This window comes from Agrobacterium sp. O3.4, from assembly GCF_041414895.1.
GTDB classification, from domain to species: domain Bacteria; phylum Pseudomonadota; class Alphaproteobacteria; order Rhizobiales; family Rhizobiaceae; genus Agrobacterium; species Agrobacterium cucumeris.
Genome location: NZ_JALPZP010000001.1, coordinates 734,995 through 847,883 on the forward strand (window position 1 = coordinate 734,995; position 112,889 = coordinate 847,883).

At 57.6% G+C, this 112,889-nt stretch carries 110 protein-coding genes, 3 tRNA genes and 2 pseudogenes (2 of these 115 only partly in view); 52 read left to right on the forward strand and 63 right to left on the reverse strand.

What is annotated here, in order from left to right:
• The 11 genes and pseudogenes from purC to M0412_RS03610 all read right to left on the reverse strand — a co-directional run.
• Positions 1-50 carry the start of a phosphoribosylaminoimidazolesuccinocarboxamide synthase gene (purC, locus tag M0412_RS03560; protein ID WP_003516002.1) on the reverse strand. The gene continues 715 nt to the left of window position 1, outside the view, so only the first 50 of its 765 coding nucleotides appear in the window; the start codon lies at positions 48-50; its stop codon lies off the left edge, out of view.
• Positions 51-253: 203 nt separating this feature from the next.
• Entirely contained in the window at positions 254-817 is a 564-nt protein-coding gene (locus tag M0412_RS03565; RefSeq protein ID WP_142840116.1) for an alpha/beta hydrolase, read from the reverse strand.
• 69 nt (positions 818-886) lie between these two features.
• A complete protein-coding gene (gene purB / locus M0412_RS03570) occupies positions 887-2,194 on the reverse strand; it encodes an adenylosuccinate lyase (RefSeq protein WP_269699803.1) in 1,308 nt (435 codons plus the stop codon).
• Positions 2,195-2,307: 113 nt separating this feature from the next.
• Entirely contained in the window at positions 2,308-2,814 is a 507-nt protein-coding gene (locus M0412_RS03575; protein ID WP_269699802.1) for a hypothetical protein, read from the reverse strand.
• A 55-nt stretch (positions 2,815-2,869) separates the two neighbouring features.
• A complete protein-coding gene (gene rpe, locus M0412_RS03580) occupies positions 2,870-3,547 on the reverse strand; it encodes a ribulose-phosphate 3-epimerase (protein ID WP_142840113.1) in 678 nt (225 codons plus the stop codon).
• Positions 3,548-3,679: 132 nt separating this feature from the next.
• Positions 3,680-4,806, reverse strand: a pseudogene (locus tag M0412_RS03585) (ABC transporter substrate-binding protein).
• A gap of 838 nt (positions 4,807-5,644) precedes the next feature.
• Entirely contained in the window at positions 5,645-6,061 is a 417-nt protein-coding gene (locus tag M0412_RS03590; protein ID WP_269699800.1) for an NUDIX domain-containing protein, read from the reverse strand.
• A 13-nt stretch (positions 6,062-6,074) separates the two neighbouring features.
• Positions 6,075-7,574, reverse strand: a complete 1,500-nt coding sequence (locus M0412_RS03595; RefSeq protein WP_269699799.1) for a DEAD/DEAH box helicase — start codon at positions 7,572-7,574, stop codon at positions 6,075-6,077.
• A 219-nt stretch (positions 7,575-7,793) separates the two neighbouring features.
• Positions 7,794-9,092 carry a M23 family metallopeptidase gene (locus M0412_RS03600; RefSeq protein WP_269699798.1) on the reverse strand — a complete coding sequence of 433 codons (1,299 nt, stop codon included), beginning with the start codon at positions 9,090-9,092 and terminating at the stop codon, positions 7,794-7,796.
• A gap of 111 nt (positions 9,093-9,203) precedes the next feature.
• Positions 9,204-10,031: a ferritin-like domain-containing protein gene (locus M0412_RS03605; RefSeq protein ID WP_269699797.1), complete on the reverse strand. Its 828-nt coding sequence runs from the start codon at positions 10,029-10,031 to the stop codon at positions 9,204-9,206.
• Between the two features lie 19 nt (positions 10,032-10,050).
• Positions 10,051-10,515, reverse strand: a pseudogene (locus tag M0412_RS03610) (peroxiredoxin); the annotation flags it as partial.
• Between the two features lie 235 nt (positions 10,516-10,750).
• On the opposite strand from M0412_RS03610, the gene M0412_RS03615 reads away from it, so the two are divergent.
• On the forward strand, positions 10,751-14,134 hold the full coding sequence (locus M0412_RS03615) for a DUF3971 domain-containing protein (protein WP_269699796.1): 3,384 nt from the start codon (positions 10,751-10,753) through the stop codon (positions 14,132-14,134).
• A gap of 174 nt (positions 14,135-14,308) precedes the next feature.
• On the opposite strand, the gene tyrS is transcribed toward M0412_RS03615, so the two are convergent.
• A complete protein-coding gene (gene tyrS / locus M0412_RS03620) occupies positions 14,309-15,562 on the reverse strand; it encodes a tyrosine--tRNA ligase (protein ID WP_269699795.1) in 1,254 nt (417 codons plus the stop codon).
• Positions 15,563-15,709: 147 nt separating this feature from the next.
• Here tyrS and M0412_RS03625 point away from each other — a divergent pair, with 147 nt between their 5' ends.
• Positions 15,710-16,834: an anhydro-N-acetylmuramic acid kinase gene (locus M0412_RS03625; RefSeq protein WP_269699794.1), complete on the forward strand. Its 1,125-nt coding sequence runs from the start codon at positions 15,710-15,712 to the stop codon at positions 16,832-16,834.
• Positions 16,835-17,083: 249 nt separating this feature from the next.
• Here the strand turns inward: M0412_RS03625 and M0412_RS03630 are convergent, their stop codons facing one another.
• Entirely contained in the window at positions 17,084-17,761 is a 678-nt protein-coding gene (locus M0412_RS03630; protein ID WP_020012833.1) for an alpha/beta hydrolase, read from the reverse strand.
• A gap of 212 nt (positions 17,762-17,973) precedes the next feature.
• Between M0412_RS03630 and M0412_RS03635 the strand changes: the two genes are divergently transcribed.
• From M0412_RS03635 to sufA, 7 genes are all read left to right on the forward strand, one after another.
• Positions 17,974-19,143: a cysteine desulfurase family protein gene (locus tag M0412_RS03635; protein ID WP_269699793.1), complete on the forward strand. Its 1,170-nt coding sequence runs from the start codon at positions 17,974-17,976 to the stop codon at positions 19,141-19,143.
• A gap of 198 nt (positions 19,144-19,341) precedes the next feature.
• The gene (gene sufB, locus M0412_RS03640) at positions 19,342-20,811 is read left to right on the forward strand and encodes a Fe-S cluster assembly protein SufB (protein ID WP_006698793.1); all 1,470 of its coding nucleotides are present in this window, start codon (positions 19,342-19,344) and stop codon (positions 20,809-20,811) included.
• A 182-nt stretch (positions 20,812-20,993) separates the two neighbouring features.
• Positions 20,994-21,749 carry a Fe-S cluster assembly ATPase SufC gene (sufC, locus tag M0412_RS03645; protein ID WP_003522658.1) on the forward strand — a complete coding sequence of 252 codons (756 nt, stop codon included), beginning with the start codon at positions 20,994-20,996 and terminating at the stop codon, positions 21,747-21,749.
• 24 nt (positions 21,750-21,773) lie between these two features.
• The gene (sufD, locus tag M0412_RS03650; protein ID WP_269699792.1) at positions 21,774-23,045 is read left to right on the forward strand and encodes a Fe-S cluster assembly protein SufD; all 1,272 of its coding nucleotides are present in this window, start codon (positions 21,774-21,776) and stop codon (positions 23,043-23,045) included.
• Complete coding sequence (locus M0412_RS03655) at positions 23,038-24,288, forward strand: cysteine desulfurase (protein WP_269699791.1); 1,251 nt, start codon at positions 23,038-23,040, stop codon at positions 24,286-24,288. Before sufD ends, M0412_RS03655 begins: the two co-directional genes overlap by 8 nt.
• Before the next feature lie 36 nt (positions 24,289-24,324).
• Positions 24,325-24,708 carry an SUF system Fe-S cluster assembly protein gene (locus tag M0412_RS03660; protein ID WP_065115927.1) on the forward strand — a complete coding sequence of 128 codons (384 nt, stop codon included), beginning with the start codon at positions 24,325-24,327 and terminating at the stop codon, positions 24,706-24,708.
• 111 nt (positions 24,709-24,819) lie between these two features.
• Complete coding sequence (sufA, locus tag M0412_RS03665; protein WP_137084618.1) at positions 24,820-25,209, forward strand: Fe-S cluster assembly scaffold SufA; 390 nt, start codon at positions 24,820-24,822, stop codon at positions 25,207-25,209.
• A 141-nt stretch (positions 25,210-25,350) separates the two neighbouring features.
• Here sufA and M0412_RS03670 read toward each other — a convergent pair whose 3' ends face one another.
• Positions 25,351-25,644, reverse strand: coding sequence for a hypothetical protein (locus M0412_RS03670; RefSeq protein ID WP_269699790.1), 294 nt, complete (start codon positions 25,642-25,644; stop codon positions 25,351-25,353).
• Between the two features lie 177 nt (positions 25,645-25,821).
• On the opposite strand from M0412_RS03670, the gene M0412_RS03675 reads away from it, so the two are divergent.
• Entirely contained in the window at positions 25,822-26,055 is a 234-nt protein-coding gene (locus M0412_RS03675; protein WP_269699789.1) for a hypothetical protein, read from the forward strand.
• Positions 26,036-26,551, forward strand: a complete 516-nt coding sequence (locus M0412_RS03680) for a DUF6714 family protein (RefSeq protein WP_237681372.1) — start codon at positions 26,036-26,038, stop codon at positions 26,549-26,551. The genes M0412_RS03675 and M0412_RS03680 overlap by 20 nt, the downstream gene beginning before the upstream one ends.
• Before the next feature lie 84 nt (positions 26,552-26,635).
• Here M0412_RS03680 and M0412_RS03685 read toward each other — a convergent pair whose 3' ends face one another.
• From M0412_RS03685 to M0412_RS03695, 3 genes are read right to left on the reverse strand one after another with little or no spacing between them, the layout of a single operon-like run.
• Complete coding sequence (locus tag M0412_RS03685) at positions 26,636-27,844, reverse strand: ABC transporter permease (protein WP_142840097.1); 1,209 nt, start codon at positions 27,842-27,844, stop codon at positions 26,636-26,638.
• Positions 27,834-28,553 carry an ABC transporter ATP-binding protein gene (locus M0412_RS03690; protein ID WP_142840096.1) on the reverse strand — a complete coding sequence of 240 codons (720 nt, stop codon included), beginning with the start codon at positions 28,551-28,553 and terminating at the stop codon, positions 27,834-27,836. Before M0412_RS03690 ends, M0412_RS03685 begins: the two co-directional genes overlap by 11 nt.
• A 14-nt stretch (positions 28,554-28,567) precedes the next feature.
• On the reverse strand, positions 28,568-29,866 hold the full coding sequence (locus tag M0412_RS03695; protein WP_142840095.1) for an efflux RND transporter periplasmic adaptor subunit: 1,299 nt from the start codon (positions 29,864-29,866) through the stop codon (positions 28,568-28,570).
• Between the two features lie 237 nt (positions 29,867-30,103).
• Between M0412_RS03695 and M0412_RS03700 the strand changes: the two genes are divergently transcribed.
• Complete coding sequence (locus M0412_RS03700) at positions 30,104-30,259, forward strand: hypothetical protein (protein WP_142840094.1); 156 nt, start codon at positions 30,104-30,106, stop codon at positions 30,257-30,259.
• Positions 30,260-30,639: 380 nt separating this feature from the next.
• Here the strand turns inward: M0412_RS03700 and M0412_RS03705 are convergent, their stop codons facing one another.
• A complete protein-coding gene (locus M0412_RS03705) occupies positions 30,640-31,302 on the reverse strand; it encodes a class I SAM-dependent methyltransferase (RefSeq protein ID WP_309546931.1) in 663 nt (220 codons plus the stop codon).
• A 145-nt stretch (positions 31,303-31,447) separates the two neighbouring features.
• On the opposite strand from M0412_RS03705, the gene M0412_RS03710 reads away from it, so the two are divergent.
• Both M0412_RS03710 and M0412_RS03715 read left to right on the forward strand, forming a co-directional pair.
• The gene (locus M0412_RS03710) at positions 31,448-31,666 is read left to right on the forward strand and encodes a hypothetical protein (RefSeq protein WP_142840093.1); all 219 of its coding nucleotides are present in this window, start codon (positions 31,448-31,450) and stop codon (positions 31,664-31,666) included.
• A 53-nt stretch (positions 31,667-31,719) separates the two neighbouring features.
• Positions 31,720-32,388 carry a deoxynucleotide monophosphate kinase gene (locus M0412_RS03715; protein ID WP_269699788.1) on the forward strand — a complete coding sequence of 223 codons (669 nt, stop codon included), beginning with the start codon at positions 31,720-31,722 and terminating at the stop codon, positions 32,386-32,388.
• Positions 32,389-32,447: 59 nt separating this feature from the next.
• Here M0412_RS03715 and M0412_RS03720 read toward each other — a convergent pair whose 3' ends face one another.
• The 3 genes from M0412_RS03720 to M0412_RS03730 form a co-directional block, all read right to left on the reverse strand.
• Positions 32,448-33,353 (reverse strand): hypothetical protein, encoded by a 906-nt coding sequence (locus tag M0412_RS03720; RefSeq protein ID WP_142840092.1) that lies wholly within the window; start codon positions 33,351-33,353, stop codon positions 32,448-32,450.
• Between the two features lie 227 nt (positions 33,354-33,580).
• Positions 33,581-33,657: transfer RNA gene (locus tag M0412_RS03725), tRNA-Arg, on the reverse strand.
• A 49-nt stretch (positions 33,658-33,706) separates the two neighbouring features.
• Positions 33,707-34,012: an ETC complex I subunit gene (locus tag M0412_RS03730; protein ID WP_010971882.1), complete on the reverse strand. Its 306-nt coding sequence runs from the start codon at positions 34,010-34,012 to the stop codon at positions 33,707-33,709.
• 267 nt (positions 34,013-34,279) lie between these two features.
• On the opposite strand from M0412_RS03730, the gene M0412_RS03735 reads away from it, so the two are divergent.
• Positions 34,280-34,356: transfer RNA gene (locus M0412_RS03735), tRNA-Pro, on the forward strand.
• Between the two features lie 53 nt (positions 34,357-34,409).
• On the opposite strand, the gene M0412_RS03740 is transcribed toward M0412_RS03735, so the two are convergent.
• Together M0412_RS03740 and M0412_RS03745 are read right to left on the reverse strand one after the other, a co-directional pair.
• Entirely contained in the window at positions 34,410-35,552 is a 1,143-nt protein-coding gene (locus M0412_RS03740; RefSeq protein WP_269699787.1) for a ceramide glucosyltransferase, read from the reverse strand.
• A 215-nt stretch (positions 35,553-35,767) separates the two neighbouring features.
• Positions 35,768-36,037: a DUF982 domain-containing protein gene (locus M0412_RS03745; RefSeq protein ID WP_035224285.1), complete on the reverse strand. Its 270-nt coding sequence runs from the start codon at positions 36,035-36,037 to the stop codon at positions 35,768-35,770.
• 211 nt (positions 36,038-36,248) lie between these two features.
• Between M0412_RS03745 and M0412_RS03750 the strand changes: the two genes are divergently transcribed.
• Entirely contained in the window at positions 36,249-36,497 is a 249-nt protein-coding gene (locus M0412_RS03750) for a BON domain-containing protein (RefSeq protein WP_003522642.1), read from the forward strand.
• Between the two features lie 61 nt (positions 36,498-36,558).
• On the opposite strand, the gene M0412_RS03755 is transcribed toward M0412_RS03750, so the two are convergent.
• Both M0412_RS03755 and M0412_RS03760 read right to left on the reverse strand, forming a co-directional pair.
• Positions 36,559-37,002, reverse strand: coding sequence for a DUF192 domain-containing protein (locus tag M0412_RS03755; RefSeq protein WP_371338065.1), 444 nt, complete (start codon positions 37,000-37,002; stop codon positions 36,559-36,561).
• Between the two features lie 38 nt (positions 37,003-37,040).
• A complete protein-coding gene (locus tag M0412_RS03760) occupies positions 37,041-37,619 on the reverse strand; it encodes a cold-shock protein (RefSeq protein WP_046798259.1) in 579 nt (192 codons plus the stop codon).
• Between the two features lie 192 nt (positions 37,620-37,811).
• On the opposite strand from M0412_RS03760, the gene M0412_RS03765 reads away from it, so the two are divergent.
• The 3 genes from M0412_RS03765 to M0412_RS03775 all read left to right on the forward strand — a co-directional run bounded on the left by M0412_RS03765 (position 37,812) and on the right by M0412_RS03775 (position 40,560).
• Positions 37,812-38,252 (forward strand): VOC family protein, encoded by a 441-nt coding sequence (locus M0412_RS03765; protein ID WP_142840089.1) that lies wholly within the window; start codon positions 37,812-37,814, stop codon positions 38,250-38,252.
• Positions 38,253-38,410: 158 nt separating this feature from the next.
• Positions 38,411-39,658 carry a YcbK family protein gene (locus M0412_RS03770; protein WP_269699785.1) on the forward strand — a complete coding sequence of 416 codons (1,248 nt, stop codon included), beginning with the start codon at positions 38,411-38,413 and terminating at the stop codon, positions 39,656-39,658.
• Positions 39,659-39,816: 158 nt separating this feature from the next.
• Positions 39,817-40,560, forward strand: coding sequence for a glycosyltransferase family 25 protein (locus M0412_RS03775; protein ID WP_269699784.1), 744 nt, complete (start codon positions 39,817-39,819; stop codon positions 40,558-40,560).
• Positions 40,561-40,933: 373 nt separating this feature from the next.
• Here M0412_RS03775 and M0412_RS03780 read toward each other — a convergent pair whose 3' ends face one another.
• From M0412_RS03780 to M0412_RS03790, 3 genes are all read right to left on the reverse strand, one after another.
• Positions 40,934-41,896, reverse strand: coding sequence for an XcyI family restriction endonuclease (locus M0412_RS03780; protein ID WP_269699783.1), 963 nt, complete (start codon positions 41,894-41,896; stop codon positions 40,934-40,936).
• Positions 41,893-42,753 (reverse strand): site-specific DNA-methyltransferase, encoded by an 861-nt coding sequence (locus tag M0412_RS03785; protein ID WP_269699782.1) that lies wholly within the window; start codon positions 42,751-42,753, stop codon positions 41,893-41,895. The genes M0412_RS03780 and M0412_RS03785 overlap by 4 nt, the downstream gene beginning before the upstream one ends.
• Positions 42,754-42,987: 234 nt before the next feature.
• Complete coding sequence (locus M0412_RS03790) at positions 42,988-43,257, reverse strand: type II toxin-antitoxin system ParD family antitoxin (protein ID WP_269699781.1); 270 nt, start codon at positions 43,255-43,257, stop codon at positions 42,988-42,990.
• A gap of 270 nt (positions 43,258-43,527) precedes the next feature.
• Between M0412_RS03790 and M0412_RS03795 the strand changes: the two genes are divergently transcribed.
• Positions 43,528-44,271 carry a hypothetical protein gene (locus M0412_RS03795; RefSeq protein WP_269699780.1) on the forward strand — a complete coding sequence of 248 codons (744 nt, stop codon included), beginning with the start codon at positions 43,528-43,530 and terminating at the stop codon, positions 44,269-44,271.
• Between the two features lie 51 nt (positions 44,272-44,322).
• On the opposite strand, the gene M0412_RS03800 is transcribed toward M0412_RS03795, so the two are convergent.
• Both M0412_RS03800 and M0412_RS03805 read right to left on the reverse strand, forming a co-directional pair.
• On the reverse strand, positions 44,323-44,655 hold the full coding sequence (locus M0412_RS03800; protein ID WP_269699779.1) for a DUF3768 domain-containing protein: 333 nt from the start codon (positions 44,653-44,655) through the stop codon (positions 44,323-44,325).
• A 277-nt stretch (positions 44,656-44,932) separates the two neighbouring features.
• Complete coding sequence (locus tag M0412_RS03805; RefSeq protein ID WP_223566983.1) at positions 44,933-45,565, reverse strand: phospholipase D-like domain-containing protein; 633 nt, start codon at positions 45,563-45,565, stop codon at positions 44,933-44,935.
• 399 nt (positions 45,566-45,964) lie between these two features.
• On the opposite strand from M0412_RS03805, the gene M0412_RS03810 reads away from it, so the two are divergent.
• Entirely contained in the window at positions 45,965-46,516 is a 552-nt protein-coding gene (locus tag M0412_RS03810) for a hypothetical protein (protein WP_269699778.1), read from the forward strand.
• 7 nt (positions 46,517-46,523) lie between these two features.
• Here M0412_RS03810 and M0412_RS03815 read toward each other — a convergent pair whose 3' ends face one another.
• Both M0412_RS03815 and M0412_RS03820 read right to left on the reverse strand, forming a co-directional pair.
• Positions 46,524-47,555 carry a hypothetical protein gene (locus tag M0412_RS03815; RefSeq protein ID WP_269699777.1) on the reverse strand — a complete coding sequence of 344 codons (1,032 nt, stop codon included), beginning with the start codon at positions 47,553-47,555 and terminating at the stop codon, positions 46,524-46,526.
• Between the two features lie 46 nt (positions 47,556-47,601).
• Entirely contained in the window at positions 47,602-51,873 is a 4,272-nt protein-coding gene (locus M0412_RS03820) for a hypothetical protein (protein WP_269699776.1), read from the reverse strand.
• Positions 51,874-52,368: 495 nt separating this feature from the next.
• Between M0412_RS03820 and M0412_RS03825 the strand changes: the two genes are divergently transcribed.
• Both M0412_RS03825 and M0412_RS03830 read left to right on the forward strand, forming a co-directional pair.
• On the forward strand, positions 52,369-53,673 hold the full coding sequence (locus tag M0412_RS03825; RefSeq protein WP_269699775.1) for an integrase family protein: 1,305 nt from the start codon (positions 52,369-52,371) through the stop codon (positions 53,671-53,673).
• Positions 53,674-54,353: 680 nt separating this feature from the next.
• Positions 54,354-54,605: a hypothetical protein gene (locus M0412_RS03830; RefSeq protein ID WP_269699774.1), complete on the forward strand. Its 252-nt coding sequence runs from the start codon at positions 54,354-54,356 to the stop codon at positions 54,603-54,605.
• Between the two features lie 19 nt (positions 54,606-54,624).
• Here M0412_RS03830 and M0412_RS03835 read toward each other — a convergent pair whose 3' ends face one another.
• The 3 genes from M0412_RS03835 to M0412_RS03845 are packed head-to-tail and all read right to left on the reverse strand — an operon-like array spanning position 54,625 to position 56,192.
• A complete protein-coding gene (locus tag M0412_RS03835) occupies positions 54,625-55,341 on the reverse strand; it encodes a hypothetical protein (protein WP_269699773.1) in 717 nt (238 codons plus the stop codon).
• Between the two features lie 33 nt (positions 55,342-55,374).
• Complete coding sequence (locus M0412_RS03840) at positions 55,375-55,794, reverse strand: hypothetical protein (RefSeq protein ID WP_269699772.1); 420 nt, start codon at positions 55,792-55,794, stop codon at positions 55,375-55,377.
• A gap of 53 nt (positions 55,795-55,847) precedes the next feature.
• Entirely contained in the window at positions 55,848-56,192 is a 345-nt protein-coding gene (locus M0412_RS03845; RefSeq protein WP_269699771.1) for a hypothetical protein, read from the reverse strand.
• A 279-nt stretch (positions 56,193-56,471) separates the two neighbouring features.
• On the opposite strand from M0412_RS03845, the gene M0412_RS03850 reads away from it, so the two are divergent.
• Positions 56,472-57,041 carry a recombinase family protein gene (locus tag M0412_RS03850; RefSeq protein ID WP_269699770.1) on the forward strand — a complete coding sequence of 190 codons (570 nt, stop codon included), beginning with the start codon at positions 56,472-56,474 and terminating at the stop codon, positions 57,039-57,041.
• A gap of 8 nt (positions 57,042-57,049) precedes the next feature.
• Here the strand turns inward: M0412_RS03850 and M0412_RS03855 are convergent, their stop codons facing one another.
• The 4 genes from M0412_RS03855 to M0412_RS03870 form a co-directional block, all read right to left on the reverse strand.
• Positions 57,050-57,469 carry a helix-turn-helix domain-containing protein gene (locus M0412_RS03855; RefSeq protein ID WP_269699769.1) on the reverse strand — a complete coding sequence of 140 codons (420 nt, stop codon included), beginning with the start codon at positions 57,467-57,469 and terminating at the stop codon, positions 57,050-57,052.
• A gap of 40 nt (positions 57,470-57,509) precedes the next feature.
• A complete protein-coding gene (locus tag M0412_RS03860) occupies positions 57,510-58,334 on the reverse strand; it encodes a hypothetical protein (protein ID WP_269699768.1) in 825 nt (274 codons plus the stop codon).
• A 207-nt stretch (positions 58,335-58,541) separates the two neighbouring features.
• Positions 58,542-59,228: a DNA methyltransferase gene (locus M0412_RS03865; RefSeq protein WP_269699767.1), complete on the reverse strand. Its 687-nt coding sequence runs from the start codon at positions 59,226-59,228 to the stop codon at positions 58,542-58,544.
• A complete protein-coding gene (locus M0412_RS03870; protein WP_269699766.1) occupies positions 59,228-59,437 on the reverse strand; it encodes a hypothetical protein in 210 nt (69 codons plus the stop codon). Before M0412_RS03870 ends, M0412_RS03865 begins: the two co-directional genes overlap by 1 nt.
• Positions 59,438-60,467: 1,030 nt before the next feature.
• Here M0412_RS03870 and M0412_RS03875 point away from each other — a divergent pair.
• Both M0412_RS03875 and M0412_RS03880 read left to right on the forward strand, forming a co-directional pair.
• A complete protein-coding gene (locus M0412_RS03875; protein ID WP_269699765.1) occupies positions 60,468-61,343 on the forward strand; it encodes a phage integrase N-terminal domain-containing protein in 876 nt (291 codons plus the stop codon).
• Positions 61,340-61,642: a hypothetical protein gene (locus M0412_RS03880; RefSeq protein ID WP_269699764.1), complete on the forward strand. Its 303-nt coding sequence runs from the start codon at positions 61,340-61,342 to the stop codon at positions 61,640-61,642. The genes M0412_RS03875 and M0412_RS03880 overlap by 4 nt, the downstream gene beginning before the upstream one ends.
• Before the next feature lies 1 nt (position 61,643).
• Here M0412_RS03880 and M0412_RS03885 read toward each other — a convergent pair whose 3' ends face one another.
• Entirely contained in the window at positions 61,644-62,666 is a 1,023-nt protein-coding gene (locus M0412_RS03885; RefSeq protein ID WP_269699763.1) for a hypothetical protein, read from the reverse strand.
• A 65-nt stretch (positions 62,667-62,731) separates the two neighbouring features.
• On the reverse strand, positions 62,732-63,145 hold the full coding sequence (locus M0412_RS03890) for a hypothetical protein (protein WP_269699762.1): 414 nt from the start codon (positions 63,143-63,145) through the stop codon (positions 62,732-62,734).
• 359 nt (positions 63,146-63,504) lie between these two features.
• Here M0412_RS03890 and M0412_RS03895 point away from each other — a divergent pair, with 359 nt between their 5' ends.
• From M0412_RS03895 to M0412_RS03905, 3 genes are read left to right on the forward strand one after another with little or no spacing between them, the layout of a single operon-like run.
• Entirely contained in the window at positions 63,505-65,220 is a 1,716-nt protein-coding gene (locus M0412_RS03895; RefSeq protein ID WP_269699761.1) for a type IV secretory system conjugative DNA transfer family protein, read from the forward strand.
• Complete coding sequence (locus tag M0412_RS03900; RefSeq protein WP_269699760.1) at positions 65,195-66,106, forward strand: M48 family metalloprotease; 912 nt, start codon at positions 65,195-65,197, stop codon at positions 66,104-66,106. The genes M0412_RS03895 and M0412_RS03900 overlap by 26 nt, the downstream gene beginning before the upstream one ends.
• A gap of 49 nt (positions 66,107-66,155) precedes the next feature.
• Positions 66,156-67,031 (forward strand): FRG domain-containing protein, encoded by an 876-nt coding sequence (locus M0412_RS03905; protein WP_269699759.1) that lies wholly within the window; start codon positions 66,156-66,158, stop codon positions 67,029-67,031.
• A gap of 52 nt (positions 67,032-67,083) precedes the next feature.
• Here M0412_RS03905 and M0412_RS03910 read toward each other — a convergent pair whose 3' ends face one another.
• From M0412_RS03910 to M0412_RS03930, 5 genes are all read right to left on the reverse strand, one after another.
• Positions 67,084-67,677: a hypothetical protein gene (locus M0412_RS03910; protein ID WP_269699758.1), complete on the reverse strand. Its 594-nt coding sequence runs from the start codon at positions 67,675-67,677 to the stop codon at positions 67,084-67,086.
• Positions 67,678-67,825: 148 nt separating this feature from the next.
• Positions 67,826-69,454: an RNA-directed DNA polymerase gene (locus M0412_RS03915; protein ID WP_269699757.1), complete on the reverse strand. Its 1,629-nt coding sequence runs from the start codon at positions 69,452-69,454 to the stop codon at positions 67,826-67,828.
• Between the two features lie 83 nt (positions 69,455-69,537).
• Positions 69,538-70,590, reverse strand: a complete 1,053-nt coding sequence (mobQ, locus tag M0412_RS03920) for a MobQ family relaxase (RefSeq protein ID WP_269699756.1) — start codon at positions 70,588-70,590, stop codon at positions 69,538-69,540.
• A 191-nt stretch (positions 70,591-70,781) separates the two neighbouring features.
• A complete protein-coding gene (locus M0412_RS03925) occupies positions 70,782-71,945 on the reverse strand; it encodes a site-specific integrase (RefSeq protein ID WP_269699755.1) in 1,164 nt (387 codons plus the stop codon).
• 86 nt (positions 71,946-72,031) lie between these two features.
• Positions 72,032-72,107 (reverse strand) — tRNA-Lys (locus M0412_RS03930).
• A gap of 281 nt (positions 72,108-72,388) precedes the next feature.
• On the opposite strand from M0412_RS03930, the gene M0412_RS03935 reads away from it, so the two are divergent.
• Positions 72,389-73,135: a cytochrome c biogenesis CcdA family protein gene (locus M0412_RS03935; RefSeq protein ID WP_269699754.1), complete on the forward strand. Its 747-nt coding sequence runs from the start codon at positions 72,389-72,391 to the stop codon at positions 73,133-73,135.
• A 129-nt stretch (positions 73,136-73,264) separates the two neighbouring features.
• A complete protein-coding gene (locus M0412_RS03940) occupies positions 73,265-74,203 on the forward strand; it encodes an AEC family transporter (RefSeq protein WP_269699753.1) in 939 nt (312 codons plus the stop codon).
• Here M0412_RS03940 and M0412_RS03945 read toward each other — a convergent pair.
• Positions 74,187-75,395 carry a UbiH/UbiF family hydroxylase gene (locus M0412_RS03945; RefSeq protein ID WP_269699752.1) on the reverse strand — a complete coding sequence of 403 codons (1,209 nt, stop codon included), beginning with the start codon at positions 75,393-75,395 and terminating at the stop codon, positions 74,187-74,189. The genes M0412_RS03940 and M0412_RS03945 overlap by 17 nt on opposite strands.
• A gap of 209 nt (positions 75,396-75,604) precedes the next feature.
• Between M0412_RS03945 and pcsA the strand changes: the two genes are divergently transcribed.
• The 12 genes from pcsA to M0412_RS04005 all read left to right on the forward strand — a co-directional run bounded on the left by pcsA (position 75,605) and on the right by M0412_RS04005 (position 87,497).
• Positions 75,605-76,330, forward strand: coding sequence for a phosphatidylcholine synthase (gene pcsA, locus M0412_RS03950; protein WP_142840079.1), 726 nt, complete (start codon positions 75,605-75,607; stop codon positions 76,328-76,330).
• A gap of 211 nt (positions 76,331-76,541) precedes the next feature.
• Positions 76,542-78,101 (forward strand): ABC transporter ATP-binding protein, encoded by a 1,560-nt coding sequence (locus M0412_RS03955; protein WP_142840660.1) that lies wholly within the window; start codon positions 76,542-76,544, stop codon positions 78,099-78,101.
• The gene (locus M0412_RS03960) at positions 78,091-79,182 is read left to right on the forward strand and encodes an ABC transporter permease (RefSeq protein ID WP_110756991.1); all 1,092 of its coding nucleotides are present in this window, start codon (positions 78,091-78,093) and stop codon (positions 79,180-79,182) included. The genes M0412_RS03955 and M0412_RS03960 overlap by 11 nt, the downstream gene beginning before the upstream one ends.
• A complete protein-coding gene (locus M0412_RS03965) occupies positions 79,182-80,102 on the forward strand; it encodes an ABC transporter permease (RefSeq protein WP_052819852.1) in 921 nt (306 codons plus the stop codon). The genes M0412_RS03960 and M0412_RS03965 overlap by 1 nt, the downstream gene beginning before the upstream one ends.
• A 38-nt stretch (positions 80,103-80,140) precedes the next feature.
• The gene (locus M0412_RS03970; protein WP_142840078.1) at positions 80,141-81,214 is read left to right on the forward strand and encodes a BMP family ABC transporter substrate-binding protein; all 1,074 of its coding nucleotides are present in this window, start codon (positions 80,141-80,143) and stop codon (positions 81,212-81,214) included.
• 212 nt (positions 81,215-81,426) lie between these two features.
• Positions 81,427-82,161 carry a FadR/GntR family transcriptional regulator gene (locus M0412_RS03975; protein ID WP_142840659.1) on the forward strand — a complete coding sequence of 245 codons (735 nt, stop codon included), beginning with the start codon at positions 81,427-81,429 and terminating at the stop codon, positions 82,159-82,161.
• 213 nt (positions 82,162-82,374) lie between these two features.
• Positions 82,375-83,736: a bifunctional UDP-N-acetylglucosamine diphosphorylase/glucosamine-1-phosphate N-acetyltransferase GlmU gene (glmU, locus tag M0412_RS03980; protein ID WP_269699751.1), complete on the forward strand. Its 1,362-nt coding sequence runs from the start codon at positions 82,375-82,377 to the stop codon at positions 83,734-83,736.
• Between the two features lie 102 nt (positions 83,737-83,838).
• Positions 83,839-85,665, forward strand: a complete 1,827-nt coding sequence (gene glmS / locus M0412_RS03985) for a glutamine--fructose-6-phosphate transaminase (isomerizing) (RefSeq protein WP_142840076.1) — start codon at positions 83,839-83,841, stop codon at positions 85,663-85,665.
• Positions 85,662-86,165, forward strand: a complete 504-nt coding sequence (locus M0412_RS03990) for a GNAT family N-acetyltransferase (protein WP_269699750.1) — start codon at positions 85,662-85,664, stop codon at positions 86,163-86,165. Before glmS ends, M0412_RS03990 begins: the two co-directional genes overlap by 4 nt.
• A gap of 13 nt (positions 86,166-86,178) precedes the next feature.
• The gene (locus M0412_RS03995) at positions 86,179-86,847 is read left to right on the forward strand and encodes a DUF502 domain-containing protein (protein WP_142840074.1); all 669 of its coding nucleotides are present in this window, start codon (positions 86,179-86,181) and stop codon (positions 86,845-86,847) included.
• Between the two features lie 117 nt (positions 86,848-86,964).
• Positions 86,965-87,210 (forward strand): CopG family ribbon-helix-helix protein, encoded by a 246-nt coding sequence (locus M0412_RS04000; RefSeq protein ID WP_269699749.1) that lies wholly within the window; start codon positions 86,965-86,967, stop codon positions 87,208-87,210.
• The gene (locus tag M0412_RS04005) at positions 87,207-87,497 is read left to right on the forward strand and encodes a type II toxin-antitoxin system RelE/ParE family toxin (RefSeq protein WP_269699748.1); all 291 of its coding nucleotides are present in this window, start codon (positions 87,207-87,209) and stop codon (positions 87,495-87,497) included. Before M0412_RS04000 ends, M0412_RS04005 begins: the two co-directional genes overlap by 4 nt.
• 25 nt (positions 87,498-87,522) lie before the next feature.
• On the opposite strand, the gene M0412_RS04010 is transcribed toward M0412_RS04005, so the two are convergent.
• Positions 87,523-87,795, reverse strand: a complete 273-nt coding sequence (locus M0412_RS04010; protein ID WP_269699747.1) for a hypothetical protein — start codon at positions 87,793-87,795, stop codon at positions 87,523-87,525.
• A gap of 14 nt (positions 87,796-87,809) precedes the next feature.
• The gene (gene recG, locus M0412_RS04015) at positions 87,810-89,915 is read right to left on the reverse strand and encodes an ATP-dependent DNA helicase RecG (RefSeq protein WP_269699746.1); all 2,106 of its coding nucleotides are present in this window, start codon (positions 89,913-89,915) and stop codon (positions 87,810-87,812) included.
• A 189-nt stretch (positions 89,916-90,104) separates the two neighbouring features.
• Here recG and M0412_RS04020 point away from each other — a divergent pair, with 189 nt between their 5' ends.
• The 3 genes from M0412_RS04020 to M0412_RS04030 all read left to right on the forward strand — a co-directional run bounded on the left by M0412_RS04020 (position 90,105) and on the right by M0412_RS04030 (position 94,716).
• Positions 90,105-90,416 (forward strand): succinate dehydrogenase assembly factor 2, encoded by a 312-nt coding sequence (locus M0412_RS04020; RefSeq protein ID WP_142840069.1) that lies wholly within the window; start codon positions 90,105-90,107, stop codon positions 90,414-90,416.
• A 3-nt stretch (positions 90,417-90,419) separates the two neighbouring features.
• A complete protein-coding gene (gene mfd / locus M0412_RS04025; protein WP_269699745.1) occupies positions 90,420-93,917 on the forward strand; it encodes a transcription-repair coupling factor in 3,498 nt (1,165 codons plus the stop codon).
• 463 nt (positions 93,918-94,380) lie between these two features.
• Complete coding sequence (locus M0412_RS04030; RefSeq protein WP_269699744.1) at positions 94,381-94,716, forward strand: hypothetical protein; 336 nt, start codon at positions 94,381-94,383, stop codon at positions 94,714-94,716.
• A gap of 96 nt (positions 94,717-94,812) precedes the next feature.
• On the opposite strand, the gene M0412_RS04035 is transcribed toward M0412_RS04030, so the two are convergent.
• The 5 genes from M0412_RS04035 to M0412_RS04055 form a co-directional block, all read right to left on the reverse strand.
• Positions 94,813-95,751: an AraC family transcriptional regulator gene (locus M0412_RS04035; RefSeq protein ID WP_269699837.1), complete on the reverse strand. Its 939-nt coding sequence runs from the start codon at positions 95,749-95,751 to the stop codon at positions 94,813-94,815.
• Between the two features lie 85 nt (positions 95,752-95,836).
• Entirely contained in the window at positions 95,837-96,664 is an 828-nt protein-coding gene (locus tag M0412_RS04040; RefSeq protein WP_269699743.1) for an oxidoreductase, read from the reverse strand.
• Between the two features lie 126 nt (positions 96,665-96,790).
• A complete protein-coding gene (locus M0412_RS04045) occupies positions 96,791-97,723 on the reverse strand; it encodes a DMT family transporter (protein WP_269699742.1) in 933 nt (310 codons plus the stop codon).
• Between the two features lie 52 nt (positions 97,724-97,775).
• Positions 97,776-98,444 carry a DsbA family oxidoreductase gene (locus M0412_RS04050; RefSeq protein WP_142840064.1) on the reverse strand — a complete coding sequence of 223 codons (669 nt, stop codon included), beginning with the start codon at positions 98,442-98,444 and terminating at the stop codon, positions 97,776-97,778.
• A 27-nt stretch (positions 98,445-98,471) separates the two neighbouring features.
• Positions 98,472-100,319, reverse strand: a complete 1,848-nt coding sequence (locus tag M0412_RS04055; RefSeq protein ID WP_269699741.1) for an extracellular solute-binding protein — start codon at positions 100,317-100,319, stop codon at positions 98,472-98,474.
• Positions 100,320-100,646: 327 nt separating this feature from the next.
• Between M0412_RS04055 and M0412_RS04060 the strand changes: the two genes are divergently transcribed.
• Positions 100,647-101,303 (forward strand): invasion associated locus B family protein, encoded by a 657-nt coding sequence (locus M0412_RS04060; RefSeq protein ID WP_142840062.1) that lies wholly within the window; start codon positions 100,647-100,649, stop codon positions 101,301-101,303.
• A 90-nt stretch (positions 101,304-101,393) separates the two neighbouring features.
• Here M0412_RS04060 and hspQ read toward each other — a convergent pair whose 3' ends face one another.
• The 4 genes from hspQ to M0412_RS04080 form a co-directional block, all read right to left on the reverse strand.
• Complete coding sequence (hspQ, locus tag M0412_RS04065; protein WP_046798283.1) at positions 101,394-101,723, reverse strand: heat shock protein HspQ; 330 nt, start codon at positions 101,721-101,723, stop codon at positions 101,394-101,396.
• A gap of 90 nt (positions 101,724-101,813) precedes the next feature.
• Positions 101,814-102,734 (reverse strand): DMT family transporter, encoded by a 921-nt coding sequence (locus M0412_RS04070; protein WP_269699740.1) that lies wholly within the window; start codon positions 102,732-102,734, stop codon positions 101,814-101,816.
• Positions 102,735-102,829: 95 nt separating this feature from the next.
• Positions 102,830-104,239 carry a type I glutamate--ammonia ligase gene (gene glnA, locus M0412_RS04075; protein WP_080816817.1) on the reverse strand — a complete coding sequence of 470 codons (1,410 nt, stop codon included), beginning with the start codon at positions 104,237-104,239 and terminating at the stop codon, positions 102,830-102,832.
• A 71-nt stretch (positions 104,240-104,310) separates the two neighbouring features.
• Entirely contained in the window at positions 104,311-104,649 is a 339-nt protein-coding gene (locus M0412_RS04080) for a P-II family nitrogen regulator (protein WP_003508042.1), read from the reverse strand.
• Positions 104,650-104,738: 89 nt separating this feature from the next.
• Here M0412_RS04080 and M0412_RS04085 point away from each other — a divergent pair, with 89 nt between their 5' ends.
• Together M0412_RS04085 and M0412_RS04090 are read left to right on the forward strand one after the other, a co-directional pair.
• Positions 104,739-105,011: a hypothetical protein gene (locus M0412_RS04085; RefSeq protein ID WP_269699739.1), complete on the forward strand. Its 273-nt coding sequence runs from the start codon at positions 104,739-104,741 to the stop codon at positions 105,009-105,011.
• Positions 105,008-106,483 (forward strand): NAD(P)H-hydrate dehydratase, encoded by a 1,476-nt coding sequence (locus M0412_RS04090; protein ID WP_269699738.1) that lies wholly within the window; start codon positions 105,008-105,010, stop codon positions 106,481-106,483. The genes M0412_RS04085 and M0412_RS04090 overlap by 4 nt, the downstream gene beginning before the upstream one ends.
• 241 nt (positions 106,484-106,724) lie before the next feature.
• On the opposite strand, the gene M0412_RS04095 is transcribed toward M0412_RS04090, so the two are convergent.
• On the reverse strand, positions 106,725-107,765 hold the full coding sequence (locus M0412_RS04095; protein WP_142840059.1) for a GlxA family transcriptional regulator: 1,041 nt from the start codon (positions 107,763-107,765) through the stop codon (positions 106,725-106,727).
• A 271-nt stretch (positions 107,766-108,036) separates the two neighbouring features.
• Complete coding sequence (locus M0412_RS04100) at positions 108,037-108,255, reverse strand: hypothetical protein (RefSeq protein WP_269699737.1); 219 nt, start codon at positions 108,253-108,255, stop codon at positions 108,037-108,039.
• 240 nt (positions 108,256-108,495) lie between these two features.
• Between M0412_RS04100 and M0412_RS04105 the strand changes: the two genes are divergently transcribed.
• Positions 108,496-109,434 (forward strand): LysR family transcriptional regulator, encoded by a 939-nt coding sequence (locus M0412_RS04105; protein WP_170979853.1) that lies wholly within the window; start codon positions 108,496-108,498, stop codon positions 109,432-109,434.
• 50 nt (positions 109,435-109,484) lie between these two features.
• On the opposite strand, the gene M0412_RS04110 is transcribed toward M0412_RS04105, so the two are convergent.
• Positions 109,485-110,405, reverse strand: a complete 921-nt coding sequence (locus M0412_RS04110; protein ID WP_269699736.1) for a methylenetetrahydrofolate reductase — start codon at positions 110,403-110,405, stop codon at positions 109,485-109,487.
• An 88-nt stretch (positions 110,406-110,493) separates the two neighbouring features.
• A complete protein-coding gene (locus M0412_RS04115; protein ID WP_269699836.1) occupies positions 110,494-111,270 on the reverse strand; it encodes a formyl transferase in 777 nt (258 codons plus the stop codon).
• A 190-nt stretch (positions 111,271-111,460) separates the two neighbouring features.
• Between M0412_RS04115 and M0412_RS04120 the strand changes: the two genes are divergently transcribed.
• Both M0412_RS04120 and M0412_RS04125 read left to right on the forward strand, forming a co-directional pair.
• The gene (locus tag M0412_RS04120) at positions 111,461-111,622 is read left to right on the forward strand and encodes an entericidin A/B family lipoprotein (RefSeq protein ID WP_003495552.1); all 162 of its coding nucleotides are present in this window, start codon (positions 111,461-111,463) and stop codon (positions 111,620-111,622) included.
• 107 nt (positions 111,623-111,729) lie between these two features.
• A complete protein-coding gene (locus M0412_RS04125; RefSeq protein ID WP_269699735.1) occupies positions 111,730-112,494 on the forward strand; it encodes a phosphodiester glycosidase family protein in 765 nt (254 codons plus the stop codon).
• 324 nt (positions 112,495-112,818) lie between these two features.
• On the opposite strand, the gene M0412_RS04130 is transcribed toward M0412_RS04125, so the two are convergent.
• On the reverse strand, positions 112,819-112,889 hold the end of the coding sequence (locus tag M0412_RS04130; protein WP_269699734.1) for a hypothetical protein. The gene runs 280 nt beyond the window's last position; the window shows 71 of its 351 coding nt (coding positions 281-351); its start codon lies beyond the right edge, outside the window; it ends in the stop codon at positions 112,819-112,821.

The window sequence follows — 112,889 nt, forward strand, 5'->3', positions numbered from 1 at the left end:
TCGTAGAGGATCTTGGCCTTGCCTTCGTAAATACGGCGGCGACGGTTCATAATGGCAGGTCTCTTGGTTGACGCCGATTCTGGTGGCGTTACGTTTCTGTCTTTGAGCGGTCCCATAAAGGAAAAGAGTGCATTCTACAATGCAGCTCGCATATCTTCCCTTCAATTCTTGTGTCGGGCCGGAAGGTTGCACCGGCCGGAAACCGGCCGGTGCAACTGGCAAGTGGCGGGACGGGTCTTGCCTCAGCCCCTCGTCAGGGTTCGTTCGCCTTCAGTCGGCTCAGGAACTGGGCGAAGACCATGCCGCCCTCCGGCCATGGGCCGTGGCCGGACTCAGCGTTGATATGGCCGGACATGCCGGCATCGATCAGCAGCGAACCCCAGGCGGCGGCAATGTCATCGGCATGTTCGTAAGTGCCGAAGGGATCATTGCGGCTGGCGATGGTGATCGTCGGAAATGGCAGCGGATCGCGCGGATAAGGGCCGAAGGTCATCAGATGTTTCGGGCGGATATCGGGATTGGCGACATCGGGCGGCGCGACGAAAAGCGCGCCCGAGACCTTCTTGCCGATTTCCGGCAACGCATGGATCACGGTCGGCACGCCGAGTGAATGGGCGACGAGGACTATGGGCTTGGTGGAGGCATTGACCTCTTCCACCAGCCGGGCGACCCAGTCTTCCTTCACGGGTTTTGTCCATTCCGCCTGCTCGACCCGGCGGGCGGTGGAAAGCTTGCGCTCCCAGCGGGTCTGCCAGTGGTCGGGGCCGGAATTGGTATAGCCCGGTACCATGAGGATATCTGCTTCTGAAACTTTCATGCGCCCATATCTGTGTTGTGATGCCGCCGCGATCAAGGCCGCGACGGCATTAACTTTGGAGACCCTGCCTTACGCCTTGCCGAAGACGCGCGCGAAGATCGTGTCGACATGCTTGGTGTGGTAACCAAGGTCGAATTTCTCGCGGATGGTCGCTTCGGGAAGGGCGGCGCGCACTTCCTCGTCACCCAGCAGTTCCTCAAGGAAATCTGCGCCCTGTTCCCAGACCTTCATGGCATTGCGCTGGACCAGACGGTAAGCGTCCTCGCGGGAAACGCCGGCCTGCGTCAGCGCCAAAAGAACGCGCTGCGAATGCACGAGGCCGCGGAACTTGTTCATGTTCTTCAACATGTTGTCCGGATAGATCACCAGCTTTTCGATGACGCCGGCAAGGCGGTTCAGCGCGAAATCCAGCGTGACGGTCGTGTCGGGACCGATGGCGCGCTCCACGGAGGAGTGGCTGATATCGCGCTCATGCCAGAGCGCCACGTTTTCCATGGCCGGCACGACCGACATGCGCACCAGACGGGCAAGGCCGGTCAGGTTTTCGGTCAGAACCGGGTTGCGCTTGTGCGGCATGGCGGAGGAACCCTTCTGCCCGGGAGAGAAGAACTCTTCGGCTTCCAGAACCTCGGTGCGCTGCATGTGGCGGATTTCGATGGCGACGTTTTCGATCGACGAGGCGATGACGCCGAGAACGGCAAAGAACATGGCGTGGCGGTCACGCGGGATGACCTGCGTGGAGACCGGCTCGGGGATGAGGCCGAGCTTTGCGCAGACATGCTCCTCAACGCGCGGGTCGATATTGGCGAAGGTGCCGACGGCGCCGGAGATCGCGCCGGTGGCGATTTCCGCGCGGGCATTAACGAGGCGCTCGCGGTTGCGGTGCATCTCGGCGTAAAAGCGGGCAAAGGTCAGGCCCATGGTGGTCGGCTCGGCATGGATGCCGTGGCTGCGGCCGATGCGCACCGTGTTCTTGTGCTCGAAGGCGCGGGTCTTCAGTGCTGCGAGTACACGGTCCATATCGGCAAGCAGCAGATCGGCGGCGCGCACGAGCTGGATGTTGAGCGTGGTGTCGAGCACGTCCGACGAGGTCATGCCCTGATGCACGAAACGGCTGTCGGGACCGACAAATTCGGCAAGGTGGGTCAGGAAGGCGATGACGTCATGCTTGGTGACGGCCTCGATCTCGTCGATGCGGGCGACGTCGAAGGTGGCGCTGCCGCCCTTTTCCCAGATCGTCTGGGTCGCCGATTTCGGAATGACGCCGAGCTCGGCCAGTGCGTCACAGGCATATGCCTCGATCTCGAACCAGATGCGGAACTTTGTTTCCGGCGACCAGATGGCGACCATTTCCGGCCGGGAGTAACGAGGGATCATGGCGATGGCTTTCTTCGTAGAGAGGCTAGGCTTGGTGGAGGAACTTGGCTTTGTGGGAGTTTTGCTGCCCGTTTAGCAAAGTGTTCCGGTAATCTCAATCTAAAGCTACATGGCTATGTAGCGCGATGGGCCCGCCGGCAAAGGATTGCGCCCGCCAGGGCCAGCGGAACGGCGGCATAGGGGAAATAAAGGCCGAGGCCGAGAATGCAGAACTGGTAGATTGCGCCGAGCGAGGTGAAGATCTGCTGGAAAAACCAGATGCGGGAAAACGCCGGCGCATGCCACTGCGCATAAAAGATGCGGTACTGAAAAGCGAAAAATATCGCCGCGACCGCCAAAGTGAAGAATGCGATGGCGAGACAGCTTGCCGCAAAGCGCAGCGTCAGGCTGGTAGAAGCGGGCAGGAAGCGCAGCGCCACCATGGCCAGCGGCCAGCCGAGAAGACCACCGCAGAAGAACAATATCCCGATATCAGCGGCATGGTCGGTTTCCAGCCGGTTTCGGAGATAGAGGCCGAGGGCGGCGGTGGCCGCCGAACAGACGGCCCAGACAAGCGGGGCAAGGAGAGGGAACAGCGATGCCGATACTGTGTTGCGGAAATCCTGCCTGTCGCTGTCCATCAAGCCCTCATCCAAACGCCCCGTAGTCCTGCTTCCGGCGTGTTTTCTCCGTGGGTCAGGACCTTCCGGCCTCCGCCGCCGTGCGCAACAATGACACCGTCTTGCGGTAGTCTTCGACACCATCGCCCTTGAAGACCGCCGAGCCGGCCACCAGTGCATTGGCCCCGGCAGCGATGATCGCGCCGGCTGTCTGCGCCGTTACGCCGCCATCCACTTCAAGCTCGATCGGCCGGTCGCCGATCATCGCCTTTGCCGCGCGGATCTTGTCGAGCATGGCGGGAATGAATTTCTGGCCGCCGAAACCGGGATTGACGCTCATGATCAGGATGAGATCAACATCATCAAGCACGTTTTCGATAACGGAAAGCGGCGTGGCGGGATTGAGGGTCACGCCGGTCTTCCGGCCGAGTGTGCGGATGGTCTGCAGCGAGCGGTGCAGATGCGGCCCGGCCTCCGCATGCACGGTGATGCTGTCGCAACCGGCCTTGGCGAAGGCTTCGAGATAGGGATCGACGGGGGCGATCATCAGATGGCAATCGAAAAAGGCGTTGCTGTGCGGGCGAAGTGCCTTGATGACGTCAGGCCCGAACGAGATGTTGGGCACGAAATGACCGTCCATGACATCGAGATGGATCCAGTCGGCACCTGCTTCCGTGACATCGGCGACCTCCTGTCCGAGCTTGGCGAAATTGGCAGCCAGGATCGACGGGGCTATCCGGATGGGCAGGGACATGGGGCAAACTCCTCTCGACGCGTTGCGTAAGCTGCCTTTAGCACCAAGTATCCGGGTTTGAAACGGCCTGCCGCGCGGTTGGCGGCGCTTTTCAGCCCGGCTTCCTCAAATTTCCCGCCGCACTGGCTTTACCTATTGTTTTTCGGCCTTGTCCGCCGGTTCGAAGCGCTGGCCGTTCCAGCGCTGCAGGCGGTAGGGATTGTCGGCAAGTTCGTGCGAGGGATTAAAGCTCAGGTCGCCAATCACGGTTTTGAAGACGGTGCCGGTCGTCAATATTTCCGGCGCGGGTTTCGACTGCGCCTGCGCTGCTTCCGAAAGCGCTGCCGTCAGTTCCGCGGCTGCATAGGCGGGCAGGACATAACCTTCCGGTTCAATGCCGGCGGCGCGCAATTCACCGGTGACGGCCTGGGCCGATGGCAATGTGTCATAGGCCGGGCGGGTGATGGCGAGTACATTTGCCGTAAGCGCTACCGGGGCGTTGGCCGCATTCATGGCATCGCCGCCCATGATGGTAAGGGGGGAACTTTCCGAGGCGGCGTCGCGGGCGACAATGGCGACGTCATTGCGTTCCGCGCCGATGAAGACATGGGTGATGCCGGTTCGCGCCAGCCGGCGCACCAGCGCCACCTGCTGTTCCTGGTTGGGGCGCATCGTGTCGGTGAAGGTGGGTTTCAGCCCGTTTTCCTCCAGCTTGGAGCGAATCCTGTCGACGAGGTCGCGGCTGTAGATCGTGCCGTCATCCACCAGTCCGATGGAGTGACCTTTCCAGTCGCGCAGGATGATTTCCGCTGCCCTTTCCGATTCGGCCCTGTCGGAAGGGGCGAGGCGGAAAAGCGGCCAGCCATATTTCAACGCATCTTCCATCAGGATAGGTGCGCGGCTGGAAAGCGTGATCGCCGGGATGGCGGCCGCCTTCAATGGCGGCAGAACATCCTGGAGCGTTTCAGTGCACAGGAAGCCGATCGCCGCGCTGACTTTGGCGGCCACAAGGCCATCGGCGATGGCGCCGCCGCTGCCATCCTCGCAGCTTTCGTGGATTTCGACGACATCAAGCCCGAGTTTGGCGGCAGCGGCCTTCGCGCCCTGCCGCACCTGCTGCCCCAGAAGCTCATATGGCCCGTTCTGCGGAGCAACAATGCCGATCGACGCCGCGCTTGCTGAGCCCGCAAAGGCAAAACCGGCGATGATCGTTAGCAGGCGAAGTGAAAGCATGACGTGAGCGAAATCCTGTTGTCCCGCTTGATGTTTATCGGCAACAAACGGTTTTCCAAAGGAAAAATCGCCGGAACCCCAGCATAATCGCATATCGCGGTGCACGAGGCGGCGGTTTTGATCGCCAGTTGTCCGATTCAAGCAAACGGGGTCTAAAGACACGTTGTAGTTGCTGCTATCCAATATGATTGTGCGCTACTGTCTTGATTGCGGATTCATTTTTGCTGATCGACAAGTCGCTCGTGAGACGCGTGACGGGAGAAGTATCTCCATTACTTGTTGAGAGGATTTTTACTTTATAAAACTGTAACACGCGATGCGTATAAGCACAGTTTAGCAATGGCTTGTGCGCTGTTTTGCCCTTTAAAGTGCAGCCGCGAAAAGTGCACATTTTATTTTCATATATTTAAATTATTGATATTAAAAGAAAAAAATTAGTTTTTTGGCTCTCCGTCAATTTTTCTTCGTGTCTTTTTTCGCATTTGCGAGAAGATTTGCTTGACGGAAAGTAAATGTTTAGCTTAGATATACGTGTTTCAGGGGACGACTGAAATTGGCTGTAACCAGCCTCGGAAAGTGTTCCGATTATAAGCACTGCCAGACTATATTACATTCTATATTCTATTATTTTCATTACGTATAAACCGCTTCGGGAAACTGGGGCGGTTTTTTACATAAAGCTAATTTAAGCAATTTAAAATTGAATCTGAAAAGCTTCACGCAAAGCTGTTCTCTTATTATTATATTTGCCGAAAAGAAATCGCTCTGCCGGCTTGCCTTCATTGCAGGCAGGCGAGGCTTCCGCCTTTTTCGACGCACCCGTTCCAGATTTTAAAGACGCCCGGCCTGCGGTAACCGTTGCACTTGCCGGTCCCTTATTCGGCGTCATTTCAGGGCGGCCAGCGCGTCCCTCGCGAAGGCGGAAATGGGTGCGGGAAGATTGTCGGGATAAAACCAGCCAATATCGGAAAGCTTGTCCGGTTCGGTCAGTGCCGGCTCGCCACGGGTATCGCGGGCGACGAAGATCAGCGACACCCAATGGTGCCGTTCTTCGGTATCGATATATTCGCTGTGACAGAGAAATTCGACCTTGCCGATGGTCAGCCCGGTCTCTTCTTCGGCCTCTCGCCGTGCTGCGGCGAGGGAGGATTCGAGGTGATCAACCTTGCCGCCCGGAATACTCCAGTATCCGGCTTCCGGTGCTTTCAAGCGCCGGCAGAGAAGCAACTGGCCATCGCGCAATATCGCAAGGCCTACGCCGACACCCGGAAAATCGAGCCCTGGTTTGATTGTCGGCGTCATATTGGTACTGGCCTCAGCCCTTGGCGTTGGCCACGATCAGCATGAAGGCGGGAATGTCGTCGCCGAAGCCGACCGGGGTCGGGCCGTCATCATGGTCGCGATAGTGGCGGCGGCGCTCGCGGTTGTCGTCATTGGCGTGCAGCGGATTACGGATGTTGCGGTCGGAATTGCGCGGGGTCTTTTCCGGTCTGCGTTCTGCTTTCACCTTGTCGTCTCCGTGAGCCACGATCTCGGTAACCGCAGCGGATTGTACATCCTGATTAATGTTTTCGACCGGAGCCGCATCGCGACGGTTCCTGTCGCGGCCCCTGCCACCCCGTTCCTTGTTGCCCCGGCGGCCGGAATTGCTTTCAAAGCTTTCCATGGGTGCGGGCAGCGAGGAGAGGTCGCCATTCAGCCACTCGATCTTTTCGCCGATCAGCTTTTCGATCGCGTCGAGATATTTAGCGTCATTTCTGGTGACGATGGTGAAGGCTTTGCCCGAACGGCCTGCACGGCCGGTGCGGCCAATGCGGTGGACATAGTCTTCGGCATGAATGGGAACGTCGAAGTTGAAGACGTGGCTGACATCGGGGATATCAAGTCCGCGCGCCGCAACGTCGGAGGCGACGAGCAGCGTCAGATTGCCATCCCTGAAGTTCTGCAGCATCGTGGTGCGCGAACGCTGGTCCATGTCGCCATGCAGCGCGCCGACGGAAAAACCGTGACGGTCGAGCGAACGGAACAGGTCGGCGACATCTTTCTTGCGATTGCAGAAAATGATCGCGTTCTTGAGTTCGGCCTCTTCGGCGCGGACGAGATCACGCAGGACAGCGCGCTTCTCATAGTCCTTGTTATGCGCAGCGACGATGTTCTGCGTAACCGTTTTCGCGGTGGAGGAGGGCTTGGCGACCTCGATGCGTTCCGGGTTCTGAAGGAAGCGGTCGGCCAGCTTCTGGATTTCCGGCGGCATGGTGGCCGAAAAGAACAGTGTTTGCCGGGTAAAGGGAATCATCTTCACGATACGTTCGATATCGGGAATGAAACCCATGTCCAGCATGCGGTCGGCTTCGTCGATGACGAGGATTTCAACGCCGGTCATCAACAGCTTGCCGCGCTCGCAATGGTCAAGAAGACGGCCGGGGGTGCAGATGAGAACATCGGCGCCACGCTCGAGCTTGCGATCCTGATCTTCGAACGACACGCCGCCGATAAGCAGGGCGACGTTCAGCTTGTGATTCTTGCCGTATTTCTCGAAATTCTCGGCCACCTGCGCCGCAAGCTCACGGGTGGGCTCAAGGATCAGCGTGCGCGGCATTCTGGCGCGTGCGCGACCCTTTTCGAGCAGGGTGAGCATCGGCAGCACAAAGGACGCGGTTTTGCCCGTGCCGGTCTGTGCGATACCGCAGATATCACGCTTTTCCAGTGCGGGCGGAATGGCGCCGGCCTGAATGGGTGTCGGCGTCGTGTAGCCGGCATCTGCAATAGCGGAAAGAACTTTTTGGCTCAGGCCAAGATCAGAGAATGTTGTCAAAGGAAGAACTTTTTCCGTTCTGGTTCGGTAAGAACACCTGCGTGCCGCTGCGACACTTGCAAAGACTTGGCGCGGGGATATGCCCAAATTGCCGGAAAGTCAAGGAAACAACGGGAAAAGCACGCGAAACGTCGCGGTTCTGACGAGGCTTTTCAGCCTGTGGCGCAGTTTCGTGCGATTTATCGTAAAAAGCGCAAAAAAAGCGTTAAATCTGGGGCGTCATTTTAAATAGGTTTTAAGCTCGGCACCGGCGATCAGGAACCGCATCGGATCGACCGGCGTATCGTTGCGGCGCACCTCGTAATGCACATGTGGACCGGTCGAACGGCCGGTGCTGCCGGCGCGGCCGATGATGTCGCCGGCCTCCACCTTGTCGCCGGCCCTGACGAGGATTGCGGAGAGATGGCCGAATCGCGTCGAGACGCCCTGACCGTGATCGATCTCGACCATATTGCCGTAACCGCCGGAATTTTCCGCCACGGTGACCTTGCCCGCCCCGGTGGCCTTGACGTCGGCGCCGGTTTCGGCACGAAAATCGATGCCTGTGTGCAGAGCCGGCCGCCCGAGAAACGGATCCATGCGATTGCCGAAGCGGCTGGTGATCGTTCTGCCGGGAGCAGGGTTGCCGAAGGGCAGGGCGGTTGCGGTTTCCTTGACGATGTCCAGCCGGTTCAGCGCATTGTCGAGATTGTTCAGCGACAGGTTGAACGGGTCAGTTTCGCTGCGTTCGGGCGCCGCATAGGGGCCGCCAATATCGTCCGTGCCGGTTTCGTCGATTTTCAATCCGGCCTGCCGGATGATGTCCTGCATCGCGCTTGCCTTGTCTTCGGCATCGTTCGTCAATCTGGCAATGCGCGATATCTGCTGGCGCTCGATATCCTTCAATGAAATGGTCACTTTGGAAAACACCCGATCGGCCCGGTCCGAGGGTGTTTCGCCGGATTGAGGCACGTAAGCGGCGCGTTTGTCGGTTGCGGCGGGGGGGGCCGGCTGCGGCTTGCGCGGCGCCATAAGCTTTTCGATTGCCGACAGGCCGCCCGTCAGATCGGCGCGTTTTTCCGGCACCATGGCGTTTGAAAGGGAAGAGGGCGTGGCGGGTGTGGCGGCGACGCCGGAATTTTCGGCGCGCTCCAGCAACTCGCTCATTCGCCCGTGCCTGGAGGTCAGCGCCGCCTGCTGTTCCAGCAGTTTTTCCACTTTCTTTTCAACGACCTGCTGGTCGAGCAATTGCCGGGAGGTGACCCGGTCCACCTGCGCCCTCAGCGCTGCGATACGGTCTTCATAGTCGTTCTGCATGCGGGTCTGGCGCGCCATGGTCGCACCGATCAGGTCGTCACGCAGGATAAGGTAGCCGGTAGCGCCGAGATAGCCGAGCGAAAACAGGCCGATGGTGCAGCCGGCAAGGGCCGCCATCCACGGACGAATGGTCATGTGCCGAACTTTTTCGCCGCTCGCCAGTATGAGGACGTGCTGCGGCCGCTTTTTGCCGAATACCCGGTTTTCCGCTGTATCAGTCAAAATCTCTCTCCGGACTGGCCGATTTCTCACAGGAAATCATAATTCGTTAAGGTTAACGAAGTTTTGCCGGAAGCATCTATCTGCGCTTGTGCCGTGTTGCCTGGCGCGGTTTTAGCTGTGGCTGACGGAGGTCAGCGAGCGATAAAAGGACGGTGTCAGGCCGGCCTCGGCGCGGGCGAGGTCGTTGAAGGGCGGTTTCAGGGGGCCGCGGAAATTGGCACGCACCAGTTGTCTGAAGGTTGCAGCCGGATCCTTCTTTTCACGGGCGCACAGGAACCGGAACCATTTGGCGCCGATGGCGACATGGCCCTTTTCGTCGTTATAGATGACATCGAGAACGGCAGCGCTTTCGAGATCGCCGGTTTCCCGCATCCTGGCCTGCAGGGAAGGCGTAACGTCCAGTCCGCGCGCCTCCAGAATGAGCGGCACGACGGCCAGCCGCGCGGTCAGGTTGTTGCGGGTGGAATGAGCCGCCTGCCACAGCCCGTCATGGGCGGGCAGATCGCCGTAATCCGCCCCGAGGCTTCTGAGCCGGTCGCGCACCAGCCGGAAATGTTTCGCCTCCTCGAAGGCAACCTGCATCCAGCCGTCGAAAAAAGAGTGCGGCACCGGTTCGCTCGCATAACGGGCGACGATGTCGAGCGCGAGATCGACGGCGTTGAGTTCAATATGGGCAATGGCATGCAGCAGGGCGATGCGGCCCTTTACGGTGTGAAGCGAGCGGCGCTCGACGGCGGTCGGCGGCACGAGCTCCGGCTTCTCCGGTCTGCCCGGACGTTCGGGCAAGGGTGGATCGAGCGGAGACCGCAACGACAGGCGACGCTCGAACCACCGCGTCGCCGTTTCCTGTGCCAGCGCGGTTTTACGGTCGAGATCGGCGCTCGCAATGGCGTCCGTCGCTCCGCCGCGCAGCGAGATGATTTTGAACGGGGGCGTCACATAAGATCCGTTTTTTTAAGAGCTTTTTTGCAGCCTCGAGAACGGCCTGCGCGTGGCCTGCAACCTTCACCTTGTTCCAGATTTCCGCGATTGTGCCGTCCGGTGCGACGAGGACGGTGGTGCGTTCCACACCCATGTATTTCTTGCCATACATGCTCTTTTCCTTCCAGACGCCATAGGCTTCGAGAGCCTTGCGGCCTTCGTCGGAGGCCAGCATGACGGAAAGCGCGTGTTTGGCGGCAAATTTGTCGTGGCTTTTGACACTGTCCGGCGAAATGCCGATGACGACGGCGTTGGCGGCTTCAAATTCGCCGCCCAGCGCGCTGAAGTCGATCGCTTCTGCGGTGCAACCCGAAGTATCGTCCTTCGGATAGAAATAGAGAATGACGGCCTTGCCTTGAAGTTTGGACAATGTCACCGTTCCTTCACCGTTACGGGGCAAAGTAAAATCCGGAGCCGGGCTGCCAATCGTCAAGTCTGTCATAATCTACCTTTCTTTCGCCGGGATGTTGAGTGAAAGTCGCCACATTCGATATATAGCGAAACCGCGCGTCGTCCAGATCACGATTGAGATTTCAGGTCTAATCGGTCCGAAATCTCAATCGTGATCTGGATTAAAGAATTAAAGCGGGATTCCAGACGAAAACCGCTTACACTTTTCGCCATCCCGCTCCGGTGTTGCGGCGAAACAAAAGCTATTCAGGGGCAAGCACGGGCGTATGGCTGAAGTCAGGGGTGAAAAGGTCAAGTTCGGCAGGCGCGATATCATTGCCCTGCACGATCTTCCTTCGGCACAGGCCGAAGATCCCATCATCGTGCATTGCCCGGCGCCGCGCTCCATGCTACGCGCCTTTATCAAGATTTTCGCGGCTCTTTTCGTGCTGGCCTTCCTGTCCATCGGCGGCATCATTCTTTCCGTCGAGACGGGATCGATCGACAAGACGCTCTCCAGCCAGGCGCAACAGGCGCTGGAGAGGGCGCTTGGACCGCATTACAGCGCCCGGATCGGCTCTTCGGCCATAAGGTTCTCCACCGGGCTGCGGTTGGCGCTGGTGGCCGAGGATGTGGATATCGTCGAGAAGGATTCCGGCCAGCATCTGAGCAGGGCCCGGGCGATCGGCATGGCGCTTGATCCGCTTGCGCTGCTGACCGGCCGCATCTCGGTACAGAGCCTCGAAGCCGATGGCATGGAGCTCGACACGGCACTTTTGCCCAAGGGTAACGGTTTTGATCTTTCCAGCATCAAGCTCGACGCCGTACCGCAGCAATTGCAGGCTGCCTTCGGACAACTCGACAAGCTTGCCCAGGCTTTCCTAAGCAGCGGGACCGAGGAAATCGATATTTCCAGCGTTTCGGTGCATCTGCCGCCCGGCGAGCTTGGAAAACCACGCACCATCGAGATACGCGAGCTGTCGCTCACACCCGACCAGCAGGGTGGATATTCGCTTGACGGGGAGACGCTGTTTAACGGCGAGATCGCCAGTCTCTCGCTGACGACATCTGGGTCCGGCGGCGTGATCGACGGTTTTCAGGCGCGGATCGACGGTTTCGATATCGGGCCGTTTCTGGAAAAATTCGATCCGCAGGGCAATCTGCATGAGGGGCTAAACGTCAAGACCGGTGTCAGCATCGTCGCCCGGCGCGCTGCGGAAGGGCATGAGCCGCAGCTGGAAGTTTCTGTCGGCATGGGCAACGGAACGCTTCTGATTGGTGGCGAAGCCCAGCCCTTCACGGCCGGCAGCGTCAATGCGCGCTATGATTTCGAAAAAAGTACCCTGGTAATCGCCAATTCGCGGCTGGAGCTGGGACGGACGATTATACCGGTTACCGGTGAAATCCGCGATACGGAGGAGGGTTTCGGCCTTTCACTCCGGGTCGACAACGGAATTGCTTCGGCCGAAGCCTCGGGCGAGGAGCCGGTTCCCTTCAGCCTGAAGGCGGATGGGCAATTTACGGCGGCGACAAAGCAGCTCGACGTTCCCGCGCTTTACGTTACCGGTCCGCTTGGAGACATGGCGGGATCGCTGAAAGTCCGCTTCGGTGAAGGCTCGCCGGAAATCAGCTTTGGCGGCCAGATTCCGAAGATGGAGGCCACGGCGGTCAAGCAGCTCTGGCCGTTCTGGATGGCGCACAAGCCGCGTGAGTGGGTGGTAACCAACCTTTATGGCGGCACGGTCACCAATGGCTCGATTGCGATCTTCATTCCGCAGGGGCGGATGTGCGGTCCCGGCTGCCCGCTGGTGCTCGGCGAGAGCGAAATGCAGATCCGCTTCGATATTGACGATACGCGGCTGAACACCACGGGCGATATTCCGCCGCTTCGGGATGTCGATGCACATTTCAATATGGTCGGCGGCGGCATGACCGTCGACATCGAGCGGGCGACATCCTATTTCCCGTCCAACCGGTCGCTTGCGCTGGAGAACAGCCGGTTCCTCATCTCCAATGTTTATGACAAGCCGCTGCTCGGAAATGTCGAGTTGAATGTTTCCGGCTCTGCCGACGCCGTTGCCGAGCTTGCGACGCTGAAGCCGATCAATGCGCTGAAGGATACGCAGTTCAAACCGGAAGATTTCACCGGTGACGTGAAGGCCAGTGCGAAGCTGACCGTTGGCCTGCTGTCCAGCCAGAACCCGCCTCCGCCGGTGTGGACGGCCGATCTCGATTTGAAGAACCTGGCGCTGACGAAGCCCTTTGCCGGTCACAAGGTGACGGCGCTGGACGGTTTCATGGCGTTGAACGACCGGCAGCTCAAGCTTCAGGGCAAGGGCCGTGTGGACGATGTGCCGATGGATATCGAGATGACGGAGCCGGTGCGCAAGAACGGCGATGTCCCCTCAACGCTGTCGCTGAAGGCGACCCTGAACGAAACGCAGGTCGCCAAGCTTGCGCCGGAACTGTCCTCGGTTCTTGGCGGCACGACGGTGCTGGAAGTTGATGGTGCGGATCCGAAACGGCAGGACATCAAGCTTGATCTGACCCGGGCGTCGATCATTCTGCCGGGGCTTGGCTGGAGCAAGGGTATCGGCATTCCGGCAAAAGCCGCTTTCACCACCGAGACAGTGGATGGCCGCACGACGATCAGTGATTTTTCCCTCGACGGGGACGGTTTCGGCGGCGCCGGCGATATCGCCTTCAGCAAGAACGGGCTGATTTCAGCCGATCTCAGCCGTGTGCAGCTGTCGCCCTCCGACAATTATGCCGTTTCCGTCGCGGCCTCCAAAAACGGCTATATCATCACCGCCTCGGGAAAATCCGCCGATGTCCGGCCGTTCCTTTCGAAACTGCGCAGTTCTTCCGGCGGCGGTGATGGCACGTCGCGCTCGCAGCCCTCGCTTGCCATCAAGACACAGTTCGACAAGGTCTATGGTTTCAACGACGAAATCCTCGCCAATGTCAGTTCCGATATCAGCGTGCGCGACGGCAAGGTGCGTTCGATCGATTTTCGCGGTGTCACCGGCAACGGCCAGGCGGTGGTGGCGCAGACCACCAATCGCGGCGCGACGGGAACCGTGACGCTGACCAGCAGTGATGCCGGTTCGCTTGCCCGTTTCGCCAATATCTACAGCCGCATCCGTGGCGGTCTTCTCAATCTGGCGCTGACGACCGCCAATGGCAGCGACTGGAGCGGTTCGCTCGACCTGCGCAATTTCGCCGTGGTCAACGAAGCGAAATTGCAGGATATCGTCGCCACCCCCGCCGGTGAAGATGGCAGAAGCCTCAACAATGCGGTTCGCCGCAACATCGATGTCAGCTCGGAGAAGTTCCAGCGCGGTTTTGCCCGCGTGGTTTACGTCAATGGTTCGGTTGCGGTGGAAAACGGCGTGGTGCGCGGTGAACAGATCGGCGCGACGTTCCAGGGGTTGCTCAAGGACCAGAGCGGCCGCATGGACATGACCGGTACCTTCATGCCCGCTTATGGCCTGAACCGGCTGTTTGGCGAGTTGCCCTTCATCGGCATCTTCCTCGGCAACGGCCGCGACCGGGGACTGCTCGGCATTACCTTCAAACTATCCGGCCAGACGGACCAGCCGAAGCTGACCATCAACCCGCTGTCGCTGATCGCGCCGGGTGTCTTCCGGCAGATTTTCGAATTTCAGTAACAGGGCCCACATCACAAGGCGGCCACACACTCGACGTCATCCTCGGGCTTGACCCGAGGATCCATCATTGCGCCGGGCTGTGGATCCTCGGGTCAAGCCCGAGGATGACGGGGAGGGGTGGAGTTGTCCCGGGAGATGCTTTCGTTCCCCCGGAAGAACATCTCTCCGTTGCCCTTACGCCGGGCGAACCAGAACGTGCTTCTTCTTGCCGACGGACAGCTTGATGACGCCGTCGCCGGTCACTTCACCGGTGCCGATCGTCTGGCGTTCGTCGGAAACACCCTGATCGTTGATCTTCACCGCGCCGCCCTGAACGTGGCGGCGGGCTTCGCCGTTCGAACCGGCAAGGCCGGCGCGGACGATGAGGGAGAGGACGCCGACGCCGGCTTCGAGTTCGGATGCCGGAACCTCGATGGAGGGCAGGTTTTCAGCCAGCACGCCTTCCTCGAAGGTCTTGCGCGCGGTTTCAGCCGCTTCTTCCGCTGCAGCGCGGCCATGCAGGATCGCCGTCACTTCGGTTGCGAGGATCTTCTTCGCTTCGTTGATCTCCGATCCGCCAAGCGCCGCAATGCGGGCGATTTCGTCCATCGGCAGGGTGGTGAAGAGCTTGGCGAAGCGCACGACATCCGCATCTTCGGTGTTGCGCCAGTATTGCCAGAAATCATAGACCGGCAGGAGGTCCTTGTTCAGCCACACGGCGCCCGATGCCGACTTGCCCATCTTCGCACCCGAAGAGGTGGTCAGAAGCGGTGAGGTCAGCGCGTAAAGCTGCGGTGTCCCCATGCGGTGACCGAGGTCGATGCCGTTGATGATGTTGCCCCACTGGTCCGAACCGCCCATCTGCAGCCGGCAACCGGTGCGCTGGTTCAGCTCCACGTAATCGTAGGCCTGCAGGATCATGTAGTTGAATTCGAGGAAGGACAGCGACTGCTCGCGGTCGAGGCGCGTCTTCACGCTGTCGAAGGACAGCATGCGGTTGACCGAGAAATGGCGGCCGACATCGCGCAGGAATTCGAGGTAGTTCAGGCCACGCAGCCAGTCGGCATTGTTGATCATCAGCGCCGGATTATTGGCGCGTTCATAATCGAGGTAGTTGGCGAAGACATGCTTGAGCGACGTGATGTTGTCCTCGATCATGTCGATCGTCATCAGCTTGCGGGCCTCTTCCTTGAAGGAGGGATCGCCCACCATGCCGGTGCCGCCGCCCATCAGCGAGATCGGCTGGTGGCCGGTCTTCTGCATCCAGTGCAGCATCATGATCTGGGTGAGGTGACCGACATGCAAACTCGAAGCCGTCGGGTCATAGCCGATATAGGCGGTCACGGTTTCCTTGGCGAACAGTTCGTCGAGACCTGCCTCATCGGAGATCTGGTGAATGAAGCCGCGCTCATCGAGCGTGCGGAGGAAATCGGACTTGAACCTGGACATAACCTTTTACTTTCTGGTTGGATATTTGCTTCATTGGAGCCAATGAACGCCGGGGCTTTATCACTGTTTTTTAAAAAGTGCACCCGTTTCGGCCATGAATAACCGCGATTCATGTCAGCATGATTCGATATTGCAAGGGAGCGGCGCGTGGGTGAGGTTAAAACGGCAATCGGGTTGATGAGCGGCACATCGATGGACGGTATCGATATAGCCCTGTTACGCACGGATGGCGAAAACGTGGTGCGACACGGGCCGAGCGGTTATTTCCCCTATGATCCCGGTCTGCGCGCCATCTGGCAGAAGGCGCTCACGACAGCCAAATCCATCCGCGAACGGCGTGAGCGTCCGGGTGATCTGGGCGAGGCCGAGCGCAAGTTGACGCTTGCCCATGCGGCGGCGGTGAAATCCTTTCTCCATCGTCACCGGCTTCTGCCCGGTGATATCGATGTCATCGGGTTTCATGGACAGACCGTGCTGCACCGGCCGGATGAGGCACTGACCGTACAGATCGGCGACGGCGCGCTGCTGGCCTCCGAAACCGGCATCGACGTGGTGTACGACATGCGGGCCAACGACATGGTGCATGGCGGGCAGGGCGCGCCGCTGATCCCCGCCTATCACATGGCGCTTTCCGCCAATCTGCCTGATGGGTTCGAAACGCCCGCCGTTTTCGTCAATATCGGCGGTATCTCCAATCTGACTTATATCGGTGAGGCGGGGCGGCTTGCCGCTTTCGATAGCGGCCCCGGCAACATGCTGATCGACCAGTGGATCGAGGCGCATACGGGTAAGGCCTTCGACAAGGGCGGCAAAACGGCGGCAGGCGGCAGCGTGGTTGCCTCGCTGGTGGCGCGTTATATGGAAAGCCCGTTCTTCTCGGCCAATATCCGCCGCTCGCTCGATCGCGGCGATTTCGCGCCGCCGAAAAAGGGTGAGGTCTCTCTGGCGGATGGGGCACGGACGCTGGCGCATCTGACGGGTGCTGCCATCCTCAAATCGGCGAGCTATTTGCCGGAAACGGCGAAGACCTATGTGGTTTGCGGTGGTGGGCGGCTCAATCCGGTGATCATGGGGGAATTTGCCGAGCTTGCAGCAAAGTCCGGTGCGCGGGTGATCGCGGCGGAAGAGGCGGGGTTTGATGGCGGTGCGATGGAAGCGGAGGCCTGGGCCTATCTGGCGGTGCGTTCGATGAGGGGGCTGCCGCTGACCTATCCGGGGACGACGGGGGTGAAGGAGCCTGTGACGGGTGGGGTTTTGGTGCGATCGGAATGACGATCATAGTATAGGACGCGGGCTTGGCTTACCCCCCTCTGCCCTGCCGGGCATCTCCCCCACAAGGAGGGAGATCGGCTAGACGCCTGCTCCCCGCTTGGGGCGCTAGGTCAGAGAGGGTCGGGAGATAACCACGATTCGATCTCCCCACCTGTGGGGGAGATGCCCGGCAGGGCAGAGGGGGGTGAACCACACCTGCCGGCGATCATTTTAGAAAAATCGAGCCGCCTGCCAACAGGGCGCGGCCAATCACCGAATACGCTTGGCCGCCGGTTCCGGCACAAGCTCACCGTTCAGGCGGCGGTCGAGGTAGTCCTCGCATTCGCCCATCAGCTCATCCACCTTGCCGTTGAAGAAGTGGTTGGCGCCGGGAAGGGTGCGGTGGGTGATGAGGATGCCCTTCTGGGTCTTCAGCTTTTCGACCAGACCGTTGACGTCCTTCTCAGGCGCGACCTTGTCGCTATCACCATTGATGATGAGGCCGGAGGACGGGCAGGGAGCGAGGAAGGAGAAGTCGTAGGTATTGGGCTGCGGCGCAATCGACATGAAGCCTTCGATTTCCGGACGGCGCATCAGGAGCTGCATGCCGATCCAGGCGCCGAAGGAATAACCGGCGACCCAGCAGCTTTTCGAATCGGGATGCAGGCTCTGCACCCAGTCGAGAGCGGAGGCGGCATCGGAAAGCTCGCCGGCGCCGTGGTCGAACTCACCCTGGCTGCGGCCGATGGAGCGGAAGTTGAACCGGAGCGTCGTGAAACCGCGCTTCTGGAAAAGATAGAACAGCTGATAGACGATCTGGTTGTTCATCGTGCCGCCAAACTGCGGATGCGGATGAAGGATGATCGCGATCGGCGCGCTCTTTTCCTTGGAGGGTTGATAACGGCCTTCGAGGCGACCCGCAGGGCCGTTAAAGATGACTTCGGGCATTGGTACTCCGGTCCGTGTTTTTTCGTTCCCGAACCGCATTCTGCCAATGAGAAGACTTGACGAACTGTGTCAGCTTTTCTAGAACGCAGTTTAGAACAATTCGAAACTTTGCGTGTGCTTAAGCACTCGGGTGGTGTCATAAGGCAAGCGCAACTGTAATTTCAAGAAAAATGCGTTTTTACGCATTGAAGATTGGATAAAGCTTCACCGCCATGACGGTTTTGACGCGCACATATATGGACTGGAACGCCACGGCGCCGCTTTTGCCCGCCGTGCGTGATGTTCTTGTGTCTGCGCTCGATCTTGCCGGCAACCCGTCTTCGGTTCACCGGGAAGGGCGTGCGGCCCGCGCCGCCATTGAGAACGCCCGCCGCGAGGTTGCAGCGCTTGCCGGTGCGCAGGCGGCCCATGTCACCTTCACCAGCGGGGCGACGGAAGCTGCCAATCTGGTGCTGACACCCGAATTCAAAATGGGGCGCAGCCCGGTGCGGGTCAGCCGCCTTTACGTTTCGGCCATCGAACATCCGGCTTTCCGCGAAGGCGGACGGTTCGGCAAGGATGACGTTGCGGAAGTTCCCGTAACGTCAGCGGGTGTCCTTGACCTTGCGGCGCTTGAGGTGCTGCTGGCGTCACACGATGCCGCTGCCGGCCTGCCGATGGTTGCCTGCATGCTGGTGAACAATGAGACCGGAATAGTTCAGCCGGTGGCGGAAGCGGCGCGGCTGGTGCATGCGGCTGGCGGATTGATGGTTGTCGACGCCGTGCAGGCGGCAGGCCGTATTCCGCTCGATATCAATGCGCTCGATGCCGATTTCCTCGTTATCTCGTCGCACAAGCTTGGTGGGCCCAAAGGTGTCGGCGCTCTCATCTCGCGCGGCGAGGTGATGATGCCGAAGCCGCTGATCCATGGCGGCGGGCAGGAAAAGGGACATCGCTCGGGTACGGAAAATACCCTGTCCGTCATCGGTTTCGGTGCTGCGGCGGCTGTTGCGACCCTGACTGTGGGCGTTGAAGCGGCGCGCCTTGCCGTTTTGCGGGCGCGACTGGAAGACGGCATGCGGGTGAGTGCGCCCGACGTGATCATTCACGGCGAGGATGTCGCCCGTGTCGGCAATACCACGTTTTTCACCCTGCCTGGCCTGAAGGCGGAAACGGGGCAGATCGCCTTCGATATAGAAGGTATTGCGCTGTCTGCCGGTTCGGCCTGCTCATCCGGCAAGGTGGGGGAAAGCCATGTGCTGAGCGCGATGGGGCGTGATCCGAAGCTCGGTGCGCTCAGGATCTCGCTTGGCCATGCGACTGACGAGGCGGACATAGACAGGACGCTTGCGGCGTTCACGAAAATTGCCGGGCGGCGCAAGCTTTCCGGTCAGGCCGCGTAAAATGCGGCAAAGAATTGCGGAATCGCAAATTTCCGCTTGCCGGGATGTGTGAAAAGCGCCATCCCGCACCTACATGGGTATAAGCTCCGCCCCGGCTGACGGCTCGGAACGATTTGCCCGAAGATGAATAAGGCGGCTTTCCGCCTTGATACGTTGACAAGCCACCGGACCTTGGCTCCGGCGAGATTGGAGAACGACATGGCAGCGGTTCAGGAAACGATCGATCAGGTACGCCAGATCGATGTGGACCAGTACAAATACGGCTTCGAAACCAATATCGAAGTCGACAAGGCCCCGAAGGGCCTTTCGGAAGAGGTGATCCGTTTCATCTCGGCCAAGAAGCAGGAGCCCGAATGGATGCTGGAATGGCGTCTTGAGGCTTACAAGCGCTGGCTGACGATGGAAGAGCCGACCTGGGCGCGCGTCAGCTATCCCAAGATCGACTTCAACGATCTCTATTATTACGCGGCGCCGAAAAGCACGCCCGGCCCGAAGTCGCTCGATGAAGTCGATCCCGAGCTTCTGAAGGTCTATGAAAAGCTCGGCATTCCGCTGAAGGAACAGGAAATCCTCGCCGGTGTTGAAAAGCGCCAGGTGGCGGTGGATGCCGTGTTCGACAGCGTCTCGGTCGTCACCACCTTCAAGGCGGAACTGGCCAAAGCCGGCGTCATCTTCATGTCGATTTCGGAAGCCGTGCGCGAGCATCCGGAGCTGGTGAAGAAATATCTCGGCTCGGTCGTTCCGACGACGGACAATTTCTACGCGACGCTGAACTCCGCTGTCTTTACCGACGGTTCCTTCGTGTTCGTGCCGAAGGGTGTTCGCTGCCCGATGGAGCTTTCCACCTATTTCCGCATCAACGAAAAGAACACCGGCCAGTTCGAGCGCACGCTGATCATCGCCGAAGAGGGTGCCTACGTCTCCTATCTGGAAGGCTGCACCGCACCGCAGCGCGACGAGAACCAGCTTCACGCCGCCGTGGTTGAACTCGTGGCGCTTGATGATGCCGAAATCAAATATTCCACCGTCCAGAACTGGTATCCGGGCGACAAGGAAGGCAAGGGCGGCATCTACAACTTCGTGACCAAGCGCGGCGATTGCCGTGGCAACCGTTCGAAGATTTCGTGGACGCAGGTGGAAACAGGCTCGGCGATTACCTGGAAATACCCGTCCTGCATTCTGCGCGGCGATGACAGCCGTGGCGAATTCTATTCGATCGCGGTCTCCAACGGCCACCAGCAGATCGATAGTGGCACCAAGATGATCCATCTCGGCAAGAACACGTCGAGCCGCATCATCGCCAAGGGCATTGCCGCCGGTTTTTCGGAAAACGTCTATCGCGGCCAGGTGTCTGCCCACCGCAAGGCAACCAACACCCGCAACTTCACGCAGTGCGACAGCTTGCTGATCGGCGACAAGTGCGGCGCGCATACCGTGCCCTATATCGAGGCGAAGAATTCCTCCGCTCATTTCGAGCATGAGGCGACGACGTCGAAGATTTCCGAAGACCAGCTGTTCTACTGCCTGCAGCGCGGCATCCCGGAAGAAGCGGCCATCGCGTTGATCGTCAACGGCTTCGTCAAGGAAGTCATTCAGGAACTGCCGATGGAATTTGCCGTGGAAGCGCAGAAGCTGATCGGCATTTCGCTGGAAGGTTCGGTCGGTTAACTCTTGCTCGACGTCATCCTCGGGCTTGACCCGAGGATCTACGGCCCTTGGCCTGAGCAGAGACAACCCACTTCCTGGATCCTCGGGTCAAGCCCGAGGATGACGGATGAGAGATTTGAGACAAGCCCTGACGGGGCGCACGAGGCGGTCCTTGAAACCGCACCATGAACAGGAACAAAACCATGCTTGAAATCATCGACCTGCACGCAAAGATCGCCGATACCGAAACCGAGATCATCAAGGGTCTCAACCTGAAGGTTGCTGCCGGTGAGGTTGCCGCCATCATGGGGCCGAACGGTTCCGGCAAGTCGACGCTGTCCTACATCCTGTCGGGCCGCGAAGATTATGAAGTCACCTCCGGTGACATTCTCTACAACGGCGAAAGCATTCTGGAACTGGATGCTGCCGAGCGTGCGGCCAAGGGCATCTTCCTTGCCTTCCAGTATCCGGTCGAAATTCCCGGTGTCGCCACCATGCAGTTCCTGAAGGTTGCTATGAACGAGCAGCGCAAGGCGCGCGGCGAGTCCGAGCTGACGACGCCGGACTTCATTCGCCGCGTCAAGGAAGCGGCCGGCGATCTGAAGATCGACATGGAGATGCTGAAGCGTCCGCTGAACGTCGGCTTCTCCGGCGGTGAGAAGAAGCGCGCTGAAATCCTGCAGATGGCGCTTCTGGAGCCGAAACTCTGCGTGCTCGACGAAACCGATAGCGGTCTCGACATCGACGCCCTGAAGATCGTGGCTGACGGTGTCAACGCGCTGAAGTCGCCGGATCGCGCCACTGTCGTCATCACCCACTATCAGCGCCTGCTTGATTACATCGTGCCTGACAGCGTTCACGTTCTCTACAAGGGCAAGATCATCCGCTCGGGTGACAAGGCGCTGGCGCTGGAACTGGAAAACAATGGTTACGCCGACATCATCGGTGAAGCGGCCTAAGCCAGAGGCCAGGAGGTGATGTCCATGAACATTCAAGCTACCAACCGGCTGACGCCAGCGGAAACCGCGCTGGTCGATGCCTATACCGCCAAGTTCAGCGAATTGCCCGGTGACGGTGCCGTTGTCGCTGCCCGCGACGTGCTGTTTGATGATCTGAAGACCGGTGGTCTTCCGACCCGCCGCATCGAGGCGTGGCACTATACCGATCTGAAGAGCCTGTTGCGTGCCGTTCCGGAAGACCGGCCCGCGCCTGTCATCGAGAAGCAGGCGCCGACGGTTGCCGGCTCTCTGGTTGCCTATATGCAGCACGGCACGGCCGATATCGGCAAGATCGAAGACATCCGCGTGTCGCGCTTTGCCGAAAGCCTGGCTGACGGTTCCGCGGCCGCAGGCCTTGCGGAAGCCAGCAAGGATGACGCGATCGGCCGCATCAACGGCAGCTTCGTGCGTGATGGTCTGGTGCTCGATATCCCTGCCGATGCCGATATCGAAAAGCCGATCGAATTGCAGGCGGTCCATGGCGCAGGCCAGGTTCACAGCCGCTTCCCGGTTCGTTTCGGCAAGGGTTCCAAGGCAACCGTCATCGAGCGTCACCTTTCGGTGACTTCGGATGCAGCCTTTGTTTCCTCCGTTACCGACATCGTCGTTGAAGACGGCGCGGAAGTGACCTGGATCATCCTGCAGCAACAGGGTGCCGCCGATATCCATCTTGCCCAGCTGCGCATGAAAATCGGCACGGATGCCAAGATCCGCCTGTTCATTGTCAATGCCGGCGGCAAGTTGGTGCGGCAGGAACTGCGCATCGACGTGGAAGGCGAGGGCACGGACCTCATCGTTCGCGGCGTCAACCTTTTGGGTGGCGAAACCCATACCGACGTGACGATGGTTCTCGGCCACAACGTGCCGAACACGACCTCGACGGAAGTGTTCCGCAACGTGGTGTTTGACCGTGCCAAGGGCATTTTCCAGGGCATGATCCGGGTGGCGCCCGATGCCCAGAAGACCGACGCGAAAATGGCCTGCAATACGCTGCTGATGTCCGACGATGGCGAGTTTTCGGCAAAGCCGGAACTGGAAATCTTCGCCGATGACGTTCAGTGCGGCCATGGTGCGACGGTTGCCGATATCAGCGACAACCATCTCTACTACCTGATGGCGCGCGGCGTACCGCGGGCAAAGGCGCGGGCGATGCTCGTCAACGCCTTCGTCGCCGAGATCGTCGAGGAACTGGAAGAAGAAAATCTGGTAGAGGCGCTGGAGACGATCATCTCCGGCTGGCTGGAACATCATGCCTGAGAGCGAACGCGCCGCAGTGGCGGCCCCTTATGACATCGAAGCCGTGCGCCGGGATTTCCCGATCCTGTCGCGCGAGGTCTATGGCAAGCCGCTGGTCTATCTCGACAACGGCGCGTCCGCTCAAAAACCGCAGGTGGTGATCGACGCCGTTTCGCATGCTTATTCCAACGAATATGCCAATGTGCATCGCGGCCTGCATTTCCTCTCCAATGCCGCAACCGACGCCTATGAGGCGGCGCGCGAAAAGGTGCGCCGGTTCCTGAACGCCGGTTCGGTGGACGAGATCGTCTTCACCAAATCCTCCACCGAGGCGATCAATACGGTTGCCTATGGTTACGGCATGCCCAAGATCGGTGAGGGCGACGAGATCGTCATCTCGATCATGGAGCATCATTCCAACATCGTGCCGTGGCATTTCATCCGCGAGCGGCAGGGCGCGAAGCTCGTCTGGGTGCCTGTTGATGATGACGGCGCGTTCCACATCGAGGCTTTCGAAAAGAGCCTGACGGAGCGCACCAAGCTCGTTGCCATCACCCATATGTCGAATGCGCTCGGCACCATCGTGCCGGTCAAGGAAATCTGCCGCATCGCCCATGAGCGCGGCATTCCGGTGCTGATCGATGGTTCGCAGGGCGCGGTTCACATGCCGGTCGATGTGCGCGATATCGATTGCGACTGGTATGTCATGACCGGCCACAAGCTTTACGGTCCCTCGGGCATCGGCGTGCTCTATGGCAAGGCCGATCGCCTGCGCGAGATGCGGCCGTTCCAGGGCGGCGGCGAGATGATCCTCGACGTTTCCGAAGACAATGTCACCTATAACGAGCCGCCGCACCGCTTCGAAGCTGGCACGCCACCCATCGTGCAGGCGATCGGCCTCGGTTACGCGCTTGATTACATGGACAATCTCGGCCGTGCCGCGATTGCTGCTCACGAGGCCGATCTTGCCGCTTATGCCGCGGAGCGCCTGCGCGAAATCAATTCGCTGCGCATCATCGGCAATGCGCCTGACAAAGGTGGCATCTTCTCCTTCGAGCTTGCCGGCATCCATGCCCATGATGTCTCGATGGTGATTGACCGGCGCGGTGTTGCCGTGCGGGCCGGCACCCATTGCGCCATGCCGCTCTTGAAACGGTTCGGCGTCACCTCCACATGCCGGGCATCGTTCGGCCTTTACAATACCCGCGCCGAAGTAGACTCTCTTGTCGAGGCGCTGGACTATGCGCGCAAATTTTTCGCCTGATATCGGCATAAAGAGATCAGGATTGAGGATCAGACCATGACTGCGGAAGCCACTGCAAAGACACCCGATGCGACCGAAGAAGCGGCAAAGCCGTCTTCCATTCCGCCTGACGAGCTGGCGCGTCTCAGCGACGACGTGATCTCGGCGTTGAAAACCGTCTATGACCCGGAAATTCCGGCCGATATTTTCGAACTTGGTCTGATCTACAAGATCGACATCGAAGACGACCGGATGGTCAAGATCGTCATGACGCTGACGGCACCCGGTTGCCCGGTGGCCGGTGAAATGCCGGGCTGGGTGGAAAACGCGGTTGGTGCTGTCGAGGGTGTTTCCGGCGTTACCGTCGAAATGACATTCGATCCGCCGTGGACACCGGACCGTATGTCGGAAGAAGCGCAGGTCGCCGTCGGCTGGTATTGAGTCTGACGCGATTTTGACAGGTGTCATCTCTTGATGACATTGTCGGGTGCACTTAAATTGAATTCCATAAGCATCGAGCCTTGAACTCGATTGTCGAAGGAGAATGGGCCCATGGGCTTTGCGATCATGACCATGACCGGGGCTGCTGCCTCGCGTGTTAAAGCAATCGTCGAAAGTTCCGGCCCGGACGCCAGGGGCGTGCGCGTCGGCATCAAGAAGGGCGGCTGCGCGGGCATGGAATATACCATCGACCTCGTGACCGAGCCGGATGCGAAAGACGATCTGGTCGAATTCGAAGGCGCCAGGGTCTGGGTTCAGCCTTCCGCCGTGCTTTATCTGCTCGGCACCCAGATGGATTTCGAAGTGACCAAGATGCGCTCTGGTTTCACCTTCAACAATCCGAACCAGACATCCGCCTGCGGATGCGGTGAATCGGTTGAGCTGAAGCCCGCCGATCTGGCGGCGCTGGCGAAACAGCGTGAGGCAGAGGCCAGCGTTTGATTGGTTACGCTATCTCTGCGATGGAGAGACAGACCATTCTTATGCACACAGCGTTCCCACAAACGCGACGTCATCCTCGTCAAATCGCTTGCGACGTTTGTAGATCCTCGGGTCAAGCCCGAGGATGACGGATGAGAGGGTTCAGATTGTTTTTCCGCAAACTGCGCCCCGCGACTGCTGTTTGAGAGCTTCGATAAAATCCGCCAGTGGATGAACCGATAGCGTCGTCATCAACAGCGGCTCGAGAGCCGCAGCGATCGTCCCGCAATCCTCCCCAGCAAGTGACCGAAGGCTTGAGCTGACTTTGTTATAGTCGGGTGACGCGAGGGAGCGATCGATCATAAACCGCTCCGTCTGTCCGTCAATCCGTTCGACGAAGAGGGCGAGCGAACCGCCGTCTGCGGCAGCGGCGCTGTCCGATACCGATTTGAACATCCAAACTCCATCCGGTAAACTTGAGGGCGAACGTATCCGATTAGCGCCCTGACGCACTATCAGCGAGCTTGTCGGATATTTTGCTAGGTTTGGCGGAGATGCGAAACCGCAAGCTTTCCATGCTGTTGGAAGGCGTTTCGGGCAGCCGGCAGGATTGATCGTGGGGAGTGGACCGGGATGGACATCAGCAGCGCCTCGATTGATATCTGGACGATAGGTGTGATCGTCGCCAGCGTCGTGGCTGGCCTGACGCTGATTGCCGGTATTGTTTGCCTTGCGTTTTACTGGGAGGAGACAAAGGGATCTGCGGCATCCAAGGGTGACGCGTTGAATAGCCCGCCACTCGAACGGACTGAGGGTGGAGACTGGCCGACAGCGCACGGCGACGGCAGTGGGGGAGCGCATCATTGAACAGGCAGACTACGTGATGAGGCCGGAACCCGATATGATTGCGAATGCAAAAGCCACGGTGCGAGCGGCATTTGCGGGTGTCACTTTGGGTGGCGGCGTCGGCCTCTCCGAGGCGCAGGCGCTTGACGAGTACGCGAGCAATGAGGTTCGCGGCGCATGTCGTGCTGGCGATGAGAAGAATGATTGGGCGGCGATCCCGCTGAAGGACCTCAACAGACATTCCGGCAGCCCCGCCTTCCTTGATGCTGAAGGGATGCGATTTCATCTGCCTGCCTATATGATCGCTGATCTTGATGGCGACTACAGGCATGAATTCGCACCCTATTTATGCGGATGCCAGGAGACGTTTTCCTTATTGACCCCTTTGCAGCGGAATGCCGTGGAAATGTATCTCCGCGTCATCAGTGAAAAGGAAAACCTGCCGTCCTATCAGGACGATGTGGAGCGCGCGCTCGAAGAATGGGCGGATAGTGCACATTCCCCGGCGAGCGATTAGAGCGGATCGGGTCAATCCACCAGGAAGACGTGGAGGTTGCGATTTCTTCTCACAAAAAGCCGGTTGCGGTTTGAACGCCGGCTTTCATTCATGTCGCAATGCTTCGATCGGACTTAAACTTGCCGCCCGCCGCGCCGGGAAATAGCCGAAAATCACGCCGATGGCCGCCGAAAAGGCAAAGGCAAGGAAGATGATTGACGGGCTGGTGACGAAGGGCACGTTGAGATAACCGACGACGGCATAAGCGAGGCCGAGGCCGGTCAATATGCCGACGAGGCCGCCGAAGGCCGACAGCATGACGGCTTCCACCAGAAACTGAGTCAGCACCTGTTTTTCGAGCGCGCCGATGGCGAGACGAATGCCGATCTCCCGGGTGCGTTCCGTCACCGAAACCAGCATGATGTTCATGATGCCGATGCCGCCGACCAGAAGGCTGACGGCGGCGACCGCGCCTAAGAGACCGGTCAGCAGCGTCGTCGTGCCGGTCATGGCCGAGGCGATCTGCGTCATGTCGTTGACGGTAAAATCATCCTCGCGGCCAATGTTGATGCGGCGGCGCTCGCGCAGCAGGTTCTGCAGGTCGCTCTGCACCTTGGCGGTGGAAACGCCGTCCTGCGCCGAGACCATGATCGAGGAGATGGTGGTGGTGCCGCCGATGCGCCGCTGATGAATTTTCAGCGGCATGATGATGGTGTCGTCCTGATCGTCACCGAGGCCGGACTGACCTTTTCTGGCGAGAACGCCAATGACGGGGCAGGAGATGTTGCTGACGCGGATCGTCTGTCCCACCGGGTTTTCCGCGCCGAACAGTTCCTGGCGCACCGTTTCGCCGATGATGCAGCCGATCTGGCCGCCGCGATCTTCGGCTGGCTGGAAGTCGCGGCCGAGCGCGATGGTCCAGTCCTGCGCGATCAGATAGTCGTTGGTGGTGCCGATGACGCTGGTCTGGTGGTTCTTGCCGCCGAAAATCACCGTCGCGGCTGAGCTGCGGTTTTGCGGTGCGACGGCGCGAATGCCTGATATCTGGTTGCGGATGGCCTCGACATCGCGGTCGTCGAAGCGCTTCGCCTCGGTGCTGGCACGGCCGGGGCCAAATTGGCCGGGGCGCACGAACAGCATGTTGGTGCCGAGCCGCGACAGTTCCGATTTCACCTGTTCCGTGGTGCCGTTGCCGATGGTGACCATGGCGATGACGGCGGCCACACCAATGACGACGCCGAGCACGGTGAGGAAGGAGCGCAGGAGGTTGCGGCTGATGGCGCGCAGCGCCAGACGCGACGTTTCAAAGAACATCGGAGCTCTCCTTTTTTTCCGCGGCACTGTCGGAGGCGAGATGTCCGTCAACAAAGCGCAGCAGGCGCCCCGCATGGGCGGCGATATCCTCTTCATGCGTGACCATGACGACCGTGATGCCCCGGTCGCGATTGAGCGCTGTGATGAGGTCCATGATCTCGTTGCTGGTCTTCGTGTCGAGGTTACCGGTCGGCTCGTCGGCCAGCAACAGGGCAGGGCGGGTGACGATGGCCCGTGCAATGGCCACACGCTGCTGCTGGCCGCCGGAAAGCTCCTGCGTGGTGTGATCCTCGCGGCCCTTCAAACCCACCTGTGCCAGTGCCTCCATGGCGCGGGCGCGCCGTTCAGACGCCTTCATGCCGCGATAGACCAACGGCAGCTCAACATTTTCCACCGCCGAGGTGCGTGACAGAAGGTTGAAGCCCTGAAACACGAAACCCAGCATGTGGCGGCGCAGCAGCGTCAGGTGCTCATTGTCGAAGCCGCTGGTCGGCACGCCCTGAAACAGATATTCGCCAGCCGTTGGCACATCCAGACAGCCGATGATGTTCATCGACGTGGATTTGCCCGAGCCGGATGGGCCCATGATGGCGACGAATTCCTTCTCGTGGATCGACAGGCTGACGCCGTCGAGCGCGCGAATGGTTGCTTCGCCGCGGCCATATTGCTTGACGACGTTACGGAATTCGATGAGCGGCGGCTTTTGCATCAGCTCTTCCTCCGTCAGCCGGCGTTGCGGGCCGTTGCGTCGGTAATCACCTGATCATCGGCTTTCAACTCGCCCGATTTGACCACGGTGTGCTGGCCGTCAGTGGAACCGGTTTCGATGGAGACGGAGACGGGATTGTTGTTGCGCAGCACCCACACCGTTCTTTTGCCCGTCGCGGCCTGACCCGCATCGCGGTTCTGCGACCGGCCCATGCGGGGCGGGCGGAACAGGCTCATCAACCCGCCACTACGCGAGGCGGATTCGCGCGGCGGCGTATAACGGAGCGCCGAATTCGGCACCAGCAGCGTGTCCTTGATTTCCTCGACAATGATATTGGCGGTCGCAGTCATGCCCGGGCGCAGCAGCAGTTCCTCATTATCGACGGTCAATATGCCCTTGTAGGTCACGACATTGGATACGGTTTCCGAGGCGAAACGCACGGTCTCAATTTCGGCCGGGAAACTGCGATCGGGATAGGCATCGACATTGAATGTCGCTTTCTGCCCGGTCTCGACCTTGCCGACATCGGCCTCATCGACCGAGACCTGCAGTTCCATGTGACGCAGATCGCCGGCGATGGTGAACAACACCGGGGCATTCAGCGAGGAGGCAACGGTGGCGCCGGGATCGACGCTGCGGGTGAGGATGACGCCATCGATGGGCGAAACGATCTTGGCCTTGCCGAGATTGACCTCGGCGAGCCTCAGATCCGCTTCCGCTGAAAGCACTGTCGCCTCGTTGACGTCAAGCGTGGCGGCGGCGGCATCGTGGCTGAACTGGGCCGCATCCAGATCCTGCTGGCTGGAGACCCGGTTCTGCACCAGCGATCTCAGCCGCTCCATGGAGGTTTTCGCCGAACCGAGATCGGCGCGCGCCTTCAGCACGCTGGCCTTGGCGGAGGCAAGCTTGGCGCGGGCGCTCTGCACGTCAGCTTCGAGCTTGTTGGTGTCGAGCTCGGCCAGAATATCGCCGGACTTTACCGGGGTATTGTATGTGACGTTGACCTTGCGGACCGTGCCGGACAATTCGCTCGATATATCGACCTGATCGGTTGGCTGGACCGAGCCGGTGGAGGTGACGATGACGGAAAGATCACCCTGTTTTGCCGGTTCCGTGACATAGTTGTAGGCGACGCCTGCGGCACGCGACTGGTAATAATAACCGAGACCGCCGCCGATCAGCACGATGGCAGCCACGGCATAAAGATACCGACGCGATTTCTTCTTCCTGCCGGATCTGTTCGTGCCCAGAATCTCCCGCAGATCGGGCTGGCTGTTTTCCGTGTCGCGGCCTTGGCTGTTGGCGTCATTCATTCTTGTCACCTGCAAAATTCAAAACACCACAGGGGATTGTCGCCACCCCGTGTTTTCCGCTCGGTCCATTGCTATTTGTATTCCTCTGATTGTGGGAAGTGACATAGCTTGCCCAAAGGGTGAAGTGAAAACTTGGTAATATTTATGATAGTTCTGGTCTGTTAGAGATAATTCCGGAAAGGCCGATGCCAGCGATACGGCTGAGGCTTCAGCAGCGACATTCAGGACGATGATAGAATGAACGACAATGTGGTGAAGTTCCGCAAACCGGTGCCGCCGAAAAAACCGCGCGAACCGCTGGGGCCGAAAGCGAAAACGACGCTGACGATTGTGGTTGTCATCGCGTTTTTTGTGGCGGCGTGGGGGTATTTCACGCTGATGGGGCAGGGGTAGGGCATAAGGCCGGCGTTGGCGCTCCTGCTTGGGGCGGAATGGACGGCGTAAGTATTCAAGACGGGCAAGACGGGTGTCTCTGGAGACGATTTGGACCTAGGGGTGGCGTCGCTGGTTCTGTTGCCGGCTATTGGCCCATAGCGGTCATAACCTTCATACACGAAGCGGCCATTGCAGAGGGTTTAGCTCATCTCAGGAGGGGTAGCCGGCTTCCTTTTGCATAACGATTAAGGCAGGCATCAATTACGCAGTACGGCGGTGTCCATACCAAAGCCTCCGCCACTTCTCCCACCGCGTCGCCTCCGCCAGGCAATCGGACCATAGCACGCTAGTCGCTGTGTGGCCCTGAACGGATATCATTTGCAAGAAATTATGTTCGCTCATGCGTAGGCTACCCAGCCGCGGAAACTGATTGCTTGATAAAATTGTGTGATGCTCGTGAAACCTGCTTCCTGCAGATATTCTCGCTCTTCTTCCGGTGACCTTATGAAGGCTTTTCTCATCCCTATCTTAGCTGCGTTATGTCTATCGGCGTCCATCTGTGAAGAAGCGCCAAATTTGACATGCCGTTCGATCCAGGTTGAGTAAGCTGGTTCACTCAATGGGAAACTGACGTGAGCTAGCACGAACGGCGAGCCCGGTCGTAGACGCTGGCGAATGCCATCAAGCGTGACCTTCCTATCCTCGGGCGAGATATGGTGGAATACGAGCAGACATACTGCACCATCGAAAGGCCCAGCGGGTGCAACAGAGATGTTGCCATTGTGAAGAGCTATGCGCTCACTAAGGTTTCCAATCGTTTTTTGTGCCAATGCAAGCATGTCCGATGACGGATCGACACCATCAAATTTCCAACCTGACTGCTGTTCAGACAGTGCTTTTAGCTCAAGGCCACCACCCGCACCGACCACGAGCACTCGCCCGTCCTGGGGCACCCGTTCGGCCAAAAGCAGTCCTGCCATGCGATGAAGTCCATCGAGCCCTGGAACGTTGCGTCTAGCTCCTTCGATATAATCAGCCTGCCTTCCATCAAATGTACCCACAGCGACAACTCCTTTTTTGCGTCTATCGTAACAACATAAGTTACGTAATACACCGGTGCAATACCTCATATCAGGACAGCGAGCACCGCGGCGACAGCTATGGTACAATACCGCCCAATCAACACGGCCAAGGGAGATGGAATGTATGAAAGGTTTTCGCGACAGTGTGCTTTTTCCGATCACCCTCCTGATCAGCGGCGTGGTCGTGTTTTTCCTCTTCCTCTATGTGACAGGCCACGACCCTGATGAGCGACCCTTGACGCTCGCCGAGTGGGTTATCGGCGGCATGCTGATCGGACCGGGTTTCGGTTATCTCGTGAAATGGAGAAACATGAAGAATAGCCGCGATACTAACGCAGACTGATCGCGCGCTGCGATCGGACCCAAACCAGTCATTCATGGATGATGTGAGAAGCGGTGGCGACCCCTGCAGGACTCGAACCTGCGACCTACTGCTTAGAAGCCGTACCGGCGAATGATAACGTTCCTGCCGAGCTGCGCGCACTCGGCGCGGCGATCGGGAAGGCCAGCACAGCCACCCTGCCACCCGTCATCGCTCTCACCGGTCTTGCTGGCGGCGGTAAGAGCACGGCCAGCAAGTACCTTGTCGAGAAGCATGGCTACCAGCTGGTAAAGTTCGCTGGGCCGTTGAAAGACATGCTGCGGGCGATTGGTCTGGGTGAGGGTCACATCGAGGGCGCGCACAAGGAGACCGAGCTTGCGATGTTGTCGGGGCACACGCCAAGGCATGCCATGCAAACGCTCGGCACAGAATGGGGCCGCAAGTGCATGGGTGAGGACTTCTGGACCAATCTCTGGCGCTCACGCGTAGACGGCGTGCTTGCTTTTGGCGGCCGCGTCGTTGTTGACGACTGCCGATTCCCCAATGAGGCCGACGAGGTGCGCAAGCTTGGCGGCGTTGTCTGGCGCCTAGTCGGCCGTGGCGGGATTGCCGGCAGCCATGAGAGCGAGGCTGGGTGTGGTGAGGTTGATCGGATTATCTTGAACAACGGATCGAGGGACGCTTTCAACGAGCGCCTGGAAAGTAATCTAGTCTCAGAAACAATATTTTCGCAAACGGCCTAAACAGCCTCCACTCGTTAGAATTTCCAGAGTTTGGCACCGAGAACTACGGCGAAACATTTTCACGGAAAACGCAGATAACGTGCTTGACCAGCGAGTGTACCAGTAGGCAGTTGCCATTCAGGCGAGATTGGGGTCCGTCTTGTCTCAATCAAGCGGGTGGGGATTTCGATGACACTCGTTTTGTCAGCGCTCATTAGAACGACCATTTGGTCATTTTGTATTAGCAGGAAACCACGCACAAGCGCGGGCGTAGTAGACTGTGTAAGTTGCACCTCATACTCAATGCCACCGCCGTATCGGATTACCCTTAGGAAGCTTCCATAGAGGCCAACGTTGAAGAGGCATACGATGGAAACAAGCAGGACTACCGCCGAAAGACCAACTTGGAACTGAAAAAAAGACGCCAAGTTAGCAAATACAGCGAGAGCTACTATCACGATTGAAGAGCAGATTAATATAAATGCTGCGGCAAGGATGTAGTTCGGATCGTCCGTTGTATAGGAATAAACGTAGACAAATAAAACGGTACAAACAATCGCAGACGTTATGAGAGCAAGCCAAGCTTCTCGAGCGCTCAAAATCTGCTCAATTGGTAGTGCTACTGATTCTGGTAGCCATGGTATTTTCTTTGTAAGGTAAGATGAAATCCGAATAACAAAGGCGGCTTGTCTTAGATTTACAACGAAGTACAACATGCATAGGCCGGTCGCGAGAAAACCTAGAAAAGTAAGAGTGGCCATGGCTGCTGAGACATACTGTACTCCCTCTATGGGGACGCGAAAGCCTAAGCTCATGGCATAATATGCTGTAGCTATGGGCGTCAGCTGGCCAAGAATAAAAGATGCGACAAGAGATTTTGAAATTAAGAGGATCAACGACCTAGAAAATAAAGACAGTTTATTCCATGTACGAATGACGCAACGCCTGATCCTCTTTATTGTGTAGGTGAAGTCTCTTAAATTCATATTTTGCCCCCAAAATGAACGAAGGGGTAATCACGCATGTTAGCGAAAAAATCAAGCGTCGAGCAACCTTAAGTTTAACAGCTGCTTCAAACGCCCTGTTTCAGGCTCCGTCAATCTGCCATCGCATAAGTTGCACCACGAGAACGCTCGCAGAACGAATTCTGCAAACTGCGCCAGAAAACTGCAAACTGGTGATTCAGGAAATGCCGCTAAGTGCTTGAAAAGATTGGCGACCCCTGCAGGACTCGAACCTGCGACCTACTGCTTAGAAGGCAGTTGCTCTATCCAGTTGAGCTAAGGGGCCGTCATGCCGGGCAAAGATGTTCCGGCAGAAATATCAAAATGATCGTGTTTCAGTGCGTCCAGGGCTGGGTGCGGTTGAAACGGAAATTGTCGGTGTAGGAAACCACCTTGCGGGTCGCTTCCTTCGGCAGGATGACGCGGTATTCGATGCCCTTGCGCTGCGCATAGGCTTCGGCCTGCTCCTGCGTCTCGAATGTCAGCTTGACCTGCTGCTTCATGTCGGAACTGGAAGTGTAGCCCATGATCGGGTCGATCTTGCGGGGAACTTCGGCGTCGAATTCCAGGACCCAGACATTGGTCTTCGCCGTGCCGGATTGCATGGCGGTTTTTGCAGGGCGGTAAATCTTCGCAGACATGTCGAAACTGCTCCGGTTGGGCGGTGGGGTGTGGCACCCCGGATTATTCTTCACGTACCTGAATAGAATAACCAAATCGTGTCAGGAACGCTGAATTTGGAATGGACTGACTTACCCTGAGAGTCAAGATGAATATCCCCTCGCTTTCCCGCGGTGATCATCTCGCATCAGCACCGTGCTCCGCCGATCAAGACAATGGCTGAACAAAGATGAATTTCCCTGTTGCGGACTTCAGGTGAACCGTGTATTCCCCAGCCATCGCCTCGGCGGAGTGTAGCGCAGTCTGGTAGCGCATCTGGTTTGGGACCAGAGGGTCGGGAGTTCGAATCTCTCCACTCCGACCATTTTAAAGCAGAACATCAGCTTTCCGGCGTAACCCCTTTAAACATGATTCTTTTCAGTCTGCGGATGGCCCGGCCAATGTGCTTTCTGCCGTGCCGATCGTCATGACATTGCCGCGCCAGGCAACCGCGCTGCCGATCCAGCTGCGGGTCCAGACGACGGGCATGATCATATCCCGGGCGATCATGGCAGGCAGCGTATAGAGGGATAGCGGCCAGCCATTGAGGGCTGCGAGCACCAGTTCCGGCACATACATGATGGCAGGCACGGCAAAAGCGGTGATGGCGAGGTTTATGTCCATCATCGCAGCGGCAGCGAGCGCAAGGAGGAGCGGGGGAAGGGCGCCGGTCAGAATTTCCGGGGCGAAATATTGCGGGAATGTCACGCGCCTCAGTCGCGCCCAGCGGGTCTGGCGCGACCAGATTTCACTGGGGTGGCGCTGGCCGAGCGGCTGCTCGAAAGGCGGTGAGACCAGATGCACGTTGCGGCCGGCGTTTCTGACCAGTTTGGTCGAGGCGGCGTCTTCGGCGATTTCGGCAGCGAGTGCGCGGATGCCGCCATGGTCTTCCAGGAATGGCTTGTTCCACAACATCGACTTGCCCTGTGCGAAACCGATGCCGATCGCTTCCGCCGCATATTGCCAGCGGCCCTGCGAGCCATTGAGGAAAGCGCATTCCACATGTGCCCAAAAGCCTGCCGGACGTGAGCCAAGCGGCGGCGAGCAGACCAGCCCGCTATCCGGCCGCCAGGCCGACATCATGGTCGCTATGTAGGATTTCGGCATCAGCACGTTCGAATCGGCAAGGATGACCCATTCATGCCGGGCGGCGCGCCAGCCCTTGACGCAATTGTTCAGCTTCGGATTGGCGCTGATACGGTCGTCGCCGAGCAGCACCTGCGCCGAGATCGCCGGGAAGGCGGCGCTCGTCCGGCGCACCTCCTCGATCACCGGATCGAATTCATCGGCGATGCAAAACAGCAATTCATAATCCGGCCAGTCGAGTTCAAACGCCCGCGACAGCGTCAGCGACGTGAAGTTTTCGACACCGCGCAGGGGCACCACGATCGAGACGGGTGGCTTTTGTCGCACAAGTGCGTTTTCCGTGTCGCGCCGCCTCAGGCGCCAGCCGGCCAGACCAATGCCGAGAAGATTGAAGGCAAGCAGCAGAATTGCGCAAAGAGCAAAGACAGTTTCCATGCTGGCCAGTTCCACTCCCTAGCTTCCGGCGGTTCACCCGCCAACCGATTCCATGGAATTCGTCTTTGCCGATTATAACGTTTAGGTGACAGTTACATGTCATCATCGGCGCGCGGGCAGGCTGCATGGCGTGGGGAAAGGCGCTTAAGCATCCGGCGCGCCGCAAAGAAAAGCCCTTCGTTGAGAAGGGCCCAATCGTCACCATGGCATGAACTTTAGTGGATGTTCAGAATATGTGCGTGACTGCTTGCGACGAGAAACGATTCCCGGGCTTTTTCGATGTCGCATCTGCCGGCGATCGCATCGAGACAGTTTCTGCGCGCTTCTTCATATTCCGGCCCATGTTCTTCCGGCCAGCGGTACATCAGCATGTCCAGCGCCACCAGCGGGCTGTAGATTTCCACGGCTACGCACAGCGGCAGATGAATGGCAACGGGCTTCATCCACGAGGCGTGGTGACACGGCTCCGTCCTGTTAATCAGCATGTCATTCCTCCCTGTTTTCAGCGCCTTCATGGCGGTTTTCACTCCCATGCGCGTAATGCCCGCCTCACGAAATGGTTCCCGATCACCTAAAATGTGATCGATTGGGGGGTTCCAATTTTGCAAGATGAATGGAAGATGAACGGAATGATGAACCGGAGATGAACAAAACCGCTACTGGCGCGTTGTAAAGTCCATAAGAAGGAGAACGCACATGTTCAATTTGTCAGGCATTCAGGAAAGCTTCTTCGGAGACCGCATGGCAGGCGTTTGCCAGGCGATCACCTCTGCTCTTGCCTTCGAATCAGGTCTCGAAAAGTCGCGTATTTCCGCAACCGTTGAAAACGATGTGATCTATCTGGAAGGCACGGCTGATTCGGTCGAGGCGATCGATATCGCCATCAATCTTGCTGCTTCCATCTCCAATTGCCGGATTCTGAGCCATATCGAGCCGGTTTACTGAACGTTGCACCAGCCGGGCGAAACATCGTCCGGCATCATTCAGATGCAATAACGCGGCAACGTTATTTCCGGTTGCCGATTTGTCCGCTGCGGACCATATCGCCCGGCTTGATGCCATAGCGCTTTGCGGTGCCGCCATTCAGTTCAAGCACAAATTTAACCGGACCACGGGAGCTGATGATTGCTTCCGAATGCGGAACTGCATTTTCGTGAATATGGGTGATACGCCCATCGCGGGCGATGAACAGCATGTCGAGCGGGATGAGCGTGTTGCGCATCCACATGGCCACGTCGCGTTCCTGGCCGAAATCGAACAGCATGCCGCTTTCAAGCGGCATGGCTTTGCGGAACATCAGTCCCTGTTCGCGCTGGGCATTGCTAAGTGCCAGCTCCGCCGTGAATTCGTGGGTTTTCCCTGACGTGGCTTCGATGGTCAGCGGCTCGGTTGTGAAAGTCTGTTGCTGGGCCTGAACGGCGCCTGCGAGCGAGAAAAAAAGAAGCGCCATGACGGCGCCCTTCATTATTTTAGGCACCAAGCCGGCCATCAGTGCGACATCCCGACTGAAACCGGATTGTCGGGGTGGATTTCCGCCGCCATCAAACCTTTGTCGCCATCGCCGAAACGCACCAGCACCACCTGGCCCGGGCGCAGTTCCGTCAGGCCGAAACGACGCAGCGTTTCCATATGCACAAAAATGTCTTCCGTTCCTTCGCCGCGCGTCAGGAAGCCGAAACCCTTGGTGCGGTTGAACCACTTGACGATGGCGCGCTCCAGCCCGCTTGAGGGTGTGACCTGCACATGGGTGCGCACCGGCGGCAGCTGCGAGGGGTGAACGGCGGTCGATTGATCCATCGACAGGATGCGGAAAGCCTGGAAGCCGCGGTCGCGCCGCTGGATGAGGGCGACGATGCGGGTGCCTTCGAGAATGGTCTGGTATCCGTCGCGGCGCAGGCAGGAGACGTGCAGCAGCACATCCTGCGTGCCGTTATCAGGCACGATGAAGCCGAAACCCTTGGCGACGTCGAACCATTTCACGACGCCGGTAATTTCGGTCAGGTCCACGGCATCGCCCGAAAGGTCCTCGACATCGACTATCGTCTTCGATGACATCCTATCAGCCATATCCTGCCAACCCCTCGATTACGCGCCATACACCGGTCAACTGATTCCTGTGTACCAGATTAACATCTTGGTAACGGTTCCACGCAAGCCCTAGTTTTTGATTTGCGCAGCTGCTTTTATGTCGCCGTCCTTGTCCGGGGCTTGCGATCATGCGTTTAACGGCTCCGGACCCGTGTATTGGAGAGGAAGAAAATGCGGTATCTGCACACAATGGTTCGTGTCAAAGACCTTGGCGAATCAATGAAATTCTATTGCGACCTCATGGGTCTCGAAGAAATACGCCGAATCGAAAACGAAAAAGGCCGATTCACTCTGGTTTTTCTTGCCGCGCGTGATGACATTGCTGTGGCCAAGGAAAAAAAGGCGCCGAGCCTCGAACTCACCTATAATTGGGATACCGAGGATTACACCGGCGGCCGCAATTTCGGCCATCTGGCTTACGAGGTCGACAATATCTACGACTTCTGCGCCAGGCTGCAGCAGAATGGCGTCGTGATCAACCGGCCGCCGCGTGATGGGCACATGGCCTTCGTTCGTTCGCCTGACGGTATTTCTTTCGAGATTCTGCAGAAGGGCGAAAGCCTCGCACCAGCCGAACCGTGGATATCTATGCAGAATACCGGTTCCTGGTAAGGGATTTTCCCGGCCAATAGCGGCGTTTTCGGGTGCTCTTGCCTTGTCCTGACGGGATGAGGCATAGTCCGCGAATCGAAACGGCCCGTCCCGTTTGGGGAAAGCACACGCGCCCGTTCCCGTGCTGCTGTTGGAAATGCAAGATACGGAGGCCATCCATGAAAACTGTCGAGGGCGCGAAAGGACGCGTTTCCTGTCAGCGTCTCGTTATTGCGGTTTCGCTGCTCGGGCTTTCCGGCTGCGTTTCGGCGGTGACGGATGATGAGATGGCCGCCAACACCAAGAAGCCGGAAATCGCCGGGCAACAGCGCACGCAGACGGCCGCAGCGGCCGTCGCGGCACCCGCGGCCGGTGCCCAGCCGGGGCATTATGTGGATCCCGCCGTTGCATCGGCATCCGGTGGCGCCGTGCCGGCCCAGCCGCAGACACCGGGTGGCCCGGCGCAGGTTTATGGTGCCGCCGCCGATATTGGCGGGCTGACGACGCAGCCAACGGCAATTTCCGCCGGCACATCCAGCATCTATTCCACCGCCCGCGCGGCAACCCCTTCCGTAGCGGCAGATGGTTCCGCTGCCGCTACCCCATCGCAGAAGATCATTCCCGCCGTCAGCAGCGTTTATTCAGCACCGGCGCAGCCGCAACTCCAGCCTCAGCCTGTCTCCGCGCCAGTTCCGGTGCCGGTGGCGGAACAGCACAGCGAAAACCGCGAGCCTGTTCCTACACCCCCGCCGCAGCAGCTTGCAGCCGCCGCCGCTGCGCAACCTGCGGCAAACGCTGTGCCCGCAGGCGAGAAACAGGAAAGCGAAGGCACGGGTGTAACGCTTGCGGCATTTTTCGCCGGCGCCGCCAAAAAACGGCTGCCGAAAATGATCGAGAGCGGCTCGGCCGCGACGACCGAGGTTGCGTCACTGCCCGGCGGGTCGGACCCGACAATGGGCATCGCGCTTTCCGGCCGTTCGATGATGTCGGAGGAATTCGACGATGCGCATCTCGAAGATGAGGATGACCAGCCGACCGGCCTCATGAAGCTGGCGTCGCTTTCCGGCCTGACCCGTGTTTCTCCGAATGGTCTTTTCCTGCAGACGGATCGCGTCGAAGTTGGCTGCTTCAAGCCGGAACTGGTCCGCATGATCAAGGATGTCGAGCGGCATTATAACAGCCCGGCGATCGTCACTTCGGGCTATCGTCCGCCAAAGGGCGTGAGGCAGGGTTCCAAGCATTATACTTGCGATGCCGCCGATATTCAGATCAAGGGCGTCTCCAAGTGGGAGCTTGCCACCTATCTGCGTTCCCTGCCTGAACGCGGTGGCGTCGGCACCTATTGCCACACCGAATCGGTTCATATGGACACGGGCGAGCCGAGAGACTGGAACTGGCGCTGCCGTCGCACCGCCGCGCGCAAGTAAAAACCAGCGACTGCCTGTGTTTCGGGTCTGAAACCTCCTGTCGCCGAAATCCCGGTATTCCGCCTGATGAGATCGCGCGTTTTGGTGTCCGAATGGACGCCGCACGCGCCTTGCTGTAGGAGACGGTCTCCCGTCTTCATGCGCATGGTGTGTTCTGAATGCTGCCGATTTCCACTTTCCCCATCTACATCATTTCCATTGCCCGGGCGCGGGCGCGGCTTGAGAAGATGCTGGAGGGCGCTGCCGGCCTTGAGCTGGATCTGCGCCCGGTGGAAGGTGTCGATGGCAAGACTGTTCCACCCGCCGAGTGGGCAGATTTCGACCGGAGCGGTTTCGAGCTGCGCAATGGCCGCCATGCGCTCGCCGGTGAATATGGCTGCTATGCCAGCCATATAAAGGCACTGGAGATATTCCTTGCCACCGATGCGCCGGTGGCTGTGATCGTCGAGGATGATGTTGCCTTCACGCCGGAGTTTTCCGAACGGGTCAAGGCAATGGTTGCGGTAATGCCGGAAAACGCCGTCGTCAAACTGACCAATCACCGCCGCAGCGGTTTCAAGGGCCGGAAAACCAGCGCGCTTGGCGATACGCTTGGCCGCTGCATCTACGGTCCGCAGGGATCATCCGCCTGCTACATCATCTCGCGGGGCGGGGCGGAGCAGTTTCTCAAAACGGCAAGGGTGATGACGCTGCCTTTCGACCGCGCCCTGGAATGCGGCTGGGGCTATGGCACGAAAGTCTATGTCACTGACAGGGACTTCCTGCCGTTCGGCGACCCGGACACGCTGGTCGGCACCCGGGCGGAATATCGCGGCAGCAAGTTCGCCCGTATTAAACGGATTCCGGCCTATCTCTCGAGCTTCTATGACAATATTGCGCGGTATGTGTATGCGTATCGGTAGCGCGGATGTCATGGCTGTCCGCGCGGGCTGGATGATCGGGTTTCGTCTTAGGGGCTGATATTGGAAACCAACTGTGGGGTAGGCGCGGTTATTTCTGCGCTGTGAAACTGCTGGCGGAGATTTTCAAGTCACGGCAGTGCTTGGCTATCGGTATTGGCAAGATTTTGTAAATTATTGGGAAAATGAATTTGAGGTGGTGAGAGCGCAGGGATTCGAACCCTGGACCTACTGATTAAAAGTCAGGTCGGTCTATTTGTAAGTAATTGTATTTAAATCATTATTTCGAATAAAATTTCGAGTGTGCGTAAAAATGTGCGTGCGAGTTTTTTTGTTTAGATAAAAATGGTTCTTTTCGTCACGGAAATGTGATTTTCTAAATGGCAGTAGGGATGCCGGTCATCGCTACCACTAAGTCACAGAACTCCTCATACTCTTCCCCTTCGGCCTGTGCCAGGCTGGAAATTCGGTAGAAGCGATTTGTCGATGGAGACTCTTGGGCTGCTATCTCCATGTCGACCCGATCCACGTTGACGACAGTCCAGCACTCTACATATTTATTCGCTTTTGCTTTTTGATGACTCTTCTCAGCTTCACCAATGCGATTGTGAATGTTGGAAAAATCTTCCCCACCTTTCACTTCGATCGCGACTATATTCCGGTAGCTGTCGGTCCGCATTTCTTCGCGGATGACAATGTCGGGGTCGGAAGCAAATTCAATGAGAACGGTTCGTCCGGCCGCGTTACGGACAGTCATACGGCGTGCATCGGCGGTTACCAAATGATTTTGAACAATATCGCGTATCGCATTGAAGACTTTAATAATGCCCGCTGTGCCCTTACGATTATTAGCTCCGCCACGCCACTGAGGGCCAAGTGTTAATATCGTCAGATCATTGAGAAGAGCAAGCGTGACAGGCTGCGCCAAAATGCCGGTTAGGAGTTGGGCACCTGCATCACACATCTCTTCACAGAAAGCCTCTAGTTCGCGATCGATCTCACCACGCAATGTTCCTCTGATTTCCATACTCGCAAACTTTCCCGCGATATCGGGAACATAGAAAGCTTTCTGGCTGTAGCCGTAAAGAAGACGATAGTAACCTAACAGACGTGGGTTAGCCCTAAGCACCAATGGGACGGGGAATATCAACTCGCCACGCAAGCTGAAGCCTGCCAACTGCTGTAAGCTGTGACTGGGTGTGTATTTAGCCAATTCTGCATCAAGGGCTCGAATATCCAGCGTTCTAACGGTCTCTTGCAGAGCCTCTTGGAGCATCAAGTGACGAACCTCTGCAAGGTTGGCCGCGAATTCAATTTGCAAATCTGGTGCAGGAATCATGCTGCCACCCGCACGACAGCTTCAGAGGAGGTTTCGAGTCTATTTGCAGCGATAGTAACGTAGTCTGGATTAAGCTCGATTCCGATGTAGTTTCGACCGAGTTGCTCCGCAGCTAGTCCGACCGTACCTGATCCAAAAAAGGGATCAAGGACGAAGTCATTTGTTCGCGTGGATGCCTTCAGGCAAGGCTCTATGAGTTTTTGTGGGAAAGTTGCGAAGTGTGCGCCGGGAAAAGGAGTCGTGTTAACGTTCCAGACAGATCTGATGTTACGGCCATTTAGCTCTTTCACCGCATCGCGGTCGTAAAAATATTGCTCCTGTTTGGAAAACATAAACAGATATTCATGTGCTCGGGTCGGCCGGTCTTTCACACTTTCCGGCATGGCATTCGGTTTGTTCCAGATAATGTCGGCTCGCAAATACCAGCCGTCGTCCTGCAACGCAAATGCAAGGCGCCACGGAATACCCATCAAGTCTTTCGGCTTCAGTCCATCGGGTGTATTTGGCCGTACCGACATAGCGCGTGCTGGATTTTTCTTGTCAGGAGCTCGCCAACCTCGGTTGCCGCTAGTGAAGCCGTCTCCAATATTAAGCCACAGTATACCATCATCACGTAATACTCGCCGGGCTTCGCGGAACACAGTGACCAAGCTATTTATGAATTGGGGGAGGGTAGGCTCTAACCCAATCTGGTCATCGATATTGTAATCTCTTAGGCCCCAGTATGGCGGAGAAGTTACAATGCACTGTGCATGTTGATCCGGTAGGCGTTGCAGAACGGTTAGGGCGTCACCCTCGAAAATCATGCTCTCGTTGATACAGAGCGGTGCCTGGCGGACTACCTTCGCAGTTTTCATGTGATTTCCAACAACGGGTTTCTGATTCTGATATGCGATTTTTATCGGTAAACTTGATACATCAGGCAAGACGCTACGGAAAGTTTTCGTGTTCGATCGTTTCATTCGCTGAAGATATCATGTCTGGAACAAAAATAGAACATTCTCAGCTGATATGTCGCCTCCAGATTGCTCTCCTCTCTTGTCTGGGTGATTCAACACGACTTGGGAAGCGTGTTGTGAGGCGCACTTCATTCAATCGCGGCCTTCACCCTTGGCGATGCGCGCACGTACATTGGCCATGCCTTCGTTGAGTGGGACGGCACGGGCAGGTTTCGCTTTGTGGGCGTCGTAAGCTGGAGCAACCTCATCTCGCAGCCAGCGCTCGACAGCGGCATCTCGTGCGGCCAGAGTACGGAGACCGTCGCGAATAACTTCGCTTTCGGTGGCGTACTCCCCGGACGCGACCTTTGCCTTGACCATTTCGATCGGCAGGGTAATGCTCAGAGATTGAGTGGTTCGCATGTTCGTCACTTTCGTTTCTACCCTCTTATACCACGCGACACGATTTAATCCTACACATTCCTGACGGCGCGGCGACGGGGTTTTGACCACCTATTGACTCAGATTTACCGCACGGGCAGGATGTACTTGGCCTGACGCACAGGCCGGTGTGCCCATCACGCGAAGCCTTGCAGTGCGTTTTATAGATCAAGACTGACACCGTTCCTTCGGACGGGTCCAGTCGGCAGTGGGCACCCGGTTGGATTCCGTTACAACAAGGAATGGATTATCATGGCCATCGACGCCCTCAATACGCTTAAAATTGCCGCCAAGAGGCTGGCACGGGAGCGTTCTATCAAACACATTAGTGCCTTAGAACTAGTAGCTGTCGCATTGGGGCAGCCTCATTGGCGCGGACTTGCCGAAGCCTATAAGCTGGGATGGCGGCCCACGCCCGCGCAAATGGATAATCTGCCGAATCTCCTTTCTGAAAACGCTGACCCAATCGACCTCAGCGTGTACGGTGACGCACTTATTTTTACCCGCTGGGTTCCTGAGGATACAAAACCTATGGAAGCCGATGAGCTTCACGGCGAACTCGACGGCCAGAAATTCTATCTAGCCGGTGACGAATTCGAGGTTGCTTTCGGCTCGCAAGGCTGGGAAATCAGCCTCGACCAGGCACCTTCAGCGAAACCGCAACTCAAACGGCTGGGCGGTAGGGTGAAAACCGTTGAGGCTCTCGATCCTGCTTTTATCGAGCGAGCCACCCGACTGCTGAAGATGCGTGCCAAGCGCATGTATGCGGCCGTCGCGGCAGATTGGCCTCGCCGCTCAACTATGCCTGATCGGGAGCGCCGGGCGGCCCATCCCCTCGGGCGTGGATTGTCGGCCGAGTGGCATTGCCTCCATTGTGACGGCGTGCACGATGGTCGCGCTATAGCTAAAAACCTGTGGCACTGCACGGATTGTGGGGCGACGCCTCTGGATATTTTCCCGACACCGTTCTGGAACGAAGCTGCGCGGTCTGCCTAACAGGCTGATGAGAGGAAGGCGCAGACATCTGCGCATTCCGTCCTTTTAGGTTTAATATTCCTCTGCCAGCATGATCGTAAGTACCCGCTTGGTGATGGCGGGATTAGCCGGGTCTTCTGAACCGTATTGCAGGGTCCGGTCGTAGTAGTCGATTTTCCAGAAGACCTTATACCCCTCGATGGTCACCGCGCCGAAGTCATGCTCGCCGTGGGGATCATTATCAGGTGTGAAGGCGTCAAATCTCTGCACGGACTCTGCGATGCGTGATTGGATCGCGTCAGGCAGGTTTTTGATACCCGAGGTCATCAGCACCGTACCCGTGAGCCAGGTTGAACGAAATATGTCATTCAGTTCTCGGATACGATCGGTCTGTGTGGTTGTCATTGTCTTGTCCCTTGTCTTGATTTCCTTAATGGGACAGGGAAACAGGCCCCGTCCTGCTTCCCGGGGCCGCGTGAGCGGTGGGGTTGGAAGGGGACAACAGGGATTCGCGGGGAACCGGCTGCACGCAATGCAGCGCAGCGGAAGAAAGGAAGCTGGGCGGAAGACCTGTTTGGGGGAGAGAAGGGGCGAAGCTACTCGGCTCCCAGAAAGGCTACGTTGTGCGCTAGAAGGAGAAACGGGACCCACTCAGAACACTCAATCAGCTTTGCTGTAAGATTTACGGATAAGGCACTGCCTTGCTGAATATCTCCTTTTCAAGGGTGAGCAGGCGGTCCTGTAGCGGGACACGATTTACCGGGTGCGTTTCATCATACTTTGTCACAACTACAGAGGGGAATTCATCGGGAGCCTCGCCGATGATGTTCTCGACCATTTGGTTTATGGCCGGGTCTTTTTCATCCCAGAAAATCACGTCACTTTCATAATTGAAATTTTTGAGGACATCGAACGCTCTCCTCGTGATGTTGCTGCTTCCGATTGCAGCAAACACCGGCTTTCCGGATTTTTTGGCAATACAGATTTTAGCGTGCCATTTATCTCCTGGAATTCGGAAAGAACTCACATTGATGCAGCGGGAACAATTGATCGCAGTGACATTTGCTATGAACTGAGAAAAAGCCGTGTGTTGGCGCCACCCATAATATCCGACAATTTTAAGATTCAATATATTAGTGCATTTGGGTCTTATATGAAATTTTGATTTCGATACGCTGTAGCTATCGTCTTCCTGAAAAAAGCCACTGCAAATCGTCACTTCATCAATATCCGGATTATTCAAAGCAGCTAGGACTGCATCGCTAAAGCGGTTTGTTTTGAGCTCTTTTCTCAAAAAAATTGCGACTCTTTTCATGGAGATCCTTATCTGCATTCGGGTATTGTCGCTAAACGATACGTTATCGCTTTCAGCGAACTCTGACACTACGGAAAGTAGACATGGTCGTCGCGGTTGTTTCTATGTCTACTTTAACGAGAAACGCAATTTATTCGTGCATTTTTAACGATGTCAATGGTGTATGGTTCGCCGTTCGCCGTTCGCCGTTCGCCGTTCGCCGCTGCTCTGACACTGCAAAGATCGAGTAAGGCCCGTGTAGCCACTCCGATTTTCCCACATCGTCAGAAGGTAGATGCACTCTGTTGTCAGCCGCCAAAACGGAGGCGAGAGCTTTCATCGTAAGCTTGTTAAAATATCTTGTTTCGCGTCTATGTTGAAACCAGCGAAAATGCTGAGAAGCAATTTATGGAGAGTTTGATGAAGTACGTTTTAGATACTAGCCTCAATGAGCGGGAAACGTACCTCTTGGGTTCGATCGTCTCGCAATGGGGATACCTTGAAGCAGATATTTTCGAACAGACTTTGCAAGCGTTAGCTGATGTCGAGCCTCTCCCCAAGGAAATGAATAACGCGAAATTTAGTCTGGTGCTCGATCTCTGGCTAAGAGAAGTCGCAGAAAAACAAGTAGGGGAAAGGAGAGCTGTATTGATCACTCAATACGAGCGAATCCGAGAGCTTTCTCAGTTCCGGCAAGCAGTTGTGCATTCACGGTGGGAATGGACTCCAGAAAAACCGGATGAAGTTGTCGCCGTGCGCGTGATAAAGAAAGAGATTATCCGAGCAAAATTCACAGTTCAGGATTTGGCAGATATGGCGGGAAGGGTAGGCGAAATCCGTTATTTGATTAGATATCCGGGTGGATTGGAGGATCGTGCGAAGGAGATGGCCGAAACTGGTTTTTTCGTTAGCCGCGGTGGATGGGAGCGCCTTTTTGGGGGGGCCGGGTCAGTCGAAGACGAAATGTCCTGAGTGTAAGCTAATTGAATTCACTTTCATCTGTGTCGTTGGGCATGTCGGCCCACCAGTGATCTGCAACATCTGATGCGCCAATAAGACGCAGGAGTGCAGGGGCTGCAGGATCACGAATGAAAACATGATGTCTCGGAGCTAAGGGGGGTGGAAAGCCAATCTGGTTATTTATCGACAACAGAATGTCGGAGCACGCTTCTAGGGTCTGACCGACCAGACGGGCAAGCCACGGCTTCAGTGTGACAATATTCTCATTGTAGTGATGTTCTTCCAGCCAAGGGAAATCTCGGAAATATGGTGCGTTCGGATTTACGCAAAATCCTCGCTCAGTTGCATAAACGGAATCCGTCGATTTACCGTAATGGACAACGTGATCGCGGGCAGTTCGAACGGACTGGAAAAAAGGCGCATGCTTGACGTACATTTCCGCCATAACAGCAGGAATGCTGTATTTTTCTTGTATCTCTGCGGCGGTTCGCAATTTTTGGCCGTCCAAGACTATTTTAGAGAATGTCGCTTGCATGGGGCGCTGCTTGCGACTTTTCTCGAGCGCTGGATCGTCAATCCGAACGTGCTCAATCCAAAGATGAGAAATCATGGCCTGCAGAAGATCAAACATTGATCGAGCAATTACCAGGAGATGCTCAACTTCGGAATTAACGAAAGTGGTGAGGAGGTCGTTGCCGATAGTTTCCTGCGCGGCGTGGTAGTGTTCCAGTTTCGCGGCGATTGTCGCCATGAGGTGAATGTCTGTAGCAAGGCCAGACATTTCTCTCATTATGTTCGGCCAGCTAAGATGTTGCCAAACCAATTCTATAAAAGGAATGTAGACATCGTCTTTGTGGGCAGCAGCTTCCGCGAGATAGTCTGACCTTAGCACGCCCACGAGCGACAATTCCAAGAGGTTGCCGTCTTCAATAGGTGTCCACGTCTTCCAGCTCACCTTATCCCATAAAGGTATCAAGTAGACCTTTCGTCCACATAAATTTGAGGTGTCGATATGTGGCAATTCGTTCAAAGTAGTAAAGGGTTTATCCATGGCAACATGTCATTCACTGTTATCTAGCGACGGTCTGCTTGGTCACTCACGTTGTGATATCTAGGCCAAACACCGATACATTTTCTCGGCCATCTACGTTGCTGAGACTGGTTGCTATCGTCTGTAATTCTTGCACCAATGCTGCAAACCCCAACCTCTTCGGATTGCTGGGTATTTGCCAGCTTTTCTTAGCTCCCGTATTTATCAGCAGAAGAATGCCGTTGCGGCGGCGTTGCGGATAGAGGTACTGCCCAACCAATTGAGTCTCAAGCGCCTGCACTAACTCGCGGCCTGACCAATAATCAGCCTGTTTCACTTCGACCGCAACCTGGAAAGGACATGTTGCACCTGCGATAAAAATGTCTGGGCGCTTTTCCTGTCCCACGTGGTTCTCCCGTGCGGTATGGAAAATCGTAGGGTTGCTATCGATAATCTTGCTCATGAACGCGTTCCGCAACGCGTTCTCATCGCGCACTTCCTTTTCCGCCACGATCTTGAGGATTTCGGCAATGGACGCATCGGCGTAGGTGAGATCATCCCGAACACGCTCCAACGCATTCGTAACCGCGGCGTGGAGTTGTTTGCCGTTCTTAATTGGTGCGAGGAAGCCCGTCTCGAAGGCCAACACTTCACTTACGTCCCATGCTTGCGGTTCGCTGTCGCGCTCTAGCATCGCTTTGGCTTTCTTCAGGTACCAGCCATCGCCGGGGTCGTCGGTCTTGGCCAAGTCATACATAGCCATGTAGGCATCAAGACCAAGTTTGCCCTCAAGGGCAGAGAGCACAGCTCCCAGCCCGTCTCGTGCATGATGCAATTCGGTAACTGATCCGCCTGAGTATTCAGGCTTTGGTAAAATACGATCGCCGATTTTGTAAAGGTCAGCGAGTTGTCGCACCTCCAGACGCGCGAGCACAGACACTGCGATCCCGCTGTGGTTGTTGTCGAACAGCGTGGAAAATATAGCAAGCAGCAAGCTAACGCTATGGGCGCCCTTGGCTTTAGAGATGCTGCTGAAAAGAGCTTCCACACCCTCTGGTAGGTCGAGCGCCAAAAGTCCACCGATACAATGTGCCTGCCTCGGAATGTCCTTGCACGTAATTGCCGTATCCAATGCGGTTCGAAATGCTTTGGCGGCAAGACCGGTATCATGGGAAGCCAGATTGGACTTAAGCAGAATAGTGATGACCTGTCCCAGATGAGCGAGATTGTCCAGGAGACCCGCTTCGAGAACCTTCAGCAGGCAAGCGATGACGGGGGCAGGAACATCGGTGGTCTGACGAGCGTAGTAGTAGAGGAAGCTGTTATGTCCGTCCTGCCTGCTCAAATCTTTGGCCAGTTTTGCGGTAACAAGCGGCAAACCGATCTCGGGCCTGCGGTCAATAAGTCTCTGAAGCCAATCGCGGTGATAATCCCAGACACCAAGCGCAATCGCTTTTCGGGCCATGTCTTCCGGCAAAGCATCGAAAGCCGGAAGATTCTCACGGAACTCTAGATAGACGCCTGCTCGACCATATATCTGGTTCCATGTGTTGACTTCGCTCTCTCTAACCTCAAGAGCACGCCAATGCTCACGCAGAATGTCTTCGTAAATTTTGCGAACCTCAGACGAGAAGAGTGAATCGACGAGAGCAATGTCATCAATAAAGCGTTCATCAGCATAGTGTGTTTTTCGTTTCACCAGTTCAGATACGTGGTGCATTTGGGTAAAACCCATTTTAGGGTCGCGTAAACGGGCTGGATCGGCCACGATGTCCCGTTGAAACTCAAGCCAGCTAGCGCGTGCTTTAAGTTTCTTTTTTTCTTCTTTCAGTTCCCAGTCGGCGTTTCTCCTCTCCAGTCGCTTGATGTCCGCGTCTTCTGGAGGAGGGGCCTGTAGTTCCGCCCAATACGCCTGCAATGCGCCGTCCGCTGAAATCGCATCTTCAATGCGCTCTGCATCTGGGAGTCGCCTCTGTTGCGCGAGTTTCCATAGGGCGCTCAAGGCGATCTTCCTGTCGTCTAGGTGGTTTGATTCATCCTTAAGGTCGGTGAAGAGCCACATTGCGTCGTTAGCGTCGAAATCCGCCAGCAAACGGAAAATCGAGTGTAACTGCCATACGGCCACGATATTGCGGTCGGTTTCAGCGTTAGCGCGGGCCTCATGTGCTTCCGCCCATAACAAGGCCCGTTTGGTGCGCGGCCTGTTGGCAACGATCTGGTGCAGAGGCTCTTCGTCCCGGTCGAAACTGTTACTTTGCCGGTCAGTGCGCTGATATACGATCAGACAGCGGATTAGCTCGTCGGTTGGGTTGTCAACCGGATCGCGCTGAAGAAGGCCACGACATACTGGTTCGATATGTCGAGCCAGAAAACGATACTGAGCGGAGATGCGATGGTAATCTGTCGCATACGGCGGTTTGAGTGCCAGCGTTGCTATTCGCAGTGCGAACTCCGGCTTGTCTTGCTCGGGACACTGCTTCCATAGATGCCGGATTTCGTACCCGAAGCCATCCACACGGCCTTTAGTTGGCGGTCGCGAATTTTCGATCACCTCAAAGAGCTGATCAAGAGTAAGGAAACGAGGATAGAGCAGCTTGGCGAACCAAGTCTGGTAAGAGGTCGTCATCTCCCGATAAGTTGCCATGTACTGCTCGGAGAATGCGTGCACCGCATCGTCATCTTCGAGCTCGATCATACATTCAAGCGCCCACGGCCCTTGGTGGTGGTTTGCGCATGGGGAATCCAAAAGCTGGCGAACGGCAGGAAGACATCCTTTCAGCTTCCCCGACATAATCAATCGAATGAGATCACCGCGAAGGTCATACTCGTAGTGGTGGGGCCAGATTTCAAGAATGGTGCCTTCAAGGCCACTATCGGTGAACATCCAGAGCCGGGTACCGTCGAGTTGGTCATTGCTGATCCGGTGTTGGGCATGCAGGGCAGCGTAAGTACGCAGAAGTTCTTTTCGCGCTGAGATCGACAATGAGCCGGGGTCGCCATGCTGAATGAGAACCAGAGGTTCACGGGCGATAATGTCCTTTTGAAACCCATCGTCCAATACTGCGAGCCATGCAGCAGTCGCGCGTCGCGAGGGGATGATCGTTTCCTGCCCGTAGAGACTGACTACGATCTGATCACGGATGACCGTAGGTGGACAGCCGTTATCCAGTAAGTGTTTTAACCAGACTGCGGCCAAAAACTCCATTGCTTCTCGATGATGAAACTTGGAGCGTCCAAGGCTTGCGGGTGTAAACAGCCCTCGGCGCAAAAGCGCGCTAACTTTAGGTTGGCTCCAATCCGGCAATAGCGCGAGAGGATCCAGCCACTCGCTGTTATCGCTTCCGTCGTCCTGTCCCGCACGAACGTAGAATGTCCTACCGAGGACCATGGCGGCCGCGATGCGGGCAGCGCCTAGACGAAGTTCGTCCAAAGATATGTTCTCAATACCTGGATGGTGTTGCCTGTCTTCGCGCAGGCGCATGTCGGTAACAAAGCGAAGCATCTCCACACGTGTACCGAGACGCTCACCATGACTGTGCCAGTAGTCGACAAAGTCTAGCAAGTCCTTCGGCCTGCCTGCCAGTGGTAAAAGACCATTACGATCAAGCTCGTGCGAAAAAGCGGCCGCGTTCCTTACGCCTTTAGCTTGAATGAAAGCGGTGCGCTGCTCGACATCAAGCTCTTCAAGAATGAAAGTTTGGAATTCGTGCACGGTTGCCGTGGCTGCCGCTGCCGTGTCCTTGTCCTTGTCCCCGCCACGAACCTCTAGCAAAGACACGAGCACCTGCTCGCGGGTGGTTTCTTCGCCCGGCGTGCGTGTTACTAGAGTCAGCTTGTCGTTCAAGAGTTTAAGGTCTTCTTTCCTATCCCAATCACTCCAACGGCAACTTATAATGATTGTGGCCCGTTCGGCGTGGCCATGAATAGCCTTCTGTAGATTGCGCACACAGCGAGAGAAGCTCTTTTGGGTAAGACGCGCCTCATCAACCGAATCGAGGAAGAAGTATCCTGCCTGGTCGGAAGCCATCCATGCGGTGAACAGAGTCCCATCGCTCACATCGAGCGCGTCCTCTAGGCTTGAATTATCGAGATCCTCGACGGGAACAAAGACGGCAAACTGTCCGTCTGCTTTCAGTTTTAGGACCTGTTGCCGAAACTCTTCTGTTTTGCCGTTGCCACCTTCGGCCAGAACCACGGCCCGGCGCGCATTAAGGACAATTTCCCACCCTTGCTCAACGGATTTCCCAAATGCATGGGCCATCTCGCGCTGAGACCGATATTCGGCCTCGTCTGCACTGACGGGTCTGAAATGGCGAGAGAGGGGAATATAATCTGACACGAGAGAGATGTACCTGAGTAGTGCTTAATATGAGCTCCACATATTATTGTTCATTTTTTGTTCTGACTAGTGGTTGCGACTAAGTTGAGTAGATAATCCCAAAATAGAACACGTTACGATAGCAAAGCGCAGCCTGGTTTCGGACCCGTCAGGATAAAGCCGGATAAATTAAATGCCCGCTATAAGCATGTGCATGAAGGTGAAGAAGTAGCCCGACATCATCAACAGACAAGATATTGTGATGGCGGTTACACCAAAGTTACATGAGCTGGGCATTGCCGGGCGAAAATCACGTAACTGTTTGGAAAATTTGGCGCGCCCGAAGAGATTCGAACTCCTGACCCTCAGATTCGTAGCGGCTCCAGGCTAATTTTTAGATTCATGAAACAAATGCAAATGATTGTTATTTAATCATTTTGTAAAATCGATGTTTCGTCATTATGGCACTTTTCATGTAACATTCAGTCTAAATCCGTTACATGGAAGTTACATGAAATGCCGAATATCTACTTATCTGATCTGGTGGTTGCGCAGGCTATTTGTCCTGCGGAAAAGGATCAGGAAATTTATTGGGATTACCCGATTGGTAGTGACGGGGTGGTTCGGAATGGCTCCGTTGCGGGGCTTGGACTGCGTGTGACGGCATTGGGCAACAAGACCTTCGTGCATGCTTATGTTTTCAACCAAAAGCGGCACAGGAAGGCTCTTGGATCAACAATCATATTAAACGTGGCCTCGGCACGGCTGGCGGTGATTGATCGCGAAAGGCGCCTCCAGGCAGGCGAGAATCCTGATCTTGATGAGAATGACCCGCGCCGCATCCACTTGATGACGGTCCGTGAAGCGATTGACCGCTACTGGGAGAGCCACGTTTCCGGGTTATCGGAAGGCTATAAGTATTCCTTTGTTATGCTGATGGCGAAATGGCTCCGTCAGGCTCCTAAACTCGTAACGAAGAGGGGCAGCAATATCAGAAACTACGCCGATTTCGGCTCGATGTTTCTGGATCGGCCGTTGTCCTCAATTAAGCCATTGGATATCGAACGGTACCAGAAGCAGTTTGCCTCTCCTTATGTTTACAACACCGCTCTTCGGCACGTGTTGGCACTTTTTAACTGGGCTATCCGGATGCAACTGGTTGATATGCGCAATCCGGCGCATCCACTGAAAAAACGGAAGATCATACGTCAGCGGCGCGATTACTCCATGGAGCAAATCCGCCAGATCACCGCGCACATTTTCTATCCAGTGTTTGAAGCGGTGCCGGACATCGACAGTATGAGCGGTCTGGCCAAGCGGGACGAAGCCCTGGTTAATGCCCATATTATGACGGCCAACGACCAAATGGCCGAGCTGTGCAATTACATGGGCATCCTGTTCCTGACCATGGCGCGCCCGAGTGACCTTGCCAGCGCCGAGTTCACCCATTTTGATCTCGTCCAGCTCATCTGGAACAAGCACAACACGAAGGGCATCAAGCTTTCTCGTTCACTCTACGAGTACGCCTACCGCACCGTGCCAATCCACAGCAAGGTTGCTGCGATGATCCGCGCACAACGTGATCGCTGGCCAGATAGTCGCCTCGTGTTCCCGTCTCATACGGACCTGTCAAAACCGCGCGATAACTTCCGCAAGGGCTTAGCGAGGTTCAAAGCGTTGCCGGGGGTGCCAGATCACTTCCAGCTTTACGACCTTAAACGTATTGCGATTTCGCTCATGTTGACCGGGCAGGGGGTCTCGCGTGAAGCCGTCTCCCACTACGTGGATCACAAGGGTAATCTTGAGACCACCATGATTTAAGATCTTGGTCTTGTTGATCCGCTCCGGCCAGTAACGCAACGACTTGGCGAACTTGCGGGACTATAATGGCGGGTCATTTTCAGGAATGCGAGTCTCGACCGTAGCCGAATCCAAGGCGACCTTGAACGCCTAAGGAAAGGATGTCGATGTGGACGCAATGCAAGCGCTGGTGCTCACTCACCACCAGTTGAACGAGTTGTTGCGCGAGGCTGCGCGCCAGGGCGCAGCCCTAGCCGTCGCAGAATTGCGCAGCGAGATTCATCAGTCGCCGGACGATATCACCTTGCAGAGACTGAGAGGTTTTCTCCAAAACCCTTCACACATTTCCAACCCACACGACTGCTGGGCTCACAGTGGAATCATCCGTCTGATTGAACCGACGCCACGTGGCAAACCGAAGTCGGCGGCGTGGTTCATGAAATTCCAGCGGGAGACAGGCCTTGCGGGTTGCCACACGCGCCCAAGTCCGGCGTATGGTCGCCGCCGGGAGTGGTCGTTTGCCGATATCCGTCTTGCATGGGAGACATTTTACCATCGGCGTTGAGTGCTGCTTATCCCCGGTGGTACAGAAAGCTAGGTGTGCAAAAGACAGCTGATACAACTCTGGCCAGGTGCAGATTTGCAGGTTGCCGTTTTAGCCTGGGGCATTAACGTTTGGCACGTGTCAGACGGAGATCCTCATGCGAAAAGACCAAATTCCTGATTTTGTAGACGAGATTACCGCGACCGGATGCCCGATATGCGCCATCAGCGACGACCTGTATGTTCTCGGGGAAATCGATGTGCCTGAGGAAGAGATAGAACGGGTATCTAGGGATGTGCATGAAATCAGCAGACGATACGGAGAGCGGGATCACCTCCGGACCGAGATCGCCGCGTATTTGCGCTCGATAGGCCGTTATTTTGACCTTGATGTGAGAACGGCCAACTAGCGACGCCGACGCTCGCTGATTATTTGACCAAGTCCGCAAAGGTCTCAGGCGTCACTCGCTTAGGGGTGCCCAATCCGCCTAACCCAGCGAGCGAAGACGTTTGATCGGAAACACCCCACTCATCTCCATAGCGGAATAGGTGGAAGCCAACAGCGAAGTGCAGCCCTTCAAACGAAATTAGCGCCACCCGTTCTGCCGATGCGTCTGCACCGTAAACCTTTGCGGCATTTTTGGCATTGAGCTGATACTTTTCGCTGTTTTGGAGCGCAGGACTGGGAATCGCAACTTTCACCAACTTGACGCCCGCGAGGCGGTCAGTGCTGACGGTAGTCGCAAACTCGTCTGCCGCTACCTTTTCCATTTGGGCTGACTTGCCTTCCACGACGGGATTAGTTGTCATTAAGCCATAAATCAGGAATTTCACTTGTGAGGCGATACGGGCTGCAAAGCCTGATTTGTTGATTTTGACGAAGAGGGGACTTGTGGCGGGGGCTGGAGTCGGTACCGCCAGTGCCTTCAGACGATCAACACTGGCGACGAAATCGAATTCCGCACTCATCTTATCGGCGGCAGTCGCGGCAATGATGGCATCGAAATCCTGCTGAACAACCCCTTCAATATAGGCCGTCACTGCATCCTCCGGGGTCGACAACGTGGCGGCAAAGGATGGCGAAACCGCCAAGCCGCCGACCCACAGCACAGAAGCAAATGTCAAAATGAGCCTTGATAGCGACATGGTATTCCTCTGGTTATCAAATAGGGTATCCGGTCAGCACGCCGGAGATGTTGGATTGCGTGTGCCATACTGCGGCCCGCAATTCTGCCCGTAACCGCCCATGGGGATTTGGTGTGCCCCGGTTGTTCGCCCGCGCGACCCGCCACCAGACGACAGACCGCCGCCCATGAACGTATTAACGGCTTCACCGATCAGGCCGCCGAGGTCGCGGCCCTCCCGTACTCGTCGCCCACGGGAAAAGTCCGGCTTGTGAAATCCCTCGACCGGGCCGATCAGCACGTCCCCGGCCTTTGGTATCCGTTGGGCCGACTTTTTCTTTTTCTTGTCAGCCACCTTTGTAATCGGGTGCTCATCATCAGCAAGACCAAACTGTGCCGTAGGCACAGGCTCGGCGTTTACAGGTGCGGCGATGGATAGTGAAATCAAGGCAGCGGTGATGAGTTTTGCAGGCATATTCGAAGCCTTTCAGCCTGTGGGGTGCGCTCGGATGGATTCTGATGGATGCGCTAAATGCGCGGATAAATGCCTTCAAGCGGGCAGTTGAGAAGGTAAATTCTGTCTGGACCGTAAGGGAACTGGAAGCCACAGGTGAAACCGGCTCCTGCGCTCCCATTCACTCTAAAAACTATTTTTTCGTCGCCTACGTTCTTCCACGTACCGGTTCGCGCACCGCTTTCGAGCGTTAACATCCAGTCGCCACCCTTATTTATTTCAAGGCGTTGCGTGCCGACCTTGTATTTGCCCACTTCCTTCGAGTTATTCAGCAAGCCTTCGGAGAATACATACGTGCCGGCCAATACCGCGATTACAGCAAGCGACGCGAATACCACCTTCTTCCATTTCTCAGGCATACCAAGCTCCATGTCGGCAACTAAACAGGAGCTCTAGCTATTCAAAAATCACGACTTTTGACGGGCGCAGCCGCCCCGCATCCCCGCCAATACCGCGTGTAAAATGAGAATGAGAATCTCAATAAATTCAGTATTGCTAAAGTTTATCCAGCGTCACAATTTGTGAATCAGGCCTACTTGCAAAATTCGTGACTTTTGACGGTAGTAAATATTCAGCATCCCTTAAGCAACTTTTTGAACGCTCGTGGTCTTCAAGGGATTTATTCAGGAGACCTCGCGATGCCCCACACTCCCGTCACGCCACGACTCATCGGTTACGCCCGCGTCAGCACCGAGGCGCAAGACCTTGCCTATCAAATCGAGCGGCTTGAAAACGCGGGCTGTGTCGAGATTTTCCATGAAAAGCGCAGCGGCAAGAACCGGGACGGCAGGCCGGAGCTGGCTCGCCTGCTCGCCCGCCTTCAACCGGGCGATGTCATGCTGGCGACGGCGACCGACCGGGTAGCGAGAGACCCGCTCGATCTCGTGAACATCCTTAAAACGGTGAAGGATGCGGGCGCGGGACTGCGGCTACTGGATGAGCCGTTTATCGACACCACATCAGAGATGGCGGATTTAATCGCGTTCTTAGTTGGCTGGGCCGCCCGCTGGCAGCGGCGGCGGATACTGGAAAATACCGCACAGGGGAGGGAAGCGGCGCGTCTACGTGGCGTGAAGTTCGGGAGGCCGTGCAAACTGGGGCCGAGAGAGAGGGAGAAGATTGCGGAACAGCGGGCGCAGGGCGAGACGTGCGGGCGGATCGCGCGAGCTTTTGGGGTGAGTGAAAGCACGATACATCGTGCTGTTTAACCGCAGTGCTAGCTATCATCGCCCGTGGCTGCTGTTGCCTTCACCATCTCGATGATACTTTGGCGGACGTTCAGGTTAGTGATTTTTACGAATTCCCGGTTCAGCCGGAATCCTTCGGAAGACGACAGGAAGGTTTGAATGTCGTCGGACGATGGCGCTTTCGCCGCATCGACAGCACCTGCATCATTTCCTGGTGCGTCTTCAAAGAAGAATGAGACGTTGACATTCAGGATGTCCGCAATGTTCTGAAGTCGACTGGCTCCGACGCGATTGGTACCGCGTTCGTATTTCTGGATTTGCTGGAAGCTGATGCCTAGGCTATCGCCGAGCCGTTCCTGGCTCATGCCCATGATGTTTCGGCGCAGCCTGATACGGCTTCCGACATGGACGTCGATTAGGTTCGGCTGTTTCCTATTGGTCTCTGACATTAGCTCCCCTCAACGAAAATGTTGTCAAGGTCGGTATGGATCAAACCTTGGCGAGCTGCAAGACGGCGAGCCCCGTGGCTGCGATCGTGGCGGCATCCGCAGATACTGCGAGAGCGTGAAGCCCATACTTCATCTTTTCCCCCATGGTATTGAGGGCGGTTTTAATGGCGTCGTTCGGTGTGCTGGGCACAATGACATTGTGAACTTGAAGAAATGTGGCAAAGAGTTCCTTGTAGGTTGCCCAGAATATCTCCTCGCCAAAGTCGTCGTAGTGCTGATAGGCACTTTCAATCTGCTGAAGGTAGTGCTTCAGAATTCTTCCTATCTCTGCGGGAATTTTCCCGTGTTGCTCATAGGCATTCAGCGTATTGCGGGCGGCGTTGAGAGCTTCGCCGAGTTCATCAACGGTTGCTTCCTGTCGTTCGGTTATCTGCAAGCGCTCTGAAGCGTCCTCAAGTCGCTGATAGACATCCTGTGAGAAATGCTTCTGAAACACACTGCCCGTATCGATGCCGAAATTGCGTGCGTCGAAGACACCATTCGCCATTTTCGCGGCTTGAATCCAACGCTGTTGGGTTTCTGGCCGTTTGAGGGTGAGGCTGCTGACGTCACGGATAACGCGGTTGCAAAGAGCGACGAAATTGTCTCGTAATTCGGCATAGTTTTCGAATTCGAGCTCCGTGGCGATTGGTTCGAACACTTGATAAAGCGGACATTGAAGGCCGGTAAATTTTTGAGTTGGACTATGCGGCTGATTGAAACGCAATTCACCTGCGGTAATTTCAATACGCCGCATAAGTCTGCAAAGACGATCAGCGACATCGGTTGCATTGTTTTGTTCTGAATCGGTGTCTGTTTCTGACATTCAAGAAGCTCGTGGCGTTTAGCTAAATCTTCACAATCTTTTCAGTCATCTATATTGCATTTCCGCAACCGTCTATAGGGTGAATTGCTGAGATTATCCTGCAAGCCATGCGGCGATCTAGTCCACAAAAGTACATCGGTCTGATGTTTTGAGTTTCGATTTTTGGGGCGGCAGGGATAGCATCGATTTGGCAGGCAAGAACCGGTTTCATCGAGGAAACAGGCGTTTGTGTGCAACCTCGGTATGGTCACGGTCAAGTTCAATGCCGATATAGCGCCGTCCGCAAGTTTCAGCCGCGACGAGCGTAGACCCAGATCCGCAGAATGGGTCCAGCACCAGCCCGCCTTGCGGACAGTAGGTGCGGATCAATGGTTCCAACACCTCGACCGGTTTCTGGGTCGGGTGCAGCTTGTTGCCGGTGTAAACCCAGCCTGACACGTCCGATAGCGGTGTAGTCGGCAACTGCGGGCGGCCTTTGGCCAGCACGTAGGCGCATTCATGCCGCGCCTCGAACAGGCCCTTGCGGGACGCGTAATCCTTGCAGAACACGATGTGCCCGACACGCCGGAACCCGGCCGAGGCCCATGCCGCCAGGAACGCTTCGGTCGCGGTCCAGCCGTAGAAGCTGATGCAGAGCGTGTCGGGTTTCATGAGGCGGTAGATCTCGCGGAAGGCTGGCTCCAGCCAGTCACCGTTGGTGTCGTTGGCAATGGTGCGGCCCTGCCGGTCACGGTAGTTACAGATGTACGGCGGATCGGTCAGAACAAAATCCACGCTCTCGGCGGGCAGTCCCGCCATGACGGGAATGCAGTCGCCATGGATGACCGTATTTTCAGGAACGGCCACCGCGTCAAAGACGAGATGGCCGTTACGCGCGATGTAGGTGGGGCGCATTACTTGCGACCCTTGTCGGTACGTTGTTCAGCGGCCTTGACGCTGCGAACGACCACACGGCCGTCGAGCGGGATCGCATTCAGTGTCATGTTGAACCCTTTGCCGTCGGCATGCTGCCATGCGGCTCCGATTTTGGTCCAGAAGGCGTTGGTGCCTTCGCCGTCCACCACGAAGACGTGATGGGTGGGGATGGTGGTAGGTGTGCTCATGTCGGGTTCTCCCGTTGATTTCTCCGGTCAAGCCCTTCGCGACCGGTCGGGGTGCTCCAAGGCTCTGATAAGGAGAGAACCGCAAGGAGGCTCCGGCCGAGGCTCCCTCGGGATACGGCTGGATGCCTTGCGTTTCGACCCGCAGAGCCTAACCACGACCTCTGCCGGTCGCGGGCGTGACCGTACCAACGGGCGCCCACGCACACGCCACATTCAACACTCTCACCGACAAGATGACGCCGAAGGCTCCGTACCGGGCCTCCGTCGCCCGCGCTCCCGCGTGAGCGGAGCAGGGGCGGGACGTGCCACCTGAGAGAGGTCGGCAGATGGCCCCGAATGTCCTGTCGTATCCGGCGTTCCGCCAGCCTGTGCTCGGGAGACCGCTCGCGGCGGCACACGGCTTGCGGGTTGGCGGAGACAGGGCAGGGTGCCATCGTCTGCTGACCTTTCTCAGGGCACGATCCCGCCGCGCGGAGCGAGAAAGTGGGAAAGGTCGGATGTGTAACATCCGACCGTGCGGGCGACGGCGGTCCGTCACTCCCTTATTTATTAGGGAGTGACGGATCGCCACCAAACCCAGAGCCGTAGCCACTTGCCCGCAAAGGATTCCAGATGACACCGCAATGATGGCGCGCTTAGCGCTCCGCTTCGCTGATCATTTTCAGCGCACGCCGCTGGAAATTATGAACCGGCGGCGTTCATTATCCCGCCAGATCACGCCTAACGTTGATCCATCTACCTCACCGTTTTCCCAGCCAAAGGAGGGCTTCCATGCCTGCTTCATATATTCGCGCGCCGCCGCAGCGGTATTCGTTCCCGACACCTGTTCCTCACCCGGACCCGTGCCGGTGCCCAACAGGGCACACCACACAGGCCAGCCACCCGGCTGGCTCGGGAGGCTTTTACCACGAAAGGACTACTGACTGACGCATTCCGGCGCTCGCCGCGAATGACCTTCGCGGGGTGACCTGATCCAAGGACAGGCCATCAGCCATCAACACTCACCGACCTCTCAAGGAAGGAGACTATGATGGACAATCTGACCATGGATCTCGTGCGTCTGACGCAACGCAACAAGGATGGCTCTTACGGTACCCAGACCAACCGTAAACGCGGCCTGACCGCAATGGCCAACGACCTCAGCGACCTCGGCTACAAACTGCCGTCCGCCGCATCCCTGAAACCCAAACATATCGAAGCACTGGTGGAAAAGTGGCTCGATGCCGACACCACCGACGCCAGCATCCGCAACCGGCTGACCTGGCTGCGCTGGTGGGCCGAAAAGGTCAACAAGGCTAACGTGGTCAATCGCGACAACGCCGCCTATGGCGTGGCCGAACGCGGCGAGATCACTCGCAACCGCGCCCAGACCCTCGACCCCGCCAAGTTCAAGGCGATTGAATGCCCGTACATCCAAGCGTCGCTCATGCTGCAAGTGGCCTTCGGCCTGCGCCGCGAGGAGGCGATGAAATTCCAGCCACAGGCCGCAATACGTGGCGACCACATTACCTTGCAAGCAAGCTGGACCAAAGGCGGCAGGGCGCGCACGGTGCCGATCACCACGCTGGAACAGCGGCACGTCCTCCAGCACGTTATAAAACTCGTGCCGGGTCGCGGCTCTCTGATCCCCGCCCAACTCAGCTATGTCGAACACCTCAAGCGGTTCGAATATCAGACCCTGAAGGTGAACCTGCGGAACACGCACGGCTACCGGCATGCCTACGCCCAAAACCGCTATAAAGTCTTGACCGGCCAGCTCTGCCCGCTGGCAGGCGGCGAAGACTGGGCGACTATGACGCAAACCGAACGTGAGACAGACCGCGCCGCGCGCCGACAAATCTCCGCTGAACTCGGCCACGGCCGCCTCAAGATCACGGATATCTATTTGGGGAGTGCCTTCCAATGAAGCGCTCTGAAGGTAACTACCTGATGGCCATCAGCCGCCGCGCGAACTACGCCAAAAAACTGTTCAACCCCGCCACCATCGCCACGGCTATCGACGCCGTGGCGTTCGAAGGGCATCGGCAGTATCGGATTGTCCAGGAGGTTCCATTCGATCTATCCGGAACAGCCGCTGCCCGCGCGCTCGAAGCTTGGCTGGATCAAGAACAATTCACCTACACGTGGCGGCCGCGTTTCCTCGAACAGGACGCGTTCAGGCCGTCGATTGTGACGGAGCATCCTGAGTTGGTGATTTTCTGGTAGCTCAGGGGCAACGATCGGCGACTATATGGCAAACGATCCTACCCACATTGGACATAGCCAACTGCCTGCAGTCGCCTTCAAGATTGTGGCTCTTATTGTCAGTTATTCCTTTGCATCCAACTATGTCGGAAATGCCTCTGACAATTAGCACGTCAAACTCTTCGCCTCTACGGAAAAGCTCTGTGGCAGCCAAAAAGCCCCAAGACTCCATTTCCACACAGACAGCTTCTTCTGATATTCGACCTGAGGTAAGCAGGTATTCATAAGTATCTCTACTATCTAATACCTTGTCCCAGGAAAAGCTAATCGAGTTCTCGATTATGCGAGGATGCTCAGGAGGCTTTGCGGAAATATTGAATCTTTGCTCGATTGCCTGCGCGAGTTCATTGAACTGACTCTTACGTTTATCTGAGTTTGAATCGTGCGAGGCATAAGCGATGGATGAGTTAAGGGCGGATAGCTTCAAGCCTCCGACAATCGTCGTTACTCCAGCCCAAGATTGTTCACGCCTGGCAGATAAACGTATAGGACTTTCAAACGTCACTCCAGAATTGCTGGCGGTGACGGATGGCGAATTTTTGGGTACGCCTTCAAAATCCTGATAAATTTTGTCAAACGTAGAATTCTCTACAAGATTTGGCAGAACGATATCGCCAATCCAAGCTTTTCTCGGATCAAGGGATCCAGCGATTCCAGCGCTAATTACCAGTTTTGGTGAAAGTCGTTGGCAAAGATAAGCAGTGTGCGCTGCGGAAAGCATGTTCCCTTTGAGATTTTCGCAGTATACCGCAATTCGGAATATCAGTCCTTGACCTATCTGTTTGGCAAAGAGTTTTGTTCCGACAGGGCCCCTCTCTCTGCTTTTGAGTTCTTCGAAGTCTTGGGCGGCCAATGCGTTGCGCATTTCATCAAAAATGCCTCTGAATTCGTTCGCCGTTGGAATTATGACCAAAACATCATAGGAGAAATCGAGATCTGTTACGCTATTGATGTTCCGAGCGTTCACCTTATACTTCGAAGACACTTACCAATTTCCCCCAAAAAAAGGAGAGCATGCGCCCTCCAGTGTTTTTGATCCGTTATAAATGCTTATTGAAGAACTAGCGTTTTCCCGTAGAAGAAAGCGCGCGTTATTTCGCAACGTTCCATTTTACTTTGAAATACTGGAACATTCATCCAAGATAATACACGTTGCCGTATTTGTTCATCGTATGCGATTGGTCTTAGATAAACCCTGATACAGCTGTTTGAGACGCCGACTACTTCTGTATCTATCCAATAGAAATCATCTATAAATGTCTTGAAGGCATTGATCCGGTTGTCAAAAAAAGTCGCGTCCACTTTTGTTGGATCTTTGTCGATGTCGAGAATAATACATTGCTGTTGCTGTTTTGGGATCACGTTTTGTCCCCGAGCTAAACCTTCAAGCAACCTGTAGAGCGTGCTACTTTCTCGATAAGTCCTATCTTTGCTTACAAGAGTATCCGAATCCTGTTCATTCATGTGCTTTCCCCATTAGGTAAGAGCATGGGATCATGCCGGAGCACGTTGAAAACATTTGCTGATGCACTGTGGTGTGTTCTTATAATGTTCTCTATAGATGAATTGCGCAAGTAGAAATCCCTGATTTACATGGAATCAGCGAACGCTGTTTGTCGAAAGACATCATCCTCTTGATTGGTTGTCAAATCGTTTAGGCGCAACGTTAGGTGTTTAAAGTGCGCAGCAGGTTGCGTTTTAAAGGGAACGATCTCACTATCGTAAAGTTCGAAGAGCACGGTTTTTATGTTGTACACCTCCATATCTAGTTGATATTTTTCGAACTGTTGCTACTCTGCCTTGCATCGGCTGGGGGCAGTCACATGAGCAAATTCGATCCATTCGGCAATTGGTCACGCGATTCTTCATGGGCGTGGAAGCTAACCAAGTTCGGCTTCAATGCGAGCCGCAACCTCAAAGCCCGCTCGGCAAGGCAGCAGGTCGAAGAACTCTACGGTCCCGAAGTTGCCGACGCGGTGGAAGCCGCCATTCGTGACGGACGCAACCCACAACCCATCATCGAGCGGGCCAAACGTGACCTTGAAGCCCGTCAGGAGCGAGAGCGCCAGCTTGCCAACCCTCCGCCACTTTATGGTTCTGCCCGCTGGCCCACCTCGACAGACCTTAAACGCTACTTGCGCGCCAAAGATGCCTTTAACGATCCCCGCTCCCTCCTGCTCGGTAGTTTTAACGATGAAGGCCAGACCAAACCCGCCGGGTATGTCCACTGGGACGGAGACGGCCATCTGCTGACGATTGCGCCAACGCGTACCGGCAAAGGGCTGACGACTATCATTCCCAATCTTCTGCGCTATCAGGGCAGTTGTATTGTGATTGACCCGAAAGGCGAGCTATTTGAGACAACCTCGCAGTGGCGCAGTACGCTCGGCCCAGTCTACCGCATAGCACCGCTGGACGAAGGTTCCGGCAAGCCAATTCACCGCTTCGATCCCGTAAGCCGCGTCCGGCGCGAAGCTGATGCGCGTGCCATTGCACAACAGATGTTTCCCCGCGATCCAAAATCAGCGTCCTTCTTTGCCGACGATGCGGTGGGATTCATGACGGCTGTAATCATGTACGTCCGCTATAAGGCTCCACCCCATCGTCGGACATTGGCCACGGTGTGCCAGATGGCCATGCTCAAGGGTGCCAGATTGCTCGGCGTTGCCCGACAGATGGAGACCTTCCCGCCATCGGCGGATGCCGCCCGTGCCGTTCTTGAAAAAGACCCGCACCGCAGCCTCAAGGTCTTGCAGGAAACCCTCACAAGTAAGCTTTACGAATGGAAAGACGCGGATATCCAGCGCAGCGTCAGCGGCTGCGATTTCAGCTTTGAAAGCCTGAAAGACCAGACAGCCACAGTCTATATCGAAATGCCGTTCGATATGATGAAGACATTTTCGGGCTGGCTGCGCGTAGTCCTCAAGACTGCACTGGACGCCATGCTGGCAAATCGCAACATACCCGAAATTCCGGTGCTGTTCGTGCTGGACGAGTTTTTGAACATCGGCCCGTTTCCCGAATATCGCGATGCGATCCGCACCCATGCAGGTGCGGGCATCCGGCTTTGGTTTTTCCTTCAGGACATTCACTCCATAGAGGAGCATTACCCCGGCAATAGCTGGCGACCGTTCCTCAACTGTGCGGTCAAGCAGTTCTTTGGCATCAACGACGACGACACGGCGCGAATGATCGGTGGCTATCTCGGTCACAAGACTCACGCCATCCGCAACGTCAGTTCCAGCGCGCATGTGTCGTCGCACGTTACCGGCTGGGACGGCGGTTCCTCGACCAATACCGGCTTCTCCATGACGGAAACCATCCAGTTTCTCGGCCGCCCGCTGCTCATGCCGGACGAGGTTCAGGAATTGCTCGGCGGCTGGCAGGGCGACGGCTGGCGTTACGGTATAACGGACATCGCGGGCACCCGCCCGTTCAAGACGCAGCTCGTCGTTCACGAGAAAAGCGAGAATTGCAGGCAAAGGGTCGGCATGATGGCAGGGGGACACAGCCATGACACAGGTGAAAGCACTTCATAACAGTACACTCCCGACCTGGCTGGGCCTCGTCGCCGGCAGCTGGGCCGGTCTGGCGTGGGGGAGTCTGATATCCGCGCCGGTGGGGATCGGCTTCGGCGTAGCTGCTGGCAGCGCCTTTGGCGGTTTTCTTGCCGTGCCGCTCTGGGGCACGGTCTGGGGGCTCGTTGGTCTGGGCCGTCAGCGTGAAAACGCCCTCCGGGACCACGGCATCACCCTCCTGAAAGAGAGCGATCCTCTCGCGCAACGCGTCCACGCACTTGCGGCAAGACTCGGACTGCGCACCCGGCCATGGGTCGGTGTCATGCCCCATAATAATGCGTACGCTATCGGCTCCAGCGCCGACAGCGCAATGGTGGTCATCGGCCAGCCGCTGCTCGATCACCTGACCGAGGCGGAGGTGGACGCCATTATCGGCCACGAGCTTGGCCATGTTGCGAATAACGACATGCGCCGCTTGGGGCTGACCCGCTCGTTTCAGAACTCTTTGGTATGGTATCTCGGGTTTTCAGATACCCTTCAACGCTGGGGCCGTTGGCTTCTGACATGGGTATCGGAACTGTTTGTCCTGCGTCTGTCCCGCAACCGCGAATACTGGGCCGATGCAGTCGGCGCGGCGCTTACCAGCAAGGACGACATGATTGCGGCGCTGGACAAGCTTCATAACGGTCCGGAGCTGAGTGATTTCGAGCGCAAACATGCTCGCCTGATGGTTCGGGGCGTTTCGGCAGGATCACTCTTTGCAACGCATCCAACGCTGGAAGAGCGGCGAATAGCGCTGGAGGCTGAGAGATATTTAAAGAAGCTCCCGGTAATTCAAAATGTTATTGTTCAGGTTAACGCCCCAAATTTTATTAAAGTCGAAAATATCGCTTACGCAAAGGATTAGAAACGTGCCAATTTCTAAGAGTTGCAATCCAATCTAAGAAGCTAACGACATGTCCGTAATCATTAAGAAGAAAATCAAAAATATTACTGAGGTCTCAAACCTCCAGGAATTTTTTGCATATCTGGCAAGCGATAAGCCTAAGAAGTCGAGAGTAAATCTTTTTCGTGGTCACGCACTCCAATCCTACTTCCTTCAACCTTCGCTTTTTAGGAAGAAAGAGTACCGTCGTGACGAAAAGAATATCGTACGCGAGCTTATTTCTATCCAGCCTAATGAATTTCGGGATGATAGAACAATGTTCGAACAACTTGTGCGGATGCAGCACTTTTCGCTTCCGACAAGGTTGCTGGATGTAACCTATAACCCGTTAGTTGCACTTTATTTCACATGTGTGCATCACCAAAATCAGGATGGCGACCTAATTAGACTCTCTGCTCACCAGACGGAAATAAAGTACTTTGATAGTGACACTGTGAGTTGTGTTGCAAATCTTGCAAACTTATCTGGAAAACAACGAGATGAAATTCGTCGAATGTCGGGATCAGAAGAAATTGTCGGTAGTGACGTAGGCGAACGTCTTCTGCATTTTATTCAAGCTGAGAAGCCATATTTTCGTCCACGAATTCAGATTGATGATCTTAAAGACATAATTGTCGTAAAACCTAAGCAAACAAATCGAAGAATATTAGCGCAGCAGGGCGCGTTCTTGATATTTGGGCTCAAGACAATTTTACACGAAGACAATGATTTTGCGATTGATATTCGAAAGATAAAGATACCAGCAGCTTCAAAGAAACATATTCTGTCCGAATTGGATGGGATTAACATCAATTCGAGTACTTTATTTCCAGAGATTGAGTCAGCTGCAAAATATATTATGTCGAAAGTAATTCCTGTCGAAGATGGTTTTGAACAGCTAGAATAAGCTCTCAGGGTTGAGCTCATCGTTTCGAACCGCGGAAAGTCCTAGTATTTTCTTATCTTCGATCCGAATCTTGGTTTACGATCGAGCGCAGTAATTCGGAGAGCTCCACTCTATTTAGATTTGCGGAGGCGGCTTTCAGAAGATAATCGAAGTTCACTTGAAGCCAGCAGTTGCGCCGGGGATTGAGGAGAATCACTTCCGACCATATGGACGTACCGGTTTCGACTGAGGCCGCGTACTTCAGTAACCAATACATAAGGACCTGTCGAAAATCCCCCGCGACAAAGTTGCGATTGGTATGTTTTACCTCAATTAGATGAGCTCCCAGCGCGAAATCGCCGTTACCTGGAGCTATCCAGCCTAATCCCGGAATCCGGGGCGCGATCTCAACGCTTGAACCAGAAACACGAGCCTCAAGTTCATGTAACATGGTGACGAGGTTCGCGGATGCTCGTTCTGCCACGGCCATATCAACTTGAGACAAACTTGTAGGAATTTTGGCATCAAAATGCCGTCGTTGCCTTGTGACAGCGAGCGCAAGGCAGTCCTCCCATGAAGGTGCTGCATCGCCTCGCAGCATCAATTCCGCGCGTGCCGAAGCTACTTCAAACAGCATAGCTTTCTGAAGCTGGCTCTGCTCGATCATAGCTTCGGGGACCGGGGAAATTCCATTGATTCGTCGCAGCCCTTTATTCAGTGATTGGACCAACCCTCCACTTAAGCGTGGGAACAATATGTCTAATACACCGGGAATGTCCCGCGCGACCGTCCGCGGATCACGAAGCGGTAAACGGCTACTGGGCATTTTGCACCCATTCAAGATAGCACGAGGTGAACGATGGAACGGTGCCTGTCTCAAAACCGAGCCGCCAAGCCTGATCAAGTGATCGTCTTAATTGCTTTCGTGAAAATTCGCCTTCGTCACCAAACTTCTTGGATATCAGCCAAAAAGCTCGTTGTTCCTCCGCTCCCAAATTCTGCCAGTCGTTGCGCAGCGTCATGAAATTGGCGCGGTCTTCCCAATATCCCCAGCATTCGATGCAGGCCCGTTTCACCGATTGGGACTTTTGCGCATCAAATACTTGTCGGACAAACGTCGCCCGTAGCTCGGTTTTCTTGAACCTGATAGCGCGTAGGTAATGCAGAAGGTTGGCTTCGGGAATGAGAAGGTGCGGGACGAGGACCGGGACGGTATCAAGCAATGTGTCAATCTGATCAAATACCGCCGCAAACTCACTATTGGCCCGAACGGAAAACACGCCTCGCATGATTTTTGACCATGATGCGCGGAAGGAGTTGAGGTTTCGGGCGTCCAAAAGTGTTGCGCAGAGTTGGGCGGCGACCTGTGGCTCCTGAAATTTTAACGCGCGTCCGATCTGGGCAAGAACGAAGCTGTCGGGCTGTGACTTTTCTTTCTCAAGGTCGAGCAGAAACTGAATGTCGATGTTGGCGAACGAATCCTTGAGCGTTTCGTACTCTGTTTGCGCTGTATCGGAGTAAGGATCAAAATGGAGGTCAAGCTCACGGAGGGTGGTGCTAGCTTCTTCACCTTCTCCAAGCTGAGCACGGACGTAGTCAATGTAATGCGGTGCGCTGAGAAACGTGGTTTTACTGCGGTTCAGCGTCAAGCCGTAGTCAGCTAGGGCGTGAGAGAGCACGGAAAGAGCGGCATAAGCATCCTGTTGCGAAGCGCATACCAACGTAAAGTCATCAACGTAGCGGTGCCAAACGATACGTTTTTCCGTGAGAATCTGATCGATAGGCGTCATCATAACTTCGGCCAGAACTCTTGCGCCTTGTCCTCCAACTGGTAGTCCGAAAGATCGTCCGGCAGTTAACTGGTTGAGTATTCTGTCTACTTGAGCTGCTACCGTCGAATTTGACCTGCTCAGATCCTTAATCAGGTTTTCAAGGCGGTGATGATAGACGTGTTCATAGAAGCTGGAAATGTCGGTTTGAATGACAATCGCACCGTCTCGCAGTAGCGCAGGTTCCAGTAGAGTCGCTTCTCTGTAGGCTCTCCAGGAGTGTGATGGGTCGAAATAGGAAGATTTCGAGGCATCCAGCCGATAAGAATGTACTCTAGAACTACGCCGAGGCTCGTTAGCTTCGGCTATCGCCAATCCGATTCCATTTAAATACAGGTTCCAGAACGGATGCAGCTTTGTTGTGATGCGAAACCCGTGAGAACCAGACGGCACTAGGAGCCGTTCGGACCCTATGGTTAGTTCGTTGATGAAATTCTTCGCGTCTTTGAACGATTGATTATCTAGGACAGTGAATAAGTCGAAGCATAGTTGAGCGAGGTCCTCGGCTTTGTCGCGAACGAAGGAGGAATCGATATCGTAAGGGAGAGTGTCATTGTCACCACTTTTGCCTATCTCGAATGCCGCTTGAACAAAGTGCTCGCGCTTAACTTCCATCGTACGTCTTTCACTGAATTATAATAGCAAAGTGTATGCTGGATACGGAGCGGATTTCAATGCAAAGTTGCGTAACGCTGCTTCTAACGCTTGCGTTCGAGATCGAGATGGTCCTGAGCGGGAGCTGGCATTGAATGCTCTTCAACCTCCATCCAATCCAGATGGTTTTCCCAGTGATCCAGAACCGCCGCATCCTGGGCGGGAAGGGGCTCGCTCAACCAGTCCAGCATATCCTCCGGTGCCAGCCGGTAAGCGGCGGCTTCACCGTCACTCATCTCGCGGCTGTTCTGCCGCTCAATCGCCTGCCGTGCGGCAGCAGGGTCGCCGTTCGGCTCTTGGAAGGCGGGAGGTTCCTCCCGTTCAACCTCGTGCAGCATCCGCCCTTCGGCGGCTGCGAGCTCTCGCGGGTGAATGGGATTCCCATCAGGATCGGGCACGGGCAGGTCACGGTCATCATGTGTAGGAACCATCTTTTCCCTCTCTCGCTGGCGTTGCCTGCGGGCACGCCGTTCCTCTTTGTCCGGTCCACGATGCTGGCCGGGTGTTCGGTCCAGTTTGCGTTTCGCATAGCTGCGGCTGTCGATGGCGGCGGCAACGCCTGCCTTCTTCAAGGCTGCGTTGGCAATGTGCTCCCAGGTTAGTCGCGCCTCGCTGATAAACTGCCGTCCATCGGCGCTGCGGATTTTCGGACCAAACCCCTCTGGCGTGATGACGCGCGTGGTCAACAGGATATGGACGTGCGGATTATGCTGGGTGCCATCGTCGTGGATGGCAAAGTCGGCAACAAAGCCCTGCGCCGTGTAGGCGTCGGCCATGGCGTGGGCGACGGTCAGCCACGCGGTGCGTGACAGTTCGCGGGGCAGGGCGAACTCGATCTCTTTGGCGAGCCGCGCGTCATGCCGCTTTTCGGCCAGTTCCACTGCATTCCATAAAGTGGTGCGGTCGGCCATCCAGTCCGGCGTACCGGCTGGTAGGCGAATGCCGCAGGCGATCACATCGCGCCGTCCGCCGAAATCCGACAGCTTCTCTTCGGCGTCATTCGGCAGAACCTCGCCTGCGCGATAAGCAGCGGCCGCGACAACGGAGCGTCCGTCTCCCCGGCTGATGTTCTTGACGTTCAGGTGATAGATAGCCATTCACCTTGCTCCGGCACGGACGGGGTTCAGGGGTGTCCCCTGACGCACCTGCCGGTTTTCTCCAGACGCCCCGCGCGGATGGTAAGAAAACCGTGCAGAGCATCGCCTCCGCTTCAATGCGTACACATTGGGCGATGCGTAGGTGCGCTGTTACGCATTGATACATGCCGACTACGAATGTTCAAGATGGGCTAGGCTTCAGCGGCCACGACCTTCTTCACCTTTTTCTTCACGTTGATGGCCTTGGCATCCAGCGTGTTCTTGAGATGCACGGCGTAGTGCTTCTCAATCATCTCTACGCTCGTCCGGCAGTTCTTGGCGATCTGATAGATGTCGGCACCTTCCAGCAGGCGCAGGCAGATATAGGTATGGCGGAGGCTGTAAGCCGAACGCTTGTTACCTTCACGGTCGGTTTTGAATCCGCAATCGGTCATGGCGCGATTGAATTGCTTCTTGTGATCCTGCGGGAACACGAGATCCGTCGGCTTGGGATTGTTGCGCTTCACCAGCCTCTCAAACGGGTGCACAGCGCCTGTGGTGCTTTTGCAGTAGCCAAAGCCGCGCTTGCCGCGCACCTCGATCAAGAGAATGCGCTCGTCGCTCTCTTCGTCCTTCTCAATCGTCACATCACGATATTCGAGCCGGTTGGCTTCATCGGGCCGCAGGCCGGTGTTGGCCATGAACAGGATGTAGTCGTGGAATTGCTCGGCGGCGTAGTGCCAATTGAGCCCAACAGCGGATTTGGCGCGCTCACGGGTGTAGGTATAGAGTTGCTTGTATTCCTCGGGAGAGAACCATGCGCGGTGTGTGATCTTTCCCGACGCTTTGTAGGGAGCGGAGAAGTCGGGGAGGTGGCTGATCCAGCCGTGGCGCAGGGCGGTTTTCATGACCTGCCGCAAGGTGACGGTCTCGTGGTGGAGGGTGCTACGTGTGGGCACCTTGCCGGTCTCGGGGTGCGGCTGGAGCCGCATGACGCGGAATTCCTGCACCTTGCCCGCTGTGACGGCAATAAGCGCCATCTTGCCGAAGTAGGGAAGGAGGTGGTTGTTGATTCGCGCCTCGTGGTCCTTCACGTAGCGCGGATTGCGCTCGCCATTTGTGAGTGGGACATATTCCTGAAGGAACTGTTTGGCGGCGTCGGCAAAGGTGCGCTCGGTCTTCAACTGGCCGATACGGCTCTTACCGCGAAGCTCCAGATACCAGTCTTCGGCAAACTCTTTGGCGAGCGCCAAAACATCGGTTTTTGTGCTGACGCGCCACTCCTTGCCCTCAAGGTAGGTGGAGCATTGCCAGAGCGTGCTATTGGCCCGGCGGTAGACCCGGACCTTGTCACCAAAGACGGTATGCGACGCCATTTCACCCTCTCAAACTGTGCGAGACATGTGTGAGGGTTATTTTACAGATTTTGGGCTGATTTTCAACGGTAAGTGCTTGATTCCGTTGGTGAGAGCGCAGGGATTCGAACCCTGGACCTACTGATTAAAAGTCAGTTGCTCTACCGGCTGAGCTACGCTCTCCCGTGTCGGGGCTGATTTGCCCTTCGGAAGTGCGCGGAACATATGTAGAGCGATCCGTTCGGTCAACCCAAAAAAAGCGCTTTCGACAATCAATCTGGTTTTTTTTGTCGCACCCCCAAAAAGGTGATTGGAGAGAGGGGGCGGCTGGGGATAAAACCGGCTTCAGGCGTGTCGGGCAAACGGGTGAAATCGTTTTGCAGCAATGACATGCGCGAAAATGAAGCGTGAAGTGCCGGCGAATCTTCAAAATCGTGGCGGCTTTGCGGGATGCGGAGTTCCTCTTGTCGATTGCCGATATTTCCCTGTTCACCGCGCTCCTGGCCGGCGCTCTTTCGTTTCTGTCGCCCTGTGTGCTGCCGCTGGTGCCACCCTATCTCTGTTATATGGCCGGTGTTTCCGTCGAGCAGTTCCGGACGGAGGAGACCGCGCCGCGGCCGGAGATTCGCAGGGCCGTGATGTTTTCGGCTTTTTTCTTCACCCTCGGTTTCGCCACTGTTTTTGTGGCGCTCGGGGCAGGCGCCTCGACGATCGGTACCTTGCTGCGCCAGAACCTCGATATTCTCGCCAAGATCGGTGGTTTGATCATTATTCTCATGGGCCTTAATTTTCTCGGCGTCTTCCGCATCGGCCTGTTTTCGCGCGAGGCGCGGTTTCAGGGGGCGGGCAAACCGGCAACGCTTTCCGGGGCCTATATCATGGGCCTTGCCTTTGCCTTCGGCTGGACACCCTGCATCGGTCCGGTTCTGGGGGCGATCCTCGGCGTTGCCGCCTCGCGTGAGACGGTTGGCGATGGCGCGATGCTGCTTGCCGTCTATTCGCTCGGTCTTGCGGTGCCGTTCTGGATTGCGGCGGCGTTTTCCGGTTCCTTCATGCGTTTCCTCGCGCGCTTCCGCCGCCATCTCGGTCTCGTCGAAAAGGTGATGGGTGTGCTTCTGGTGCTTACCGGTATCGCTTTCATGTCCGGTTTTATCACCAATGTGGCGATCTGGTTCCAGGAGACCTTTCCGATCCTGATGAAAATCGGCTAAGCCTCTCGCGGACTTGGAGCATTTCCGTTTTTTCCCGAAACACGAAAACGCCCTGCCTCTTTGTTTTACGCATTTTCCGGACGTAAAACCGCTACGCACTTTTACTGGAAATGCTCTTGAGGAATGACCGTGGCTGATATCGTTGGATTGCTGTTGCCGTTTTTCGGCCTGATCTTCATCGGTTACGGTGCGGCGCGCATCACCAGGCAGCCGGTCGAGGCGATGGGCTGGCTGAACACCTTCATCATCTATGCGGCCTTACCGGCGCTGTTTTTCAAGCTGGTGTCGAAAACGCCGGTGGAAGAGCTGGCGCGGATGGATTTCGTCGCCGCCAGCCTTGCCTGCACCTATGGCATTTTTCTGCTGGTGTTCCTGATCGGCCGGTTTATCCGCAAGAACAGCCTCGCCGAAACCACGATCCAGAGTTTCGCGGCAAGTTACGGCAATATCGGTTACATGGGGCCGGGGCTTGCGCTTCTGGCGCTCGGTGAAAAAGCGGCGGTGCCGGTGGCGCTGATCGTCTGCCTTGAAAACGCCGCGCATTTCATCGTCGCACCGGCGATGATGGCGGTTGCGGGCGGCGACAAGCGCTCGGCTGGAAGGCTTGCGCTGGATGTGGCGCGCAAGGTCATCACTCACCCGTTCATCGTCTCGGTGATTGCCGGATTTCTTGCCGCTTCGCTGTCATGGCAGCCGCCGGAGGCGGTCCAGCGGCTGGTGGATTATCTGGCGCAATCAGCAGCACCCTGCGCGCTGTTTGCCATGGGCGTGACGCTGGCGCTTCGGCCCATGAAACGGGTGCCGGTGGAGATCAGCTATATCGTGCCGGCAAAGCTGATCCTGCATCCGCTTGCCGCTTATCTCGTCCTGTCGTCGCTCGGGCGGTTCGAACCGGTGTGGATTTATTCCGCCGTGCTATTGGCGGCGCTGCCGACCGCGACGAATGTCTTCGTCATCGGCCAGCAATATCATGTCTGGCAGGAGCGGGCGTCGGCGACGATCCTGATTTCGACGGTGCTGTCGGTCTTCACGCTGACCGGCGTGGTGTATTTCATCCAGCCTTTTTGAAGCTGCCGAACAGCAGCGAGGGCAGAGCCTTCAGCCCACGACCCGGTTCGATGCCTTCGCGCATGACCATGCTTCTGAGCGTGCCGATGCCGGAGAGCACATGCAGGCCCGCCGCGCGCACCATCTGCACCGGCAGGAAATCCGAAAGCAGCGAGCGGTTCAGGAGATCGACGCTCAGGGTGCGGCTATAGACATCCGCCCGCCGTTTGCGGTCGAAGCTGCTGCCGGCATCCGCTGCGATCGGCCGGTCGGAGACGGCGCCCAGCAGTTCCGTCAGCACGATGATGTCGCGCAGGCTGAGGTTCAGTCCCTGCGCGCCGATGGGCGGAAAGCCATGCGCGGCCTCGCCGATCAGCGCCACGCGGCCCTTGCCGAAGCGGTGCGCTGTCATGGAAGACAGCGGCCATGCCTGCACGCTGTTTTCGACGGTAACCGCGCCGAGCATGGATTGCATGCGTTCCTCGACCTTGAGGCTCAGGGCTTCCAGCGGCAGCGCCGTCAGTTCCTCGGCCTGCTGCGGCGTGACGACCCAGACGAGGCTGGAACGGTTGCCGGGCAGGGGAACCTGGGTGAAAGGCCCGGTGGGCGTGTGGAATTCCGTCGAGACATTGCCGTGTGGCCGGCTATGGCCAAAGTTCAGGACGATGGCGGTCTGCGGGTATGACCAGGATTTGACACCGATACCGGCCGTGTCCCGCACCATCGATTTCCTGCCATCGGCGCCGATCAGAAAATCGGCCGATAGCGTTTCGCCATTCGCCAGCGTCACCGTTATGCGATCGTTACCGATGTCGATCGTTTCGGCGAAAGTGTCGAGACGGGTAATATTGTGTTCCTGCTCGACGGCTTCCGAGAGAACACCGAGCAGCGCCTCATTGGGAATATTCCAGCCGAAAGCATCAAGCCCGATTTCGGAGGAGCGGAACTGCACCGTCGGCGCGCGCAGCAGGCGGTCGGTACCGTCGATGATCTGCATGGTGGAAAGACGCGCTGCGGCAGGCGCGATGCGTGACCACAGGCCGAGACGGTCCATGAAACGGATTGACTGGTCCATCAGCGCCGTGGTGCGCTGGTCCTTCTTCTCGCTTGAAGGAGCAACGAGCGCCACGTGGCGGCCGGCCCGGGCGAGTGCTATGGCGGCGATCTGGCCCGCAAGTCCCGCACCGGTGATGGCGATATCGAAGTGTCTCATGGTCCTGATCCGTTGTTATTTCCAGAGCATCATAGAGGCTTTGCGCAGGTAAATCCACTTGGACGCCGGAACATCCGGGCGCAAACATTCGTTGGTTGCGCCACTATATTAGTCTTAGGATAAGCGGATTGAGCCGGTTGCAAAGCGTGGTGAATGGCCGCATACCGGAATGAACAGGGCGGATGAAAAGCGGGGCGCAGACGCTGACCATGAAAATTTTCAACTACAAGCGTGTTCCCTACGCGGAAATCCGCGCCTTTTCCGTGCATATGCTCACGGCGTCCGGTTCGTTCCTGGCTTTTCTCGGCGTCGTCGCCGCTGCCGAGCATCGTTTCGTCGATATGTTCTGGTGGCTGGGGCTTGCGCTTCTGGTCGATGGTATCGACGGACCCATCGCCCGTAAGGTACGGGTGAAGGAAGTTCTGCCCAACTGGTCCGGCGATACGCTCGACAATATCATCGACTACGTCACCTATGTGCTGTTGCCTGCCTTTGCGCTTTACCAGAGCGGCATGATCGGCGAGCCGTTGTCATTTGTGGCCGCCGGCATGATCGTGGTCTCTAGCGCCATTTATTATGCCGATATGGGCATGAAGACGGATGAATATTTCTTCTCTGGCTTTCCGGTCGTGTGGAACATGGTGGTTTTCACGCTGTTCGTCATGGATGCGAGTGCAACAACGGCCATGACCGTCGTCACGGTCTCGGTTTTCCTGACATTCCTGCCGATCAACTTCCTGCATCCGGTACGGGTGAAGAGGTTGCGTCCGCTCAATCTGGCCGTCGTGTTCGTCTGGTGCGCACTTGGCGGTTATGCGCTGCTGGCGCATTTCGAAACGCCGACATGGGCGGTGATCGCATTCGTCACGAGCGGCATCTATCTTTATTGCATCGGTGGAATCTTGCAGTTCTTCCCCTCGCTCGGCGCGAAGTAAGAAAAATCTAAAGCCGTTTATTGCTTGTGCAAATTGCATTTAAGCAGTTTCTTTTTCTGTTGTGCGCAGCAGCAAAACGGTTATCAATAAATCATGGTCCCGTAGCATTGCATACGCATTGCCGCCGGATTGGGAACAATGACCACTGTTGTTGAAATGCTTCGAAGAAAGCGTGGACAGCCGGTGAAAGAGGGGATCAGTGACTGGAAATCTGGCGCCAGAGGCCACGCCTCTCCTGTCGGTTCGCAAGCTGACAAAGCTGTTCGGCAATTTCGCCGCCTGCAACGGTATCGATCTCGATATTGCGCCGGGCGAAATCCATGCGCTTCTGGGTGAAAACGGTGCCGGCAAGTCGACGCTGGTCAAGATGCTGTTCGGCGTCCTTGCGCCGACGGAAGGCGACATCATCTGGCAAGGCCAGCCGGTTTCCGTGGGCTCGCCCAGCGAGGCCCGCAGGCTCGGTATCGGCATGGTCTTCCAGCATTTTTCCCTGTTCGAGGCGCTGACGGTTGCTGAAAACATTGCCCTGTCGCTCGACCCGAAAATTTCGCTGAAGGAAATTGCCAAGGAGGCGGAAACGTTGTCGCGGGCCTATGGTCTGCCGCTCGATCCCAATGCGCATGTGGCCGATCTTTCGGTCGGCGAGCGCCAGCGCATCGAGATCGTCCGCGCTTTGTTGCAGAACCCGCGCCTGATCATTCTCGATGAGCCGACCTCGGTTTTGACGCCGCAGGAGGCCGACAAGCTGTTCGAGACGCTGGCAAAGCTGAAGGCCGAAGGCCGCTCGGTGCTTTATATCAGCCATCGCCTCGAAGAAGTGCAGCGCATCTGTGATCGCGCCACCGTCTTGCGTCACGGCAAGGTGACGGGAGCGTGTGATCCGCGCAAGGAAACGCCGGCGTCGTTGGCGCGCATGATGGTCGGCAGCGATGTCGCCAGTGTTTCGCGCGCAACGGGCGAGGCGCTCGGTGCACCGCAGATCGAGGTCATGGGGCTTTCGGTTGCGCCGCGTACGCCTTTTGCTGTGGCCTTGAAGTCGATTTCAATGAATGTACGCGCCGGTGAAGTGCTGGCGATTGCCGGAGTGGCCGGAAACGGGCAGGGCGAGCTGTTCGATGCACTCTCTGGCGAATATCCCGTTTATAATAATGACGCCATCCATCTGCGCGGCAAGCCGGTTGGTCGCATCGGCATCAATGGCCGGCGTCTGATGGGTGCCGGTTTCGTGCCGGAGGAGCGCCACGGTCACGCTGCGGTTCCCGGCATGAGCCTTTCCGACAATCTGTTGCTGGCGCGGGCGCGTTCCGACCGCAAGGCGTTTCTGACCGGCGGTTTCCTGCGTATCATCCGCGGCTCGGCCATCCGGGCGGCGGCGCGGCGCATTTCGGAAACCATGGATGTGCGCAAGAGCGGTGCCGATCCGCTGGCGGGATCGCTTTCCGGTGGCAATCTCCAGAAGTTCATCGTCGGGCGCGAGCTTGACCGTCAGCCGGCGGTGCTTGTTGTCAATCAGCCGACCTGGGGTGTGGATGCAGGGGCGGCAAGCCGTATCCGCCAGGCGCTGGTCGATCTTGCCAAGGCTGGCTCGGCCGTCATCGTCATCAGCCAGGATCTCGATGAAATCTTCGAGGTCGCCACCAATATCGCGGTCATTTCCGATGGCAAGCTCTCCGATGCCCATCCGGTGGAAGAGATGACGCTTGAAAAGATCGGCCTTTTGATGGGCGGCATTCACACGTCACATTCGGGAGCCGCCCAGCATGCGCATTGAGCTTGAAAAACGCGCGGGGGTCTCGAAGCTTTTCACCCTGCTTTCGCCGCTTCTGGCGCTGGTGCTGACGCTGCTTGTCGGCGCTGTCATGTTCGCCATGCTCGGCAAAAATCCGGCTCACGCGCTTTACGCCTTTTTCGTCGAGCCGCTGCTCGAGGTCTGGTCGCTGCATGAGCTGGCGATCAAGGCTGCGCCGCTGATCCTGATCGGCGTCGGCCTGTCGATCTGTTATCGCTCCAATAACTGGAATATCGGCGCGGAGGGGCAATTCACCATCGGCGCGATTACCGGTTCCATCCTGCCGGTGCTTTATCCCGACTGGCACTCGCCGCTCATCCTGCCGCTGATGATGGTGATGGGCGCTGTCGGCGGCGCGCTTTATGCCGGTATTCCGGCGCTGTTGAAAACGAAGTTCAACACCAATGAAATCCTCGTCAGCCTGATGCTGGTCTATGTCGCGCAGCTTTTCCTTGATTGGCTGACGCGTGGCATCTGGCGCGATCCCGGCGGTTACAATTTCCCGCAGACCAAGCCCTTCAACGACAGCGCGGTTTTGCCGGAAATGCTGGCCTCGGGCCGGGCGCATTGGGGTTTCGTGTTCGCCATCGTCGCGGCCATCGCGCTGTGGTTCATGATGCGCTACATGCTCAAGGGCTTTGAAGTTACCGTGCTTGGCCAATCGGCGCGGGCAGGGCGCTTTGCCGGTTTTTCCTCCAGCCGCATGGTGTGGTTTTCGCTGCTGTTATCGGGTGCACTGGCCGGGCTTGCGGGCATTTCGGAAGCTTCCGGTTCCATCGGCCATCTCCAGCCCAGCATTTCGCCGGGTTATGGTTTCACCGCCATCATCGTCGCCTTTCTCGGCCGCCTCAATCCGCTCGGCATCATCCTTTCCGGGCTGGTGCTGGCGCTGACCTATCTCGGGGGTGAGGCGGCGCAGCTTTCGATCGGCGTCTCCGACAAGGTGACACGGGTATTTCAAGGGCTGATGCTGTTCTTCGTTTTGTCCTGCGATACGCTGATCTTCTATCGCATCCGGGTGGTCTTTGCCGGCAAGACACATCGTAAAGAAGGAGCGGCATGATGGATATGCTTCAGGCCATTCTTCTCACCGTCATCACCGCTGCCACCCCGCTTGTCATCGCCGCTTCGGGCGAGCTTGTGGCGGAACGTTCGGGCGTGCTTAATCTCGGCGTTGAGGGCATGATGATCATGGGCGCGGTCTGCGCTTTCGCCGCGACGCATATGACGGGTTCGCCCTATCTCGGCATTCTGGCCGGCATTGCCTCGGGCGCGGTGTTTTCGCTGCTCTTCGGCTTCCTGACGCTGACGCTTGTCACCAATCAGGTGGCGACGGGTCTTGCGCTCACCATTCTCGGCCTCGGCGTCTCCGGCATGCTGGGCGAGAGTTTCGTCGGCCTGCCTGGTATCAAGCTGCAGCCGATCGTCTTTCCTGTCTTGTCGGAGATCCCGTTTTTTGGTCCGCTGTTGTTCCGGCAGGACCTGATCTTCTACATGTCCATCGCGCTGGTGTTCGGCATCAGCTGGTTCCTGTTCAAAAGCCGCACGGGCCTGAAGATCCGCGCCATCGGTGACAATCACGCCTCGGCCCATGCGCTTGGCATCAATGTCATCCGCACACGGTATCTGGCGGTCATGTTCGGTGGCGCCTGCGCCGGTCTTGCGGGCGCACAGCTGTCGCTGGTCTATACGCCGCAATGGGTGGAAAACATGTCGGCCGGGCGCGGCTGGATTGCGCTGGCGCTCGTTGTTTTCGCCTCATGGCGTCCGTGGCGCCTGCTGGCGGGCGGTTATCTGTTCGGCGCCGTCACCATCGGCCAGTTGCATGCGCAGGCCTTCGGCATCGGCGTACCGTCGCAGCTGCTTTCGGCGATGCCTTATCTCGCAACTATTGTCGTGCTGGTCATCATCTCGCATAATCGCCGCACGACCTTGATCAACACACCGGCATCTTTGGGCAAATCCTTCGTGCCGGACAGGTGAAGAAGAATCCTCAAGTCTCCAAACCAACAGGGGTAAAAATGAAAAAACTGGTCATCGCACTTGCCGCTTCCGTCGCGGCGCTCGGCGGCGTCGTTTCCTCGGCGGAAGCCGCCGACGCCAAGAAGGTCTGCTTCATCTATGTCGGCAGCCGCACCGATGGCGGCTGGACACAGGCGCATGAGATCGGTCGCGAAGAGCTGCAGAAGCATTTCGGCGACAAGATCGAAACGCCGTTCCTTGAAAGCGTTCCGGAAGGCCCGGATGCCGAACGCGCCATCGAACGTATGGCCCGTTCCGGCTGCGAACTGGTGTTCACCACCTCCTTCGGCTTCATGGATGCGACCGTGAAGGTTGCCCAGAAGTTCCCCAAGGTGAAGTTCGAGCACGCCACCGGCTTCAAGACCGCTGAAAACGTCGCGACCTACAATGCGCGCTTCTATGAAGGCCGTTACATTCAGGGTCAGATCGCCGCGAAGATGTCGAAGAAGGGTCTCGCCGGCTACATCGCGTCCTTCCCGATCCCGGAAGTGGTGATGGGCATTGACGCCTTCGTGCTCGGCGCACAGTCGGTCAACCCGGACTTCAAGCTCAAGGTCGTCTGGGCCAATACCTGGTTCGACCCCGGCAAGGAAGCCGATGCGGCCAAGGCGCTGATCGACCAGGGCGTCGATATCCTGACGCAGCACACCGACACGACGGCTCCGATGCAGGTTGCCGCCGAGCGTGGCATCAAGGCCTTCGGTCAGGCTTCCGACATGATCGCAGCCGGTCCGCAGACCCAGCTCACCGCCATCAAGGACACCTGGGGTGCTTATTACATCAAGCGCACGCAGGCTTTGCTTGACGGCACCTGGAAGTCTGAATCCATCTGGGATGGCCTGAAGGACGGTATCCTGACCATGGCGCCCTACACCAACATGCCTGACGACGTGAAGAAGATGGCTGAGGAAACCGAAGCCAAGATCAAGTCGGGCGAGCTGCATCCCTTCACCGGCCCGGTGAAGAAGCAGGACGGCTCGGAGTGGCTGAAGGCTGGCGAAAAGGCTGAGGACAAGGTTCTGCTCGGCCTCAACTTCTACGTTGCCGGCGTGGACGACAAGCTGCCGCAATAATGCGGATTATCTATCGCTACTGAAGCAAGGCCGCACATGAGAAATGTGCGGCCTTGCTTATTTTCATGCGTTTTACTGCATGGATGCAGTTTACCTTTGCTTTTCATGCGACTTGATGTTTTTCACTATAATCTGACTTGAGATACACACGTCTGGCGCGATTTTTTTAAGGTCGCCAACCGAACGGAAGGACATGGCACTTGCAGCGCGGAATGCTCGATGCGGCGATTGGTTTTCGAAAGCTGCGGACAAATCATGCACAGGTCGTTCACAAGCTCGGTCTCGATATCGTCTCCGGTACTTTCAGGACGGGTGAGATATTGCCTGGGGATGCCGAGCTGATGGAGCGGCTGAAAGTATCTCGCACGGTGCTGCGCGAAGCGATGAAGACGCTGACCGCCAAGGGCATGATTTCCCCCAAGGCGCGCATCGGCACAAGGGTGACGGAGCGCGAAAGCTGGAACATGTTCGACAGCGAAGTGCTTCTCTGGCACTTCGAGGCAGGTGTCAGCGACGAGTTCCTGCTGCATCTCTATGATATCCGTCAGGCTTTCGAACCCTATGGCGCGGGGCTTGCCGCGCTCAGGGCAAAAGACGCCGATATCGCCAAGCTCGCTGCTTACGCCAACGAGATGGGCAATACGGCTTATTCCAAGGAAAAACGGGCGCTGGCGGATATGAATTTCCATGTGCTCATCACCGAAATGTCCGGCAATCCGTTCATGCGCACCGTCGGTTCGCTGATCAAGGCGGCGCTGGCGGGCATTTTCCGGATGAGCAATCCGGAAGCCGATCCCAACGAGATTTCCGATGTGTCCGCCTCTCACTTGAGGCTTGTCGAGGCGTTTCGTCTGCGTGATGAGGCCGCGGCGCGCCGCGAAATGGGCAGGCTGATTGAAAATGGTCGTCAGCAGGTCCTGCAATTCACCGCCCGTCACCCGCGCTGAATAAATCACTTCTTCCCGCCGCTGATCACGTTTGATGAAAATCGGTGCGGAAATTTTGGTGTGGATTTGCATGGTTTCTTAAGTGGGCCGCCGTTATAGCAATGCCGGAACGTAATTACCGATGCGCCTGTCTGTTCAACCGGCTGGCGTTAAGTCAAACACATGCCACTGTCCCGGCTGCCCTGCGGCCGGTAACGGGGTGTTGGAGGTCTTATGGAGCGCAGCTCTCTAGCCGTTATTCTCGCTGCGGGCGACAGCACGCGCATGAAGTCGTCGAAATCCAAGGTGCTGCACACGGTTGCCGGGCGGCCGATGATTGCGCATGTGGTGGAGGCTGTGGCTGGATCGGGCGTTGGTGCCGTGGCGCTGGTGGTCGGGCGCGATGCTGACAATGTTGCCGCGGCTGCCAGCCTCAGGGGTCTTGAGGTCGAGGCTTTCGTGCAGACGGAGCGCAAAGGCACCGGCCATGCGGTTCTTGCCGCACGCGCAGCCATCGAGCGCGGTTTCGATGACCTGATCGTCGCTTATGGCGACGTACCGCTCATCACGTCGGCGACGCTCGATCGGGCGCGCGAGGCGATTGCCGCCGGTGCCGATGTGGCCGTAATCGGCTTCCACACCGAGCGTCCGACAGGTTATGGCCGGTTGCTGGTTGAGAATGGCGAGCTGGTGGCGATCCGCGAGGAAAAGGACGCAACCGACGAAGAACGCAAGGTAACCTGGTGCAATAGCGGCCTGATGGCGATCAACGGGCGTAATGCCCTTGATCTGCTCGACCGGATCGGCAACAGCAACGTTAAAGGCGAATATTATCTCACCGACATCGTTGAAATTGCCCGTTCGCTCGGCCGTCGCGCCGTGGCCATCGATGCGCCGGAAACCGAGCTGGTTGGCTGCAACAACCGTGCCGAACTGGCTTTTATCGAGAAGCTGTGGCAGGAGCGCCGCCGCCATGAGCTGATGGTGGACGGCGTTTCGATGATCGCGCCCGAGACGGTTTTCCTCTCCTTCGATACGAAGATCGGCCAGGATGCCCTGATCGAGCCGAATGTCGTGTTCGGTCCCGGCGTGACGATCGAGCCGGGTGCCGTCATCCATGCGTTCTCGCATCTGGAAGGTGCTCATGTTGCGGAAGGTGCGACCGTCGGTCCCTATGCGCGGTTGCGTCCAGGCGCCAACCTGCATGCCAATTCCAAGGTCGGCAATTTCTGTGAGGTCAAGAAGGCCGAAATCGGCGAGGGCGCCAAGGTTAACCATCTGACCTATATCGGTGATGCCTTCATCGGTGCCGGCAGCAATATTGGTGCGGGCACCATCACCTGCAATTACGACGGTTACAACAAGGCTGAAACGCGGATCGGCGCGAACAGTTTTGTCGGCTCGAACTCGTCGCTGGTTGCACCCGTGACGATTGGAGAAGGCGCTTACATCGCATCCGGCAGCGTGATTACCGATGACGTTCCCGATGATGCGCTGGCCTTCGGGCGTGCGCGCCAGGAAGTGAAGCCGGGCCGGGCAACCGTGGTGCGTGAGCGGGCGAAAGCGCTGAAAGAAGCCAAGAAAAAGGCCTCTTGAAAGACGTTACCGAGCGATACCGAAAGTGACCGGCGGGATAATTGCTGATTTCGGAGAAACGGTTAGTAGTTTCGGCGAAGAGATCGCCGTCTGGAGAAATATATGTGCGGAATTGTCGGAATAGTCGGAACCCAGCCTGTTGCTGAACGGCTTGTCGATGCGCTGAAGCGTCTCGAATATCGTGGTTACGATTCGGCTGGTGTCGCCACCATCGACAATGGCGCGATGGATCGCCGCCGGGCGGAAGGCAAGCTGTTCAACCTGGAAAAGCTGGTTTCGGAAAAGCCGTTGCCGGGTGTGGTCGGTATTGCCCACACCCGCTGGGCGACGCATGGCGTACCGAACGAGACCAATGCCCACCCGCATTTCGTCGAAGGCGTTGCCGTTGTTCATAATGGCATCATCGAAAACTTCTCCGAACTGCGCGAAGAACTGACCGCCGAGGGCGCGACCTTCACCACCCAGACGGACACTGAAGTGGTGGCGCAGCTTCTGGCGAAATATACCCGCGAAGGGCTTGGCCATCGCGAAGCGATGCTGAAGATGCTGAACCGCGTTACCGGCGCCTATGCGCTGGTCGTCATGTTTCAGGATGATCCCGGCACGTTGCTTTCGGCGCGCTCCGGCCCGCCGCTTGCCGTCGGTTATGGCCGTGGTGAGATGTTCCTCGGTTCGGATGCCATCGCGCTGTCGCCCTTCACCAACGAGATCACCTATCTGGTGGATGGCGATTGCGCCATCGTGACCCGACAGGGTGCTGAGATCATCGATTTTTCCGGCAAGCCTGTGAAGCGCGAGCGGCAGATTTCTCAGGCGACGGCCTATGTGGTCGACAAGGGCAACCACCGCCACTTCATGGAAAAGGAAATCTACGAGCAGCCGGAAGTCATTTCCCATGCGCTCAGCCACTACGTGGATTTCGCCTCCAAGACGGTGAAGGATGCCGACAAGGCCATCGACTTTTCCAAGCTTTCCGGCCTTGCCATTTCCGCCTGCGGCACGGCTTATCTGTCGGGTCTGATCGGTAAATACTGGTTCGAGCGTTATGCGCGCCTGCCGGTGGAAATCGATGTCGCCTCGGAATTCCGTTACCGCGAGATCCCGCTTGTTCCCACGCAGGCGGCGCTGTTCATTTCGCAATCGGGCGAAACCGCCGATACGCTGGCGGCCCTGCGCTATTGCCAGCAGGAGGGGCTGAAGATCGGCGCCGTCGTCAATACGCGTGAATCGACCATGGCCCGTGAATCGGATGCGATCTTTCCGATCCTCGCCGGTCCCGAAATCGGCGTTGCTTCCACCAAGGCCTTCACCTGCCAGCTTGCCGTGCTCGCTTCGCTGGCCGTTGCCGCCGGCAAGGCGCGCGGCACGATCACACCTCAGCAGGAAACCGAACTGGTTCGCCACCTGACCGAGATGCCGCGCATCATGAGCAAGGTTCTCAACAGCATCCAGCCGCAGATCGAGGCGCTGTCGCGTGATCTGTCGCGCTTCAAGGATGTGCTTTATCTCGGGCGCGGCACCAGCTTCCCGCTGGCGCTGGAAGGCGCGCTGAAGCTCAAGGAAATCTCCTATATCCACGCCGAAGGTTATGCCGCCGGCGAGTTGAAGCACGGGCCGATCGCGCTGATCGACGAGAACATGCCTGTTATCGTTATTGCGCCGCATGACCGCTTCTTCGAAAAGACCGTGTCGAACATGCAGGAAGTCGCCGCGCGCGGGGGCAGAATCATCTTCATCACCGACGAGAAGGGGGCTGCCGCCTCCAAGCTTGACACCATGGCGACGATCACCCTGCCGACTGTTGATGAACTCATCGCACCGATGGTCTTCTCGCTGCCGATCCAGCTGCTCGCCTACCACACCGCGGTCTTTATGGGCACGGATGTCGACCAGCCGCGCAATCTGGCGAAATCGGTGACCGTGGAATGATCATCCGGCCGGAACGGCAGGGTGATGAAGGGGCAATTGCCCGCGTTACGGAAGATGCCTTCCGTAACGTCGATTACAGCGACAGGACCGAACATCTGATCGTTGCGCGGCTGCGCGCCGCCGGTGCTCTGGTGGTTTCGCTGGTGGCGGAAGACAGCGAAGGCATTATCGGCCATGTCGGTTTTTCACCGGTCACGCTGAGCAGCGGTGAGAGCGGCTGGTTCTGCCTTGCGCCGCTCTCCGTGGCACCGGAGAGGCAGGGGCAGGGCGTCGGTTCACGGCTGGTGCAAGAAGGGCTTGCTGCACTGGACCGGCTGAGTGCCTCGGGCTGCGTTGTCGCGGGTGATCCGGATTATTATGGACGCTTCGGTTTTCGCCACCTCGAAGGCTTGAGTGCGGCGGGGATTCCTGACGAATATTTCACAGTTCTTCGCTTGCATGGCGGAACTCCATCCGGCATTGTCGGTTTTCATCCGGGTTTCGATGGCGAAAACGCTTAATTCCGAACGGTAAATGACTGAAATTCCAGTAAAAATATCCTTCGCAGCCCGTCTGCGCAACAGCTTCCTCACGGGCGTTCTCATTCTCGCGCCCGTCACCATCACCATGTGGCTGGTGTGGAGCTTCCTGCAATGGGCGGATAGCTGGGTGAAACCCTATATCCCCGCCCGTTACGATCCCGAGCAATATTTCGATGTGGCGATCCCCGGCTTCGGGCTGCTGATCGCCGTCGTGGGTATCACCCTCATCGGTTTTCTCGGCAATAACCTCATCGGCAAATGGATCGTCGGCGTCGGCGAATCCATTCTCAACCGCATGCCGCTGGTGCGGCCGATCTACAAGAGCATCAAGCAGCTGTTCGAATCCGTTCTGAAGGAGCATGCGAATTCCTTCAAGAAGGTCGGCCTGATCGAGTTTCCATCCCCCGGCACCTGGGCAATGGTCTTCGTTGCCTCCGAGGCGAAGGGCGAGCTTGCCCACCGGTTCAACGAGATGGGCCAGGAGATGGTCGCCGTCTTCCTGCCGCCGACCCCTGTGCCGACGGCGGGCTTCCTGCTGTTCGTGCCGAAGGACAAGATCGTGATGCTGGACATGACGCCGGAAGATGCGGCGAAACTGCTGATATCCGGCGGTCTGGTGGCCCCGGATTTCACGCCACCGAAGGCGATTGCGCCGGTTTGATGATATTCGCGCCTATCCGATCCCTTGCTCCATTGTCACTCAGGGGTGAAATGTCGCGCGGTTGACGAACCAATGTGGTTCACCAATAATCATAGTGAACCGAAAGAGGCTGCACCCATGACTGCGTTTACAGTACGCCTGCCGGACGAGGTTGCTGACAAGCTTGATCAGCTGGCAGAAAAGCTCGATCGCTCGCGGTCCTACATGGCGGCGCGGGCGATTGAGGACTTTGTGGCCCGCGAAGAGTGGCAGCTTGCCGAGATCGAGGCAGGATTGGCGGAGGCCGATCGCGGCGAGTTCGGGACGCCGGAAGAACTGGCAAACATCGTCGGAAAATACGTCAGGTCTACGCGGTCGTCATGAGCGGTCGAAAAATTCGATGGACGTTGCGGGCGTTGCGACGGCTCGATGAAATCGGTGCGCATATCGAAGCGGACAATCCAGCCGCTGCGGCCCGTGTGATTTCCCGCCTTGTCTCGGCAGTCGATATGTTGCTTGATCAGCCTGCTATGGGACGGGTGGGGCGGATCAAGGGAACGCGGGAAGCCGTGCTATCTGACATTTCCTACATTATTGCCTATCGTGTCAGCGGTGATATCGAAATTCTGACGATCATCCAAACATCGCAGCGATGGCCTTCGTCGCTCTGACTAAACAACGCTCCTAGAGTGCTGATCAATCCTCGTCATCCAGATCCTCCACCTCCGTGCCCGTCGTCGTCGCGTGAAATACGGGAACGAAAAGCCGCATATAGACAAGCCGCACGCTCCAGCCTTCTTCCAGCGCCTGGCTCCACGCTTTCTTGCGGCCGGGTTTCTTGAAGGCCTTGCCGACCGCCTTTTTTGGGCTTTTTGCAAAGGTCTCAGGCTGCAGGATATTTTGCGGCGAGCAGAGCGCGTAGCCCTTGCGGAAGGCGGGTGGTGGGCGGCGTGGGTCGATCATGTTCATGATGGTCAAAACTTTCAGCCGGCGTGCAGGAAGCGGATCGCTTCGTCGCGGCGGTGCAGATAGAGCAGGGTGCGCAGGCTTTCGCCGCGCGGACCTGTCAGTTCGGGGTCGCGCTCTATGACATAGGCCGCGTCCTTGCGGGCGATTTCCAGAAGGTCGGCATGCGCCTCGAGGCTGGCGATGCGGAAACCGGGCGTGCCGGACTGGCGGGTGCCGAGCAGCTCGCCTTCACCGCGTAGCTTCAAGTCCTCTTCCGCGATCAGGAAGCCGTCTTCGCTATCGCGCAGGATGGAGAGCCGGGCGCGGCCGTTTTCGCTGAGCGGTCCCTTGTAGAGCAGGATGCAGGTGGAGGCCTCGTCGCCGCGCCCGACGCGGCCGCGCAGCTGGTGCAGCTGGGCGAGGCCGAAACGTTCGGCATGTTCGATGACCATGATGGTCGCATCCGGCACGTCGACGCCGACTTCCACCACCGTCGTTGCCACCAGCAGCCGGGTTTCACCACTCTTGAAGGCGAGCATGGCGGCGTCTTTTTCCGGGCCGCTCATGCGGCCATGGATAAGGCCGATATTGGCGCCGAGCATCTGCGACAAAACCGCGTGGCGTTCCTCCGCAGACATCAGGTCGGACTCTTCCGTCTCTTCCACCAGCGGGCAAATCCAGTAGGCCTTTTTGCCGTCCTTCAGCGCTGCGCGCAGCCGCTCGACAATGTCGCCGATGCGTTCGGTGGGGATTGTCACGGTCTGGATGGGTTTGCGACCGGCGGGCTTTTCGGTGAGCTTGGAAACATCCATGTCGCCAAAGGCGGCCAGAACCAGCGTGCGCGGAATGGGCGTGGCGGTCATGACCAGCATGTGTGGCGTGATGCCCTTGGCGGTGAGGCGCAGGCGTTGGTGCACGCCGAAACGGTGTTGTTCGTCCACTACGGCGAGCACGAGGTTTTTGTAAGCGACGCTATCCTGAAACAGCGCATGCGTGCCGATGACGATCTGTGCTTCGCCTGACGCCACGCGCTCCTCGATCTCGCGGCGCTCCTTATCCTTGGTGCGTCCGGTGAGAACCTCGACGGTGATGCCTGCCGCATTGGCGAGTTTGGAGATGGTGGCATAGTGCTGCCGGGCGAGGATTTCGGTCGGTGCCATCAGCACCGCCTGTCCGCCGGCCTCCACGGCGGTCGCCATGGCCATCAGGGCCACCAATGTCTTGCCCGCGCCGACATCGCCCTGCAGCAGCCGCAACATGCGGTCTTCGCCGGCCATGTCGGTGAGGATATCCTTCACCGCAGCGCTCTGGCTTGCGGTCAGCGAGAAGGGCAGCTGCGACAGGATTTTTGCGGCGACATCACCCTTGGCACGGATCGGCTGGCCAGCCACCTTGCGCAGCCGCTGGCGCACCAGTGCCAGTGACAGCTGTCCGGCAAGGAATTCGTCATAGGCCAGCCGCCTGCGCGCCGGAGCTTGCGGATCGATATCGGCGCTGTCGCGCGGGTCGTGCAATTCGCGGAAGCTTGAGGCGACATCGCCGAAGCCCTGCCTCGTCTTCAGTGTCTCGTCGATCCATTCGGGAAAGACCGGCAGCTTTGAAAGCCCGCCTTCGATTGCCTTGCGCAGCACCTTGGCAGACAGCCCGGCGGTCATGGGATAAACGGCTTCCACCAAAGGCAGGTTTTCCGCCTCTGATAGCTTCACCATGAAATCCGGATGCACCATGGAGGCGCGGCCGTTGAACCAGTCCACCTTGCCGCTGACGAGAACCTCTTCGTCCACTGGCAGGGCCTTGGACAGCCAGTCACCCTTGGCGCGGAAGAAGGTCAGAGCCAGTTCGCCGGTCTCGTCATGCAGGAAGACGCGATAGGGTGCAGAACGGTTGCCTGCGGGCGGCGGCTGATGGCGGTCAACGCGTCCCTGAATGGTGACAATGGCGCCGGGGGCCGCCAGCGCAATGCCGGGGCGATTGCGTCGGTCGATGACGTTGGATGGCGCGTGAAAAAGGAGATCGATGACGCGGGTGTCGTCGGCGCTTTCCCGGCTCAATAGCTTGGCCAGAAGATCGGCAAGCTTCGGCCCCACACCGGCAAGGGTGGAGACGGAGGCAAACAGCGGATCGAGAATGGCCGGGCGCATGGGTCAGCAAAATCGGGGAAGGGGACGCGTTATGCAAGACTTGGGGGCTGACAAAGGCGGGTTATCACCGGCAGATTTTCACTGCCGTGGCATTATTTCGATAAAAACCGGTTCCCAAGCGTTCGCCTCCTGTTCTATAGGAGGTCGCAGTCAACATCCTGTTGAATAGCCAACCGAAAGGTGAATGCGATGACTGGACTGGTGCGCACGAGTGCCGACCTTGATCCGAGACGCCGGCGGATCCTTTACCGCTGCTGGCACCGGGGCATTCGCGAGATGGATCTGGTGCTCGGGCAATTCGCGGAAGACAATATTGCCGGGCTTTCGGATGATCAGCTCGACGAACTCGAGATCATCATGGCGGAAGAGGATAACGACCTCGTCCAGATGGTGACAGGCGCGCAGCCGGTGCCGGAAAAATTCCGCACACCGTTGTTTGAAAAGATCGCCTCCTACCGTCCCGATTTCGATCTCGTCACCGCCGAAACCCTGAAGGCCTGAAACATGATAGCCGGATTCGATGCAAAGCTGGTGATGTCGGCCGATACGCCGCTGACCATCGGAAATGTGCCTTCCGGCATGGAAGCCCTTTTGCTTGCCGACATGGCACGGGCAGGCACATCGGTGGCTTACGTGATGTCGGATGGCCAGCGGGTCGCCGATCTCGAACAGATTCTCGGTTTCGTCGCACCTGATATTCCGGTCATGACGCTGCCGGCCTGGGACTGTTTGCCCTATGACCGCGTGTCACCGAGCGCCGACACTTCGGCGCGCCGGCTGGCGGCGCTCTCCGGTCTGATTGCTCACGCGAAAAAGCCGCATCCGGCCATCGTGCTGGTCACCGTCAACGCCATGCTGCAGAAGATGGCGCCGCGGGATATTATCGGCAGCCTCGGCTTCTCGGCGAAGCCCGGCAACCAGATACGCATGGAAGAGATTGCCGCGCGGCTGGAACGCAACGGTTTCGACCGGGTGGCGACGGTGCGTGAAGTGGGCGAATTCGCCGTGCGCGGCGGCATTCTCGATGTTTTCGTTCCCGGTACGGAAGAGCCGGTGCGGCTCGATTTCTTCGGCGATACGCTGGAGAGCATCCGCACCTTCGATCCGGCCAGCCAGCGCACCATTGCCCAGGCGCGTTCGCTCGACTTGAACCCGATGAGCGAAGTGACGCTGACGCCGGATACGATCGGCCGGTTCCGCAAGAACTACCTGTCGCTGTTTGGCGCTGCGACCCGTGACGACGCGCTTTATCAGGCCGTCTCCGAAGGCCGCCGATATGCCGGCATGGAGCATTGGCTGCCGCTGTTTTACGAGAAGCTGGAAACCGCTTTCGACTACCTCGAAGGTTTTCGCATCGTCACCGATCACACAGCAAGGGAAGCCGCAAAAGAGCGCTCCAAGCTGGTGCTTGATTATTACGAGGCGCGCCGGGCTTCCGGCGAAACCAAGGGTTCGACGCAGGGCGCGCCCTACAAGCCGGTATCGCCGGGCCAACTTTATCTCGACGGCAAGAGCTTCGATGCGATGCTCGCCGGCGTCAATGCTGTGCGGCTGACGCCCTTCAATGAACACGATAGCGAAGGCCACCCCGTCGCAACGCTCGATGCCCATGTCGGGCCACGGTGGGCGCGTCCGCCAACCGAAGGCGAGAGCGAAGAGCGGGTCAATGTTTTCGATCTGGCGGTAAAGCATATTGCCGAGCGCCGCGCCAAGGGCTGGAAGGTGCTGATCACCGGCTGGTCGGAAGGTTCGCTCGACCGGTTGCTGCAGGTCCTGAACGAGCATGGGCTTGAAAACATCAAGCCGGTGACATCGCTGAAAGAGGTGGAAAAGCTTGGCAAGGGTGAGGCGGCCGCAACGGTTCTGAGCCTCGAAGCCGGGTTTGAAACCGGAACGCTGGCGGTCATCGGCGAGCAGGATATTCTCGGCGACCGCATGGTGCGGCGCTCGAAACGCCGCAAGCGCGGCGCGGATTTCATCTCCGAAGTGGCGGGTCTGGACGAGGGGTCGCTGGTTGTTCACGCCGAACACGGCATCGGTCGTTTCGTCGGCTTGCAGACCATCGAGGCGGCGGGTGCGCCGCGTGCGTGTCTGGAATTGCATTACGCCGACGATGCCAAGCTGTTCCTGCCGGTCGAAAACATCGATCTTCTTTCCCGTTACGGTTCCGATGCGGCGGAAGCGACGCTCGACAAGCTGGGCGGCGGCGCATGGCAGATGCGCAAGGCCAAGCTTAAGAAGCGCCTGCTCGACATGGCCGACGAGCTGATCCGCATTGCGGCAGCGCGCTTGGTGCGCCACGCGCCGGCCTTGGTTGCGCCGGACGGGCTTTACGACGAATTTGCCGCCCGTTTCCCCTATGACGAGACCGAAGACCAGCTGAACGCCATCGAGGCGGTGCGCGAGGATCTCGGTGCTGGCCGGCCGATGGATCGCCTCATCTGCGGTGACGTTGGTTTCGGCAAGACCGAAGTGGCGCTGCGCGCCGCCTTCCTTGCCGCGATGAACGGTGTACAGGTAGCGGTGGTGGTGCCGACCACGCTGCTTTCCCGCCAGCATTTCCGCACGTTTTCCGAGCGGTTTCGTGGATTGCCGATCCGGGTGCAGCAGGCCTCGCGGCTTGTCGGGTCCAAGGAACTGACGCTGACGAAAAAGGAAGTGGCCGATGGCAAGACCGATATCGTCGTCGGCACCCATGCGCTGCTTGGCGCGGGCATCAACTTCGCCAATCTCGGCCTGCTCATCATCGACGAAGAGCAGCATTTCGGCGTGAAGCACAAGGAGCGGCTGAAGGAGCTGAAGAGCGACGTGCATGTGCTGACGCTCTCTGCGACGCCCATTCCGCGCACCTTGCAGCTGGCCATGACCGGTGTTCGCGAACTGTCGCTCATCACCACGCCGCCTGTCGATCGCATGGCGGTGCGCACCTTCATTTCGCCCTTCGATCCGCTGGTGATCCGCGAAACGCTGATGCGCGAACATTATCGCGGCGGCCAGAGCTTTTATGTCTGCCCGCGGCTTGCCGATCTCGCCGATATCCATGCTTTCCTGCAATCGGATGTGCCGGAACTGAAGGTGGCCGTGGCGCATGGCCAGATGGCGGCGGGCGAACTTGAAGACATCATGAACGCCTTTTACGACGGCAAATATGATGTGCTGCTGTCGACCACCATCGTCGAATCCGGTCTTGACGTGCCGACCGCCAATACGCTGATCGTGCACCGCGCCGATATGTTCGGTCTCGCACAGCTTTACCAGCTGCGTGGCCGTGTCGGCCGCTCCAAGGTGCGCGCCTTCGCGCTGTTTACCCTGCCGGTCAACAAGGTGCTGACGACGATGGCGGAGCGGCGGCTGAAGGTGCTGCAATCGCTGGATACGTTGGGCGCCGGTTTCCAGCTGGCGAGCCACGATCTCGATATTCGCGGCGCGGGCAATCTGCTCGGTGAGGAACAGTCCGGCCATATCAAGGAAGTCGGCTTCGAGCTTTACCAGCAGATGCTGGAAGAGGCCGTTGCCGAGGTGAAGGGCGACGAAGAGGTACGCGACAGCGGCTGGTCGCCGCAGATATCGGTCGGCACCTCCGTGATGATCCCGGAAGATTACGTTCCCGACCTGCATCTGCGCATGGGCCTTTACCGCCGTCTCGGCGAGCTTGCCGATATCAGCGAGATCGATGGTTTCGGTGCGGAAATGATCGACCGTTTCGGCCCGTTGCCGAAAGAGGTGCAGCATCTCCTCAAGATCGTCTACATCAAGTCGCTCTGCCGTGTTGCCAATGTCGAGAAGGTGGATGCCGGGCCGAAGGGCGTGGTGCTGCAATTCCGCCACAAGGAATTCCCGAACCCGGCGGCACTCGTGTCCTATATTGGCAAGCAGGGCTCCATGGCAAAGATCCGGCCCGACCACAGCCTGTTCCTGACCCGCGATCTGCCGACGCCGGAAAAGCGTCTGGCGGGCGCGGCGATGATCATGACGCAGCTGGCGGAGCTGGCGCGGTCGTAGATGTGAGCTTTCCGGGGCGGGCATTGGTCATAGGGCGTGTGTCGCTTTACCCCCCCCCTCTGCCCTGCCGGGCATCTCCCCCACAAGGGGGGAGATCGATCTGTGGCAAAGGTCTCGCCCATCTCAACGTTGGCGAATGAAGCTGTGGTAGTGCCGCTTGCCGATCTCCCTCCTTGTGGGGAAGATGCCCGGCAGGGCAGAGGGGGTAAGCCCCACGCGCGTCGCCCGCCGTCAATGAACAAGCTCCCGAAAACCAACACCTAAAGCACATCCAGACAAACCAACATCGAAACCTCCGACATCCATCTGCTTTATGAACCTCCCAGCCCCGGAGGCTCCGCAAACATTACCGGGATGTAATGAAACGGACATGCGCCGGTAGCTTCGGCGGGCGTAGTCTTGTTTTCATCTCCTGCATTGCGCTCAATATGATGCGTGAGTGGGAAGACGAAGGAGCAAGACAATGTGGACCAGGATGAACAGGTTCGCCTCCGCAGGTCTGGTTGCTTTGACAATTGCGGGCACCACAATTGCCACCACCAACCAGGCGGAAGCACGCAACCACTTTGGACACGGGCATGGCGGCGGCATTGCCGCAGGTATCGCCGGAGCGATTATCGGTGGCGCCATCGTCGCCGGGGCGCGGCATTCCTATGGCGGCCCGTATTATGGAGAGCCATTTTACGGCCCGCCGGTTTATGGCCCGCCGGTGATCTATCAGCCCGCCTATCCGCGCTGCCACGTCGTCTGGCGACAGAATGGCTGGGGCGATATGTATCGGGCCAGGGTTTGCGACTAGGTCGTGAAATCCGGCAGGCGCAATGAGCCGCGCGACGCGGAAAGCGAGAGGCAGCTTCCGGCCTTTGGCCGGTAGCTGACGACGCTCTGTTCAATGTCAGTGTCTCCCTCGCCACTGGGCTGGCGTCACGCCTTCCCACGTTCGAAATGCCCGATAGAACGAGCCGGTGTCCTGAAAACCGAGTAGGAAGGCTATCTCTTCAATTCCATTGCGTTTGTCTGAAAGCAGGTCGCGACCGAGTTCCTGCCGCGCCTGCTCAATGAGCGCTCGATAGTTCGATCCCTGTTCGGTGATACGACGCTGCAGGGTTCTTTCGCTCATGCCAAGTTCACGCGCCACCTCGGAAATCTCCGGCTTGCCGCTTGCGATGCGGCGTTTGATCAGAATCTTGACCTGCTCCGGCAGCGAGGATTGCGCCTCGATCTCGCCAAGGGAGGCCGCAAGTGCGGGCTCCAGTATAGCCAGCAGTTCTGGATTATGCCCGGCAAAGGGAAGATCGAGATCGTCGCGTTTCAGCACCATGGCATTCTGCGAACAGCCGGTGCGGATGGGTGCATTGAAATAACTCCGATGGACGTCGGAAACAGGTCCACGGCGAATCATCTCCACCCGAACCGGGGTGACGTGTCTGCCGGTGCCCCGCCGCCCCAGTTCGAGAAGGGCGGCGAAAGTGATGTCGGCCGCAGCATCCGGCTCGGCCTCGTCAGTGTGCAACCATCTTACGGCGATCCGGGCCTCGCCGTCGCTTTCCGTTACCGAAAGCTCTTCCGGGGTGCACAGTCGCTTGAAGCGGGCCAGCCGGTGCAGCCCGTCGCGATAGTCGCGGGCGAAGAAGGCTGACATGGTGGCGGGTGGATGCATCGCCGTGTCTGTCTCGACCGTCATCCGCAGGCCGATGGCCGAATCCTGCGACAGGGCCTCGACCGCCCGCCACAGGTCGAAATATTGCGCCGTGGTCAACCATGCATCCGGGGCGATGTGCAGCGTTGCGGGAAGCTTCGCCTGCCGCAGCAGGGCCGGAGCGGGCAGCCCCATACGCTCCGCCGCCCGCCAGAAAGCCTGGGGCAGCCTGCACCTGTCGCTCAAATCCCTGCTCATGATCCGACCTCCGGCCTTCTTTCTACATCTGGCTTCTGATCAGCCTGTCGAAGGCCCGGTCTCCGAACCATTTGCGCACGCCGATCATCAGCCGGGCGTATTTGCCGGCCGCATAACGTGTCTTCGGGCGGGCGGACCTGACCGCCTTGCTCACCACGTCGGCAATGACCTCGGGATCGGTGCCCATACCCTTACCGTAGCTTCGGTCCATGGAAGCCGCAACGCTCTGCGCCATGTTCGCATAAGGGCCGTTTGCCGAGCGTTCGAGGAGACCCTGCGCTGCGGCCGCACCGAAACCGGTCTCGATCAGGCCCGGTTCGATCACCACGACGCGGATGCCGAATGGCTCGGCTTCCAGCCGCAGACTGTCCGACCAGCCTTCCAGTGCGTGTTTGGTCGCGTGATACCAGGCACCCAGAACGGTGTAGATCTTGCCGCCCATCGAGGTGATGTTGACGATCGTGCCTTTGCCGCTTGCGCGCATGGCCGGCATAAGGAGCTGTGTCAGACGGGCGGTGCCGAAGACGTTGACCTCGAACTGGTAGCGCGCCTCGTCGAGCGGAATCTCCTCGACCGGGCCGTAAAGCCCGTAGCCGGCGTTGTTCACCAGCACGTCGACGCCACCGGATCGTGCGGTAATCGCGGCGACAGCGGCGACGATGTCCTCGTCGCTTGAGATGTCCATGCGCAGCGCAATCGCGCCAAGCTTTTCCAGGTCCGCCATCCTGTCGATGCTGCGCGCGGCGACATAGACGAGATAGCCATCGGCGATCAGGCGTTTGGCGATGCTTTTGCCCATGCCGGATGACGCGCCGGTAACGAGGGCGGTCGGTTGGGTTCGTATGTTCATGTCGGCACCTCTTGCTCTTGGAGAGTGCCAACATAGGTCGCGCATCGTGCCATCGCAGTGGCGGAACACGCCATATTTATGGTGCAAGCCGCCAGGTCTCGTTTTTCAAACCTATGAGGGGCGAACTTATGAGGGATTTTCCGGCGTGATGCCGACGGCAACGTTCTGGTCGGTGGCAGCGATCGAAGCGGGCAGCGGCACCTTTCTCTGCTTCTCGCGGATCAGCGTCAATAGGCCGGAGCCGACGATGAGGGCGATGCCGACCAGCATCCATCCGTCGATACGGTCGCCGAAAATCAGGTAACCGAACAGGATGGCCCAGAGCATCTGGCTATATTGCGTCGGGCCGATCATGGCGGCGGGCGCATATTGGGCGGCATACATGACCAGTACGTTGCCAAGAGCGCCGAGCAGGCCATATCCCGCCAGCAGCAGCCATTGCTCGCCGGCTGGCATGACAAAAGTCGGCACCATGGCGATGCCGCTTATGGTGAGACAGCCGAGCACACCGGCACCATAAAGCGAGACATTCTTTTCCGACGGTCCCATGGCGCGGAAGATGACGATGCTGAGTGCACCGCTGAAGCCGCCGATGATGGCGCCGAGATGGCCGATGCCGAGTTCGCGGAAGCCCGGCCGCAGGATGACCAGTACACCGAGGAAACCGATGATGACGGCCGACCAGCGCTTTATGCCCACCTGTTCCTTCAGGAATACCACCGACATGATGGTGACGAAGGAAGGGAGCAGGAAGATCAACGCAAAGGCTTCCGCCATGGAAAGATGGGTGAAGGCGGTCACGCTGCCGACTGCGCCGGTGCCGGCGGCAAAAAAGCGGATGATCCACAAGGGGCGGTTCGTCGTTCTGACGATATCCACCCAGCGGTCGTTGTGTTTGCGGATGAAGGGCAGGGCAGCAAAGCCGAACAGGGCGCCGAAGAAGGCCGATTCGATCGGCGAAATCTGGCCTTCTATGAGTTTAACGCTCGCATCGCTCCATGCGTAGGCAGCGAAGGCGGCAAAGGCAAGCAGAATGCCTTTCAGGGTCTGGTCGGACACGGGAAAACACCAACAGTTTATCGGTTAGGGTAAGCTGCCGGTGGTTCGACCGTCAGTTCATCGACTTATGCTCGTCTGCCTTGATTTTTGCAATATCCCGCAGTGCAGCAATCAGGACATCAGGCGTTTGCGCACCGCTGATGGCGTATTTCTGGTCGAGGATGAAAAACGGCACGCCGGCGACGCCCATTTGCTGCGCCGCATCAATTTCGGCGACAACCGTATCCTTGTCCGCATCGGATGCCAGAAGCCGCGCCACCACCTTGGCGTCCATGCCCGCCTTTTCGGCGATATCGGTCAGCACGGCGTGATCGCCGATGTTGCGGCCTTCCTCGAAATTCGCCTTGAACAGACCGGTGACGATCTTTTCCTGAACGTCACGGCCTTCGGAATGGGCCCAGAGCGACAGGCGGTGCGCATCGAGCGTGTTCGGGCCGATCTTGATCGCATCGAAATCATAGTGGATGCCGACTTCCTTGCCGAGCTGCACCAGCGTGACATGCGCCTGCTCCAGACGCTCCTTGCCGAGCTTTTCCTCAAGGGCGGCCTTCTGGTCGACGCCCTCAGGCGGATAATCCGGATTGAGGCGATAAGGACGCCAGTTCACGTCGACGCTGATCTCGTCCTGCACCTCGGCAATGGCAAGGTCGAGCCTTGCCTTGCCAAGATAACACCAGGGGCAGACCATATCCGATACGACGTCGATAACGATGCGTTCCATGGTTTCATCTTCCCTTGTCTGGACCGGTTATTGCGCCCGCGCATCCCACCAGGTCTGTTTCTGATTGCCTGATATCGGGGTGATATCCGGGCGGTCGATATATTTCCAGCGGGCGATCCATTGCGCACCGATGTAATAGAGCGGAATGACGTAGTGACCGGCAACCAGCAGACGGTCGTAACCGCGCACGGCTGCCTGGAAATCTTCCGTCGAACGGGCCTGCAGCAGGGCCTCGATCATCCGGTCTATATCGGGACTGGCGGCCCCCGCATAGTTGAAGCTGCCCTGCGCGTCGCGTGACAGCGAACTCCAGCGGTTAAGCTGCTCCGCCCCCGGCGAAAGCGAGGAGGGCAGGGAGCGGATGATCATGTCATAATCAAAACTGTTCGAACGGGCCTGATATTGACCGTCATCAACCGAGCGGATGCCCATGGCGACGCCGATAAGGTTGAGGGAGCGCTGATAGGCAAGCGCTATGCGCTCCTGCGCCGGGTTCTGCGTCATGATCTCGAAGGCGAGTTGACGGCCATTGGCATCGGACATCCTGCCGTTCCTGATGCTGTATCCGGCCTCTTTCAGCTTATCGACGGCCAGTTTCAGCACCTTGCGGTCCGCACCGGTGCCGTCGGTGGTGGGCATGGCATAGGTTCCCGCCAGCAGTTCCGTCGGCATGGTTTTCGCCGCGTCGCCAAGCAGTGCCAGCTCGCGCGCATCGGCGGCATTGCCGAACGCGCCGAGCGGCGAGTTCTGCCAGTAGCTCTGCGTGCGCTTGAAGGCACCGCCGAGAATATTCCTGTTCATCCACTCGAAATCGAGGACATAGGACAGGCCCTCGCGCACCTTCTCGTCGGCGAAGACGGCGCGGCGGGTGTTGAACACCAGGCCGAACATGCCGGAAGGCAGCTGCGGCTGGAACACATCCTTGACGATATCGCCACGATGCACGGCCGGGAAATTGTAAGCCTGCCCCCAATGCGAGGTATCGGAGGTGCCGTTGATGGCGTCGCCTTCCGGGTAAATGTCGATATCGCCCTTCTTGAAGGCCTCGAACATGGTGGTGACCTGAAGGAAATAGGTGACGGTTATCTCGTCGTAATTCTCAAAGCCAACCTTGCTCGGAATATCCTTGCCCCAATAGTCCGGGTTCCGCTCCCAGGTGATTCGTTCTCCCGGCCGCAGGGTCTTGATTCGGTATGGACCCGAGCCGACGACCGGACCGAGACCCGCCTGTTCGAATTTTTCCGGATCGATCGCATGTTTCGGCAAAATGGGGGTGGAGGAGGCGAGAATAAGCGGCGTTTCGCGGTTTGCCTTCTCATTGAAGGTGAAACGCACGCCATGATCGCCGATTTTTTCCAGCTTCGCCACGCCGTCCAGACGGCTGTTGAAGGGCGGGCGGCCTTTCTCCTTCAGGAGATTGAATGTGAAGATCACGTCGTCAGGCGTTACCGGCTCGCCATCCGACCATTTCGCCTTCGGATTAATGTTGAACTGGATGAAGCTGCGCTCCTCGTCCCACTCTGCCGTTTCAGCCAGCAGGCCGTAGAGACTGAAGGGTTCGTCGGTGGAACGCTGCATCAGCGGTTCGTAGAGCAGGTTGCCGAATTCCGGGTCCCAGACGCCGCGCGCGGTGGTACGCATTCCCTTGAGAACGAAGGGATTGAGGCTGTCAAAGGTGCCAACGACGCCATAGGAGATGCGGCCGCCTTTTTTCACGTCCGGATTGACGTAAGGGAAGTGCCGGAAATCAGCCGGCAGCGCCGGTGTGCCGTGCATGGAAATGCCGTGAAGCGGCTGCGCCTGGGCGCTCCCGGCGGGAAGCAGGGATGAGCCCAAAAGAAACAATGCGGGGATGAGGGCCGCAAGGTTGCGCATGTTATTATCCTGTCTCAACTGTCCGTCCGATTTGTCATGATGATCGGTTTATCGTCATGATTTGGCTTTTTCGTTATGATTCTGGCAAATATGTAGCACAGGCCCTTGGCGGGACCCATGCGAGGGTGGGAAATCTTGGCCCAGCTCAAGAAAAAGTTAAAGAAGTGCTGGATATCGCCGCGATCGGCATGTAACAGGGTGGCCGGAAGAGACGGGTCACGCATTTGCCTCATTTAAACGACAGTTGAACGGGCAGAAGGATACCGCCATCGGCGAACAGGATCTTAGCGGTTCTGTTCTGGCAGACATTCAGGAGACGGAACTCTTATGATGCAAAAGGCAAACACATTCACCCGGACGGCTCTGTCCGCTCTGGTCCTTTCTCTCGGCGCAGTGTCCGCTCCGGCCATCTCGCAGGCACAGGATGCTGCTCCCGCCGCTCAGGGCGCCGGCGCTCCGCCGCTCGGCTGGTTCAAGACCTGCTCCAAGCAGGAAGACAACGATGTCTGCGTCGTGCAGAACGTGGTTCTTGCCCAGAACGGCCAGATGATCACCGCTGTCGGCCTCATCACCGTTGAAGGCAAGGTCAACCGCAAGCTGCTGCAGGTTTCCGTTCCGACCGCGCGTCTCGTTCCTCCGGGCGTGATGATGCAGATCGATGGCGGCAAGGGCCAGAAGCTCGATTACGCCGTTTGCCTTCCCGACAAGTGCACGGCTGAAGTGCCGCTGACGGATGCTATGATCGCTTCCCTGAAGAAGGGTAGCGAGGTGGTCTTCACCTCCATCAACTTCCGCCGCGCGCCGAACCCGATCAAGATCGCACTCTCCGGTTTCACCGGCGCTTACGACGGTGCTGCCATTACCCAGTCGCAGCTGGCCGAAAGCCAGCGCAGCCTGCAGGAAGGCATGCAGAAGAAGGCCGAAGAGGCTCGCAAGAAGCTGGAAGCCGCTCAGGACGCCGCCAAGACCGCGCCGAAGCCCTGATCGCTTCACCAGCGTCAAGAATGACAAAACCGGTCTGGCGACAGACCGGTTTTTTTATGCCCTGGGAGGGGTGGGTATTTCAGGCTTGCGTCAATGCGCCGTCGACATCTTCGGACGCCATTCACCGTTCGGCGCCTTGTCAAAGATGCGGCCGATATTGGGATTTCTAAGCGGCGTCTCGTTTTCGTCGTGGACGAGGTTCTGCTCGGAAACATAGGCGACATATTCCGTCTCCTCGTTTTCGGCCAGAAGATGATAGAAGGGCTGGTCGCGATCCGGCCTGATATCGGCGGGAATGGCGTTCCACCATTCCTCGGTATTGGCATATTCCGGGTCCACGTCGATGACCACGCCGCGGAACGGAAACACCTTGTGGCGGACGATCTCGCCAAGCGTGAATTTTGCGTCTCTTTGTTTCATGGCATGAACTTCCTTTCCCACTAATAGTTGGGGGCGGAATGCGAAATATCAAGGGCTAGGGGTATCCCGCCCGTATTGCCGTCCCGCCGCTCAGGTCCTTCGGCCGATTGGCGCGGTGGCGATGACCACGCCGCCGGTGACCAGCACGATGCCGATGGCGTGATAGGTCTCGAAGCTCTCCCCAAAGAAAAACGTTGCCATGAGGATCGAGACCGGCGGCATCATATAAAGCGTGATACCGGCCGTGGCCGGGCCGAAAACGCGCACCGTATGGGTGAAACAATAAAAGGCGAGCAGCGAGGCGAAAAGAATGATGCCGCCGATCTTCGCCCAGGCCATCGGTGTCGCCGGCAGCATTCCGCCCTGGGCCAGTTCGAGGGCCGCCGGCGGCAGCAGTACCAGCGCGCCGGACAGCGCAATCAGGCCGAAGAGGCTGAAGGAGGCCATCTGCCGGGCTTCCGGATCGCGCAGCAGCAGCGAATAGATCGCAAAGGCGATGGCTGCCGTGAGGATCGCGAAATCGCCGATGTTGAAATTCATGTGCCAGAGAGCGGACATATCACCCTTGAGCACGATGGCCGCCACGCCGGCAAAGGCGATGATCATGCCTGCCACTTCGAGCTTTCTGATGCGCCGGCCCTGAAAGATGCGCTGGAAGAGGATGATGAACAGTGACGATGTCGTGTAGATCAGCGTGCCGTTGGCAGCCGTCGTCATGGTCAGACCCCAATAGACCACGCCGCCGCAGATGCCCATGCCGAGAATGCCGAGAACGAGCCACAGCAGCGTTTTGTGGCGCAGGAACGCCAGGCAGTTGCGCCAGTCGGCAATCATGAAGGGCGCGATGATGAGGGTCGATCCGATCCAGCGGATGAAGGCGGCGATGAAGGGTGAGACCTCGCCGACGACGCCACGGCCGAAAATGACGTTGCTGGAGAAAAAGAACGGCACAGCCAGAAAGATGAGCCAGTCCGTAAGGCGGGTTTGCTGAGAGGCTGGCTTGTTCGACATCGCTCGCGATATGGCTGGGCTTCAAAAGAAAACGGCGGCCTCCGGAGAGGCCGCCAGACTGGAGTGGACACCTTGCAGAGCGTCCGGATTACGACTTAGGCCGAGTAGTACATGTCGAATTCGACCGGATGCGGGGTCATTTCGAAACGCATGACTTCCTGCATCTTCAGCTCGATGAACGAGTCGATCTGGTCGTCGTCGAATACGCCGCCGGCGGTCAGGAACTTGCGATCCTTGTCGAGGCTTTCCAGCGCTTCGCGCAGCGAACCGCAGACGGTCGGGATCTTCTTCAGTTCCTTGGCGGGAAGGTCGTAAAGGTCCTTGTCCATCGGCTTGCCGGGGTGGATCTTGTTCTTGATGCCGTCAAGGCCGGCCATCAGCATGGCCGCAAAACCGAGATAGGGGTTCTGGGTCGGATCCGGGAAGCGGACTTCGACGCGCTTTGCCTTCGGGTTGGAGCCGAAGGGGATACGGCAGGAGGCCGAACGGTTGCGGGCGGAATAGGCCAGCAGAACCGGCGCTTCATAACCCGGCACCAGACGCTTGTAGGAGTTGGTGGTGGGGTTGGTGAAGGCGTTGATGGCCTTGGCGTGCTTGATGATACCGCCGATGTAGAAGAGGCAGTTTTCAGACAGGCCGGCATATTCGTCACCAGCGAAGGTCGGCTTTCCGCCCTTCCAGATCGACTGGTGCACGTGCATGCCCGAGCCGTTATCGCCGAAGATCGGTTTCGGCATGAAGGTTGCCGTCTTGCCATAGGCATTGGCGACCTGGTGCACGACGTACTTGTAGATCTGCATCTTGTCGGCGCTGGAGACCAGCGTGTCGAACTTCACGCCCAGCTCGTGCTGTGCGGCAGCCACTTCGTGGTGGTGCTTTTCAACAACGACGCCCATTTCGGCCAGAACCGTCAGCATTTCGGAGCGCATGTCCTGCAGGCTGTCGATCGGCGGAACCGGGAAGTAGCCGCCCTTGACGCGCGGACGATGGCCGAGGTTGCCGGTTTCGTAATCCGTGTCGTCGTTGGACGGCAGTTCGGACGAATCCAGCTTGAAACCGGTATTGTAGGGGTCTGCCTTGTACTTCACATCGTCGAAGACGAAGAATTCAGGCTCGGGACCGACGAAAACGGTGTCGCCGATGCCGGATGCCTTGAGGTAGGCTTCGGCCTTCTTGGCGGTGCCGCGCGGGTCGCGGTTATAGGCTTCGCCCGAGACCGGGTCGAGAATGTCGCAAAGGACGACCAGGGTGGACTGGGCAAAGAACGGGTCGATGTGGGCGGTGGCCGGATCGGGCATCAGCACCATGTCGGACTCGTTGATGGCCTTCCAGCCGGCGATCGAGGAGCCGTCGAACATGACGCCATCGGCGAACATGTCTTCGTCTACGCACACCACATCCATGGTGACGTGCTGCAGCTTGCCCTTGGGGTCGGTAAAGCGCAGGTCCACGAACTTGATGTCGTTATCCTTGATCTGCTTCAAGATATCGTTTGCGGTCGTCATTTAAACGTTTTCCTTGAGTGTGATGATGACGAGGTGAAAACCCAAGCCTCCCCGGCCCGGGACCTTCTTGATTATATGGCGTCCACGCCTGTTTCACCGGTACGGATGCGGATGACTTCCTCGATATTGGAAACGAAAATCTTTCCGTCGCCGATACGTCCGGTCTGGGCCGCATTGCGGATCGCCTCGATGACGGCTTCCGCATTCTCGTCCGCCAATACGACTTCGACTTTCACTTTCGGCAGAAAGTCCACGACGTACTCCGCACCGCGGTAAAGTTCCGTGTGGCCCTTCTGACGACCAAAGCCTTTTGCTTCCGTGACCGTGATTCCCTGAAGTCCGACTTCCTGAAGGGCTTCCTTCACTTCATCGAGCTTGAAAGGCTTAATGATCGCTTCGATCTTTTTCATGAGAAAATATCTCTCCGCTTCTCCCGTTAAAGCAGGTAACTCCCGCTCTGCCACAAGAATGCACGTATTGTGCCAGATCGGAAGCGGGCTTGAAGAAAAAACTTCGCCCGCTCGGCTTTCCGGCACAAAATGCATTCGCTTTTGGCGGTTTTCCGGCGAATTTCTCTCGAAAATCCGAAAAATCCATCTGCATTTCTGTTGATTTGTATTATTTTAGCGATCTCTTATATTTTGAGTTTCAGTACGCGTGTTTTGCTGGTCTGTTTATATTTTATGCATTTGACTATTATTCGGTCAGCGCGATCTGCTTATTTTTGTATCGATTGCCTTTCCGGCGTTTTGAAGGGATGATCGGTCCATGACATCCCTTTCGCAGCTCTTCCTGATCGACCCGGTTGTGATGGCCCGCATCGATGCGGCGGCCGGGCAGTCCGGCATTCCACTATATGACCTGATGGAGCGGGCGGGGCAGGCGGTTGCCGCCTCGGCCCTGCGCCATTATCCACAGGCGCTGCGTTTCGTCGTGCTTTGTGGTGGCGGCAATAATGGCGGAGATGGTTATGTGGCGGCGCGGGTGCTTTTGCGGAGTGGCGCGGCCGTTGCGATTTATCATCTTGGCGATACGGCGGCGCTCAGGGGCGATGCGCGAACGGCATTCGAGCGGAGCGGGGTGACGCCACTGCCGCTTGGCGATTATGTGCCTGTTGGCGGCGACATGGTGATCGATGCGGTTTTCGGGGCTGGCCTGTCGCGTGATATTCCAGGCGAACTTGCCGATGTGATCGCGGCGGTGGCAAAGGCGGGCGTGCCTGTGCTTGCCGTTGATCTGCCCTCGGGCCTCTGCGGTCGGCGCGGCGTGCCTCTCGGTGCATCCTTCAGGGCAGATCGAACTGTGACTTTCATGGCGCGCAAACCCGGTCATCTGCTGATGCCGGGGCGCGAGCTGTGCGGGGTGCTTGAAGTCTTCGATATCGGCATTCCCGGCCGCATCCTCGCTGTCCATGCGGGTTCAATTTCGGAAAACGATCCGCTTGTCTGGCGGCATGCCTTGCCGCGCGCCGATATGGAAACCCATAAATTCCGCCGCGGGCATTTGACTGTCTTTGCCGGACCGGCGCATGCGACCGGCGCAAGCCGCATGGCGGCGCTTGCGGCGTTGAAGGCGGGGGCGGGGATCGTGACCGTCGCTGCCCCGCGTGCAGCGCTGGACGTGTTATCGATGTCGCTGACGGCGGTTATGAACTCGCCTTTGGACGATGCCGATGATTTACGGCTTTGGCTGGATGACCGGCGTCACGGTACTTTCGTTCTTGGCCCGGGTTTCGGCGATTTAGAAAAGGCGCGGCAGTTCGTGTCCCTGCTTGGGGATATGGCGGTCGTGCTGGATGCCGATGCGATCACCGCTTTCAGGGATTGTCCGGAGACCCTGTTCGAGCAGGTTACATCCGGTACGGGCAAATTCGTGCTGACGCCGCATGAGGGCGAGTTTGCGCGGCTGTTTCCCGATCTCGCCGCAGATGCCGGATTGAGCAAGATCGAGAAGGCGCAGGTTGCTTCGGCGCGCAGCGGTGCGGTGCTGGTTTACAAAGGCGCGGACACGGTGATTGCCGCGCCGGATGGGCGGGCGCTGGTCAACACCAATGCTCCCGCGAGCCTTGCGACGGCCGGATCAGGGGATGTGCTGGCCGGTATCATCGGCGCGCTGCTGGCGCAGGGAGCTCCCGCCTTCGAAGCGGCTGCGGCCGGGGTCTGGCTGCATGGCGAGGCCGGCCACCGGGCAGGCGACGGCATGACGGCGGAGGACCTTGCCCATGCGGTTCGGCCGTTTGGGTGAATTTGTCTGATTGTGTTTGCTAGCCGCTGACAGATTCGGTGGTTTAGCAAAGTTCCATCATCCCCACTCCGTCACCCCGGACTTGATCCGGGGTCCAGCGCGATCAAGTCCTTGATCGCGAAAGACTCTTCTCACGGCGCAGACGCGCCGTGACTGGATGCCGGATCAAGTCCGGCATGACGGAGGAGAGGTTTTTTATCCTGAAACAAGCTCCGTCGCGTTTGCGGCATTCAGCCCGCGTTCAATGGGCGGCTTTGCCACCCTGGCTTGCCATTGCCATTCGCGAGGCACTGATCAGCAGCTTGCGTTCGGCGCGCTCCTGCTGCGGTGTGCGATTGTAGATTTCGCGATAACACTTGGAGAAATGCGAGGCGGAGACGAAACCGCAGGCGACGGCGACTTCGACAACCGGCATGGCCGATTGCACGAGCAGGTGGCGGGCGCGGTCGAGGCGGATTTCGAGATAATAACGGGCGGGCGAGCGGCCCATTTCCTGACGGAACAGGCGCTCCACCTGCCGGCGCGACAGATCGGCGGCATCGGCTATGTCAAGCAGCGACAGCGGCTCGGCGAGATTGCCTTCCATCAATTCGATAATCGACAGGACCTTGCTGTTCTGCACGCCGAGGCGGGCGCGCAGCGGCAGACGCTGGCGGTCATTGGGGCTGCGCACCCGGTCGGTCAATTGCTGTTCGCAGACGCGGTTGACGAGATTTTCGCCGAAATCCTGACCGATCAGGCTCAGCATCATATCAAGCGAGGCCGTGCCGCCGGCGCAGGTGTAGATGTTGCTGTCGACTTCGAAGAGATCGGCATAAACTTCCACCTGCGGAAAGGCTTCGGAAAAACCCGGCAGGTTTTCCCAGTGGATCGCGCAGCGCTTGCCGTTCAGCAGGCCTGCCTGTGCAAGGATATGGGCGGCGGTACAGAGGCTGCCGATGGCGATGCCGCGATTATAGGCTTCGCGCAGCCAGGCATTGACGGACTTGTTGATGTGCTGATCCACATCGATGCCCGAACAGATGATGGCCATTTCTGCGCGGTTCTCGCCACTCACATACCGCCGCTCATCGGCGAGACAGGTGTCGACCTCGAGACAGATGCCGCTTGAAGACATGACCTTCTGGCCATCGAGCGAAGCGATGCGCCATTCATAGGCCTGATAGCCCAACATTCGGTTGGCGATGCGAAGCGTTTCAACCGCTGCGGCGAACGGCAGCATGGTAAATTGCGGAATGAGAAAAAAGACGATTGAGCGTTTCTTCTGGGAGTTTTTGCTCATTTGCCCGTGCTCCGTTGCGAATACGCAATTCCTCCCTTGGAATCGGTCTTCTGGATGTCCTGTTTCCGACATCTTTAACGAAAAATACGCCGTGGAATCGGGCCTGTCAAAAAATCGCTTTTGAAATATGCAAAATTTGCGACAAGCCTTTTAAAAAGGCGTCGTGTCGCATGTAAAACAGGCAGGCTTTTTTACGCCGTTGCCGGAGCGTATTGGCACGGGAAGAGATGGCTCGCAAGTCTCAAAATAGCTGCGAGCCACCGGTCAGAGATCATTTGCGAATGGCACTTGTGCGATAATTGTCTGTGGTCGGCCATCCGATATCCTTCAATGTTTCAGGCGGCAATGCCTCAAGTGCACGCAACATCCGTGCACGACGCCATGATCTGTAGAGAGCAGAAACGTGGCCTGACAGGCGATGAAGCCAGCCACCGGAAGAGGGACGATGCGGAGAGCGGTTCGCCGCCGGGAGATAGTGTATCATGGTCATGTCCTTGATCCTTTCCTGAACCACGATTGATTTGCGCCGTCGATATGCGCCTGGATGTTTCATCAAACAAGAGAATGAATTTCATATCATTCATCAATTATCGGAATGACTGACGGATCGCCTGCCGGCTGCGCCTGGATCCCATAAGGGCAGTTCGGCGCGTCATCACAGCAGAACTTTTTTCCGCCCTGTCATTCGATATCCGGATGGTGCGCGCTTGTTGACATTCAATCAAACGAAATGATATCCATCTATAAATCAAAATATTTGAAGGTGCGTGCCATGACCGTGACTTTCCGCCAACCGCTGCCGTTGCTGGATAACGACATATTGAGAACCTTCGTCGCGATTGCGGAAACGGGAAATTTCTCCACCGCCGCGGAAGTGGTGTTCAGGACGCCCTCGGCCGTTTCCATGCAGATCAAGAAGCTTGAGGAACAGTTGAAGACGACATTGTTCCTGCGCGATGCCCGCTCGGTAACATTGACCGCGCATGGCGAGACGCTGCTGACCTATGCGCGCCGCATGATCGCGCTCTCCAATGAAGCCGTGTCGCGTTTCGTCATGCCCGAGCTCTCCGGTGTGGTGCGTCTCGGCGCGCCGGAGGATATCGGCGAGCGTGGCCTGCTGCCAGGCATTCTCAAGCGCTTTGCCGAGGCTTTCCCCGGCATCATGATCGACGTCACCATCGATTCCAGTTCCAATCTCTACAAGCGCATGGACGAGCAACGGCTTGATCTGGCCCTCGTCAACTGCGCCTCGCATCCGCTCAGGGATACGGGCGAGGTGCTTATGCGCGAACGCCTCGTCTGGGCGGGTGCGAAATGCGGCACGGCTTATCTGCGCGATCCGCTGCCGATTTCGATCTGGGAAGAAGGCTGCATCTGGCGTTCGGAGGCGATCAATTCGCTTGAGAGGCGCGGGCGCAATTTCCGGGTGGCTTATCTCAGCGGTCATACGATGGCGCAGCGCGCGGCGATTGCTGCCGATCTTGCCATCGCGCCTTTGCCGCGATCCTATGTGTTGAACGACATGGTCATTCTGGGCGACAAGGAAGGCCTGCCGGAACTTGGCTGTTTCGATATCCGCCTGATCATGGGCGACAAGGCGTCACGTCCGGTGCTTGCTGTGGCGGAGAGCATTCGCAGCGCCTTTGTCGAGGTTGCCAAGGCGGCGTGACATGGCCAGGCCTGCGCGGTCTCAAAGCCGGGCGCGCGGGCAGGCATGTTTCAGACCGCGACGGAATCCGGTGATGCCGAACGGTCTGCAACGCCCGTTTGCCAGCTTCCGCGATTGACCAGCCAGTCGGCCGAATTCTGCAGGCCGCCAAACGGAAAGACGTGAATTTGCCGGATCGGCCCTTGCGGATTGGCCTGCCAGTGCCGCTCGATCGGTCCGACAACGCTTTCCGGCGAATGACCCTTGGCCAGCGTCGTGAGCGAGAGCGCGTTTTTCTTCAGATAGGCAATGGAATTGCCGACACCGCAAAGTGCTGCATATTTCAACAGCGTCGTGATCTTGGCCGGGCCGGAAACGCCGATATGCACCGGCAGATCGATGCCTGATGCGCCAAGCCCTTCCGCCCAGGCGATGAAACGGGCTGCATCGAAACCGAACTGGGTGACGATGCGCATCGTCGCATCGCTTCTTTGCGCAAAATCACGCTTCAGCCGCAGCGCGGCAATTGCCGTCTCCTCGCTGAAATCCGGGCTGCCTTCGGGATGGCCGGCGATGGCGATCTGGCTTATTCCATAACGGTCGAAAATACCGGTGGACAGCATATCCATGCTGGACGCGAAGGGACCGGCCGGCCTGTCGACGCCGCCGCCGACAACCAGCACATCCGATACGCCGGCTTCGCCCGCCAGCCGCTTTACCTGCTCTTCAAACTCCGCGCGTGACGGGATGCGCCGCGCCGCAAGATGCGGCACAGGCTCATAACCGAGATCGCGCAGATGTCTTGCTGCATCGACAAGCTTCACCTGCGAGGCTGTGCCGGTGTCGGTCAGATAGACGCGCACGCCCTGCGGAAAGAGACCGGCAAGGCTTGCCGGGCCAAGCACCTGTGCGGGTGAGGCTTCGATGGAGGCGGGGATGATGGAGGAGGCGGAAATGTCGGGCAATTTGTGCATGGTCCTTTTGATTATCATGCATCTTTTTTTCGGTGCCGTCTGTGCCTGATGCGGCAATACAGCCCTGCATCTGCGACGAAGCTTGACAACACGGCGCAGCGCGGGATCACCAGACCCGTTTTGTCAGGCCGTTCCACAGCCAGGTCCAGATCGTCGGCGGAAAGCGCAGTACCGATTTTCCGGGGGAGGGCGGCTGTGGTGCGAGGCTGCCGGATAATGCGTCTTCGACGGCGTTGACGGCGATATCCACCGAGGCTGCGGTGAGAAGCAGCGGATAGGTGGCAATCGTATCTGAAGGCGAGGGTTTCAGTCGTTTTTCGTAAAGCGTGGCGCCGGTATCCACGCCCTTGTCAACCAGATGTACGGTTGCACCGAAGTTGCCGCGGTCCTTTTCCACCAGTGCCCAATACCCGCCCATCTGGCCGCGATAGGCGGGATTGATGCCGGCGTGGAAATTGATGACCGGGCATTGCAGGGCCTGCAGCGTCGCGGGCTTCAAAAGCCGGCAGGAAATGGTGAAAATCGCCGCCGGCTTCAACTGATTGGCGGCCCTGTGGCATTCCTCGTCGTTCAGCGAGGCAAATCGCGTGACGGGAACGGTATCGCCAAGTTCGGCGGAAAGACCGTGCTCGGCGATGATCTGATGGCTTCTTTTAACCGTGAAGCGTTTGCCGAGCCGGGAGGCGACCATCGTCGCCAGCTGGCCGGCGGCGACAAACCAGCCGAGCCGACGCGCCCGCCGCATGAGAATGACCGATTTGCTTTCGGGTTGTTCGACAAAGACGTGAATATCCGGGAAACGGTCGGCCAGCGCATTGATCATGATATTGGGGTTCACGCCGCCTGCCGTCATCACCAGAAGCCGATTGTTGATGTCAGTCATATCACCCACGGTATTTTCCTCAGCCATGATCCAGGTGTGGAGTTTCCGTTGTGAACTTCAACACCCTGTTAATTTTCATCGACGGGATTTTTTGAAATGCCGCTGGAACCGATTTTCGGGACTCACGTTATTGTGACGCATATCACATCGGCGCTTGCCTTGGACGGCAAGTCATAGGGGAGTTATTTCAATGATTACACGCATTCTTTCGACCGTTTTCGTGGCTCTGTTGACCGTCGTGACGCTCAGTTCTTGCGGCAACACCATTCGTGGCATGGGCCGGGATACGGCGAATGCCGTTGATGCGACGCAGGACGCCGGCCGCAATGTGGACCGCGCTGCCCGCCGCTAACGGCACTCCCCTTAAATGTTGCGGCGTCACCCTGAAACAGGGGTGACGCCTTTTCTTTGACTGAATTTCCCTGCGAATGTTCCCCTGACGAGAATCACGGGGTGGGCATGAACAGATCGATGAAAAGACTGGCGAAGCTGCTGTTGCCATTGTTGCTGCCGTTTTCGGCGCAGGCCGGCGGGCAGGCGGATTTTTGCAAAAGCATGGACCATGCGGGCGGTCGCTACACCGTGTGCAGTTTCGATCCGGGAAAGAACACCATCCGGATCTATGATCGCGATCACGTTTCCGGGCAGGGATATCGCTCCTTCGCCGACCTGTCCTCCGCGCTCTGGCGGCAGCATATGTTCAGCATCTTCGCCATGAATGGCGGCATGTATCATTCCGACTATTCGCCGGTTGGTCTGTTTGTCGAAAATGGCGTGGAACGTTCGTCGATCAGCACCCGCGGCGGCTGGGGCAATTTTCACCTTCTGCCGAATGGCGTGTTTTATCTGAAAGACACGACGGCCGCCGTGCTGGAGACTGAGGCCTATCTGGCGGCAGACCCCAAGCCGGATTTCGCCACCCAGTCAGGGCCGATGCTGGTGATCGACGGCAAACTGCATCCGCGATTTCTGCCCGACAGCGACAGCCTGAAGCGACGCAACGGCGTCGGCGTCTCCCGCGATGGCATGGTGCATTTCGCCATTTCGGAAAATTCCGTGCGCTTCTACGATTTTGCCACACTGTTTCGGGATGTGCTGGATGCGCCGAACGCACTTTATCTCGACGGCACGATTTCGAGCGTCGACATTCCGGCCATGAACAGGCGGGATGCGTTGTTTCCCATGGGGCCGATCATCGCTGTTGTTGACCGGGTGCCGGATTAGATGTTCGCTTTCAGGAGGTTGTCCATTGACAGCGGGTCAAGGGTGCGTGGGGCTTTACCCCCCTCTGTCCTGCCGGACATCTCCCCCTCAAGGGGGGAGATCGATCTGCGGCAAGATCTCGCCCATCGCAACGTCGGCGAATGAAGCGGTGGTAATGCCGCTTGCCGATCTCCCCCCTTGAGGGGGAGATGTCCGGCAGGACAGAGGGGGGTAGAGCCCCACGCACCTCCGGTCCGTTGGCCAAGGACAACCTCCTGAAAGCTAACAGCTAGAGCGGGTTTTCGCCCGAAATCCCGCTCCAATCATCATGCTCCAGCCGGAAGATCAGATCGGCGCTTTTGGGTAAGCTTTTTCAAGACCCGCCGATGCGGTCAGCCCTTTGCGGAAGGCCAGAT

What these genes read in the sequence shown, in the direction of transcription:
- M0412_RS03565 (WP_142840116.1), bottom strand. Translation starts at nt 817, where the DNA reads ATGAAAGTTTCAGAAGCAGATATCCTCATGGTACCGGGCTATACCAAT.
- purB (WP_269699803.1), bottom strand. Translation starts at nt 2,194, where the DNA reads ATGATCCCTCGTTACTCCCGGCCGGAAATGGTCGCCATCTGGTCGCCG.
- M0412_RS03575 (WP_269699802.1), bottom strand. Translation starts at nt 2,814, where the DNA reads ATGGACAGCGACAGGCAGGATTTCCGCAACACAGTATCGGCATCGCTG.
- rpe (WP_142840113.1), bottom strand. Translation starts at nt 3,547, where the DNA reads ATGTCCCTGCCCATCCGGATAGCCCCGTCGATCCTGGCTGCCAATTTC.
- M0412_RS03590 (WP_269699800.1), bottom strand. Translation starts at nt 6,061, where the DNA reads ATGACGCCGACAATCAAACCAGGGCTCGATTTTCCGGGTGTCGGCGTA.
- M0412_RS03615 (WP_269699796.1), top strand. Translation starts at nt 10,751, where the DNA reads ATGGCTGAAGTCAGGGGTGAAAAGGTCAAGTTCGGCAGGCGCGATATC.
- tyrS (WP_269699795.1), bottom strand. Translation starts at nt 15,562, where the DNA reads ATGTCCAGGTTCAAGTCCGATTTCCTCCGCACGCTCGATGAGCGCGGC.
- M0412_RS03630 (WP_020012833.1), bottom strand. Translation starts at nt 17,761, where the DNA reads ATGCCCGAAGTCATCTTTAACGGCCCTGCGGGTCGCCTCGAAGGCCGT.
- M0412_RS03635 (WP_269699793.1), top strand. Translation starts at nt 17,974, where the DNA reads ATGACGGTTTTGACGCGCACATATATGGACTGGAACGCCACGGCGCCG.
- sufB (WP_006698793.1), top strand. Translation starts at nt 19,342, where the DNA reads ATGGCAGCGGTTCAGGAAACGATCGATCAGGTACGCCAGATCGATGTG.
- sufC (WP_003522658.1), top strand. Translation starts at nt 20,994, where the DNA reads ATGCTTGAAATCATCGACCTGCACGCAAAGATCGCCGATACCGAAACC.
- sufD (WP_269699792.1), top strand. Translation starts at nt 21,774, where the DNA reads ATGAACATTCAAGCTACCAACCGGCTGACGCCAGCGGAAACCGCGCTG.
- M0412_RS03655 (WP_269699791.1), top strand. Translation starts at nt 23,038, where the DNA reads ATGCCTGAGAGCGAACGCGCCGCAGTGGCGGCCCCTTATGACATCGAA.
- M0412_RS03660 (WP_065115927.1), top strand. Translation starts at nt 24,325, where the DNA reads ATGACTGCGGAAGCCACTGCAAAGACACCCGATGCGACCGAAGAAGCG.
- sufA (WP_137084618.1), top strand. Translation starts at nt 24,820, where the DNA reads ATGGGCTTTGCGATCATGACCATGACCGGGGCTGCTGCCTCGCGTGTT.
- M0412_RS03670 (WP_269699790.1), bottom strand. Translation starts at nt 25,644, where the DNA reads ATGTTCAAATCGGTATCGGACAGCGCCGCTGCCGCAGACGGCGGTTCG.
- M0412_RS03675 (WP_269699789.1), top strand. Translation starts at nt 25,822, where the DNA reads ATGGACATCAGCAGCGCCTCGATTGATATCTGGACGATAGGTGTGATC.
- M0412_RS03685 (WP_142840097.1), bottom strand. Translation starts at nt 27,844, where the DNA reads ATGTTCTTTGAAACGTCGCGTCTGGCGCTGCGCGCCATCAGCCGCAAC.
- M0412_RS03690 (WP_142840096.1), bottom strand. Translation starts at nt 28,553, where the DNA reads ATGCAAAAGCCGCCGCTCATCGAATTCCGTAACGTCGTCAAGCAATAT.
- M0412_RS03695 (WP_142840095.1), bottom strand. Translation starts at nt 29,866, where the DNA reads ATGAATGACGCCAACAGCCAAGGCCGCGACACGGAAAACAGCCAGCCC.
- M0412_RS03700 (WP_142840094.1), top strand. Translation starts at nt 30,104, where the DNA reads ATGAACGACAATGTGGTGAAGTTCCGCAAACCGGTGCCGCCGAAAAAA.
- M0412_RS03710 (WP_142840093.1), top strand. Translation starts at nt 31,448, where the DNA reads ATGAAAGGTTTTCGCGACAGTGTGCTTTTTCCGATCACCCTCCTGATC.
- M0412_RS03720 (WP_142840092.1), bottom strand. Translation starts at nt 33,353, where the DNA reads ATGAATTTAAGAGACTTCACCTACACAATAAAGAGGATCAGGCGTTGC.
- M0412_RS03730 (WP_010971882.1), bottom strand. Translation starts at nt 34,012, where the DNA reads ATGTCTGCGAAGATTTACCGCCCTGCAAAAACCGCCATGCAATCCGGC.
- M0412_RS03740 (WP_269699787.1), bottom strand. Translation starts at nt 35,552, where the DNA reads ATGGAAACTGTCTTTGCTCTTTGCGCAATTCTGCTGCTTGCCTTCAAT.
- M0412_RS03745 (WP_035224285.1), bottom strand. Translation starts at nt 36,037, where the DNA reads ATGCTGATTAACAGGACGGAGCCGTGTCACCACGCCTCGTGGATGAAG.
- M0412_RS03750 (WP_003522642.1), top strand. Translation starts at nt 36,249, where the DNA reads ATGTTCAATTTGTCAGGCATTCAGGAAAGCTTCTTCGGAGACCGCATG.
- M0412_RS03755 (WP_371338065.1), bottom strand. Translation starts at nt 37,002, where the DNA reads ATGGCGCTTCTTTTTTTCTCGCTCGCAGGCGCCGTTCAGGCCCAGCAA.
- M0412_RS03760 (WP_046798259.1), bottom strand. Translation starts at nt 37,619, where the DNA reads ATGGCTGATAGGATGTCATCGAAGACGATAGTCGATGTCGAGGACCTT.
- M0412_RS03765 (WP_142840089.1), top strand. Translation starts at nt 37,812, where the DNA reads ATGCGGTATCTGCACACAATGGTTCGTGTCAAAGACCTTGGCGAATCA.
- M0412_RS03770 (WP_269699785.1), top strand. Translation starts at nt 38,411, where the DNA reads ATGAAAACTGTCGAGGGCGCGAAAGGACGCGTTTCCTGTCAGCGTCTC.
- M0412_RS03775 (WP_269699784.1), top strand. Translation starts at nt 39,817, where the DNA reads ATGCTGCCGATTTCCACTTTCCCCATCTACATCATTTCCATTGCCCGG.
- M0412_RS03780 (WP_269699783.1), bottom strand. Translation starts at nt 41,896, where the DNA reads ATGATTCCTGCACCAGATTTGCAAATTGAATTCGCGGCCAACCTTGCA.
- M0412_RS03785 (WP_269699782.1), bottom strand. Translation starts at nt 42,753, where the DNA reads ATGAAAACTGCGAAGGTAGTCCGCCAGGCACCGCTCTGTATCAACGAG.
- M0412_RS03790 (WP_269699781.1), bottom strand. Translation starts at nt 43,257, where the DNA reads ATGCGAACCACTCAATCTCTGAGCATTACCCTGCCGATCGAAATGGTC.
- M0412_RS03795 (WP_269699780.1), top strand. Translation starts at nt 43,528, where the DNA reads ATGGCCATCGACGCCCTCAATACGCTTAAAATTGCCGCCAAGAGGCTG.
- M0412_RS03800 (WP_269699779.1), bottom strand. Translation starts at nt 44,655, where the DNA reads ATGACAACCACACAGACCGATCGTATCCGAGAACTGAATGACATATTT.
- M0412_RS03805 (WP_223566983.1), bottom strand. Translation starts at nt 45,565, where the DNA reads ATGAAAAGAGTCGCAATTTTTTTGAGAAAAGAGCTCAAAACAAACCGC.
- M0412_RS03810 (WP_269699778.1), top strand. Translation starts at nt 45,965, where the DNA reads ATGAAGTACGTTTTAGATACTAGCCTCAATGAGCGGGAAACGTACCTC.
- M0412_RS03815 (WP_269699777.1), bottom strand. Translation starts at nt 47,555, where the DNA reads ATGGATAAACCCTTTACTACTTTGAACGAATTGCCACATATCGACACC.
- M0412_RS03825 (WP_269699775.1), top strand. Translation starts at nt 52,369, where the DNA reads ATGCCGAATATCTACTTATCTGATCTGGTGGTTGCGCAGGCTATTTGT.
- M0412_RS03830 (WP_269699774.1), top strand. Translation starts at nt 54,354, where the DNA reads ATGCGAAAAGACCAAATTCCTGATTTTGTAGACGAGATTACCGCGACC.
- M0412_RS03835 (WP_269699773.1), bottom strand. Translation starts at nt 55,341, where the DNA reads ATGTCGCTATCAAGGCTCATTTTGACATTTGCTTCTGTGCTGTGGGTC.
- M0412_RS03840 (WP_269699772.1), bottom strand. Translation starts at nt 55,794, where the DNA reads ATGCCTGCAAAACTCATCACCGCTGCCTTGATTTCACTATCCATCGCC.
- M0412_RS03845 (WP_269699771.1), bottom strand. Translation starts at nt 56,192, where the DNA reads ATGCCTGAGAAATGGAAGAAGGTGGTATTCGCGTCGCTTGCTGTAATC.
- M0412_RS03850 (WP_269699770.1), top strand. Translation starts at nt 56,472, where the DNA reads ATGCCCCACACTCCCGTCACGCCACGACTCATCGGTTACGCCCGCGTC.
- M0412_RS03855 (WP_269699769.1), bottom strand. Translation starts at nt 57,469, where the DNA reads ATGTCAGAGACCAATAGGAAACAGCCGAACCTAATCGACGTCCATGTC.
- M0412_RS03860 (WP_269699768.1), bottom strand. Translation starts at nt 58,334, where the DNA reads ATGTCAGAAACAGACACCGATTCAGAACAAAACAATGCAACCGATGTC.
- M0412_RS03865 (WP_269699767.1), bottom strand. Translation starts at nt 59,228, where the DNA reads ATGCGCCCCACCTACATCGCGCGTAACGGCCATCTCGTCTTTGACGCG.
- M0412_RS03870 (WP_269699766.1), bottom strand. Translation starts at nt 59,437, where the DNA reads ATGAGCACACCTACCACCATCCCCACCCATCACGTCTTCGTGGTGGAC.
- M0412_RS03875 (WP_269699765.1), top strand. Translation starts at nt 60,468, where the DNA reads ATGGACAATCTGACCATGGATCTCGTGCGTCTGACGCAACGCAACAAG.
- M0412_RS03880 (WP_269699764.1), top strand. Translation starts at nt 61,340, where the DNA reads ATGAAGCGCTCTGAAGGTAACTACCTGATGGCCATCAGCCGCCGCGCG.
- M0412_RS03890 (WP_269699762.1), bottom strand. Translation starts at nt 63,145, where the DNA reads ATGAATGAACAGGATTCGGATACTCTTGTAAGCAAAGATAGGACTTAT.
- M0412_RS03895 (WP_269699761.1), top strand. Translation starts at nt 63,505, where the DNA reads ATGAGCAAATTCGATCCATTCGGCAATTGGTCACGCGATTCTTCATGG.
- M0412_RS03900 (WP_269699760.1), top strand. Translation starts at nt 65,195, where the DNA reads ATGACACAGGTGAAAGCACTTCATAACAGTACACTCCCGACCTGGCTG.
- M0412_RS03905 (WP_269699759.1), top strand. Translation starts at nt 66,156, where the DNA reads ATGTCCGTAATCATTAAGAAGAAAATCAAAAATATTACTGAGGTCTCA.
- M0412_RS03910 (WP_269699758.1), bottom strand. Translation starts at nt 67,677, where the DNA reads ATGATCGAGCAGAGCCAGCTTCAGAAAGCTATGCTGTTTGAAGTAGCT.
- M0412_RS03915 (WP_269699757.1), bottom strand. Translation starts at nt 69,454, where the DNA reads ATGGAAGTTAAGCGCGAGCACTTTGTTCAAGCGGCATTCGAGATAGGC.
- mobQ (WP_269699756.1), bottom strand. Translation starts at nt 70,590, where the DNA reads ATGGCTATCTATCACCTGAACGTCAAGAACATCAGCCGGGGAGACGGA.
- M0412_RS03925 (WP_269699755.1), bottom strand. Translation starts at nt 71,945, where the DNA reads ATGGCGTCGCATACCGTCTTTGGTGACAAGGTCCGGGTCTACCGCCGG.
- M0412_RS03945 (WP_269699752.1), bottom strand. Translation starts at nt 75,395, where the DNA reads ATGAGACACTTCGATATCGCCATCACCGGTGCGGGACTTGCGGGCCAG.
- pcsA (WP_142840079.1), top strand. Translation starts at nt 75,605, where the DNA reads ATGAAAATTTTCAACTACAAGCGTGTTCCCTACGCGGAAATCCGCGCC.
- M0412_RS03960 (WP_110756991.1), top strand. Translation starts at nt 78,091, where the DNA reads ATGCGCATTGAGCTTGAAAAACGCGCGGGGGTCTCGAAGCTTTTCACC.
- M0412_RS03965 (WP_052819852.1), top strand. Translation starts at nt 79,182, where the DNA reads ATGGATATGCTTCAGGCCATTCTTCTCACCGTCATCACCGCTGCCACC.
- M0412_RS03970 (WP_142840078.1), top strand. Translation starts at nt 80,141, where the DNA reads ATGAAAAAACTGGTCATCGCACTTGCCGCTTCCGTCGCGGCGCTCGGC.
- M0412_RS03975 (WP_142840659.1), top strand. Translation starts at nt 81,427, where the DNA reads ATGCTCGATGCGGCGATTGGTTTTCGAAAGCTGCGGACAAATCATGCA.
- glmU (WP_269699751.1), top strand. Translation starts at nt 82,375, where the DNA reads ATGGAGCGCAGCTCTCTAGCCGTTATTCTCGCTGCGGGCGACAGCACG.
- glmS (WP_142840076.1), top strand. Translation starts at nt 83,839, where the DNA reads ATGTGCGGAATTGTCGGAATAGTCGGAACCCAGCCTGTTGCTGAACGG.
- M0412_RS03990 (WP_269699750.1), top strand. Translation starts at nt 85,662, where the DNA reads ATGATCATCCGGCCGGAACGGCAGGGTGATGAAGGGGCAATTGCCCGC.
- M0412_RS03995 (WP_142840074.1), top strand. Translation starts at nt 86,179, where the DNA reads ATGACTGAAATTCCAGTAAAAATATCCTTCGCAGCCCGTCTGCGCAAC.
- M0412_RS04000 (WP_269699749.1), top strand. Translation starts at nt 86,965, where the DNA reads ATGACTGCGTTTACAGTACGCCTGCCGGACGAGGTTGCTGACAAGCTT.
- M0412_RS04005 (WP_269699748.1), top strand. Translation starts at nt 87,207, where the DNA reads ATGAGCGGTCGAAAAATTCGATGGACGTTGCGGGCGTTGCGACGGCTC.
- M0412_RS04010 (WP_269699747.1), bottom strand. Translation starts at nt 87,795, where the DNA reads ATGAACATGATCGACCCACGCCGCCCACCACCCGCCTTCCGCAAGGGC.
- recG (WP_269699746.1), bottom strand. Translation starts at nt 89,915, where the DNA reads ATGCGCCCGGCCATTCTCGATCCGCTGTTTGCCTCCGTCTCCACCCTT.
- M0412_RS04020 (WP_142840069.1), top strand. Translation starts at nt 90,105, where the DNA reads ATGACTGGACTGGTGCGCACGAGTGCCGACCTTGATCCGAGACGCCGG.
- mfd (WP_269699745.1), top strand. Translation starts at nt 90,420, where the DNA reads ATGATAGCCGGATTCGATGCAAAGCTGGTGATGTCGGCCGATACGCCG.
- M0412_RS04030 (WP_269699744.1), top strand. Translation starts at nt 94,381, where the DNA reads ATGTGGACCAGGATGAACAGGTTCGCCTCCGCAGGTCTGGTTGCTTTG.
- M0412_RS04035 (WP_269699837.1), bottom strand. Translation starts at nt 95,751, where the DNA reads ATGGGGCTGCCCGCTCCGGCCCTGCTGCGGCAGGCGAAGCTTCCCGCA.
- M0412_RS04040 (WP_269699743.1), bottom strand. Translation starts at nt 96,664, where the DNA reads ATGAACATACGAACCCAACCGACCGCCCTCGTTACCGGCGCGTCATCC.
- M0412_RS04050 (WP_142840064.1), bottom strand. Translation starts at nt 98,444, where the DNA reads ATGGAACGCATCGTTATCGACGTCGTATCGGATATGGTCTGCCCCTGG.
- M0412_RS04055 (WP_269699741.1), bottom strand. Translation starts at nt 100,319, where the DNA reads ATGCGCAACCTTGCGGCCCTCATCCCCGCATTGTTTCTTTTGGGCTCA.
- M0412_RS04060 (WP_142840062.1), top strand. Translation starts at nt 100,647, where the DNA reads ATGATGCAAAAGGCAAACACATTCACCCGGACGGCTCTGTCCGCTCTG.
- hspQ (WP_046798283.1), bottom strand. Translation starts at nt 101,723, where the DNA reads ATGAAACAAAGAGACGCAAAATTCACGCTTGGCGAGATCGTCCGCCAC.
- M0412_RS04070 (WP_269699740.1), bottom strand. Translation starts at nt 102,734, where the DNA reads ATGTCGAACAAGCCAGCCTCTCAGCAAACCCGCCTTACGGACTGGCTC.
- glnA (WP_080816817.1), bottom strand. Translation starts at nt 104,239, where the DNA reads ATGACGACCGCAAACGATATCTTGAAGCAGATCAAGGATAACGACATC.
- M0412_RS04080 (WP_003508042.1), bottom strand. Translation starts at nt 104,649, where the DNA reads ATGAAAAAGATCGAAGCGATCATTAAGCCTTTCAAGCTCGATGAAGTG.
- M0412_RS04090 (WP_269699738.1), top strand. Translation starts at nt 105,008, where the DNA reads ATGACATCCCTTTCGCAGCTCTTCCTGATCGACCCGGTTGTGATGGCC.
- M0412_RS04095 (WP_142840059.1), bottom strand. Translation starts at nt 107,765, where the DNA reads ATGAGCAAAAACTCCCAGAAGAAACGCTCAATCGTCTTTTTTCTCATT.
- M0412_RS04100 (WP_269699737.1), bottom strand. Translation starts at nt 108,255, where the DNA reads ATGACCATGATACACTATCTCCCGGCGGCGAACCGCTCTCCGCATCGT.
- M0412_RS04105 (WP_170979853.1), top strand. Translation starts at nt 108,496, where the DNA reads ATGATATCCATCTATAAATCAAAATATTTGAAGGTGCGTGCCATGACC.
- M0412_RS04110 (WP_269699736.1), bottom strand. Translation starts at nt 110,405, where the DNA reads ATGATAATCAAAAGGACCATGCACAAATTGCCCGACATTTCCGCCTCC.
- M0412_RS04115 (WP_269699836.1), bottom strand. Translation starts at nt 111,270, where the DNA reads ATGACTGACATCAACAATCGGCTTCTGGTGATGACGGCAGGCGGCGTG.
- M0412_RS04120 (WP_003495552.1), top strand. Translation starts at nt 111,461, where the DNA reads ATGATTACACGCATTCTTTCGACCGTTTTCGTGGCTCTGTTGACCGTC.
- M0412_RS04125 (WP_269699735.1), top strand. Translation starts at nt 111,730, where the DNA reads ATGAACAGATCGATGAAAAGACTGGCGAAGCTGCTGTTGCCATTGTTG.